Source organism: Rathayibacter sp. AY1E3, from assembly GCF_002932235.1.
Taxonomy (GTDB): Bacteria; Actinomycetota; Actinomycetes; order Actinomycetales; family Microbacteriaceae; genus Rathayibacter.
Genome location: NZ_PSVN01000002.1, coordinates 1 through 115,026, shown reverse-complemented (window position 1 = coordinate 115,026; position 115,026 = coordinate 1). Strand labels below are relative to the sequence as shown.

The window sequence follows — 115,026 nt, the reverse complement described above, 5'->3', positions numbered from 1 at the left end:
TTGTAGATCTGGCTGATCGTCGCTCCGGTGACGTTCAGGCGCAGGTGCTCCGGCAGCTCTGCGGTGAAAGCACTCTGCCCGGGCTTGATGTGCGTGAGCCGCTCGATGACCCAAGGCTTCTGCTTCGCCAGCTCGTTCTGCGTGACGAGCGGCCCGATCGGAGGGTTCTCGAGCCGATTGCCAGCCGAGTTGTCGATGTGCGCGTACGGCTCCGTGGCGGGGATCTGGAACTGCACGTCGAGGTCCTTCCGGATGCCGACAATGAGGATGCGGTGACGGCGCTGCGGGAGCCCGTACTGCTCGAACTTGTAGAGGTGGGGGGTGAGGACGTACCCGCCCTGGTCCCCCGCCCGCTCCAGCTCGCGGAGGATCTGACGGAAGGAGTGGCCGTCGTTGGCCCCCTTCAGATCGCCGACGTTCTCAGCGACGAACCAGGACGGGGAGTGCTCGTTCAGCACGTTCACGCCGTACTTGTACAGCGGCCCGAAGCGCCCCATCATCCCCTTGCGCTCGCCCACCCGGCTGAAGTCGTTGCAGGGGAAGCCGAAGGCGAAGCCGTCGATCGGAGCGAGCGAAGCGGTCTCGAGGACACGGACGTCGGCATGGATCACGGACTCAGCCGTCGCGCCGGGGATGTTCGACCGGTAGGTCGCGCACGTGTCGGCGTCGTAGTCGTTCGCCCACGCGTGCTGGAGCTCAATTCCGAGCTCCTGCGCCGCACGGTGCGCGCCCAGCGCCATGCCGCCCGGCCCGCAGAAGAGCTCACCCATCCTGAATTCCACGTGCTGCCTCTCGTTCCGCCCCGCGTCAGTGTGCATCCGGCCACCGACATCAGCCGATTCGCCCGATCCCACTCCTGAGCACGCCCGATCGGACGCGCGCTCGACGATCTCGTCCAGCGCCCGAGGGGCAGAAGCAGCTTACCTCGTGGACGGCCGAGGAGGCCGACGCAGCAACGCTTCTCCACGGCAGTCGGTCCTCCGGTGAGAGGAAGTGCTCACGGACAGCACTGCCCATGCACAAGGGAGGTCCTCGTGCCACGTAGGCTGTGCTGAGGTTCATCAAGGGGGCGGCTTGGAGCACGAGATCCTGGTTCCCGGCGTGGAGCTTCTCGAGTCGATGCGGTCTGTCGGCTACTCGTTTCAAGCGGCCATCGCCGATCTCGTCGACAACAGCATCAGCGCTGATGCGCGGAGAGTCGAAATCACTGGAGATCCGATCAATTCCTCATTCCTTACCGTTCTCGACGACGGCATAGGAATGAGCCCAGAAGAGGCGCGCACCGCGCTGCAGCTCGCGGGAAGCGCGCGGACGACGACACGCGCCGGCTCCGACCTCGGACGCTTCGGTCTAGGCCTGAAGACCGCATCGCTCTCCCAGGCGAGGCGACTGACGGTTCTCACCCGAAAGAACGGCGAGACGACCGCCCTCCAATGGGACATCGATCACGTGCTCACCACAGGGCAATGGTCACTCAGCATTCTCGGCGAGAACGAGTACGAGGCACTGCCCCGCGCTGATTCCCTGCTTTCTCGGAGCGCCGGCACACTGGTGGTCTGGCAAGAGCTCGACTACATGCTGGGCGCAGCGGCGCGCCCCGACGTCGTGATGGCTGAGCGTCTCCAGGATCTCAGGGGTCACCTCTCGCTCACGTTCCATCGCTTCCTGGATGACGGCACGCGGAATCCGCTCGTCATCACCGTGAATGGCATAGATGTGCCCGCCCTGGACCCTTTCCTCTCGAGAAACCCTCGGACGCAGGAGTCCTATCGGGAGCCTCTGACCATCGAGGGGCAGCGGATTGAGTTCCAGGCGTACACCCTCCCCCACGCCTCCGCACTCTCGAAGAAGGAGCGCGAGCGCTGGGATCTCGGCGCAGGCATGCGAGAGCGCCAGGGCTTCTACATCTATCGCAACCGCCGGCTGATCTCCTACGGTCACTGGTTCGGGCTGTCCCGGCGCGAGGAGCTGTCGAAGCAATCGCGCGTGATGGTCGACATCCCCAACACCGTCGATCACCTCTGGCAGCTGGACATCAAGAAGTCCCGAGCCGAACCTCCTCAGGCCTTCCGGACCCACTTCCGCCGGGTGATGGACCAGGTCATCGGGAAGAGCAAGCGGGTTCACACCTTCCGAGGTCGACGCGCAACAGGGGACACTGTCGCCAGGATGTGGGAGAAAGTGACCGAGCGCGACGGCTACCGGTACCAGATCAACGCCGACCATCCACTTGTCAGCGCGCTACAGGAGACGCTGACAGACGAGCAGCGACGACAGCTCGGCCGACTGCTCGCTGACCTCGGACAGACCTTTCCTACCGCGGACCTCTACATCGAGGCGGCGAAGGGCCAGACCAGCTCTGCACCGTCAGTCACCCCGACGGAGGTGCTGGAGCAGCTCTCCGCACTTCGACGCTCGGGCGGCTTCGGCAGCTTCTCCCCGGCGCAGGTCGCGTCGGTACTCCGGGCCACCGAGCCATTCGATCGCGTCGAGGACCTCGACGGACTCATCAAGCAGGTATGGAGCGCAAGCGCATGACGAGCACGGCAATCGAAACACAGAAGAAGATCCTGCTCGACGCTCTCAACATGACGCTGTTGAACGACCGGTCGATTCCGCTGGACGATCTCGAGACGAAGGCGCGCCTGCTCGCCCCGATTCTCGCACCCCAGCTCGGCGCGATAGATGTCGACGATGTGGTTGCTCGGGTGACTGAGGTGGGAAAGGTCGTGATCGATCTCATTCCGATCGTCGTCGACCCGGCGACGTTCAAGGAATGGCTCGCCGAACGAAGCGCCACGACGGACACCAAGCGGTGGAATGCCTACCGACAGCTCCTCGTCAATCGCGAGTGGAGCCCGAATGTCATCCAAAAGCTCGACGAATTGACGGATACTGTCCTCGAAAGCATGGGCGATCCGAAGATCCACGGCGAGTGGGCTCGACGCGGGCTCGTGATTGGAGAGGTGCAGTCAGGCAAGACCGCCAGCTACCTCGGCATTTTGAACAAGGCGATCGACTACGGATACAAGATCATCGTCGTGATCGGCGGGCACACGGAGGAACTCCGACGTCAGACCCAGCAGCGACTCGACAAGGACATGACCGGTGTCGACTCCGTCTACATCGCGGACAACATCGACTCCCGCTACGCGAACATGCGCATCGGCGTCGGGAAGATCGACTCCACGATCCAGAGCAACATCCTCACCACGACGCGCTCCGATTTCAGCGCCGCCAGCAAGAACGCCGGTGTCGTCGCCCTCGAGGGGGATACTCCGACGATCTTCGTCGTCAAGAAGAACGCGAGAGTCCTCGCGAACCTAGCCAACTACCTCGTCGGCCAGGCTCAGAACGGGAAGCTGAACGCTCCGTTGGTCGTGCTGGACGATGAGGCCGACTGGGCCTCCGTGAACACGAAGACGGAGGACGACGCGGCAGCGGTGAACAAGGTGATCCGCCGCCTTCTCGCCACTTCCAGTCGAAGCTCGTACCTGGCCATCACGGCGACTCCATTCGCGAATGTGCTCATCGACGACTCGGTCGACGAGGACCTCTTCCCCCGCGACTTCATCCAGGCTCTCGAGAGTCCCTCGAACTACACCGGAGTGGAGTCCTATTTCGGTCGGGAGACCGCCCCGGGAGTGCCGAGGCGCATCCGGACCGACGTGCAGGACTGCCTCGAAGTCCTTCCCTTCAGTCACAAGCGGACGGCACAGCTGGAGGAGTTGCCGACCAGCATGGTCAGGGCAGTGAGCACCTTCCTCGTGGGTACTGCGATTCGGCGGGTACGAGACGGCGAGACTCGTCCTGCGTCGATGATGATCAACGTCTCCCGATTCAACGATGTGCAGGAGAACGTGACCACGCAGGTCAAGCACTTCCTCGACGAGGTCACGCGAGCAGTGCTCGCGGAGTATGCGTTGCCGGAGGACGAGCTGGCAGATGGCAGGTCCTCAGCCTCAGTACTCGAAGACGTCTTCGAGGAGGAGTTTCCGGGAACAGCGTCGTGGACTGACCTGCGACCGCACCTCCTCGACATTGCAGCCGAGATCACCGTCGTCCTGGTGAACAGCGGGACGATGGGCCCTCGCAACAAGCGCTTGAGTGAGATGTCACGGGAGGACCGTGAGGCCGAATCACGACTGCCAACGATCTTCGTCGGAGGCGATGTCCTCGCGCGGGGCCTCACGCTCGACGGACTACAGGTGAGCTACTTCGTCAGGAAGGCAGCAGCCGCGGATACCTTGCTGCAGATGGGGCGGTGGTTCGGCTACCGACCGGGCTACGAGGACCTCGTTCGAGTGTGGATCGACTCTGCCGTCGTGGATCTCTTCAAGTACGTCGCAGATGTCTCGGACGATTTGCGCGGGTCCCTCCGCCTGATGAACTCCCTGAAGATGACGCCGCAGCAGTTCGGATTGAAGATGCGCAGGCACCCCGAGGCATTCCTGATCACAGCCGCGAACAAGCAGAAGAATGCTTTGCAAATCGAAGGCGAGGTGGATATTAATGGAGCTTTCTTCGAATCGTATGTACTGTCTTCAGAGACTGGGGACCTTGACCGGAACTTGAAAGCAGGAGTTGCTCTGGTGGAGACCTTGAAGACCCTGGAGGGCCCGGCCGCGAATCGCGGGTCACTCCTGTGGGAAAGCGTGCCCGCAGAAGTTGTCGCGCGCTTCTTCGCGCAATTTAGAGGTCATGACACCGAGACATTCTTCGGTCGCACAACCAAGAGCGACAAGGCACAACTGGCCGCGCATCTCGCTGATGCGGTGAACGCGGAGAGCTGGGACGTCGGATTCGTCACGGGCTCCGGGGATCAGTCGAGCGCGCTCGGACTTCCAGGTGATCCGAAGACCAGCCTCCGGACCGGAGTGGAGGCGAGCTCGGGGAAGTCACTGCGTTTTGGAAATCGACGCGTTGCAGCAGGATCCGACATCAAGAATGCGATGAATCAGGACGTCATCCGCGAGCTCGAGGCCGGTCTCAGTGCTGGCGAGCGACTCTCGGAGCCCACCATCATCCGCCATGCGTTGGAGCGTCCCCTGCTTCTCGTATACAGCGTGATCACTCAGACATTCACCGACGCGAGAGCCGAAGAAGTGCATGGCGCCGTGGTGAAAGACGACAAGCGGCCGAAGATACGAGCGGATGAACCGCTGGTCGCCGTCGTGGTGGCATTCCCTGTCTCCTCCGACGATGAAGAGCGGGCGGGAAGCAAGAAGGGCCGGGTGTCCCGATTCGTAGCGAACACGGTGTACGCGCGCATGAATCTCAATATGCGGTCGGCAGACGAGGAATCAGATGAGGGAGCCGCGTGAAGCTTGAAGAGGCCTTCGCCACCGTCCTTCGCGGGGAGGACGGCCAGGTCGTCCGGCTTCGTCATCTGTGGCTTCGCGTCTTCGTCCAGAACAGTCAGCGGCATCCGGCTCTCGTGCTTGAGCTTCCGTCGACGCTCGATTACTTCATCGACGGGGGGCGTGGCTTCTCAGTCCAGGTCTCGCAGACCCCTCAGACAGGACTCACATATCTGCGGATCACCTCCCTCGAGCCGGAACTCGATCCGGCCTTCCTCGTGCTCTGCCGGTACCTCCTCGAAGAGAGCCAGCGGGTCGACGGCGCGGAGGCGAGCGTGGAGGCGTTCGCACGCAGTCTCGAGGCGTTCCGGGACTTCCTCGCGAAGCCGCGCGGTCGACTTGGGGAGGACGCACTGCGAGGGCTGATGGCCGAGCTGACGATCCTCGAGATGATCCTCACCGCGGTGAAGACGCCGTCCACTGCCCTCCGGGACTGGAGCGGCCCCTTCGGCAACAGCAAGGACTTCATCTTCCCCTCGGGGCACTGCGTCGAGGTGAAGTCAGCCCACCGGCCGTCCATGGAGGTGACGATCTCGAGCCTGCAGCAGCTGGAACCTGCCAACGCGACGCTGCAGCTGGCAGTCCTGCCCATGGAGAGATCCGACGCATCGGACCAGGAGGCTCGCAACCTGCTCCAGCTCTTCGATGCCCTGGCGGCCGAGGCCGATCACGACCCGGGCTCCAGGAAGCTCTGGAGCGATGCCGTCCACGCTCTCGGCTTCGACCGGGAGGACAGCTACTACGCCGACTGGTGGTTCCGGATCGGGGACATCCTGGCTTTCGATGTCGTGGACGAGTTCCCGCGCGTGCGCGCCGTCTCGGTTCCGGCCGCGGTGACGAGCGTCACCTACCGTTTGAACATCGCGTCGCTCGCCGACTACGCCAGCAGTCTTCGACTGCACTGAGCACGAACCGGAGCACAATCAATGACCTTCGAGGAAGCGCTTCGTGAGCGCATCGCCATCAGAGCGGAAGGCTCCTCCTCCTTCGCCGTCCAGGCTTTCGGCGAGGAGCTGGTGGCCCGTCTCCAGGAGGCGGAAGTTGTCTTCGATGCGACAGTCGAGCCTCTTCGCTGCTCCGGGCGGCGATCGAAGAAGCTGGAGATCCTCGGATACGCCGAGGACACCGCAGACGACTCGCTCGTCGTCATCGTCGGTGCTTACTACGACTCTCCAGGCTCGATCCTCACGAAGACGGAGGCACGCAAGATCTTCGGCGCCGGCGAGGCGTATCTCGAGCATTCGGTGGACGGCTGGCTCTCCGAGAACCTCGAGCCCAGCTCCCGCGAAGCGGAGTACGCGATCTACTTCCGCGAGAATCTGGCGAAGTTCAACCGTCTGAAGTTCATCCTCGTCACCGATGCCACGCTCAGCTCCCGGGTCACCACCATCGAGGATGAAGTCGTCGCCGGCACGCTCGCGTCGTACTCCATCTGGGACCTCCGGCGATTCGAGGAGCTGGCTGCCTCCGAGAGTGGCCGCGATGACATCCGGGTCGACCTCACGGAGTGGATGCCGGAAGGCCTCCCCTGCCTCATCGGCGCGGAGAACGGCGCCGCCGCGACGAGCTATCTCGCGGTTCTTCCTGGGCGGCTCCTGGCTGATGCCTTCCAGCGCTACGGTAGCCAGCTGCTCGAGTCGAACGTCAGGACCTTCCTCAGCGCACGCGGGAAGGTCAACAAGGGAATCCAGTCGACTCTCGCTGAGGAGCCCGACATGTTCCTTGCCTACAACAACGGCCTCACGACGACCGCCACGGGGGTGACGGTCGAGCAGCGGGACGGCGCCAGCTTCATCACCTCGATCGACAACTGGCAGATCGTCAACGGAGGACAGACGACGTCGTCTCTCGCGCACTTCGTCCGGCTGGCGAAGGACCGCTCCCTGGAGGGCGTCTTCGTCCAGATGAAGCTGGTGACGGTGGCTCCGGCTCAGGCGGCGGATCTGGTCGCCAAGGTGTCCCGCTACGCGAACAGCCAGAACAAGGTGAGTGAAGCCGACTTCTTCTCGAACAGCCCCTTCCATGTGCGACTCGAGCAGATCAGCCTGCGCGTCAAGGCGCCCGCCCGGGACGGGGTGCAGTTCGGCACCGGCTGGTTCTACGAGAGGACCCGCGGTCAGTACGAGAACACGAGGAACGCGCGGACGCCTGCAGAGCAGCGGCGCTTCGAACTCGAGTTCCCGAAGAGCCAGGTCATCACGAAGACGGACTGGGCGAAGTTCGCCTTCTCCTGGGAGCAGAAGCCTCACGAGGTCAGCCGGGGTGCGCAGAGCAACTTCATGGCGTATGCGGTGGCGACCGACCGCCTGTGGGAGCAGTCGGCCGATGCAGTGAACGACGACTACTACCGGCAGAGCATCGCCAAGGTCATCATGTACAACCGACTGAGGGCGGCCGTCATGAAGGCGGACTGGTACGAGGGCGGATATCTCGCCAACATCGTCGCCTACGCGATGTCCAAGTTCGCCTTCGAGCTGGGCCGTAAGATGCCCGACCACCGATTCGACTTCGACCGAGTGTGGCGTCAGCAGGCGCTCGGTCCGATCACCGAGGAGGCGTTGCTGGGGATCTCTCGAGCCATGCATGCAGTGCTCACCGATCCGGACCGGCCTCAGAAGAACGTGACTCAGTGGGCGAAGCAGAACGCCTGCTGGGACTCCGCGCAGAAGAAGCGGGTGGTTCTGCCTCCTGCGCTGGTCGATGAGCTCACGCTGACCAGCGCTGCGCACGCGGCACCGGGAGCACCCAGCGCGACCACACCGGAAGGTGGTTCGGTGGTGGAGTCGGTTGCTCGGGTTCTGCGCGTCGATCCCGCGGTCTGGGCGGCTGTGCTCGGTGAAGGAGTCGTGCGAGGCATCGTCAGCCCCATCGAGCGCGCTCTGATCGAGCGCCTCGCCGTCCCCGGTACCGTGCCCAGCGAGAGGCAGGCGGCCCGCGCGCTCGCTGCGCTGGACCGCAGCGCCGAGCATGATCTCGTCGCTGCCGACGCCTACTGACGCCGACCTCGCGCCGGCTGCTTCAGTCGGCGGCTCAATCGCGAAGGAGTGCGGCCAGATCGGCCTCGCCGCGCTCTTCCAACCGGAACAGGACGTCTGAGGCAGATGCGCTCCGATCGAGGCCGACGGCGATGGCCAGAGCGCGATCATCCTCAGCCGAGACACCGGTCAGCGCCGTGACGTCCCCCGAGTCCTCCACTGCCGTCACGGTCACCCGATCTTCAGCGAAGTCCAGCCGGACAACGTCCCCGCCGGCGCTGTCGATCGTGGCGAGAGCGGCTCGGATGGTCCCCATCTGCGGCTGAGTCCCCTCCCACGTGACAGTGACGCCCCAATCATCGCCGTGCCAGCGCTTCCGCTCGCCGGGCGCGAGCCCGAGCGCGAGCGCCACGCCTGAGGACAGCACCGTGCCGCTCCCGCGGAGGTGCTCGGCCGTCACCTCGAGCCGGAAGGCGACCCTCTCGTCGTCGAGGAAGTAGAGGTTCTTCGTCAGGCCAGGCCGCTTGCGGACGGCGGCACGCCGCTCCGCGAAGCGGACCACTCCGGCGCGGGTGACGAAGGGCCAGCCCGCCGCGTAGCCACGCACGCTGCTCGCGGCCACCGACAGCCGCTCCGGGAGGTCCTCGAGGAGTGCGTCGAGTGCGACGGCGCCGTCGCTCCGCTCCACCTCCGCTGCGATCGCGTCCTTGATGCTCGTGTAGACCTCACCGCCCCATTCCACGAGCCCCCAGTCGCCGCGGCCGACGCGGATGAGTCGATCGTCGTTCGCGAGCGCGTTCCGGATCGACCGAGGCTCCCGCTCCCCCTCGAAGGCGGCCTCGATCCACTCGATCGACCGCGGTGCTCCCTCGACGCTCAGGAGCGCCACAGTCAGATCTCCGATGGACGCCCGGCGCGTCCTCGCCCACACGTCGCCGATCCTCACGTGACCGAGCGCGGTCATCCACTCGACGACGCGCTTCTCGGAGAGCGCCGTCCACTCCGCGAAGGACGCGAGCACGTCCGAGTGGGAAGCACCGCCGTGCTGGTCGGCGAGGTCGGCGAAGCGGACCTCCGTCTCCGACCGGGCGCCACCGAGGGAGGGGACGGCGAACCAGTCGCCGTCTCCCTCGAATCCGTCGTCGACCGCGTCAAGAACGGCCAGCGCTGTCGTCCCGTCGTCGTCGACGGGATCGAGGAGTCCCGGGACGGAGGCGAGGAGTTCGACGTGCGAGAGGACGCCGATCCGCGACCTCACTGCCGCGGCTCGGAAGGCCAGGCCCTCGTCCCGCTCCAGCCAACTCGACGTCGCTTCCCGCACTCGGACCTCGATCTGACGGACGCGCTCCCGCGTCACCCCGAGGCGCTCGCCCAATTGGTCCAGGGTCACCCGGCGACCGCCCACATGGCGCCCGAGGAAGATCATCCGCTGACGGTCGTCGAGGGCGGCGAGGTGGACGCCGAGCTGCTCGGGCAGGGAGGCGAAGCCCGAGCCGTCGCCGACCCACTCGTCCGAGGTCAGCGCGTCGAGCAGAGCCCATGCCTCGACGACGGCCGCGGGAGCAGCACCGAGGTCTCGCGATGCGGAGAGCAGTGGGGCCTCTCCCTGTCCGAGAGCCTGTCGCCATGACGCTGCGACCTGCACCGCGTCCAGGAGCTTCGTCCTCGGGGTGGCCTCCGCCGCCTGACGCGAACGCCGTGTGAGCGCGGCGGAGACGGCGGGAGGAGCCGGCGACGTGCTGTTGGAGCGGATCGCCTCGTCGACGGCCCAGCCGAGCAGCTCGGTCGCGCTGCGCGCCCCCATGCCTCGGAGCACCATCACGCCTCGCACTCTCATGGGGGCGAGAGCCTCGAAATCGGTGATGTCCTCTCGGATCAAGACGTTGCGGAGGCGGACGCTCTCCACTTGGCCTGGAACGTCGCGGGCGCTCACGGCCGGGAAGAGCTCGCGAAGGGTCGACGAGGTGCGGTACTCGAGGATGTGCTCGACGATCGCGGAACGGGCGCTCGGGTCGTCCAGATCCCGGCCGGTCAGGGCTGCTCGGAGCTCCGCCCTGTCGGCGGTGGCATGCCCTTCCAGCCAGGGGAACGCGCCGCTCCAGGCGCTCGGCAGATCCGATTCGAAGGCGAAGTCCTCGTATGCGCTCGCGGCCATCGGGGCCCCCTCTCAGCTCCGCCATTCTGGTCTGCGCAACCGACATCTGTCGCCCGCACCACGTCCAGGCTTGACCGAGGGGCAGTCGAAGTGCTCAGTGCGTTGCGACGAAGACCAGGCCCGACGCGAGCAAGAACACGAGGACGGCAGCCACTGTGCCGATCGCGGGGATCCACCAGATCCGACGCGACGTGTTCGGTCGGACGAGTGCGACGACCGTCACGAGGAAGGTCAGGGCGACGACTCCGGGGACGAGCACGGTCGTCGTGCTCAGGAGCCCGTAGTCGAATTCGCCCGGAGCTCCCCCCGCACCGATCTATCGCCAGCTGCTCGACCAGCACGAAGAAGGACAGGACGACGCCGAGGACCAGCAGGAGGACGACCAGCAGGATCGCGGTCACGCGGTCGGAGAGGCGACGGCGGGGCGGCGGGGGAGGTGACAACCGATCGAACGGGTCCCCTTCGCCCCAGTCCGAATCCGAATCGAAGGCCATGGCGCTGCTCAAGATAGTGGAGCAAGGCGGATGAGCATCTCCGGTCGCATGGCACCAGTGCGGGTCAGCACGTGGCCAGCACCGCCTCCGACGCCGCCCGGTCCCGCGCATCGATCCCGAGCCCGTACTCGCTGAGCACCGCCACGAACTGCTCCACGTACCCGCAGCGCAGCTCCGCGGCCGGTGGCAGCCACTCCCCCGGGCCGGCGTCGCTCTTCGCGCGGTTCGTCTGCTCGGAGGCGGCGACGAGGTTCGCGGGATCGTTCGCGAAGGCCAGACGCTGGTCGTCCGTCCACGACCAGGCGCCGTGGTGCCACGCCCAGCCGAGGGCGACGACGTGGTCGATCTGCACCAGGCGGGAGGTGTCGGTCCCGGAGACGAAGGCGACCGAGGCGCCGTCGTAGGGGTCGATCAGGGTGCCGGTGAGGACCTTGCAGTCGCGGGTGCCGGGCTTGAACACGGGGGCGAGCAGGTCGCGGCCGAGGACGTCGTTGCGGGTATCGCAGCCGTTGCGGTCGACGTCCGACCACGCCTGCCCGAAGAGGTCGCGGTCGTAAGGGACGGCGGCGGGGCCTTCGACCGAGGGGAGAGCGGCCAGCGTCGCGAGGGACGGAGCGGACGGCTCCGTTTCCGGAGCGGACGGCTCGACGTCCGCCGAGGGGCTGCTCGGCGCGGGAGCAGCGGGACTGCTCGACGCCGCAGAAGCACCGGCCGAGGAGGACACCGCCTCCGGTCCGCCTCCTCCCGCCGTGTCCGACAGCGCGACGGCGGCGACGGCGAGCGCCGCAGCTCCCAGCAGAGCGAGGATCGCACCGGCCCGTCGACGAGGGCGCCGGCGCACGGGGAACGTAGGCCAGTGGCGCATGATCGACCCTCCTGCGATGAGACCCGCGATGCGGTCGACGCGACGCGCCTCCTCAGTATGCGGAGTGGCCCGCTCCGGGCTCGACGGTCGGGCGGAGGGTCGGGAACAGGGGGCGGCCGCGCGGAGCGACAGCGTCGACGGCCGGGATCGAGCCTCCCGGAGGCGACCTCGTCGCGCCCGCGCCGGCGACCCGCGCCTGCTTGACTGCTCCCATGGAGATCTTCATCGGAGTGGTCGGCCTGCTCGGCGGGCTGGTCATCGCCGGGCTCGCGGTCGTCGCGGTGGTCATCGGACGGCGGCGGGCGGTGCCGGCGTCGCTGGTCGACGTCGAGGTGCGGCTGACGCACGCCGGGGACGACTGGTGGCGGGTGGGCGCGCGGGTGCGCAACTCCGGCCGCTCGCTCGTGCCGGTGACGAGCTACAGCGACGGGCGGCCGATCTCGGTCGATCTCGGCGGGGCCGTGTCGGCGGAGTGGTACGGGTCGGCTCCCCGGTCGGACGCGTGGCGGATCGATCCGGCGGTCGGGCTCCTCCTCGGACCCGTCGCACTGGAGCGCGGGGCCGACCTGGGGGCGACGATCGTCGTGCGCGGGCGGCCGCAGGTGCGGATCGACGCGCCGCTGCGCTACGTGCCGGTGCGCGAGAACGTGATCGAGTCGCAGACGCCGGACGCCGCTCCGGTCTGGGGCGTGTCCGAGGCCGCGGCCGCTCCGGCAGCAGCGCCGGCGTCGGCTCCCCCCGCGCCGATCCGTCCGCGTCAGCAGCGTCCGATGGACGCCGACCCGTCGCGTCCCGAGCGTGAGAGCGTCCTCCGCGGCGGCTTCGGGGTGTGGGCGGCCATGATCGCGGGGGGCGCCGGAGCCGTCGGCGTCGCGATCGGGATCGCCCTCGAGCTGGCCGGCGTCGAGGCGTCGGGGCTGGGCGGCGCGGGCATCATCCTGATCGCGGCCGGCTTCCTCGGCCTGGTCGGCACCCTCGTGATCCGGCTGCTGCGCCGCTGGCTCGAGCCGCCCGCCCTCTGGCGGACGCCCGCGCAGCGCCTCCGCCGCCCCGGGACGATCACCGTCCTCATCCTGAGCTACGCGGGGCTGGCGCTGTTCTGCACCGAGTTCGCAGCTCAGTCGGTGACGGGCGACACGACCTGGGTGGCCGGTGTCGCCGTGCTGATGCTGATCGCCGCACTGATCGGCATGGGACTCGTCGGGTTCCTCCGCCTGGTCGTCCTGCTCGGCGTGCGCCGCGCCTCCCGGGAGACCCCGTGACCCGAGAGGTCGTCGTCGTCGGAGCCGGCCTGGTCGGAGCGGCGACAGCCCGCGCCCTCACCGAGCGCGGCGATCGCGTGGTGCTCGTCGAGCAGTTCGAGCGGGGCCACGACCGCGGCTCGTCCCACGGCGAGACGCGCATCTTCCGCCGCGGCTACCTCGAGGACGACTAACGCGCCCTCAGCGGACAGGCCGGGCGCGCCTGGGCACGGCTCGAAGCCGAGACCGGCCGCCGCCTGCTGCACCCGGTCGGCGCGATCGACCACGGCGACCCCGCCGTCCTGGCCGCCGTCGAGGCTGTCCTCCTGCGCGACGGGATCCCCGTGGTGCGGATCGAGGCGGACGAGGCGCAACGGCGCTGGCCGGGACTCCGCTTCGAGACCGACGTCCTGCTGCACCCCGAGGGCGGACGCCTCGACGCGGCGGCCGCGATCGACGCGATGCTCGACTCCGCCCTCGGACGCGGCGCCGTCCTCCGGACGCGGACGCGAGTGCTGGGCATCGAGGAGCGCGCCGACGACGTGCGCGTGCTGACCTCGGACGGCGCCCTCAACGCCGACGCGGTCGTCGTGGCCGGCGGATCCTGGACGCCGCCCCTCGTGGAGGGTCTCGTCCGCGCGGCCGGTCGACGCCTCCCTCCGCTGCGCGTCACGCAGGAGCAGCCCGCGCACTTCGCGACCGATCTGCCCCTCGACTCGTGGCCGAGCTTCGCCCACCACCGCGCCGGCCTGCCCGTCGTCTACGGGCTCGCGACGCCCGGAGTCGGGGTGAAGGTGGGCGAGCACAGCACCGGTGTCGTCGTCGATCCGGACGAGCGCACCTTCGAGCCCGAGCCCCGAGCGCTCGCCCGCCTCGTCGGCTACGTCGCGGAGTGGGTCCCGGGCGTGGACGCGGCGAGCGCCGCTCCGATCAGCTGCCTCTACGACAGCACGCCCGACGAGGACTTCGTGCTCGACCGCGTGGGACGCGTGACTCTGGCGACCGGGTTCTCGGGGCACGGCTTCACGTTCGGCCCGGTCCTGGGCGAGCTGCTCGCGGACCTCGTCGCCGGCGGAGCGGCGCGGGAGCGGTTCCAGCTGCTGCCGGCGTGAGGGGCGGGTGCGTCCGGAGGAGCGGCTTCCGACCGGGGAGCAGCGGATGGATTCCGACGCAGCAGCGTCTGCTCAGCGGCCTGCGGGGCCCGTCCCGTGCTGCTCGCGGCCGTCCGGGTCGAGGAGCACGGCGTCGTCCCAGCCGCTCGCCGCCTCCGTCGTGCTGGTCTTCGCCGGCGGGCGCCGCGCGACCGCGACGACGATCAGCGCCCCCAGCATCACCAGGGCGGCGGTCTGCAGCGGCGGCGCGACCATCGCGAGCGCCTGCCGCACGTAGAGCTCCGGCGGGACCGTGATCGAGTCGCCCTGGTACTGGTTCGGCAGCAGGAGGACCACGACCGGGAGCGCGAGCACTGCGGCCCAGAGGACGACGGTGACCGCGATCGCGGCGGCCCAGAGCAAGCGGACCCGCGTCATCGGCGGGAAGCTCTCAGCAGCGGGACCACGACCGCCAGGCCGAGCGCGATCAGGCCGACGGTGAGGAACGGTCCGATCGCGTTGTCGCTGAGCACGCGGAGGTACTGCTCGGGCCCGAAGGCGCTCTGCGACGGCGAGTAGTCGTACCAGCTGTGGGAGCTGTTCCAGAGGGCGAGGAGTCCGACGAGGACGCTCACGGCGCCGACGACCGCCAGGGTTCCGGCGATGCGGCGAGTGGAGACAGCGGGGCGGGGGTCGGCGTCGGGCGCGTCGTGACGGTCACCGGAGTCGGGTGCCGCGTCGCCGGGAGCGGAGTCGGGTTCGGTGGGGAGCGGGACGGTCGGCTCGGTCGGGAGTGGGACAGTCGGCTCCGCGGGTCGGGGCGCGGTCGGCTCCGCGGGTGTCGGGACGGCCCGCACCGCCGCTCTCGCGCGCTCAGGAGCGGTCCGTCGGCCGGAGACTCGGGAGCCCGACGGGCCGTCGACCGATCGCACGTCCTCCTGATCGGGAGCGGACCCGCCACCTCGCCGGCCGGCCGATCGCCGGATGCCCGAGGTCCCGCCCGACAGGAACGGGGAGCGGAGGCGCTCCTCGCCGCTGCCGCGCCGCTCGGCCTCGCGTCCGTCGTAGCCGCGCTGGAAGCCCGCGTGGTAGCGCGGGTCGGTGCCGCCCTCGTCCGTCCCGCCGCTCTCTCGTGGGGAGCCGTCCGCTCCGGTGCTCCGCGCCATGCCGTCCCCCGCTTCGTGCAGTCGGGCCATCATGTCGCACCTCGCCCGCTGCGGGGAGGTGCCGGGCGGAGCTCGGGGTGCGGTCGGCGGAGGCGGGGGTTCAGCGCCCGGCCGCGGTGGTGCGCGACGGGAGGCTGACGATCCCCGCTCCGACCAGCAGCAGGCCGATCGTCACCGCCGTCAGCGCCGGCCAGCCACCGGCTCCGACGGCCAGGCCGAGGAGCCAGCCGCCGGCGGCCGAGCCCGCGTAGAAGGCGATCGTGTAGACCGCACCGGCGTGCCCTCGGAGTGCCGGAACCGCCCGCGCTCCCGTCCAGGCGGCGCCGGTCGCGTGCAGGGCGAAGAAGCCGGCCGTGAAGACGAGGAGTCCCGCGATCACCACGGCGACGTTCTCGGCGAGCATCACCAGCAGTCCGACGATCATCAGGGCGACGCCGATCCGCATGACGAGGCGGGGACCGATCCGCGGCCCCCATCTCCCCGCGAGCCGGGAGGAGAGGGTTCCCGCGAGATAGGCGGCGAAGAGGAGGGAGACGAGCGCGGGCGCCAGCGCGAACGGCGGCGCCTCGAGCCGGAACGCCAGGTAGTTGTAGACCGCGACGAACACGCCGACCGCGAGGAACGTCTGCAGCGCGATCGCGACGAGCATCGGATCGCGGAGCACCTGCGCCGTCTTCGCTCGCCAGCCGCCGGGAGCAGTCTCGCGCGTGCCGCCGCCCCGGGGCGCGAGCACGGCGAAGACGATCGCCGCCGCTGCGCAGACGGCCGTCACGACGAGCAGGGCTCCGCGCCATCCGAGCGCCGCCGCGAGCGGTCCGGCGAGCAGGCGTCCGGCGGCACCGCCGATCGTGGTCCCGGAGACGTAGGCGGTCGCGGCGGCCGTCGCTCCGGCGCCTCCGACCCGGTCGTGGATCGCCGCGACGGCGAGCGCCGGGACGGCACCCAGTGCCGCTCCCCCGAGGAAGCGCAGGACGAGCAGGAGCTCGAAGGTCGGGGCGACGCAGGCGAGCAGCGCCAGGACCACCGACGTGAGGACCGCGATCCGCATGGATTCGAGCCGTCCGATGCGCTCGGCCACCGAGGCCCACGGCAGCACCGAGAGCGCCAGTCCGAGGGTCGCGGCCGAGACGGTGAGCGCGGCGTCGGACGGGGCGAGGGCCCATTCCCGCGCGAGCTGCGGGAGGACGCTCTGCACGGCGTAGAGCTCGGCGAAGGTCGCGACTCCGGCGGCGAGGAGGGCGATGGTCAGCCGCCGCTGCGAGAAGGGGGCCGCTGCGCGCATCGGTCGGGTGCGTGCGGCGGTGCTCATGGTTCCGACGGTAGACCGCCTGCGGGTGCATGACTAATGCCCTTTCTCGTACTGTTCATGCGTTCTGGTCATGTCCGGATCTAGGGTGGTGGCGTGTCCGACGATTGGCCCGCGACCCTCCGCCTCCTGCCCCTGCTCGTCGCGGTCGCCCAGACCGGGAGCGTCACGGCGGCGGCCGCCGAGCTCGGGATCCCGCAGCCGACCGCGAGCCGGTCGCTCGCCCGGCTGTCCGCCCTGGTCGGCACCCCCCTGGTCCGCCGGAAGGGCCGCGGGGTGGTGCTGACGGAGGCGGGGACCCGTCTCGCCGAGGCCGCTCAGGACGGCATGTCGGTGATCCGCGCCGGCCTCGCGGAGGTGCGGCAGGCGGGCGACGTGGAGCACGGCCGGATCGACCTCGCCTTCCAGACGCTCCTCGGGGAGAGCTTCGTGCCGGATGTGATCCGCCGGTTCCGCCGCCGCTGGCCGCAAGTCGGTTTCGGGCTCCGTCACGGCTCCCGAGCCCTCTGCCTGAGGGCCGTGGCGGAGGACGAGTCCGAGCTGGCGATCGTCGCGGATCCGCCCGATCTCCCCGGAACCACCACGACGACCCTCTACTCGGAGCCTCTCCTCGCGGTCGTGGACCCCCGTCATCCGCTGGCCTCGCGGCGCTCGGTCACGGTGGAGGACCTCCGCGGCCTCGACCTGATCATGCTGGCGCCCGGCTACGGCCTCCACGAGTCGGCCCGGCGCCTGCTCGCCGTGGACGGCCGCGACCCGGTGCCGGCGTTCGAGGTCGGCGACTACCGCGCCGCCCGGGGACTCGCGGCAGCCGGTCTCGGACTCACGATCCTGCCGCCGAGCCCGTCCTCGGTCGACGACGACGTCCGCGAGATCCCGATCGACGATCCGGGCGCGAGCCGTGAGATCGGTGTGCTCGCCCGCGACACCGGAAACCCGGTCGTCCCCGAGTTCCTGCGGGCCCTGCACGCCGCGGCGGCCGCCCGGCGCCGGTGACCGCTGCTCGGCTCTGCTGTCAAGCACAGGAAGCGGAGGCCCTTCGTGCAGCAAGCTTCGAGAGGATCCCCGCACCGCCAGCGACACCCCCCCTCCCCCCGCTCCTGCACCACGTCACCGAGGACGGCCCCGGTCATGATCCTTCTCCGCACCCACGCCAACCGCTGGACCGCGCGCGCCCGCCGCAGCGGCGTCGTCCTCGGCATCATCACCCTGGTCTCCGATCTCCCCCGCCCGGCCTACCGGACGGTCCGCCTCGACCCGACGAGCGGCGAGCGCTTCCTGCTCCGCGACACCGCCGAGCTCGAGGAGGCCTTCGCCGTGCTCCTCGCCGGGCTCGAGCGCTCGCGCATCGCGGCCTCGGCGCCCCCGGCCGAGTCCGCTCCCCCGTGCGCCCCGGTCGACGCGCCCGTCGCAGTCGAGGACGACCTCGAGGAAGCCGCCTGACCCGACGGCGTCCTTGCGGGGAGACCCTCACCGCGCATCAGGCGCCGAGCTCTCCGCCCGCCTCCTTCACACTCGACGTGTCGGATCGACGTGCCGTGACACCTCGACCGGCGGATCCGTCCTCGGCAGGTCCCGCGGACCGATGACCCGTCGGAGCCGGGCCGACCTGCGCGACCGCAGGAGAGCCCGGCGCCAGCGCGGATCGGTGCGGGCCCGGAGGCGGGGGTCGAGCGGGCGGAAGCCTCCCGCGGTCCGCTCCTCGATCAGCACGATCGTCGCGGTCGCGAGGTGCAGTCTCCGGATCGGCTCCCTCTCGGGATGCGGATGCCCGGAGCGCGTGCGGAGCTGCTGCTCCAGCTGCTCCGGGTCGGCGGACCACCAGGTGCTGACGCCGACGCGTCCATCGGGGAGAGGGAAGCGCTCGGTGATGCGGTACGGGAGGCCGTGCTCGGTCATGCAGTAGTGCCTTTCGAGGAGAGGGTCCGGGAGCCCGGGCCGCGCTGCAGCGGCCCGGGCTCCGGTTCACGAGGTGCGGGTCGAGCGACGGCGCAGCGCCGTCAGGGCGCCGCCGGCCAGGAGCAGAGCGCCGGCTCCGGCCGCGAGGGGCCCGGCCGCCGCTCCCGTCGAGGCGAGGACCGTCGGCACGAGTCCGACCGGAGGCACCGCCACCTGGGCGCAGCTGGCTCCACCGTCGTCCGCGCACGGGTGCAGGACGGTCGTCGGATCGAAGCCCTCCGGGACCTCGGTCAGGCGCGCCCGGTTGGGGATGGTCCACGCGTCCACGCCGTCGGCGACCCGTCCGGTCACGGTGAACGTCGTCGACGCTCCAGGGGCCAGAGACAGGTTCTCGACAGTCAGGTCGGACGACGCCGGGCCGCCGTCCCGGGAGATCGTGACGTCGCTCAGGTGCGCGAGCTCGGGGACGTCGGTGAGGGTCACCCCGTCCGCCGGCCGAGCCCCCTCGTTGGCGACCACGATCCGGAACCCGGCACGCCCGCCGTGGTCGACCTGATTCCCGATCGCCGTCTTCTCGATGGAGAGCCTTCCCTCGACGGGCGGCACCGGGATCTCGGCGCAGGACGACGTCGCATCGTCAGCGCAGGCGTTCTCGACCGTCGGCGGGTCGAAGCCCTCGGGCTGGTGGGTGATCGAGACGCGGTTGGGCAGGGTCGCGGCGTCGTACCCGTCGGCGACCCGGCCGCTGACGTGCAGCGACACCTGGCCGCCAGCGGGGATGTCGAGACCCGTGACGGGCTCCGTGGCCGGCTGCGTTCCTCCGGCGCCGTTCTCGATGGTCGCCTCGAGCAGGTGGTCGAGCGTCGGGACGTCGGTCACGGTCACGTCCGTCGCGTCGACCGTTCCGGTGTTCGCCACGACGATGTCGAAGCCCGCCGTGCCGCCGTGCTCGGCGCTCGCCTGGGACGCGGTCTTCCGGATCAGGAGCGACCCCTCGCCGATGTCGTGCGGGACGGTGGCGCAGGGGTTCGCGTCGGTCCCCGTGCCGGACGAGGCGGGAGCGAAGGGCGCATCGGCGAGGCAGGCCGTGTTCGTCAGCGCGCGGTCCCCCTCGCCGGTCACGATCACGTCGAAGGTCAGCTCGGCCGTCGCCCCGACCGGCAGGCTGCCGGCCGCCCAGGAGATGCGGCCCGTCTCCGCGTCGATCGTGGCCGTGCCCTGCGAGGCGCGGAGGGAGCCGGAGTCGAGCTCGGCGTCGTCGAGCACGCCCTTGTCGAGGTAGTCGATGACGGCGGCGTCGGAGTAGTCCCCGGTCCCGTCCGAGGTCAGCGTCACCCGGTAGGGCACGCGGGCGCCGCGGAGCAGCGGAGTGGCGGAGTCGACCGACGAGGTCTTCGCGATGGTCACGTGCGGCGCGAGCGGATCGAGGCGTGCGACCGCGACCGCACCGTCCGAGCCGTAGGCCCAGTCGTCAATCGCCCGCAGGTCGCCGTAGGAGCCATGCACCGAGTCGTTGGCGTTGGGGACGCGGCCCCGCCCGGAGTCGTCGCCCTCCCAGCGGTGCACCCCGCCGGACGAGTCGGTGCCGCCGTCGCCGGACGTCACCGCGGAGGTGCCGGAGTACCGCTCCGAGTTCGATCCGGCGAGGAGCGAGTCGTCCCAGTGGACCATCGACGGGTCGTCGCCGCCGCCGGTCGACCTCACGACGGACACGCCGCCGGCGGACGTCTCGGCGTCGACCCGCGTGAAGTGGAACTCGTTCGTGCGGCCGATGGAGGCGCGGAAGGTGACGTCGGGGTCGGTCACGTCGACCGTCCCGCCCTTCGCGTCCCGTCCGTCCCAGTCGACCGAGAAGGGACCGGTCGTCCCCGCGATCCGGGTGAGGTGCACGTCGCGCTCGCCGTCGTAGGAGCCGTCCCCGTCCGCATCGACGTCCACGACGACGGTGCCCGGCTGCGTCCCCAGGACGCCGGTCAGCGTGCCCGCGTCGGAGCCCGCGGTCGACCGGCGGAAGGCGAGGCCCTCGATCGTCGGCGCGCGGTAGGCCGGAGCGATCGACTCCGGCAGGTCGGACGACGGCGGGTCCAGGAAGAGCTTGTAGGTCTGCAGGCCGTCGATCCCGGAGCGTCCGGACGCCTGCACGTACTGCGCCCCGATGCCGCCCGCCTCGCTCGACTGCGGCATGGGGACCGAGAGGTAGGACGGATCGGACGACCCGACCTTCACGTTGCCCTTGTTCGTGGCCTGGACCGTCGAGGCGACCCCGTCGTAGCCGCGCAGCCCGAGCTCGTAGCGGGCGCCCGTCTCCGTGACGGCATGGAGGGTGAAGGAGGAGCGCCGCTCCTCGGGCGAGGAGTAGGACTCCTTCGCCCCGGACTGGATCGCATAGGACTCGGACCACACCCGGCCCGCGACCGCCGCGCCCCGCGCGTCCTGGACGCCGATGCTCCAGACGAGGTTCACCGGCGCCGTCACGTCGTCGTCGGACACCCGGATCTGGAAGACCCCGGTCTCGTCCGCCACGAACGAGCCGCCGGCGGACACCGAGGGCGCCGCTCCGGGCGCGAAGTCCTGCTCGTCGAGGACGGCTCCGCCCGGAGCCGTCACCCGGGCGGTACCGCCGCCGGTCTCGCCCTCGCCGGTGCCTGAGCCCGCCTGGAGCGGGTGGAGGTCCACCCGGAGCGTCTCGCCCTTCTGGACCCAGGCCGAGACGGTCGTCACGCCGGCGTTCGTCGCGCCTCCCTGCAAGAGGGTGTTCTCGATCGTCGTGTGAGGACCGTCGGCGGCGAGGGCGGGCGGCGGTGCGAGGCCTCCGCCCAGCAGCCCGCTCACGAGCACGCAGCCCGCCGTCGTGCCGACCAGCGCTCGCGCCGTCCGCGCTCGGGGTCGTCCGCGCTCGTCCCGCCCCGACTGTTCCGTTCGACTCATCCGATGTCCTCTCCTCTGCCGACCGAGCGCACTGCGTCGGCGGCGACCGTTCAGCCCCACGGAAGGAGAGTATTGCTCGGTTCGACGTCACCGCGGCCGGTACGGCTGCATCCGTGGAGAACGGCGCGAGATGGGCGCTGTGGAGGAGGAAACGGCGCGCGAGAAGAGCCGAGCGGCGTGCTCGCGACGGGTGATCGCAGAGCCCGCGAGGAGTGATCGCGAGCACGGGCGCGGACTGATCGCGGATGCGGGCGGAAGACGGTCGGCGCCGTCGACGGCGCGAAGAGGCGTCCTGCGAGGCGGAGGACCGGCCGTTCCGTCGCCCTGCGCTCTCCGGGAGACCGACGCCGACAGCCACCGGAACGAGCGACCGTTAAAACGAGAACGGCCCGCCGAAGCGGGCCGTTCTGCTCTGTCTCAACCAGAGTGCGCCCGGAGGGATTCGAACCCCCAACCTTCTGATCCGTAGTCAGATGCTCTATCCGTTGAGCTACGGGCGCAGTCCATCGCGTGGGCCAGAGGCGCACGCAACGAGGTACGACTATACATGCCGGGAGCCCCCTCCGCGAATCGGCGGCGGCGGCGCAGACGGCTCCGTCTCGGGACGCCGCCGCAGCCACGAGAACCCAGGCTCCGTCGCGGTGTCCCGGAACGCGCCGCAGAGCCTCCGACGGGCGGACGCCGCTGCTCCCCCTCACGGCGTACCGTGGGCTCATGGAGGCCGCCGCGATCGAGCTCGTGGGCTTCGTCGTCTCTCCGCTGCACCGCTACGAGGGCCGCCCCGCCGATGGCCCGGTGCCGTCCGAGGGCAACGAGCAGCCCGAGCGGATCGAGATCCGCGCAGGCCTCGGCATCGTCGGCGACCGCTTCTTCGCCCAGCGCGCGCACCGCCCCGCGGCGATCACGCTCTTCGCGGTCGAGACCCTCGAGCACATCGCCGCCGAGCTCGGCGCAGGGCCCTTCGACCCCGCCGACGCCCGCCGCAACATCATCGTCCGCGGCGCCGACGTCGATGCGCTCGCCGGCCGCACGTTCGCGATCGAGCAGGGCGGGGAGCGGATCGAGTTCCAGGGCGGACGACCGGCCAACCCCTGCGCCTGGATGGACGTCGTGCTCGCCCCCGGGGCGTTCCGGGCGATGCGGAGGCGCGGCGGCGTCCGCACCGCCCCCCTGACGAACGGCGTCCTCCACACCGGGCCGGCCCGCCTGATCCTCCACAGGTCGGACGACATGCTGATCTGAGCCCGGCGGCGAGCGCCTAGGCTCGCAGCGACCGACTCCCCCGATCGAAGGAGGCCCCGTGCTCCGCCCGAGCGACCTCCTCCCCACTCTCGCCACGACTCTGCGGCGCGGAGTCCGCGACGTCTTCGCGACCACGCGCTCTCGGGGGCGAGATCCGCACCGCCGCACCCGCAGCACCGACGTCTCGGTCCAGCGGGTGCACCACCGAGACGTCTGGGCGCGGGTGAGCACGGTGGGGCGCGACGGCGAGCGCACGTTCGTCCTCGTGCCGGGGATCGGAGTCGCGGCCACCTACTTCGAGCGCCTCGCGCCCGCGCTCAACGAGTTCGGTCCGGTGCACGCCCTCGATCTGCCGGGGTTCGGCGGCGTGCCGCACCCGATCGACGCGCGGCGCATGGACATCGGCGACTACGCCGAGCTGGTCGGCGCCGTCATCGACGAGCTCGGCCTCGACGATCCCGTCGTCCTCGGCCACTCGATGGGGACGCAGGTGGTGGCCGAGCTCGCCGCGCGCCGTCCGGAGCTGACCACCGTCGTCCTGCTCGGACCAGTGATGAACCGGCACGAGCGCCGCCTCCCGACCGCCGCGCTCCGCTTCGCCCAGTCGAGCGTCCGCGAGCCGCTCAAGGTCGCGATCCTCGCCGCGGGCGCCTACCTCCTCTGCGGACCGCGCTGGTTCTCCCGTGTGCTGCCCGAGATGATGCACTACCGGATCGAGGAGACCGTCCCCCGGATCCGCGCGTCCGCCCTCGTCATCCGCGGCGAGTTCGACCGGCTCGTGCCGCGCGAGTGGGCGGAGGAGATCGCCCGGTCGATGCCGCACGCGCGGGCCTGGGAGATCCCCGACGCCTCCCACTCCGTGATGCACGCGCACGCGGAGGAGGTCGCCCGCCTCTGCGTCGAGCACGCGCGGGCGCCGCAGCCTGACCGGGACGAGGCCGCCCTCCGCCGCTACCCCGACTCGGAGGTCGACCACTCCGAGGAGGACGCGCCCACCGAGGACCCGATCGGCGCTCTCCGGGGACGCATCACCGAGCTGGCCGGGATCCTCGTGGACGACGACTCCCTCATCGCCGAGGGCAAGACCCTCCACGCCGAGGCGAGCGATCCGGAGGCACTGCACCAGGTTGCTCCGGACCCGGGCGACGGCGAGCTCGTCGAGGGCGGCGGATCGAGGGAGGACGGCGAGCAGGACGGCTGACCAACACAGGCCACCACGACCCGCACGTCGCGCGGCGTGAGACGCCGAGCGCAGCAAGAGCAGCCCTCCCGCCGACGCCACTCGGCGCCCGCCCGTCAGGACTCCGCGCCGACGATCTCCTCGCGGATGCGCCGCAGGTCCTCGGCGAGCGCCCCCAGCAGGATCCAGTGCTGCGGATGCGGAGTCGCGATCACGAGCGGCGCGGTGAGAGCGGGCAGCTCGTCGGTGATCGCCTCCGGCTCGGGAACGTCGACCGAGGACTGCACGAGGAGCCGCAGATCGTGGGCGGCGCGGTGCAGCTGGACGGCGATGTCGGCGATCGTCGGCTCCCCGACGAGCTCGTCGTCGTAGAGGTCGTGCACGGTCCGCGTCATGCCGCGGACCCGGGTCACGATGCGCCCCAGCCGCGGGACGACGGAGTCGAGGGCCAGCAGCCGGTCGCGGTGGGCGGAGCGGCGCGGGTTGAGGCGGAGGGACTCCTCGCCGGTCGCGATCGCCTCCTCCGCCTTGCTCTGCATGGTCTGCAGCAGCCGGGCGTTGATGAGCAGCTCGTCGAGCCGACGTCGCGGGACGGGGGCCTGGAGGGCGTCGCCGAGGTCGTCGAGGGCAGCGGCGAGCTGAGCGGTGAGGTCTCCGATCGCCCGCTCGGCCGGCGCCAGCACGACCGGAGGGACGATGAGCACGTTGATGACGACTCCGACGGCCGCGCCCAGCAGGGTCTCGAGGATGCGGTCGAGCGCGTAGTTCGGCGTGACCGCGCCCACCGAGAGCACGAGCATCGCGCTGATCGGGATCTGCACCGCGGAGGCGGGGGTCAGGCGCACGGCCCACCCGACGGCGATCGCGGCCACGATCGCGAGGAGCACGATGATGCTCTCGCCGCCGAGCACCGTGCCGATCACGGATCCGACGATCACGCCGATGATGACGCCGACCGAGCGCTCGAGTGCCTTGGAGAACGACTGGTTGATGCTCGGCGCGACGACGAGGAGCGCGGCGATCGCACCGAAGACGGGCAGCGTCCCCGGGAAGACGACGCCGGCGAGGAGCCAGGTGACGACCGTGGCCGCCGCCGTCTTGACCAGCTGCAGCACCGGCGGCCGCGTCGGCACGGTGAAGCTCGAGGTCAGGCGCATGGGACCACGGTAGCGAGCGCCCGCCGCCTCGCGGTCCCCGCGCGCATCACCGGCTCGCGGCCGCCTCGACGCTCGCGAGCACCGCGCGGAGCGAGCGCGACGCCTCCGCCCGCAGATCGGCGGGCACCCCCGAGAGCAGCGCCCGCTCGGCGTCGAGCACCTCGGGGAAGGCCCGGCCGACCAGCTCCTCCCCCTCGCGAGTCAGCGTGATGAGCGAGCCGCGCCCGTCCGCCGGGTTCGCGGCGCGCCGCACCAGGCCCCGACGCTCCAGCGAGTGCACGCGCTTGGTGATCGCGGGAGCGGAGGCGAGGGCGATCGTCCGGAGGGTCGTCGGCGACTGCGGAGCGCCGGCGCGACGCAGCGTGGAGAGCACGTCGAACTCGCCGCGGGTCAGCCCGTGGGCGGCGAGCAGCTCCTCCGTCGCCCGGACGATCAGCGCGGAGGCGCGGATCACCCGCCCGACGATGTCGACGGCGGAGGTGTCGAGCTCGGGCCGCAGCACCGCCCAGCCCGCCCTGATCTCGTCGACCGCGTCACCCGGCTGGCCTTCAGAGTCATTCACGCGTAAAGTATATCTGCTTCACCCGTGAAACACTTCTCCGGCCGCCGCCGCTCGGACCCCGATCAGAGGACCCGATGGCCGCCACCCCCGTTCTGCCCCACCCCCGCGAGCTCCTCGCCTTCGGCCCGCACGCCGGCGCCCATCGCGTCGCCCTGCGCGCCGGCGTCTCGATCGCCGTCCCGCTGCTCGTCCTCTGGGCGCTCGGCCGCACCGATCTCGCCCTCTACGCGACCTTCGGCGCCTTCACGGCCCTCTACGGACGCCAGCACACGCACCGGCCGCGCCTGCTGATGCAGCTGTCGGCAGCCGCGTTCCTCGTCACCACCGTGACCCTCGGCACCGTCGTCTCCCTCTCTCCTCACCGCGACTGGCTGATCATCCCCGTCGTGGTCGCCGTGACCGTCGCGGCGGCCTACCTCAGCGACGCCCTGCACTGGCACCCGCCCGGCCCGCTGTTCCCGGTGTTCGCCGTCACGGCGTGCGCGTCCGTCCCGTCCGAGCCCTCGCGGATCCCGGTCGCCGTCGCTCTCGCCGCGGGCTCCGCCGCCTTCTCGGTCGTCGTCGGCCTGAGCGGTCTCGCGCTCCCCCGCGCACGCCGCCTCGCCCCGACGCCGTGGCGCACCTCGTTCCGCGCGGCGGCGGCCCGTCCGGCGACGCGCGCCGCCCTGCTCCGCTTCGGGGCCGTCGTCCTGGTGGCAGGCACCATCCCGACCGCGACGGGCCTGGGCCACCCCTACTGGGCGATGGTCTCCGCCGTCGCAGCCGTCTCGGGAGCGGACGCGGGCGCCCGGCTCGTGCGCGCGGGCCACCGGATGCTCGGCACGATCGTCGGAGTGCTGATCGCGGCCGCGCTCCTGGCCCTGCCGCTCTCCCCGCTCGCCGTGATCGTGGTGGTGGTGCTCCTCCAGATGACCGCCGAGCTCGTCGTCGGCCGCAATTACGGTCTGACCCTCGCCTTCGTCACTCCGCTCGCGATCCTCATGGTCGAGCTCGCGCACCCCGTCGACGAGCTCGTGCTGCTGCGCGACCGGGCGCTCGAGACCGCGCTGGGCGTGCTCGTCGGAGTCGTGGCGACGCTCCTGACCCACGCCGCCTCGCAGCGCTCGCGCTCGCGCTCCTAGGCTCAGGAGGATGGACCGCACGATCCCCGCTGTGCTCGCCGAGATCACGGCGGCCGTCGCCGAGGTGCGCGACGTCGCACGGTCGCAGCAGGACGGCGCGCGGGCCCGCGTCGCGGACCGGCTCGACGAGATGTTCGCCGGAGCGACGACCCGCCGAGAGGTCCGGGCGGCGGCTGCCGACGCGCTCGGGCTCTGGGGCGGGGCGGGCTCCTTCTCGGACGTCGGCTCGGCCGAGGCCGACCACGCGGTCAGGCGCCTGTACCGGGCCCTGCGCGCCGGCCGCTCCTGGCTGCTCCACGCCGGCTGACCCGCACGTCGCGACCGCCGCACGACGCCGAGAACGACGAAGGCCCCCTGCTTCCGTGGAAGCGGGGGGCCTTCTCGTTGGCGGTACCGGTGGGATTTGAACCCACGGTGGACGCAAGCCCACACATGTTTTCGAGACATGCTCCTTCGGCCGCTCGGACACGGTACCGGGGTCGAGTGTACGCGACGGCCGGAAGTCGCGCCAATCGAGCGGACGGGCCGCCGTCAGGCGGGGAGGAGGAAGCCGAGCACGCGGTCCCACTCCGGGATCGCGAGCAGGTGGCCGCGGCCGGGCACGACCTCGAGGCGGGAGTCGGGCAGCCGGGCGGCGTACCACTCGGCATGGCGGCGGCCGGCGACCGCGTCCTCGGCGCCGTAGAGGAGGAGCGCGGGCGGCTCGGCGGACTCGACGGCGAAGCCCCACTCCTGCACGCCGTAGCCGATGAGATCGGCGGCCATGCCGAGGGCGCCCTGGGCGGCGGCGCGCTCGAGCATGCGCGAAAGGCGCTCGCGGACTCCGGGGGTCTCGAGCACCGCGGTGTCGGCGTCGCCGGAGCCGAGCATCCCGAGCAGGGCGTCCGGGGCGGGGGTCGGGCCGAAGGCGCCCTCGAGGGTGCGGGTGAGCGAGCGGACGGCCTCGTCGAGCGGGAGGTCGGCCAGGCGGGCGAGCTCGGCGCGATTCTCGTCGCCGACCCACGGCACGGCGCCGTCGGGAGCGGGCGTGCCGATCACGGCGACGCGCTCCACGAGGCCGGGGTAGTTCGCGGCGAGCGCGAGGGCCACGCGGCCTCCCGCCGACCAGCCGGCGGCGCTGACGGAGGCGATGCCGACGGTCGCGAGGTACTCGGCGATGTCGGCGGCGGCCTGCTCGGGGCTGGCTCCGACGCCCGCTCCGGCGGGGTCGAGGTCGGTCAGAAGGGAGGAGGCGCCGTAGCCCGGGCGGTCGAACGAGAGCAGGCGCACGCCGTGGCGCGCGGTCGCCTCCGGGTCGGGGTCGAAGTCCGAGGAGCCGGGAGCGGGATGCGCCAGGACGACGACCCGCTCGGCGCCCTCGGGGCCGGACCAGCTGACTCCGAGCGGGCGGCCGGACTTGAGGACGTGCACTGTCGAGGGCATGTCCCCCAGTCTCCCGCAGACGTCCGACGCCGACGGAGCGGCGCTCGGGGCTGAGGCGTTCTCCGAGGCGCGATCCTCCGCCTCCGCCCCTCCGCGACGACGCTCCTCCACAGACGGCTTCCACGCGACCTCTCCCCCGGCCTGGCGCGCCCCGCTCGCGGCGTCGGTGGTCGACGGTACTGTCGAAGACACGTTCGAACGAGCGGCGGTGTCGGGGGTCCCCCGTAGCGTCGCGCTCGTCCCCCTCCTCCGCCCCGAAAGGACCTCATGGCCTCCTCGAAGACGCGCACCGCCCCGTACCGCTGCTCGGAGTGCGGGTGGACGACCGCGAAGTGGGTCGGCCGCTGTGGTGAGTGCCAGCAGTGGGGCTCCGTGATCGAGAGCACCGAGCGCACCGGCCTCGTCCGCGCGGTCGCCGCTGTGGCTCCGGCCGCCGGCCGCATCGCGCGGCCCATCACCGAGATCGAGACCACGTCGGCGGCGCACCGCCCCACCGGCGTGGGCGAGCTCGACCGCGTGCTCGGCGGCGGGATCGTCTCCGGTGCGGTCGTGCTGCTCTCGGGAGAGCCCGGCGTGGGCAAGTCGACCCTCCTGCTCGAGGTCGCGAGCCGCGCCGCGGCCGAGGGCCAACGGGTCCTCTACGTCAGCGCGGAGGAGTCGGCCGCGCAGGTGCGCATGCGGGCCGAGCGCACCGGCGCGATGCACGACAGCCTCTTCCTCGCGGCCGAGACCGACCTCGCCACCGTGCTCGGCCAGATCGACGAGGTCCGGCCGGACCTGCTCATCGTCGACTCGGTGCAGACGGTCGCGAGCGACACCGTCGACGGCCTGCCCGGCGGTCCCAGCCAGGTCCGCGAGGTCGCCGCGACCCTCATCCGCGTCTGCAAGGAGCGGGCGCTCCCCCTCGTGCTCGTCGGACACGTCACGAAGGACGGCTCCATCGCGGGGCCGCGCCTGCTCGAGCACCTGGTCGACGTGGTCTGCCACTTCGAGGGCGACCGGCAGACGGCGCTGCGCTTCGTCCGCTCGCTCAAGAACCGCTTCGGCCCGACGGACGAGGTCGGCTGCTTCGAGATGACCGCCGAGGGCATCGCCGAGATCCCCGACCCGAGCGGTCTGTTCCTCAGCCGCACCCGCTTCCCCACCCCGGGCATCTGCGTCACGGTCGCGATGGAGGGACGCCGCGCGCTCCCCGTCGAGATCCAGGCGCTCGTGATCGCGAACGACGGCGAGCACCCCCGCCGCGTCACGAACGGAGTCGACGCGTCCCGGGTCGCGATGATCCTCGCCGTCCTCGAGCGGCAGGCGGGCATCCCCCTGCGGCGCTGCGACGTCTACGTGTCGACCGTCGGCGGCGTGAAGCTCATGGAGCCGGCGGCGGACCTGGCGATCGCGGTCGCCATCGCCTCCGCCCACGCCTACACGCCGCTGCGGCCCGGGATCGCCGCGTTCGGCGAGATCAGCCTCTCGGGAGACATCCGGCCCGCCTCCGGAGCGAAGCAGCGCGCCTCCGAAGCGACACGACTCGGGCACTCCTCGCACCTCGACTCCAGCGCCTTCACCCTCTCGAGCGCGATCACCCACGCGCTCGTCCCCGTTCCCGAGCGCATCCGTCCGGAGCGGGTGCCCACGCACTGACGGCCGCGTCCCCGGCCCGCTGCACAGGCACCCGTCCACCGCTCGGGGCCGCGGGCGCCCCCGTCCACCGCATGGTCGAGGATCGCCACCGGAGGCGAACACGGGCTCGATGGGCACTGCCCGACAGCTCCGCCCGACCACGCACGCGTCCGCTCCGCCGCGGCCGCCGGTCGCAGCCTGACCCTAGACGCCGCCCCCGCCGCCGCCGCTCGAGGAGCTCGACGAGGATCCGACGTAGCTCGACGTCGACGACGAGAACGAGGACACGCTGCCGGCGAAGGCCGCCGCGTGGAAGCCGTTCGGTCCGGAGTACCAGACCGGCTCCTCGCCGGTGCGCTCGTAGGCCGACGCGAGCTCCGCCGACCACTCCTTCTCGAGACCGAAGAGCACGGCCCACGGCAGCAGGCGCTCCGTCACCTCGACCACCTCGACCGGTCCGACCGTGCGCCGGTCCGCCCCGCGGGGCGACTGCAGCATGGCGATCCGGTCGGCCTCGGCCAGGCGGATGTACAGCTCGAGCCCGCGCAGATGGTCGCGCAGCTCCGCGCCCGCGGCCGTCAGCGGCACCCTCGAGACCAGGATCGTCCCGACGACGGCCGCGACGATCGCGACCAGCATCAGCACGAGCGGGAGCGCTCCGCCGAAGGAGCCGGTCATCAGGAGGATCGCGCCCAGGAAGGCGGCCAGGACACCCAGCAGCAGCGGGACGATCACGAGCACGCTGCCGCCGATCGTCCCGGCCTTCTTCAGTCCCGCCTCGGTCACCCGGTTGCCCAGCGCGGTCCGGAACTGTCCGACGGCCTTGCCGAACTCCTTGTCCTTGCCGGAGAGCTCACGCACCGTCCCCGGCACCCGGCCGAGGGCGATGTCGAGGAACTCGCGGTCGTCGGACGCGAGGGGCCGCGGGCGTCCCGCGCGTCGCGTCGGCGTCGTCGCAGGGTCGAGCACCCGCACGGCGTACTCCTGCTTCCGCCCCTCCCCCGTCTCCTCGATGCGCACGAGACCACGGACGGCGGCGTCCAGGAGTCCGGCCGCAGGGGCCTTCGACGTCTTCCGCAGCAGCGCGGCGGAGAGGAACAGCCCCTCCGCGGGCGGGTCGTACTCGGCGACGACGGTCGGGCGGCCGGGAGCGTCGCGGAGCACGGTCCGGCGGCGGTGCACGGCGAGCGCGAGGCCGATCAGGACCGCGGCGAGGCCGCCCAGCTGCACCCAGGACCAGCCGGAGGCGAGGTAGCGGTCGTCGCGCGGCGTGAAGGTCCCGGGAGCGAAGCCGATCGCCACGGTCACGTTCTCCCCCGGAGCCAACGACTCCCCCGATGCCGTGACGACCGCGCCGTCGCGGCCGATGGGACAGGGCGTCGTCGAGCCCTCCGGTCCCCGGTAGCAGCTGACGGTCCCCGTCGCGGCGGAGGCCAGCGACCCGGCGAGCTCGACGCGCACGTCGTAGCGGTCGAAGGACTGGCGCCAGCCCGTGCCGTTGACGTCCCAGTAGAACTCGTCCTCGCCGCTGCGCGTGCCGGATCCAGGCAGGGTCGTGTTGTGCTGCGTGTAGGTGAAGACGTAGGTCTGGCTGCCGCTGACGAACTCGTCCGCCGCGCTGGTGACCAGGAGGAAGCCGTCCTCGCGCTCGGTGTCGACCGGCCGCGCCTCCCCGTCGCCGTCGGTGACGGACACCAGGTCGACGTCGGTCGGGTGCCCCTCGTAGTCGAGCGGGATCGCGCGCTGCATGCCGCGGTTCTGCGACGGCGGGAACTCGGCGACGAAGGTCTCGACAGTGGTCAGCGTCGAGCGGCCCTCCTCGTCGCGGTCGAGACGGAAGTCGGCCGAGTACTCCGAGAACCGGAAGCCGTCCACGTCCGCGCGCACGACACCCGCGACGGGCTGCGGAGCCGCGACAGGGTGCGGAGCCGCCACGGCCTGCGCCGCCGCTCCGCCGACCAGCAGCGGGACCGCGAGGGCCACGGCCGCCGCGCGCCGCGCGACCACCCCCGCCCGGCCGGTCGAGGCGGACAGGATCGTGCCGAGCAGCCCCCACATGCCTGCGATGCTACGCGCCGACGCACGCCCGGCACGTCCCCCGGGCGGACTACTGGAGCAGGAACTGCGTGGGCGAGCCCGAGGGGATGCCGGCGACCGACACCGACAGGTTGTAGGCGGCGCCGCCCGCCTCGACCGCCTCGCGTCCGCCGGAGCAGGTGTCGGCGGAGGAGCGGGTGCGGTCCCACGTCAGCGCGCTGCCCATCACCGAGCGGCCCGCCTGGAGGAGCACCGGCAGATCGGCCGCGCCGGTCTGGCAGTCGGTCGAGGTCCAGATCTGCTCGGAGCCGCTCGTGATCGTGAAGACCTGCTTGCTCGTGCCCGCGTCGATCACGCAGTCGGTGCTCGAGATGTTGGCCAGCGAGAGCGAGAGCTGCGGATCCTCGCCGGGCGCGTAGCTCGTGGCGTCCGTGACCGCGGTGACGGCGACGGAGTCGGCCGAGCAGGCGGGTGCGGCGCCGGGCGTCGCACCGGGCGAGGTGGTCGGGTAGAGCGTCGGCAGCACGACGGTCGGCGTGGGGCTCGACGCGGCGTCGGAGCCGGTCATCCGCGGGAGCAGCGACAGCACCACCGCCAGGCCCGCGACGATGACGACCAGCGCGAGCAGCACTCCGGCGCGGCGTCGCCGGTAGACCCGGGAGGGCAGGCGGCGGGGCGGCGGAGTCACCGGGACAGGCTACGACGTGGCGGCGGTCAGAGCGTCTTCAGCATGCGGGTGTTGCCGAGCGTGTTCGGCTTCACCCGGGCGAGGTCGAGGAACTCGGCGACTCCCTCGTCGGGAGAGCGGAGCAGCTCGGCGTAGACCTCGGGGTCGACGACCTTCTCGCCGATCGGCTCGAAGCCGTGGCGGGCGAAGAAGTCGACCTCGAAGGTGAGGCAGAACAGGCGCTTCAGGCCGAGCTCGCGTGCGTCGTTCTCGAGGCGCTCCAGGATGTGGTGGCCCACGCCCCTCCCGAGCCAGTCCTGCGCGACCGCGAGGGTGCGCACCTCCGCGATGTCGTCCCACATCACATGCAGCGCACCGCAGCCGATCGCCGTCCCGTGGCCGTCCTCGGCGATGCGGAACTCCTGCACGGCGCCGTAGAGCACCACGCGGTCCTTGCCCAGGAGGATGCGCTCGTTCACGAGCGGCTCGCTGAGCTCCTGGATGAAGGGGACATCGCTCGTGCGCGCGCGGCGCACCGGGTACTTCCAATCGGCCATTCGACAAGCCTAGGCCGCACCGGGCGCGGGATCCTGCGAGCAGGCGCGCACCCCCGGACGACGACGTGCCCGCCCCCTCGCGAGAGGGGACGGGCACGGGGTCGTTCGGCAGCCTGCTACGACATCAGGTCGGGCGTCGCCGGGCCGGCCGTGGCCGCTCCGGTGGACGCGCCGGCGCTGATCGAGATCAGACGCGGGGTCGTGGTGAAGACGAACCTGTTCTCGGCGAAGTCCACGTGGATGTGGTCTCCGGCGCCGAGCTCGCCGTGCAGGATCCGCTCGGACAGCTGGTCCTCGATCTCGCGCTGGATCGCGCGGCGCAGGGGGCGCGCACCGAGGGCCGGGTCGAACCCGACCTCGATCAGGCGCTCCTTGGCCGGCTGCGTCAGCTCCACCGTCATGTCGCGGTCGAGCAGGCGGTCGCCCAGGCGCTTGATGAAGAGGTCGACGATCTGGAGCAGCTCGGGCTTCGACAGCTGCGGGAAGACGATGACGTCGTCCACGCGGTTGAGGAACTCGGGCTTGAAGTGCTTCTTGAGCTCCTCGTTGACCTTGCCGCGCATGCGGTCGTACCCGGTGGCGTTGTCGCCCTCGATCTGGAACCCGACGGGACCACCGGCGATGTCACGAGCACCGAGGTTGGTGGTCATGATGATGACGGTGTTCTTGAAGTCGACGACACGGCCCTGGCCGTCGGTCAGTCGACCCTCCTCCAGGATCTGGAGGAGCGAGTTGAAGATGTCCGGGTGCGCCTTCTCGATCTCGTCGAAGAGGACCACGCTGAACGGCTTGCGGCGCACCTTCTCGGTGAGCTGGCCGCCCTCCTCGAAGCCGACGAACCCGGGAGGGGCGCCGAACAGCCGCGAGACGGTGTGCTTCTCGCCGTACTCCGACATGTCGAGCGAGATCATCGCGTTCTCGTCGTCGAAGAGGAACTCGGCGAGCGCCTTGGCCAGCTCGGTCTTCCCGACGCCCGTGGGGCCGGCGAAGATGAACGAGCCCGAGGGGCGCTTGGGGTCCTTGAGGCCCGCGCGGGTGCGGCGGATCGTCCGCGAGAGGGCCGCGATGGCCTCCTCCTGGCCGATGACGCGCTGGTGCAGGGCCTTCTCCATGAAGACGAGCCGCGAGGACTCCTCCTCCGTGAGCTTGAAGACCGGGATGCCCGTCGCCTGGGCGAGGACCTCGGCGATCAGGCCCTCGTCGACCACGCCGGTGGCCTTGACGTCGCCCGACTTCCACTGCTTCTCGAGGCGCAGGCGCTCACCGAGCAGCTGCTTCTCCTCGTCGCGCAGCGACGCGGCCTTCTCGAAGTCCTGGTCCTCGATCGCGGCCTCCTTGGCGGAGCGGACCACGGCGATGCGGTCGTCGAAGTCGCGCAGCTCCGGCGGCGCCGAGAGGATCGAGAGGCGCAGGCGTGCGCCGGCCTCGTCGATCAGGTCGATCGCCTTGTCGGGGAGGAAGCGGTCGCTGATGTAGCGGTCTGCCAGGTTGGCCGCCGAGACGATCGCGCCGTCGGTGATGGACACCTTGTGGTGCGCCTCGTAGCGGTCGCGCAGGCCCTTGAGGATGTTGATCGTGTGGGGCAGCGACGGCTCCGCCACCTGGATCGGCTGGAAGCGGCGCTCGAGAGCGGCGTCCTTCTCGAAGTGCTTGCGGTACTCGTCGAGCGTGGTCGCGCCGATGGTCTGCAGCTCGCCGCGGGCGAGCAGCGGCTTGAGGATCGAGGCGGCGTCGATCGCGCCCTCAGCGGCCCCTGCGCCGACGAGGGTGTGGATCTCGTCGATGAAGGTGATGATGTCGCCGCGGGTGCGGATCTCCTTCGTGACCTTCTTCAGGCGCTCCTCGAAGTCACCGCGGTAGCGGGATCCGGCGATGAGCGAGCCGAGGTCGAGCGTGTAGAGCTGCTTGTCCTTCAGCGTCTCGGGCACGTCGCCGCGCACGATCGCCTGGGCGAGGCCCTCGACGACGGCGGTCTTGCCGACGCCGGGCTCGCCGATCAGGACGGGGTTGTTCTTGGAGCGGCGGGAGAGGATCTGCATGACCCGCTCGATCTCCTTCTCGCGCCCGATGACCGGGTCGAGCTTGTTGTCGCGCGCCGCCTGGGTGAGGTTGCGTCCGAACTGGTCGAGGATCTGCGATCCCCCCTGAGGCTGCTGCTGCTCACCGCCCACGGCGACCTGCTCCTTGCCCTGGTAGCCGGAGAGCAGCTGGATGACCTGCTGGCGCACGCGGTTCAGGTCGGCACCGAGCTTGACCAGCACCTGAGCGGCGACGCCCTCGCCCTCGCGGATGAGGCCGAGCAGGATGTGCTCGGTCCCGATGTAGTTGTGGCCGAGCTGCAGCGCTTCGCGCAGGGACAGCTCGAGGACCTTCTTCGCCCGAGGCGTGAAGGGGATGTGGCCGGTCGGCTGCTGCTGCCCCTGGCCGATGATGTCCTGCACCTGCTCGCGCACAGCGTCGAGCGAGATCCCGAGGGACTCGAGCGCCTTGGCGGCCACTCCCTCGCCCTCGTGGATCAGGCCGAGCAGGATGTGCTCCGTGCCGATGTAGTTGTGATTGAGCATCTTGGCCTCTTCCTGGGCCAGGACGACGACGCGCCGCGCGCGATCGGTGAATCTCTCGAACATGCTGTCACTCCCTACAGAACCCGCAGGGGTGGGCTCCGATACGTCGACTGTAACCAGCGCTCCCCCCGGTGAGCAGGCCTGTTCGCCCTGGGCGTGCACGCGATCCGGGAGGGGTGCGGGCGGCGGTCCCGTCCACCGGTCCATGCGAAGGCATACACTTCCCGCATGAGCAACCTGGAGGAGCATCCCGACGAGCTCCCCGTCGCCGCGGAGCCGGTCCCTCGCGAGCCCGGCGCGGTCGAGATCCTGGAGGCACGGCTCGTCCCGCTCGGCGGTCCGCGTGCGATCGAGGTGCGCCGCACCCTCCCCCAGCGCTCGCGCTCGACGATCGGCGCATGGTGCTTCGCCGACCACTACGGCCCGGTGCGGCTCGGCGAGGAGGCCGGGATGGACGTCCCGCCGCACCCGCACACCGGCCTGCAGACCGTGAGCTGGCTCTTCGAGGGCGAGATCGAGCACCGCGACAGCGTCGGCAGCCTCGCCGTGGTGCGCCCGGGCGAGCTCAACCTGATGACGGCCGGACGCGGCATCTCGCACTCGGAGGTCTCGACCGGGGGCGCGCCCGTCCTGCACGGGGTGCAGCTCTGGGTCGCGCTGCCCGAGGAGGCGCGGCTCGTCGATCCGTTCTTCGAGCACCACCGCGGCGTGCCCGTGGATCTGCCCGGCGCGCTGGTGCGCGTCTTCGTCGGAGGGATGCTGGGCGCGTCGGTGCCCGCGAGCACCTTCACTCCGCTGGTCGCCGCCCAGATCGACCTCGAGCCGGGTGCCCGGGTCGAGCTGCCGGTCGAGGAGTCGTGGGAGTACGGCGTGCTCGTCGACGCCGGCCCCGTGGCGGTCGAGGGTGCGGACGTCCCGCGCTCGGACCTCGCCTACCTGGCGCCCGGCCGCTCGCACCTGGTGCTGACGGCCGGGGACGCGGGCGCCCGCGTGGTGCTGCTCGGCGGCGAGCCGTTCGCCGAGGAGCTGGTGATGTGGTGGAACTTCGTCGGCCGCAGCCACGACGACGTGGCGGCCGCCCGCGAGCGCTGGCAGTCCGACGTGATCGCCGGGGCGGATCCCGCTGGACCGTTCGGCACCGTCGACGGGTACTGCGGACGCGCGCTCCCCGCGCCCGTGCTGCCGACCGTGCGCCTGAAGCCGCGCCGCCGGGCCTGAGTCGGGGCCGTCAGGCCGAGGCGCTCCGAGGCGGGGCCGCCGACGCGGGAGCGCAGAAGTCGCGATGATCCCGCTCGACCACCGCGACTCCTGCGCTCTCACCGGCGGGTCAGGACGCGTCCGACTCCTTCTTCGCGGCGGCCTTCGCGGCGGCCTCGCGGTCGGTGACCTCGGCCGTCTCGCGGAAGGCGCGGCGCGGATCCTGCAGCGCGCTCATCGGCGAGAGGTCGCGCGGAGTGACGGCGTCGACGAGCCAGCCCGTGATGATCCGCCACTTGCGGTCCAGGGTCGGCATCGCCGCTCCGTGGTAGGCGCGGTGCGCGAGCCAGGCGGGGAGGCCGCGCAGCTTCACGCCCTTGATCAGGCCCGCGCCCTTGCCGATGCCGTACTCGGCGACGGTCCCGACGGAGGCGTGGCGGTACTCCTCCACGGTGCCTCCGGTGAGGTCGGCGATGATGTTGCGCGCCAGGAGCTTGGCCTGCCGGACCGCGTTCTGCGCGTTCGGCGGGTAGTACGCGGGCTGCTTCTCGCTGGTGAGGTCCGGCACCTGCGCGCCGTCGCCGGCCGCCCAGGCGCCGCCCACCGGCTCGCCGTCCTCGCGGATGACCCGCAGGCGCGCATCCGCCATGACGTGGCCCTTCGGCCCGCGGGGCGCGTCGGTCGCGTCGAGGATCGGGTTCGGCTTCACGCCGGCGGTCCACACGATCGTGGCCGTCGGGATGCGCTCGCCCGAGGAGAGCTCCACGACGCCGTCCTCGCAGGAGGGCATCGTCGTCTTCAGGTGCACGTGCACGCCGCGCGAGCGGAGGTGGTCGAGCGTCCACTTCGAGAGCTCGGGACCGACCTCGGGGGCGACCCGGTCCAGTGCCTCGACGAGGTGCCAGGTGACGTCGCCCATCGAGAGGGAGGGCTGCGCGGCGAGGGTCTTGCGGCTGAGGTCGAGCAGCTCGCTCAGCGCCTCGACGCCGGTGTAGCCGCCGCCGACGAAGACGAAGGTGAGCAGGCGCCGGCGCTCGGCGGGATCGGTGGTGAGCGCCGCCTTCGCGATGTTCTCGATGACGCGGTCGCGCAGGTGCGCCGCCTCCTCCACCGTCTTGAAGCCGATGCCGTGCTCGGCGAGGCCCGGCGTGGGGAACGTGCGGGTGACGGCTCCGAGCGCGAAGACGACCTGGTCGAACTCGAGCGTGCGGGTGGAGCCGTCCATCGCGGCGACGGTGGCGCTGCGCTCGGCGAGGCTCACGCCGGTGATCGCGCCGCGGATCACGCGGGTGCGCTTGAGCGCGGAGACCAGCGGCACCGTGACGTGGCGCGGCTGGACGTGCCCGCCGGCGACCTCGGGCAGCAGCGGCTGGTAGGTCATGTAGGGGTTCGGCTCGACGACGGTGACGTCGATCGGCGCCTCCCCCCGTCTCTTCTCGAGGCCCCAGGCCGTGTACAGGCCGACGTAGCCGCCGCCGAGGATGAGGATGCGCGTCGTACGGGATGCCGTCATGTCCGTTCCCTTCTCGAACCCGGCGCCGGGCAGGCGGAACCGGATGGTGCTGAGGACGCTCCGACGCTACGCGGGGCGCGGCGGCCCGCACAGGGCCTTGCGCGACGAGCCGGGGCCGCGCATCCTCCGCCTGCGGGCGGACGGGAGCCGCGCTACTGCAGCGCCGAGGTGAGCCGCGCCAGGTTGTCGAGCAGGGTCGAGCGGAGCGGCTGCTGCCGCCACTCGCGGAGGGTCAGCTCACGGGAGTGCTCGCGGTAGTCCTGCTGCACCTGGCGCAGATCCTCGACGAACTCCGAGCCGCGCACCATCAGCGAGACCTCGAGGTTGAGCGTGAAGGAGCGCATGTCCATGTTGCTCGAGCCGATCACGGCGACGTCGTCGTCGATCGTGAAGTGCTTCGCGTGCAGGATGGTCGGCTTGCGGTACATCCAGATGCGCACGCCCGCGGTCAGCAGCGTCTCGTAGTACGAGCGCTGGGCGTGGTAGACCACGGCCTGGTCGCCGATCTCGGAGACGAAGAGCTCCACGTGCACGCCCCGCCGGGTCGCCGTCGTGATCGCGTAGAGCATCGCCTCGTCGGGCACGAAGTACGGGCTGGTGATGATGATCGACTTCTGCGCCGAGTAGAGCAGCGTCAGGAACAGGCGCAGGTTGTTCTCGCCCTCGAACCCCGGGCCGCTCGGCACCACCTGGCAGTCGATGGTGTCGCGCTGCTGCAGCGCCTCCATCGGCTCCGACTCCCGCAGGAGCAGCTCGTCGGTCTCGCTGTACCAGTCGGTGATGAAGATGGCGTTGATGCCCTGCACCACCGGCCCCTCGAGGCGCACCATCAGGTCGTGCCAGTGCAGGCCGCGGCGGATGTTGCCGCGCTTGTTGTAGCTGGAGTCGACGACGTTCTGCGAGCCCATGAAGGCCGCGTTGCCGTCGACGATCAGCAGCTTGCGGTGGTTGCGCAGGTCCGGCCGCTGGTACTGCCCGCGCCACGGCCGCACGGGGAGCATGTACGACCACGAGGCGCCCGCCCGCTCGAGGGCGCGCAGCCGGCGATGGGTGCCGCTGTAGTAGCCGGGCACGCGGATCGACGCGATGTGGTCGAGGAGGATCCGCACCCGCACCCCGCGGGCCACCGCGCGGTCGAGCGCGTCGAAGAAGGGCGCGGTGGTCGAGTCGGCGGCGAGGATGTAGAACTCGCAGTGCACGTACCGGCGGGCGCGGTCGATCTCGGCGGCCATCGCGCGGATGGTCTGCTCGTAGTCGCCCTGGAGGCGCGCGTCGTTCCCGCCGACCAGCGGCATCGCGCCGAGGTTGCGGTTGAGGGTGACCACCGACTCCAGCCACTGCGGCCACGGGTGCTCCCGGGCGACGCGGTCGATGCCGTCGGTCGACTCCAGGATGAACCGGTTGATCTCCTGCTGCTTCCGGCGGCGCTTGCGCGGCAGCCGGTAGCTCCCGATGAAGAGGAACAGCAGGATGCCGACGTACGGGATCAGGAAGATCGCCATCAGCCAGGCGAGACCGGTGGTCGGACGGCGGTTCCGCGGCACGACGATCACGGCGATCACGCGGACCACGAGCTCGACGACGACGGCCGCGATCGGGAGGATCACCGCCCAGTCGGGTGCGGGCACCGCGCCTCCTCGTTCGTCGTGCGGAGCCGCTCAGCGGGCGTGGAAGGCACCCGCGCGGCGGCGGTGGTCAGGAGGCGTCGCGGGGAGGCAGGCCGCGGCGCTCGCGCTCGCGGGCCTCGATGCGGTCGTACGCTCGGCGCTCGTTGCGGTCCGAGCGGATGAGGGCGCGCATGACGAACCAGAAGATGGCTCCGACCGTGATCGTCGGCACGAGGGCCCACAGCCCCTGGTTCCACAGCTCCCAGTCCATGCGGCGATCCTACCCGCGGCACCGGCGCGGGAGCCGTGAGCCCGGAGGCCCGTGCGCCCAGCGGCCTTCGCGGGCGCTGGGCGCTACTGGCTCTCGACCGACTTGTTCAACGCCGCGGCGTCGGAGTTGAGGCCCTCCAGCTCCGAGCGCAGGCCGTCGTACACGGCGATGTCCGCGTCGATGGCGGCCCGGGTGGCGTCGACGGCCTGGCTGCGGGCGAGCAGATCGGCGCGCTCCGTCTCGAACTCGGCCGTCGATCCGAAGTCGCCGCTGTCGGCGCGCGAGTTGAAGTCGTCGATCTCGACGTTGAGCGCGTCGTACTCGGCGTTGTTCGCGTCGACCCGCGCCGTGAGGTCGGCGTACATCGTCTCGATCCGGGAGACCAGGTCCTCGATGCGGTTCTCGAGATCGGTGAAGACCGCCTCGTAGCGGGCGTTCAGGCCCACGACGACGGAGCGGTCGTCGAAGAACTCGGCGTAGTGCGCCTCGAGCGCCGGCGGCAGGTCGGCCACCTCGGTCCCCAGGATCGAGTGCAGCTCGTTGACGCGCTCGCCGAGGCCGCCGGTGCGGTACAGCTCGAGGCGCTCGGCGATCGTGCCGTCCTGCGGGAGGGTCTCGTACGCGGCCTCGAGCTCGTCGCCCAGCTCGGCCTGCTCCTCCGCGTCGAGCCGCACCCACGCGGCGTGCAGCATCTCGTGGGCCGCCGTGACGTCGCGGATCCCGTCGAGGTCGGGGTTGGCGACGTCCGAGATGTAGATGCTGGTGCCGGTGTAGCAGCCGAGGACGATGTCGTCGGAGGCGCCGTAGCCGCAGAGGTCGTTGAAGCCGGCGGTCGGCTCGACCGACGGGCTCGACGCGTAGTAGAGGGCGCGGCCGCGGTCGGACATGGCGGTCCGCTCCGCGAAGCCGGCGATCGTGGGGTCGGGCGTGAACGCCTCGGCCGCTCGCCGGTCGGCCAGCGCGGTGCCGACGTCACCGGAGGAGGTGAGGACGCTCGCGGCGACCGCGGTCCCCACTCCGAACTGCGCGATCGTGAGGACGCCCGCCGCGACGGCCGCGACGATGCTCGATGCCCTGACCATGTCTCCCCCTCGGCTCCTGCGACCCTACTTGACGAGCGGGAACAGGATCGTCTCGCGGATCCCGAGGCCGGTGATCGCCATCAGGAGGCGGTCGATGCCCATGCCCATGCCGCCGGTGGGGGGCATGCCGTGCTCGAGGGCGCGGAGGAAGTCCTCGTCCAGGCGCATCGCCTCGTCGTCGCCCGCGGCGGCCTGGCGGGCCTGCTCGACGAAGCGCTCGCGCTGCACGACCGGGTCGATCAGCTCGGAGTAGCCGGTGGCCAGCTCGAAGCCGCGGACGTAGAGGTCCCACTTCTCGACGACGCCCGGGATGCTGCGGTGCGCGCGCACGAGCGGCGAGGTGTCGACGGGGAAGTCCATCACGAAGGTCGGACGCGTCAGGCCGCCCTTCACGAAGTGCTCCCACAGCTCCTCGACGTACTTGCCGTGCGTGGGGACGTGCACCTCGACGCCCTCGCGCGCGGCGAGGGTCTCGAGCTCGGCGAGCTCCGTCTCCGGCGTGATCGCGATGCCGGCTGCGAGCGACAGGCTCTCGTACATCGAGATGCGGTCCCACCGGCCGCCGAGGTCGAACTCGGTGCCGTCGGCCCAGGTGACCACGTGCGAGCCCGCGACGCCCTGCGCCGCGTTCTGGATCAGCTCCTGGGTGAGGTCGGCGATCGAGTTGTAGTCGCCGTACGCCTGGTAGGCCTCGAGCATCGCGAACTCGGGCGAGTGCGTGGAGTCGGCGCCCTCGTTGCGGAAGTTGCGGTTGATCTCGAAGACCCGGTCGATGCCGCCGACGACCGCCCGCTTGAGGTAGAGCTCGGGCGCGATGCGCAGGTACAGCTCGGTGTCGAACGCGTTCGAGTGCGTGGCGAAGGGGCGGGCGGAGGCGCCGCCGTGCATCACCTGCAGCATCGGGGTCTCGACCTCGAGGAACTCGTGCGAGGCGAAGGTGTCGCGGAGGGAGGCGTTCACGCGGGCGCGGGTGACGACCGTCTCGCGGGCCTGGGGGCGCACGATCAGGTCGAGGTAGCGCTGGCGCATCCGGGTCTCGTCGCCGAGCTCGTTGTGCAGGTTCGGCAGCGGCAGGATCGACTTCGCGGCGATCGTCCACTCCGACACCCACACGCTCAGCTCGCCGCGCTTGCTCGAGACGACCTCGCCCTCGACGAAGAGGTGGTCGCCCAGGTCGACGAGCTCCTTCCACGCCGCCAGCGACTCCTCGCCCACGTCGCCGAGCGAGACCATGGCCTGGATCCGCTCGCCGTCGCCGGCCTGCAGCGTCGCGAAGCAGAGCTTGCCCGTGTTGCGCTGGAACACCACGCGGCCCGCGAGGCCGACGCGCTCGCCGGTCTTCACGTCCGGCTCGATGCCCTCGTGGCGCGCCCGGACGGCCGCGATGGTGTCGGTGACTCCGACCGCGACGGGGTAGGCGCCGGCGCCGAGGTCGTCGCCCGCGAGCTCGAGCAGGCGCTCGCGCTTGGCGAGGCGGACGGCCTTCTGCTCGGAGGCCTCCTGCTGCGCGGCCCGCTCGGCGGCGGCCTGCTCGGAGTCGGCCTGCTCGGCGGCGGGGGTCGTGGTCTCGGGGACGTCGGGGGTGTCGGCCATGAGGGGTCGCGGTGCTTTCGGTTCGGGGCGGACGGCCGCGATCAGGCGAGCAGGATCGGGGCGTTGTCGAGGAGGCGGGTGGTGCCGACGATCGCGGCGACGAGCACGAGTGCCGGGCCGCGGTGGTCGGCGTCGACCGGGAGGAGCGTCGCGGGATCCACGACGACGAGGTAGTCCAGCTTAACGAGCGGCTCGGCGTGCGCGACGGCCTCGGCGGCCTCGATCGCCGCGGCGGCACCGCGGTCCGCGGCTTCCGCGGCGGCCGCGAGGAGGCGCGGCAGCACGAGGCCCGCGCGGCGCTGCTCCTCGTCGAGGTAGCGGTTGCGGCTGGAGCGGGCGAGCCCGTCCTCCTCCCGCACGATGCCGACGCCCTCGATCGCGACGGGCAGGTCGAGGTCGCGGACCATGCGGCGCACGAGGAACAGCTGCTGCGCGTCCTTCTGCCCGAAGACCGCGACGTCCGGCTGGGCGATGCTCAGGAGCTTGGCGACGACGGTGAGCATCCCGTCGAAGTGGCCCGGCCGCGCGCGCCCCTCGTAGAGGCCGCCGACCTCGCCCGCGACGACCCTCGTGGAGGACGGCCCGTCGGGATACATCTCGGCGACTCCCGGAGCGAAGAGGAGGTCGGCCCCGGCCGCGTCGAGCAGGGCGGTGTCGCCCTCGAGGTCGCGCGGGTAGCGGTCCAGGTCCTCGGTCGGACCGAACTGCAGCGGATTCACGAACACCGACACGACGACGACGTCGGCCAGCTCGCGCGCCCGCTCGACGAGGGCGAGGTGCCCGGCGTGCAGGGCGCCCATCGTCGGCACGAGCGCGATGCGCCGACCGGCCCGCCGCGCCTCCTGCAGCCGCTCGCGGAGGTCGCCGATGCGGTGGACGGTGCTGATCACCCGACGATGCTACCGGCGGTCCCGCGGCCGCCGGGGCCCTCGGCACCGGGACGCCGTGCTCCTCCGCGAGGCACCGCCTCCCGAGCGGCGTCCCACCCGGGGAGCGGCGTCACGAGCGGCACCGCGCGTCAGCCCGCCGCGCGGCGCAGGGCGTCGTCGACGGAGGAGCGGACGAGGCTGGAGAGGAAGAAGCCCGGCTTCTCGACGCCGATGCCCGCCAGCAGTCCCGCCGCCTGGTCGACGATCGCGGTCGAGAAGGTCGTGGCGGTCGACACGGCCTCCGCGTAGGCGGCGCGGTCCGACTCCGCCACGGTCACCGGCTCCCCGCCCATCTCGACCACCAGCGCCTGCGCGATCGGCAGCACCGGGCCCGGTGCCGACACGGCGAAGTAGGTCTCGGCGAGGCGCGCCAGGTCGAGGCTGGTGCCGCTGAAGGCCATCGCCGGGTGGACTGCCAGGGGGATGACCCCGGAGGCGAGCGCCGGCGCGAGCACCCCGTAGCCGTGCTCGGGTGCCGTGTGCAGCACCAGCTGGCCGGGCTGCCACGCTCCGGTCGCGGCGAGCCCCGCGACCAGGGCGGCGATCTCGCTCCCGGGGACGGCGACGATCACCAGCTCGCTGCGCTCGACGAGCTCGGGGATCGCGAGCACGGGGACTCCGGGGAGCAGCGCGTCGGCGCGCTCGCGGCCGCTCTCGCTGGTGGTGGCGATCCCGATCACGGCGTGGCCGGCCCCGGCGAGCGCGGCACCGAGCACCGGGCCCACGCGTCCGGCACCGATCACGCCGACGCCCAGGCGTCCGTCGCGGCGGTTCTCAGGCATGCGGCTCCCCCTCCGGAGCGGGCCAGTCGGGCAGGGCGGGTGCGGCCGCGCGCCGCCCCCACTGGTGGCTCGCGTCGCGGTCGGCGGCCCGCACTCCGGCCGTCGCGAGGCTCTCGAAGAAGGCGAGTCCGTCGGCTGCGCTCATCACCGGCACGAGCGGAGTGACGGGGCCGGCCACCGTGTGCACGCGCGCCGAGGCCAGCCCGAGCAGGCGCTGGAGCGGTCCCTGCTGGACCCCGACGCTCTGCATCCGCGCCAGGGGCACCACGGCGACCCGCCGCCAGACCGCTCCGCTGCGCAGGATCGCGACCTCGTCCGTCAGCCGGTACCCGGTCCTCCGGAACGAGAAGGGGCGGAGCCACACCGCCGAGCGCGGCGCCCGGGTGAAGCCGGCCGCGTCGCGGTGCCGGAGTGCGTCTCCGACGGGCGTCGACTCCGCTCCCTCAGCCGGTCCGGGCAGCAGGAGGGCGAGGACGCGCTCGACCGCGGCGAGGTCGCCGACGGGCAGGATCGTGGTGTTCGGCTCGCCGTTCGCCCCGCGGGAGGCCGCGTGGCCGGCGCGGTCGATCCGCACCTGCCACCAGCCGAAGGGGCGCCAGAGCAGCGGCTGCGTGATCTCGACGGCGTGGATCCGGCCGGGCGGGATCGTGTCGCTGCTGGTCGAGAGCACGCCGTAGCCGACCCGCACGCCGTCGGGCGTCGCGGCGATCGAGTACCGGAGCGAGCGCACGAACTGGCGGACGTAGTAGCTGCCCGAGCCGATCAGGCCCGGCAGGATCGCGAAGAGCACGTAGGGCGAGCCGTAGACGGCGACGAACACCACGGCGACGACCGAGGCTGCCAGGAACAGCGTGAAGCCGCTGAAGACGAGCGAGCCGAGGAGCCGGCCCGGCGGGATCGAGACGACCGACTCGGGCGGCGTCTCGTCCTGAGGCTCGCCGAACTCCTCCAGCCGCCGCGCCAGGAACCCGCCCGCGGGAGCCTCACCGTCGACCGTCGCCTCCCGCTCGCGCACCCCGGAGGCGAGCCGCAGGATGTCGCGGCGCAGGGCGTCCACCAGCCGCGAGCCGAGGTACGACAGCTGGACGTTCGCGTCCTGCCCGGCCACGCTCACCTCGAGCTTCGCGGCCCCGAACAGCCGCGCAAACAGCGGACGCTGCACCGCGATGCCCTGGATGCGGTCCAGCCGCGCCCGCCGGTTGGTCCGGAAGAGCACGCCGGAGCGCACCTCGACGAGCTCGTCCGTGATGCGGAAGGTGTGCATCCGCCAGGACAGCCAGAACGCGAAGACGGCGACCGCCAGGCCCACCGCGACCGCCAGCAGCGCCCAGCCGACGAGGCCGCGGCGCAGCAGCTCGTCGACCGGATCGCCGCTCTCGAAGCCCTCCGGCCCGGGCAGGAACAGCTCGACCAGGCGCTCGCGGAGGTTCGTGATCACGATGCCGAGGACGACCAGCAGGCCGATCCCGCCCTTGAGGACCGGGGTCGCGGGATGGAGGCGGTGCCACTCCCCGTCGGCCAGGTCCGTCTCGACGGCGCGGAGCTCGGTCACAGGCCGGCCCGGCGCGACTCGGCGAGCTCGACCAGGCGGTCGCGGAGCTCCTCCGCGTCCTGCTCGGCCAGGCCCGGGATGCTGACGCCGGTCGCCGCGGCGGCGGTGACGAAGCGGAGGTCGGCGAGGCCGAGCGCCCGGGCGAGCGGCCCGCGGTTGACGTCGATGAGCTGCATCCGCCCGTACGGCACCGACACGAAGCGCTGGAACATGATGCCGCGGCGGAAGAGGAGGTCGTCCTGGCGCAGGAGGTAGCCGTAGGCGCGCGCACGGCGCGGGGCCACGATCAGGAGGGTCACCGCGAGGGCGGCCGCGGCGGCCAGCGGGATCCAGCCCCACGGCAGGCCGATCAGCATCAGCACCACGGGCACGGCGAGCAGCAGCACGCTCGACACGACGGCCGACACGATCTCGACCGCGACGTACCGGGGCGAGACGCGGCGCCACTCCCCCGTGATGTCGAGGCGGTCCCGCCGGCGTCCCCTCGCGTCGCGGCGGGTCGTCGGCGACGCGTCCTCGGGCTCGGCGGGCATGGCGTCGTCCTCACTGCCCGCGGCGATCCGGGCGTCGGCGTCAGGCGTGGTTCACCTCGCCGACGGCGCTGTCGTCGTCGTCGCTCGGCGGGATGGTGCACAGGTGCTCGGCGACCAGGCCGGCCACCAGCAGGACGAGCGCACCCACGATGGTCGCGACGTCCTGCCACACGGAGCCTAGCGAAGGGATCGCACGGCTCAGCAGGTACACCAGGATGCCGCCGGAGGCTCCGAGCAGCAGAGCACCGACGTGGCTGGACGCCTTCGCCAGCACCACGACGCGCATCGCCCGGAACGGATCGATGGGCCGACGCAGCGTGCCCTTCGTGGCGCGGTGGATCGGGACGGCGAAGCCGAGCACGAGGGCAGCGACCACGATCAGGGTCAGCGGAACCGTCAGCGGCGGGATGAGCACGGGGCGGCCGGCGGCGGCGATCGCGAGGTCGAGGAGGAACCCCGCGACGGCCCCGGCGAGGCCGAGTCCGAGCAGGGTGCTGATGCGGGTGCGCCTCACGGGGTCCTGCTCTCGGGGTCGGCGGTGCTGCCGCGGGCGGAGTCGCGCCCCGGCCAGGTCAACCCGGCCGGGTGGTCGGTCACGCGGTCGGTCGCCCGTGCGCGCAGCTCGGCCACGGGTCCGGCCCCGGGAAGGACCGCCGCCGGCTCGACGTCGAGCCAGGGCTCGAGCACGAACGCCCGCTCGGCCGCCCGCGGGTGCGGGAGGGTCAGATGCGCGTCGTCGCGGAGCACGCCGCCGACCGCGATCACGTCGATGTCGAGTGTCCGGTCGCCCCAGCGCTCCTCGCCCTCGCCGCGGATCCGGCCGCCGGCCGATTCGATCGCCGCCGTCGCCGCGAGCAGGTCGTCGGGCTCGAGGACGGTCGAGCCGGTCACGACCGCGTTGAGGTACCCGGGCGCGTCCTCGTCGACGCCCTCGGGCTTCCACGCGGGCGACTCGACGACCTTGGACACCGCCTCGAGGCGCAGGCCCGGCGTCGTGGCGAGGGCCCGCAGCGCCTCCTCGAGGTGCGCCAGGCGGTCGCCGAGGTTGCTGCCGAGCGCGAGCACGACGTGGCGCACCGGGCGGACGCGCTCCTGCCGCGGCCTCACGAGCGGGTCCTCGTGATCTGCACGGCCACGTCCTCGAACGGCAGCGGGATCGGCGCGTCCGGCTTGTGGACGGTGATGCGGACGACGTCGGCGGCGGCGAAGCCCAGGGCCACCCGGGCGAGGCGCTCGGCCAGGGTCTCGATGAGGTCGACCGGGTCGCGGGTCACCGCGTCGGCCAGGGCGATCGCGAGCTCGCCGTAGTGCACCGTCTCGGCCAGCGCGTCGCCCTCGGCCGCCGGCGCGGTGTCGAGCCAGACCGTCGCGTCGATCACGAAGTCCTGGCCGTTCTCGCGCTCGAAGTCGAAGACGCCGTGGTGCGCGCGCACGCGCAGCCCGGTGAGGGTGATGGAGTCGCGCACGGCCAGGGCGGCGGGGTCGATCGCGGTCACGGGGTCTCCTCCTGGAGTCGGGCGGCGAGGGCCAGGGCACGGGCGGACGAGCGGACGTCGTGGACCCGGACGCCCCAGGCGCCGTGCTCGGCGGCGATGAGGCTCAGCATGGCGGAGACCTCGTCGCGCTCGGCGGCCGGGGCGCCGGCGGGGGCGAACGGAGCGAGGAACCGCTTGCGCGAGTGGCCGACCAGGACCGGGAAGCCCAGCGAGACGATCGCGTCGAGCCCGGCCAGCAGCGCCCAGTCGTGCGCCCCGACCTTCGCGAAGCCGAGGCCGGGGTCGAGCAGGAGGCGGTCGTCCCGGATCCCGGCCTCACGGGCGGCGTCGACGCGGCGCTCGAGCTCGGCGCGGACGTCCGCCACCACGTCGCCGTAGGAGGCGAGAGCGGTCATGCCCGCGCTGTGCCCGCGCCAGTGCATCGCGATGTAGACGGCGCCGCGCTCGGCGACGAGCGCGAGCATCCGCGGATCGGCGAGGCCGCCGGAGACGTCGTTGACGACGACGGCGCCGGCATCCAGGGCGGCCTCGGCCGTGGCGGCGCTCATCGTGTCGATGCTGACGCGCACCCCCTCCGCGGCGAGGGCGCGGACGACGGGCAGCACGCGGCCCTGCTCGGCGGATGAATCGACGCGCGCCGCACCGGGGCGGGTGCTCTCTCCGCCGACGTCGACCAGGTCCGCGCCGAACGCGGCGGGTCCGTCCCCGGCGGGCCGGGTCAGGTCGAGGCCGTGGCGGACGGCGTCGTCGACGGACAGCCAGCGGCCGCCGTCGCTGAACGAGTCCGGAGTGACGTTGAGGATCCCGAGGAGCGCGGCGCGACCGGTCGGCGTGAGGTCGGCGACGGTGGTGGCCACGTCACTCCCCCCGCGCGGCGCCGATCAGCGCGATGATCTCGGCGCGTGCGGCCGGGTCGGCGAGGGAGCCGCGGGCGGCGACCGTCACGGTCGAGCTCGCGGTCTGGCGCGGCCCGCGCATCCGCACGCAGCCGTGCTCGGCGTCGACCACGACGAGCACTCCCTCGGGAGCGAGGCCCTGCTCGAGCGCGTCGGCGATCTGCTCGGTCATCCGCTCCTGGATCTGCGGTCGCGACGCGACCGTCTCGACCACGCGCGGCAGCCGGCCGAGGCCGACGACCCGCTCGCGCGGCCGGTAGGCGATGTGCGCGACGCCGAGGAACGGCAGGAGGTGGTGCTCGCAGACGGAGCGGAAGGCGAGGTCGCGCACGATCACCGTCTGGTCGAGCGGCGACTCCTGGCCGCCCTCCACCACCGCGAACGTCTCGGTCAACTGGGCCGCGGCGTCGTCGTCGAACCCGCCGAAGAACTCCTCGTACGCCTCGGCGAACCGCCGCGGCGTGTCGAGGAGTCCCTCGCGGCCCGGGTCGTCCCCGATGGCCGCGAGGATCTCGGCGACGGCCGCCTCGATGCGCGCCTTGTCGACGGGCACGCGCGCGCTACGCCGTCGCGGGGCGCGGGTTGATCAGCGGCGGACGCTTCGGCGCGACCTCGTCCGCACCGGCGGAGGAGACTCCCCCGTCGGTCGCACCCGAGTCGATCGGCGCCTTGGCGACCGGGACCGCGATGGGCGGCAGGTCGGACAGGGGGCGCTTGTCGCTCGAGAGCCACTGCGGGCGCTCGTCGATGCGGCGGACGTCCTTGAAGATCTCGGCCAGCTGGTCGTGGTCGAGCGTCTCCTTCTCGAGCAGCTCCATCGCGAGGCGGTCGAGGATGTCGCGGTTGTCGTTGATGACCTGCCACGCCTCGTCGTGCGCCTGCTCGATGAGCTGGCGCGTCTCGGCATCGACCGTCTCGGCGATCTGCTCGGAGTAGTCGCGCTGGTGGCCCATGTCGCGGCCGAGGAACATCTCGCCCGACGACTGGCCGAGCTTGACCGCTCCGACGTTCGCGGACATGCCGTAGTCGGTGACCATCTTGCGGGCGATGGAGGTCGCCTTCTCGATGTCGTTCGACGCTCCGGTGGTGGGGTCGTGGAAGACGATCTCCTCCGCGACGCGGCCGCCCATCGCGTACGTGAGCTGGTCGAGGAGCTCGTTGCGGGTCGTGGAGTACTTGTCCTCCAGCGGGAGCACCATCGTGTAGCCGAGGGCGCGACCGCGCGGAAGGATCGTGACCTTGGTCACGGGGTCGGTGTGGCGCATCGCCGCCGCCGCCAGAGCGTGTCCGCCCTCGTGGTAGGCGGTGATCAGCTTCTCCTTGTCGCGCATGACCCGCGTGCGGCGCTGCGGCCCCGCGATGACGCGGTCGATGGCCTCGTCGAGCGCGCGGTTGTCGATCAGCTGCGCGTTGGAGCGGGCGGTGAGCAGCGCGGCCTCGTTGAGGACGTTGGCCAGGTCGGCGCCGGTGAAGCCCGGGGTCTTGCGGGCGACGACCTCGAGGTCGACTCCGCCGGCGAGCGGCTTGCCACGGCCGTGGACCTCGAGGATCCGCTTGCGGCCGAGCAGGTCGGGGGCGTCGACGCCGATCTGGCGGTCGAAGCGGCCCGGACGCAGCAGCGCGGGGTCGAGGATGTCGGGGCGGTTCGTCGCCGCGATCAGGATGACGTTCGTCTTGACGTCGAAGCCGTCCATCTCGACCAGCAGCTGGTTGAGGGTCTGCTCGCGTTCGTCGTGACCGCCGCCCATGCCGGCGCCGCGGTGGCGGCCGACGGCGTCGATCTCATCGACGAAGATGATGGCCGGCGAGTTCTCCTTCGCCTGCTGGAAGAGATCGCGGACACGGCTCGCGCCGACGCCGACGAACATCTCGACGAAGTCCGATCCGGAGATGGAGTAGAAGGGGACGCCCGCCTCGCCCGCGACCGCGCGCGCCAGCAGGGTCTTGCCGGTGCCGGGAGGGCCGTAGAGCAGGACGCCCTTCGGGATGCGGGCGCCGACGGCCTGGAACTTCGCGGGCTCCTTGAGGAACTCCTTGATCTCGTGCAGCTCCTCGATCGCCTCGTCGGCGCCGGCGACATCGCCGAACGTGACCTTGGGCGACTCCTTCGAGACGAGCTTCGCCTTCGACTTGCCGAACTGCATGACGCGGTTGCCGCCGCCCTGCATGCCCGAGAGCATCAGCCAGAAGAACGCGCCGATCAGCAGGATGGGGAGCAGGAAGCCGAGAGCCGAGAGGAACCAGTTGGTCTGCGGGACCTCGTCGTTGTAGCCGGTGCTGCCGAGATCGGCCGCGGACACCGCGTCGACGACCTCTGCGCCGCGAGGGGCCACGTAGTAGAACTGCACCTGCGTGCCGTTGTCGCCGTCGGCCTGCTTGAGCGTGAGATCGACGCGCTGCTCGCCGTCCACGATCTTCGCCGAATCGACCTTGCCGTCCTTCAGGAGGTCGAGACCCTCCTGCGTCGTGACCGGCCGGAAGCCGGACATGGTGATCAGCGAGGAGCCGATCCACACCGCGACGATCGCCAGGACGACGTAGAGGATGGGACCCCGGAAGATGCGCTTCACGTTCATGCTTGTTGCGGGTGCGACACCCGGCGCCTTTCTGACGAGGAGATTGTGCCTGCCAGGCTACCTCCCGCACTCTGAGCGCCGCCCACGCGTTCGCCGTGGGCCGAACGGCCGCGGGCGGTGTCGTCTGGCGGGGATGCGGCGGGCCGCATCCCCGCGCGCGGTCGGCTTCGCGAGATGGTGCGTTCCGCAGAGCGGGGTGCGTCGGACTGCCGGGAAACGCTGGCACGCGTTTCCCGGTCCGCGTCCTCTGCCTTGCGGGTGGAGGCGGGTGCTCCACGGGCAGGGCGCGCCGCGAGAACGCAGGAGTTGTCGCACTCGAGCTCGACAGCGACGACTACTGCGGTCTCGGGAAGGAGGCGAAGGTGTCCGAGCGGGGCGCGCCGCGAGAACGCAGGAGTTGTCGCACTCGAGCTCGACAGCGACGACTACTGCGGTCTCGGGGGGGGCGAAGGTGTTCGAGCGGGGCGCGCCGCGAGAACGCAGGAGTTGTCGCACTCGAGCTCGACAGCGACGACTACTGCGGTCTAGGAGGGGGCGAAGGTGTCCGAGCGGGGCCGCCGCGAGAAGGGGCAGCAGGCGCGGACGGACCGGGACCGCCCGGCCGGGTCAGGCCGACTCGAGGAGGGGCTCCGGGTCGCGGAGGGCGGGCACGAGGCCACGGCGGCGGCGGGCGGCGGCCAGCACGGTCACGGCGAGCGCCCCGACCAGCCAGAGCACGAGCACCAGGACCGCGTGCGCGACTCCGATGCTGCCGCCGGCGATCAGCGAGCGGAACGCCTCCACCGTCCAGGTCAGCGGCAGCACGCCGTGGATCGCCTGGAAGAAGGCGGGCGCGGTCTCGACCGGGTAGGTGCCTCCGGCCGAGGACAGCTGCAACACGATCATCAGCAGCGCCAGGAACCGGCCCGGGGCGTCCAGCAGCGCGATCAGCGCCTGGTTGATCGCCACGAAGGTGAGGCTCGTGAGCACGGCGATCCCGATCAGCCCGGGCAGGTTCGACGCCTCGACGCCCACTCCGAAGCGGATGACGAGCGCGGCCAGGACGCTTTGGGCGACCGCCATCAGCGCACCGGGCAGGTAGCTGCGCAGCGCGATGACCCAGGCGGGACGGCGCGCGGCGAGGAGGCGGGAGCTGAGCGGGGCGCTCATCAGGTAGAAGGCGAGCGCGCCGACCCAGAGCGCGAGCGCCATGAAGTAGGGGGCGAGGCCGTAGCCGTAGGACGGCACGCGGTTCATCCGCTCGGCGTCGATCCCGACCGGGGCGGCCGCGACGGTGCTGAGCTCCTGAGCCTGCTCGCCGGTGTAGGTGGGCACGTCGTCCGCGCCGTCCGAGAGCTTCGTGTCGAGGGTGCGCGATCCGGAGGCGAGCGAGTCGATCCCGTCGGCGAGGTCCTGCGAACCGGTGGCCGCGTCGGCCGAGCCGGTCGCGGCGGTCTCGGCGCCGTCCGCGAGGTCCGAGGCGCCCGTCGCGAGGGCGGCCGTCCCGGAGGCGAGGTCGGAGGCGCCGGCGGCCGCGGAGGCGATTCCGCTGGTGAGCGGGCCGACCGCGCCGGAGAGGGTGTCCACTCCGCCGGCGACCTGCGCGGCTCCGCCGTCGAGGGTCGCAGCTCCCTGGGCGAGGGCCTGCGCACCGGTCTGCAGCTTCTGGGCGCCGTCTGCGGCGGAGGTCGCCCCGGTGGACAGAGCGGCGGTGCCGGTCGCGAGGTCGGCGACTCCGCCCGAGACCGTGGCGGCACCGGCGGCGAGCGCCGTCAGTCCGCTGCCGTCGTCGCCGACGAGCGCGGTCGCACCGGAGGCGAGCGTCTGCGCGCCCGCGTCCGCCGAGGCGGCTCCGCCCGCGAGAGCGGCCGCACCCTGCTCGAGGGCGGTCAGTTCGGCCACGCGCTGGGCGTCGGACAGCGAGTCGTACCGCGAGAGCAGGGAGGCGAGGCCGGAGTCGACGCCGGTCGCCCCGGTGGCGAGTTGCGGAGTGGCGGTCGCGAGCGCTCCCGCGCCGGTCGCGAGCTGCTGGGCTCCTGCGAGGGCCTTCCCCGCTCCGTCGGAGAGGGAGGCGGACCCGGTGGCCAGCGCCTCGGCGCCGGACGCCGCCGAGGCCGCGCCGTCCTTCAGGGTCGACGTCCCCGCGGCGAGGTCGGTGGCGCCCGAGGCGAGCGACGCCGCTCCGCCGTCGAGCTGCTGGGCGCCGTCGGCGACCGTGCGGGCTCCCGTGTCGAGCGCCGCCGCCTGGTCGGGCAGCTGCCCGGTCCCGCTCGCGATCCGCTGGAGTCCCGACGAGAGGTCGGACGCTCCGGAGGCCGCGCTCCCCGCGCCCGAGCGGAGGGAGTCGGCGCCGGTCGCCAGCTGCGCGGTGCCGTCCTGCAGCTGCGCGAGCCCGACGACCAGCTCGGAGGAGCCGGACGCGGCGGTCCCGGCGCCGTCCGCCAGCTGAGCGGCGCCGTCGGCCGCCTGCTCGAGGCTCGAGTGCACATCGGTGAAGCCGAGGTAGACGTTCTCGAGGTAGGTCGCGCCGACCTTCTCCTCCAGCGTCTTCGTCACGGTGGTGCCGATGGTGGAGGCGATGTTGCCGACGATCAGGTTGGCCGCGTCGTTCGTCTCGATCGACAGCTTCGCCTGCACGGCCGCGGCGGGGTCGTCGCCGCCGACAGAGGCGACGTCGGCCGAGAAGCCGGCCGGCACCGTCAGCACGGCGAGGACGTCGCCGGAGGCGAGCTCACGGGACGCCTCGTCGGCACCGGTCGCCGTCCAGGCGAAGTCCGAGCCGGACGTGTCGGTGGTGAGCTGCTCGGTCAGGTCGTCGCCGAGGGCGAGCGCGGAGCCGTCCGAGGCAGTCGCGCCGGTGTCCTCGTTGACGATCGCGGCGGGCACCGTGTCGAGGTGGTGCGTGGGATCGAGGTTGGCCGAGGTCAGCAGTCCCGCGTAGATCAGCGGGATGAGCGCGATCGCGGCGAAGACGACGACGAGGCGCGGGTTCACGGCGCGCAGGGCGCGGCGGAGCGGGGAGGTGGTCATGGTCCTTCTACTTCGTGGAGTGCAGGGCGGCGAGCCGCGGCGAGGCGACTCCGGTGACGAGGAGCTCGGCGATGTCGGCGGAGGCCGAGGCCACGGGACGGCGGGCGTCGCCGTCGAGGAGCCAGCCGACGACCAGCCAGGTGGTGCCGGCGGCGAGGAGGACGGCGAAGCGCTCGACGCGGGCGTGGTCGCCGCCGCCCGATCCGCGCTCGGCGAGGGGCGAGAAGGCGAGGAGCCGCTGCGCGAGGAACGCGACGACCGACTCCTGCACGGCGCGGGCCGTGCCTCCGCTCAGCACGCGGCGGTAGAAGTCGGCGTGCACGAGCAGGCCCTCGAGGAGCCCGCGGACGATGCGGGGGACCGCGCCCTCCCAGTCCGCGGGGGCGGTGCCGGGAGCGACGTCGCCGAACAGCGCGTGCATCCGCTCCACCGCGGCGGCCTCGATCAGGGACGGCACATCGCCGAAGTGCTGGTAGAACGTGGGGCGGCTGACGCCCGCGGCGCCGCAGAGCTCCGTGATGGAGGGCTGGTCGTCGCCCGGGCGGTCGAGGGCCGTCGTGATCGAGGCGAGCAGGAGCTCGCGCGAGCGGGTGAGCCGCGGATCGGTCACGGGGTCCTTCTTCCCGGCGCGAGGAGCGCCTTCTTTACGTCCGTCAGATAACTTACAACCGTAAAGAAGAGCGCGCAAGCGTCAGGAGGAGGGCGGCTCCGGGAGCAGCGTCGAGATGGCGGACGTGTCGACGATCACCGAGTCGTGCGGAGTCAGTCCCGGGCTCCGGGGCGTCGGCACCGGCAGGCGCACGAGCAGGGCGCCCGGATCCACGCCGAAGCGCCCGGAGCGGGTGCGGCCGACCGGATCGCCGTCCAGCTCGGCGAGCACCGGCTGGTCGAGCTCGAACGAGAACTCGCGGCCGGGCCACTGCCGGAGCGAGGCGAGCCCGTTGCGGTTGCCGGTCGCCACGTCCAGCGCGAGGCCGAAGCGCCGACGCAGCAGCACCAGCTCCAGGTCGCCGTCGTCGAGCACGGCTCCGGCGGCCAGCTCGATGTTCGCGACCACGGAGCTGCAGTTGCAGGCCAGCACCATGAAGCAGCGCTGCGGAGGCTCCTCCGCGCCGTCGATCGTGAGGGTCACCTCGAATCCGGCCTTGAACATCGCCGGCGCCCCCGCCGCGAAGTAGGCGCCCCAGCCCACCCGCTTCTTCAGCTCCTCGTCCGTCTTGTCCATGATCTCGGCGTCCAGGCCCACCCCGCCCATCACCATGAACACCCGCTCCTCGCCGTCGTCGAACGCGGCCGTGCCCACGTCGATGGCGCGGTCCTGCCCGAGCAGGGCGATCTCGACCGCCTCGGGCAGCGAGCCGAGCGGGATCCCGAGGTTCCGCGCGAGGAGGTTGCCCGTGCCGCTGGGCAGCAGGCCGTAGGGGACGCCGGTCCCCCGCAGCACCGTGGCGACGGCGCGGACGGTGCCGTCGCCTCCCATCGAGCAGACCAGGTCCGGGCCCGCCTCGAGTGCGGCGCGGGCCGCGGCGGCACCGGAGTCGCCCGGGCTGGTCTCGAACCAGAGCGGCTCGTTCCAGCCGTGGCGGCGCGCGATCGTCGCGACCAGGTCCTCCGCGGCGCCGACGTCGTCGAACTTGCTCGGGTTGATCACGACGGCGACGGTGCGCTTCTCGGGTGCCTTCACCCCGTCAGTCTGACGGCACCGGCGACCGGTCCAGTCGCGCTGACGCCTCCAGGGCGAGCACGGCGCCGATCTCGGCCGAGAGCGTGGCGGGCAGCGACGGAGGCGCGTCCCAGCGGGGCCCGGCCAGCAGCACGCCGCGGCGGACGCTCGAGCTCTGCAGCGCGGCGACGCTGCCGGCGACGAAGCCGCGGAGGCGGGCGGCCACCGCGGGCGCGACTCCGCTCGTCGTGGCGAGGTCGACGAGGTGCCGGTAGGCGATGCCGCCGAACAGGGCACCGTCCCCCGATCCCTGGTCGACGAAGACGCCGTCGGGGGCGAGCCGGTCCAGCAGGTCCTCGGCCGTGCGGGAGGCGTGGGCGACCAGGCGGGGGTCGGGCCGCAGGCGGTGCAGGGCGAGCGCCGCGCCGATGTAGACGGCGTGGTTGTAGCTGAAGGCCCAGTCGTCGCGCGCGGAGCCTCCCTCGCGGCCGATGCCGTCTGCGACGAAGCCGGTGTCGTCGTCGCGGAGGCGCACGTGCATCCAGTCGAGGGCGGCGCGCGAGAGCTCCTCCCGGCCGTCGGGCCGCAGCCGCTCCAGGCGCGCGCCGAGGATCGCGAACGGGCCGTTCGCGGGCGCGTTCTTGTAGTCCAGCTGCCGGCGGCGCCAGGCGAGGCTCGCCCCGTGGCGGAGGTTCCAGCCCTTCGCGACGGCGAAGCGCCACAGGCGGTCGGCCCGGTCGAGGAAGCGCGGGTCGCCCGAGGCCTCCCCGAGGCGGGCGAGCGCGCCACCGAGCCACATCATGTCGTCGAAGTAGCCGTTGACCAGGCGCCCGCCGTTGCGGAGGCGGATCGCGCGATGGATCCGCCGGGCCCGCTCCAGGTGCGCCTCGTCGCCCGTGCGCTCGAAGGCGTCGACGGCCGCGTCGATCGCGTGCGCGAGCCACCAGTAGTTGAACTCGAGGTCGGCCCGCAGCGAGGTCGGGTAGCTCATGTGGTAGCCCAGCAGGGGCACCGCGAAGAGCCGCTCGAGGCTCTCCTGCGCGGTGTCCGCGGGGCTACTCGTAGACGTGCGGGGCGAGGACGGCGACATCGCGGAGGTTGCGGTAGCGCTCGGCGTAGTCGAGCCCGTAGCCGATCACGAACTCGTTCGGGATGTCGAAGCCGACGTAGGCCACGTCGACCTCGACCTTGGCGGCCGCGGGCTTGCGGAAGAGCGCGCAGATCTCGACGGACTCGGCGCCGCGGCTGCGGAGATTGCCTTGCAGCCACGAGAGCGTGAGGCCGGAGTCGATGATGTCCTCGACGATCAGCACCTTGCGGTTCGTGATGTCGGAGTCGAGGTCCTTCAGGATCCGCACGACGCCGGAGGACTTGGTGCCGCTCCCGTAGGACGAGACGGCCATCCAGTCCATGACGATGTCGAGCTTGAGCTCGCGGGCCAGATCGGCCATCACCATCACGGCGCCGCGCAGCACCCCGACGATGAGCAAATTCTCGCCCGCGTAGTCGCGCTCGATGGCGCGGGCCAGGGCGCGGATCCGCTCGTGGATCTCGGCCTCGGTGTAGAGGACCTCGGTGATGTCGTCGGCGATGTCGGCTGCTTCCACCCGGCCACTCTACGGGTGACCGACCCCCCTCTCCCCTCCGCGAGACTCCGCTCCGGTACACCTCCGTCGGCGAGTCGCGTGCCGGAGCGGCATCTCGCGGGGAGGGGTCGGGCGTCTCGCGGGGACCGGCGTCGCGGGGACAGGGTCAGGGGGAGGCGGGTGCGGGGTCAGGGGGCCGCGGGTGCGAAGACGAGGGTGGTGCCGCGGCGGGTGGCGAGGACGCCGGGGAGGTCGACGCCCTTCTGGCCGTGCCAGTCGGTGACCAGCGCGGCGACCGCCAGCGTCTGCGAGCGCGAGAGCGCGACTCCGAACTCGTTCGCCACGACCAGGCGGATGATCCGCTGCCGCAGCGCCGGCGGGTCCGCGGCGAGCCCGCGCGCGTCGACCGTGACGTGCCCCGCCTCGTCCTGGCCCACCAGCTCGAGCGCCCAGTCGAGGGCGAGCGCGTCGAGCGCGTCCCCGTCCTCCCGCAGCTGCTCGGCGGTGCGCGCCAGAGCCTGCGCCACTCCCGGCCCCAGCTCGTCCTCCAGCACGGGCAGCACGCGGTTCCGCACCCGGACCCGCGAGTAGCGGGGGTCGTCGTTGTGCGGGTCGTCCCACGGCACGAGCCCCTGGTCGGAGCAGGCGAGGCGGGTCGTCTCGCGCCGCAGGCCGAGGAGCGGCCGCCTCAGCGGCCCGCTGACCGGCGCCATCCCGTGCAGCGAGGCCGCACCGGCTCCGCGGGCGAGCCCCAGCAGCACCGTCTCGGCCTGGTCGTCGAGGGTGTGGCCCAGGAGGATCGCGGCGGCGCCCGTCGCGGTCAGCGCGTCGTCGAAGGCGCGGTAGCGCGCGCTGCGGGCGGCCGCCTCCGGACCGCCCTCGGCGGACACCGTCACCACCTCGCGCAGCACCGGCGCGAGCCCCAGCCCGTGCGCCTGCTCCGCGGCCCGCCGCGCGACCTCCGCCGACGCCTCCTGCAGCCCGTGGTCGACGATCACCGCGCCGGCCCGCCTCCCGCCCCGCGGGGCCTCGAAGGCGACCGCCGCCGCGAGCGCGAGCGAGTCCGCTCCCCCGCTCAGCGCGACCAGCACGAGCGCTCCGGGGTCGAGCCCGTCGAGGCTCTCGCGCACCGCCCGCCGCAGATCGGCGACAGCGGGGGTCAGGCGGGGGCGATCGGGCACATCAAGTAACGTAATGCCAGCGATCCGCCCCTCCCGCGCGCGCACCCGCGCGAGCGTTCCGGAGGCCGATCCGTCCGCCGATGCGCCGCTCACGGCGCCACCGACTCAAGGAGAGAGCATGGCCGCATACGACGTCGTCGTCGAGATCCCCAAGGGGAGCCGCAACAAGTACGAGGTCGACCACGAGACCGGTCGCGTCTACCTCGACCGCGTGCTCTTCACCTCCTTCGTCTACCCGACGGACTACGGGTACTTCGAGAACACCCTCGGCCTCGACGGCGACCCGGTCGACGCGCTGGTGCTGCTCGAGTACCCCGTCTTCCCGGGCGTGGGCGTCTCCGTCCGCCCGGTCGGCGTGCTCAACATGAGCGACGAGGCCGGCTCCGACGCGAAGGTGATCGTGGTCCCCGCGAAGGACCCGCGCTGGCAGCACATCCAGGACATCGGCGACGTCCCGGAGCAGACGAAGAACGAGATCAAGCACTTCTTCGAGCGCTACAAGGACCTCGAGCCCGGCAAGTGGGTCAAGGTCGACGCGTGGGGCGACGCCGCCGAGGCGGAGCAGATCGTCCAGGACGGCATCAAGAAGCTGGCCGAAGAGGGTCACTGACCCCTCGCATCAACGAAGGAACCCCCTCCCGTCGTCTCGACAGGAGGGGGTTCTCTCGTTTCGCGGTGCGGCCGCGGCTCAGGCGGCCGGGCGGCCGACCATGCCGGCGGGCGTGCCCCAGGTGTTCCAGATGCGCACGGGCTTGCCGTAGTCGGCGGCCTCGATGATCTGGTTGTTCCCGAGGTAGATGGCCACGTGGTAGTAGTCCCCGCCGCCACCCCAGAAGATCAGGTCGCCGCGCTGGCGCTGGCTGTAGGGGACGAGCTTGCCGGCGCCAGCCATCGTGTTGTACTGGTTCGTCGCCGAGTGGGTGCCGATGTAGATGCCCGAGGACGCGTAGGAGGCCTTGGTGAGGCCCGAGCAGTCCCACTGGTCCGGGCCCATGCCGCCGAGGACGTACTCCTCGCCGAGCTGCGCCATCGCGTACGAGATCGCGTTCTCGACGGCGCCGCTGGTCGGCACCAGGACCGGAGCGGTGACCGGCTGCGGGAGCGGCTGAGCCGCCGGCTCGGCGATCGGCTGAGCAGCGGGCTGGGCCGGAGCCGGAGCCGGAGCCGGCTGCTGCTGCGCGGGCTGCGGAGCGGCGGGCTGCGGGAGGGACGCGGTCTGACGCGACGGGGCGGCGGTGTCGGCCTGCGCCGAGGACTGCTGCTGGGCGGAGCGGGCGGTGGACTGCGCCTGAGCGGCGGCCTCCGCCTCGGCCTGCGCCTGGGCGGCGGCCTCGTCGGCCTGGCGCTTCTGCTCGCCCGCGAGGTACTGGGTCTCGGCCTCGACCGAGGAGTCCTTCAGCAGCGCGAGCTGGGCGACCAGCTCCTGCGACTTCTCCTCCTGCGCCGAGAGCGACGCGCGGGCCGACTCGGCGGCGGCGTCGGCGTCCTTGCGGGCTGCGTCCGCCTCGTCCGAGAGCGCCTGGTGCTCGGTGACGGCGAGGTCGGCCTGGTCGCCGAGCGACTCCGCGTTCTGCTTGTCGGCGAGGGCGTCGGCGTAGACCTTCTGCGACTGCTCCGAGAGCTGCGACATCGCGCCGAGCTGGTAGAGCAGGTCGCCCGCATCCTTGCCCTTGGCCACGAGGCTGGCGGAGAGGTCGCCGCCGGCGGCGCGAGAGAGGTGCGCGGCCAGCAGGCCGGCGCGCATCTTCGAGGTCTGGGCCTTGGCGGAGGCGGTGGTCGCCTTCTCCTCGAGGTCGGCGACGGCCTTCGCAGCGGCGTCGAGCGCCTCCTTGGCCTGGCGCCAGGCCTCGGCCTTCTTCATCGCGGTGATCGACTTCTCGTCGACCGCGGTCTGCAGGCTCGCGATGAGGCCGGTGATCGAGTCGATCTCGGCCTGCTTGCTCGCCTCGTCCTTCTTGGCGTTCTGCACGTCGTCCCACGAGGGGTACTTCGCGTCGTCGGCGAGGGCCGGGGTGATGCCGAGGGACGCGGTGACCGCCGTGACCGCGAAGGCGGCGGAGATGACGAGCGGGAGGCGGCCCTTCCAGGCGCGCTCCCGGGGTGCCGGGGTGAAGGTGCGTGCGGTCGTCTGTGCGTCAGCCAAGGGTGACTCCTCGTTGGGCCATGAAAGGTTGGGCGTCGACGGCGGAGCCGTTGACGCGGGTCTCGAAGTGCAGGTGGCAGCCGGTGGAGGCGCCGGTCGAGCCGACGGCGGCGATCTGCTCGCCCGCCTGGACCTGCTGGCCGACGCGGACGTAGATCCCGCCGGACATGATGTGGGCGTAGCCGGTGCTGATGCCGCTGCCGTGGTCGATCAGAACCCAGTTGCCGTAGGTGCCGTTGGGGCCCGCGTAGGAGACGGTGCCGCTGTGCGCCGCGAAGATCGGGATGCCGCAGCCGCCCGCGAGGTCGGTGCCGCGGTGGTACGAGCCGGAGGACCCTCCGCCGGTCGAGATGCTGTCGCGCGGGCCGAAGGTGCCGGTGATGCGGCCCCCGGCAGGGCGGACCCAGCCGGAGTCGCTGACGGCGCTGGAGCCGCCGCCGCCCGAGGGGGCGACGTACCCGCCGCCACCGCCGCCGCTGCCGCCGCTGGACGCGGCCGCGGCCTGGGCGGCCTCGCGGCGCGCGGCCTCGGCCTGGGCGGCGGCCTGACGGGCGGCCTCCTCCTCGGCGAGCTTCCGGAGGCGCTCGGCCTCGCGGGCGGCGACGCCGGCCTCGTACTCGGCCACGGTCTTCGACTCGGTGTCGCGGAGCGCGGCGAGCTGCTGCTCGAGCACGACGCTCTGCTCCTGCTGCTCGGCGAGCGCGGCCTCGGACGCCTCCTGGGCGGCGGTCGCCTCGGCCAGCTTCTGCTCGGCGGCGACGCGGAGGCGCTCGCGCTCCGTCTGCGCGACCTCGGCCTGGTCGGCGAGGGAGGACGCGGTGTTCCGGGCGGTGCTGGCCTGCTCGTAGATCGCGGAGGAGCGCTCGACCAGCTTGGTCATGCTCCCGATCTTCGACAGCAGCTGGTCGGCCTGGCCGGCCTTCTGGTCGAGGAAGATGTTGACGGACAGGTCGGTGCCGGTGCTGCGGTAGAGCTGCGCGGCGAGCAGGCCCGCCTGCTGCGAGGCCTTGTCGGCCTCCTCGGCGCTGGCGGCAGCCCGGTCCTCGAGCTTCTTCGACTGGTCCGAGGCCTCGTCGAACGCCTGCTGAGCGGCGAAGTGCTCGTCGCCGCGCTGCTGCGCGAGCTGCTGGGCGGAGGCGACCTCGCTCTGGAGGTCGCCGATCAGGGACGTGATCCGGTCGACCTGAGCGGCGGCGGCGGCCGTGTCGCCCTTCGCCGCCTCGACGTCGGCCCAGGACGGGTACTCGACCGCCTGGGCGGGAGTGGCGACGAGCAGGCCGGCGACGAGCGCGACGACGGCGGAGGCCAGGGCAGCACCTCGGAGTCGCCCGAGTCGCGGCGCGCCGGGGAGGCGGGCGGGACGCGGACGGCGCAGGGAGTGGGGCATGGGACCTCGGGGATAGGGGGACCCTCCCTCCGCGGCGGTGCGGCTCCGGCGCGCGGGTGGGTGGGAAGAGCGATTCCGCCCCACCCTAACCGCGGCCCTGCCCGATCTCCTAGACCCGGGTCAACCCCGGACGGGGTGCACGCCGCCTGCGGAACCGTCGATTTTGCATCCTGCGCCGCGGCCCCCTATGCTTGCGTGTCGGTAGTCATGGGGGGTCGGCCGCAGGGTCGCCCCGCGAGTCTCCGGCCCCATCGTTTAGTGGCCTAGGACACCGCCCTTTCACGGCGGCAGCACGGGTTCGAATCCCGTTGGGGTCACGGATGGGTCGGTATTGCCAGCACCACCAGGAATACCAGCACCACCGGCAAGTGCACCGGCTCGAGAGGGCCGGGGCGTGAAAATAGAACAGCCTCGAAGGCAGTATGCTTGTCTTCGCAACGAGGCCCTGTAGCGCAGTTGGTTAGCGTGCCGCCCTGTCACGGCGGAGGTCGCGGGTTCAAGTCCCGTCAGGGTCGCAAAGGGGCCCTTCCGAGAGGAAGGGCCTTTTTCAGGAGATCACTTCTCCAGCGACGTCACGTCGCAACGGCTCTGTAGCTCAGTTGGTAGAGCGCACGACTGAAAATCGTGAGGTCACGGGATCGACGCCCGTCGGAGCCACGGAAACCCTCGTCTAGCTTCTACATGGCGAGGGTTTCTTCGTACCCGGGGGTCGTCACGCCCAACGGCGCGATGCTCCGCCGTGGCCGCCGATCCGTGGGCGGGCCGGCGTCGAGCGGCCCGGATCGCATCCAGGCGGTCTGCGTAGGCTGGCCCGGCCATGGAACCCGACGCCTTCCCGCCGCCCGATCCCGCGACGCTCGCGCCCGACTCCGCGAGGGCGCCTTCCGGGTCGGCGGCGTCCTGGCCGGCGCCTTCGTGGCCGGCGCCTTCGGGACCGACGCCCACGCCACAGCCGGGGTCCGCGCGGCAGGCGGAGCCGCCCGGGCCGGTCGAGCCTCGGCCCTCGGTCCACGCGCCCTACTCCTCCCTCCTCTATCTGCCCGACCCGCGCGTGCGGTGGGGCCTGCCGACCGCCGTGCTCACGATCGTCGGGATCGTCCTGCCGCTGGCCGTCCTCATCCTGCTGTTCGGCTTCGGAGTGCTCCCTTACTCCGCCGGCCTCGCCTTCGCGGGCGCGCTCGCGAGCTACCTCGTCGCGCTGATCGTGCCGTTCGCCGCGTCGCGGCTGCGGGGGCTGGGCACGATGGCGGCCGACTTCGGGCTGCGGTTCCGCTGGATCGACGTGCCCATCGGGATCGGGCTCGGCATCGCGGTGCGCGTCGTGATCCTGTTCGTGCTCGCCGCGTTCGCTCCGCTCCTCCAGGACGCGCAGGGGAACCTCGACATCGACCCCGACCCGCTGTGGTTCGTGCTGAGCTCGGTCCTCATCCCCGTCGTGGTCGCGCCGCTGGTCGAGGAGGTGCTCTGCCGCGGCGTGGTGATGCGCGCGGTGCGGAACCGGATGCTGCGCGGGCGCTCGGAGTGGGCGCCGCCCACCCGGGGCCGGCGGATCTGGGCGATGGTGTTCAGCGTGCTGGCGTCGACCGCTGTGTTCGCTCTGCTGCACGGGCACCAGATGGTGAACCCGGCGACGATCGTGACGCTCGGCGTGACGACGGTCACCGCGGGACTCGCGCACGGCTGGATCGCGACGATCACCGGGCGGCTCGGAGCGGCGATCGTCTCGCACGCGACGCTGAACGGCTCTGCGGTGCTGCTGCTCGCACTGCTGCCGCTGCTGACTCCGTAGGGCTCAGGCACATCAGCGGCCTGCCGTGCGAATGAATCGATCTTCCTTCATCGGAACTCCGCCTGCGCCTCTAGACGAAGCGAGATTTCACTCGAAGCCGACAAGCCCGCGCGGAATAGATTGCGCCGACACGCTGCCGCCCCTACCGCGGGTCGTCCTCAAAGCTACAACGACGGGTTTAACTGCTGACGGGCTTACGAATCGCGGTCAGAAACTTCTCTGAGCCTCGTCACAATCGGGTGATTTCTAAGCATCTGAGCGTCTTCCGCGTTTTGTAGCGCACGCTCAAGGATCAAGGTGGCCCATTCGTGCTTTGCGGCGGGAAAGTCGTTCCGCACAAGTTTAGCGACCTGCCTTTTCGGCCTTATCCGCCGCACCGCGGCGATCGCCGCTCCGACGCCTAACTCGGCATCAACAAAGTTGCGTGGCCATCCCTTGACACGTTCACCCTGTACTTCTAAGGCTCTCCTCAAGATATTTGCACGATCGAAGACAAGAAGATCTTCGAAAGTCTTGTCCATGCAAATGACCTGAATCGAGTTTACTTCAAGCGGCGGCGGCCCGACGCGATCTTCAGGACTCGCTCGCGAATTCATCTCCGCAAATCGAGCACCAGCCTTCTTCATCCACGCTGACGGAATTGCGGCTGGTGAGTTCGCAATTCCTTCATAAATCGACTTCGTCTCGCTCCACCGGCAGTACGTTGCACGAGAGTTCCATCCGGGATGCAAATCCCAAGCGACGACAGCCGCGTCGAAGCCGAGGGTCGTGAGCTTGCGCAAGAAAAGCTGATCAAACGACTCACCAACACTCGAGAGGGATCTGTTGGCGGGATCCATGGCGACCAACGATCCTTTTGAGAAGCCGATGACATGATCGAATTGTGGAATACCGGCAAGGCGGCAAACCGCCCGATTCCACAAAATAGCGAGCGGATCAGTGGCGCTTTCTGACGAGCTTGATCTGTCAGTCCCCTCAACAAATAGTGCGACGCGCAACGGACTCATGTTACGACTCGAGATTCGCGTAGACGACGCCTGCAGGGAGACTCGGATCGAAAGTATTGACGTCTGCCAGCTCGTTGAAACGATCGTACTGCGTGTCTCCAGATAGGCGCCTGACCATGACTATGTCGTCCCTTCTGACATGGTCGAGGAGCCAGGGTGAGTGAGTTGTGAGCAGCACCTGCATTCCTGCAGCCGCTCCGCCATCGAGATGCTCTACAATCCGCTGCGTTGTCCAGGGGTCTAGGCCGTTCTCGACTTCCTCTACGCAGAGGATGGACGGGGTTGGACTGCGACGAATAAGGGCCAGAAGGGCGGTTACTCTTCGCGTTCCCTCTGAGAGCATCCAAGCAGGAATCGGCACCTTGTATCGACCAGTCCTACCACGATAAGGCATCTCCTCTGTTAGATTATAATTTACTCGAGTATCGTTTCGAGTTCCAGACTCCAACACTTCGACGCTTCGTATGCCTCGGATCATCTCAGATATATCTAGCGCCAACTCTTCTCTCTCAGAAGGAGAGAGTTCGAACAGAAGCGCCGGAAGTTGCTGCCCCTCCTCGTCGAGCATTGGCGCGAAGGATTTCCTCGTCGCCTGCGAACCCTGCGCTAGCCGGTTCGGGCTTAGACGTAAGAAAACGGCACGAGACCAAAAGTTTGATATTGCCCGAACAACGGGGTCGTCGAGCTGCGTGTCACCAATGAAGGCAAGGGCGAGTCGCTCGGGATCGACGACGCGGATCGACGAATCCCCGCTTCCGATAAACCTGACCCCCCCAGCCGTTCGTATTATCTGACGCTCTTCATTGTCACTTCTTACGTCTAGACTTTCAGATAGCACGGCTGGAACGCCGTCTGCATCCTTGACCTTGATGGAGTAGGTTGCACCTGCTTTTGGCGCAAATGATCCGTCAGGCAATTCTTGAAGATCTACATCGGATTCAGACCATTCTAGATCGATCTGGAAGTAATTAGGAGTTGATCGCGACCTGAGATTGATTAAGTCGGAGATTCCGTAGTAGCGATCACAGGCCTCTCGCGCGTCTCTGCGGATTGCGGTGTCGAGCCACTGCAAGGCTTCGAGTAGCGTGCTCTTACCGCTCCCATTACGCCCGATGATGACGTTGAACTGTCCGAGCCCAACTGCGGGAGGCTTGAATGACGCCTTGAAGCGTTGCGGACGCACAGAGGTTAGAACAAGATCCACGTTGCGCGGCTCGACGGCGGTGTCACCGGAAGAAGAGTCGGTCATCCGGCCATTATGGGGCAAGGACCGCACGGGAGGGGGTTCAGAGGGGTTCGGATGCGGATCAGGCGCGAATCTGGACTAAACAGCTCTCGCGTACTAGCAGTCGATGAAGGTATCCATCGGGCCGAACCAGTGCCTCTCCAGACCTCCGGGGCAAGTCGCCATGGTCGGACACGACCTTGGACGTCAGACGTCGTAGGTGCGCGCCCCGGGCAGCGGGCCGCGGACCTGGCGGTGGAGGCGCTCCATGTCGGCGTCGAGGGTGGCGGCGGTGCGGGCCGCGTCGGCGAGGCCGTCGAGGAGCTCCTGCGGGACCTGGCGGTCGTACTTGTAGTAGATCTTGTGCTCCAGGCTCGCCCAGAAGTCCATCGCGATGGTGCGGAACTGCACCTCGACGCAGACGTCGACCGATCCGCCGGAGAGGAACACCGGCACCTCGACGATCGCGTGCAGGCTCTTGTAGCCGTTCTCCTTCGGCTCGGCGATGTAGTCCTTCACCTCGAGCACCGTCACGTCGGACTGCGAGGTGAGCAGGTCGAAGACGCGGTAGACGTCCGAGACGAAGCTGCAGGTGATCCGCACGCCGGCGATGTCGGTGATCGCGTCGGCGATGCCCTCGAAGGTCGTCTCGCAGCCCTTGCGCTCGATCTTCTCGATCAGGCTGTCGGCCGACTTGAGCCGGCTCGTGACGTGCTCGATCGGGTTGTACTCCTGCAGCTCGCGGAACTCCTCCTGCAGGATCGACACCTTCGTGACGATCTCGTCCATCCCGAACTTGTACTGGAGCATGAAGCGCGCGAAGTCGTCGCGCAGGGCGCGGATCTCGGCGACGGTGGTGGCGTCGAGCGCTTCGGCGACGGCATCCGTCAGCGGAGGGACGGCGTGCGCGGGTTCGGGGATGCGGGATTCCACAGTCGGACACCCTACGCGCGGAGTCGTTCGAGACCGGTGGGAGGCGCCCGGCCTAGCCTGGGAGCGTGATCACCGAGCCCCGCCCGCTGCGCTTCTGCGCGTTCGTCATGAACACCGCCTCCCACATCCAGCACGGCCTCTGGCGCCACCCCGACGCCCGGCAGCACGAGTTCGACGACGTGCAGCTCTGGATCGACCTCGCCCGGACGCTGGAGCGCGGCCGCTTCGACGCGATGTTCTTCGCCGACGTGGCGGGGCTCTACGGTCCGGCGGACGGCGACTGGGACGTCAACGCCCGCGAGGGGCTGCAGCTGCCCAGCAACGACCCGTCGGTGCTGCTCTCGGCCCTGGCGGTGAGCACCGAGCACCTCGGCTTCGCGTTCACGAGCTCGGTGCTGCAGTCGCATCCGTTCGACTTCGCCCGGAAGGTCTCGACCCTCGACCACCTCTCGAAGGGGCGGATCGCCTGGAACATCGTCACCAGCGCCCTCGACGGCGCGGCCCGCAACTTCGGCTACGACCGGCTCGAGGAGCACGACGAGCGCTACGCCTGGGCGCAGGAGTACCTCGACGTGGTCTACAAGCTGTGGGAGGGCTCGTGGGACGACGGCGCGCTCCTGCGCGACAAGAGCGGCTCCTTCGCCGACCCGGCGCGCATCCACCGCATCGACCACGTCGGGAAGCGCTACCGCGTGCAGGGGCCGCATCTCTCGGCTCCGTCGCCCCAGCGCACGCCCGTGCTCTTCCAGGCCGGCTCCTCCCCCGCGGGCCGGCGCTTCGCCGCGCGGAACGCGGAGGCGCAGTTCGTGTTCTCGGGGTCGCCGGAGAAGACCCGCGAGCTGATCGAGGACACGCGGGCCCTCGCCGCGGCGGCCGGTCGCGGAGCGGGAGCACCCTCCTTCTACCTGGGGCTCTCCTTCATCACCGGCGACACGGAGGAGGAGGCGCGACGCGCTGAGCGCGAGATCGACGAGTACCTCTCCTCCGACGCCTTTCTCGTGCACTCGAACCTCGGCTTCGACCCGGCGACGGGCGAGAAGCTCGACCCCGACCTGCCGCTCTCGGCGATCGAGACCTACGCCGGCCAGAGCCACCTGCAGTGGATCCGGGACGCCTCCCCCGACCGCGAGCCGACCGTCCGTGACCTGGCCCGGCTCTCGGCGAAGCTGCGCGGACGGGTCGTCGGCACTCCCGAGCAGATCGCCGACCACCTGGCGGGCTGGCGCGACGCGGGGATCGACGGGATCAACGTCGTCAACTGGATCCTGCCCGGCAGCTACGAGGAGTTCGTCGACCGGGTGATGCCGGTGCTCCAGGAGCGGGGCCTCGCGCAGACCGAGTACGCCGAGGGGACGCTGCGCCGCAAGCTGTTCGGGACGGACGAGCTGCCGGCGACGCACCCGGCGCGGGCGTACCGCGGGGCGTTCGCGGGCTGAGCCGTCGCGGGCCGAGCTCTGCGCGTCCACTGCCCCTGCACCGGCTGCCCGCCCCGCCCCGCGCTCTCCGCCGAGCGGGGGACGCGAGGGCGGGCGCGGCTCCGTAGCGTCGAGGGATGATCCAGACCTGGGGAGTCCTGACCGCGCTGTACGGAGTCGTCGTGACGGCCGTCGCGGTGCTCGCGATCGTGCTGCTGGTGCTGCTGTGCCGCCTGGTGCTCGCCGCGCGCGAGAACCTGCAGGCCTCGACGCGGCTGCGCGAGCTGCAGATCGAGCGGATGCTTCTCGAGGACGAGTAGCGGACGCGCGTCGCCGGCCGCGACCAGGTCTCCTCAGCGAGGAGCACTCGCGGCCGACGACGCGCGGTCCGGTCAGGGCAGAGCGGGTCGCGCCTCAGTGCGGGGCGCCCGCGGGATGAGCAGGCCGAGGGCGACGGCGACCAGCGCTCCGATCGCGCCGATCACGAACGTGGTCTCGAAGCCCTGCGAGCTCGGCAGCTGCACGTCGCCGACGGACACGGTCAGCTGCGCGAGCACGCCCGCGGTCACGGCGGAGGAGAGCGTCGTGCCGAGGGTGCGCATCAGCGAGTTCAGCCCGTTCGCGGCGGCGGTCTCCGAGGCGGGGACGGCGTGCATGATGAGCGTCGGCATCGCGGCGTAGGCGAGGCCCAGGCCGACACCGATGAGGGCGTTGATCACCAGGATCTGCCACACCTCGCCGCCGAACGGGAGGATCAGCAGGTACGAGACCGCGATCAGCCCGGAGCCGGCGATCAGCACGAGCCGCGGCCCGGACTGCGCCGAGAGGCGGGCGGCGAGCGGGGACGTGGCCATCATCGCCAGGCCCGAGGGCGCGAGCACGAGGCTCGCCACGATCAGGCTCAGGCCGAAGCCGACGCCCGACGCGGCCGGCAGCTCGAGGCGCTGCGGCAGCGTGATCTGGGCGCCGAAGAACGCGAAACCGACCGCCACCGAGGCGAGGTTGGTGAAGAGCACGGCGGGGCGGGCGGCCACCCGGAGGTCGACGAGCGGGCTCTCCTGCCGCAACTCGTACCAGCCCCAGAGGAGCAGGACGGCGATGCCGCCGAGGCCGGAGCCGAGGATCGCGGGGCTCGTCCAGCCGGAGTCGTTGCCGCGCGAGACGGCGATCAGCACGCCGCTCAGTCCGAGGGCGAGGCCGATCGTGCCGACCACGTCGAAGGTGCCGGGCGAGCGCAGCGTCGACACCGGCACGACCAGGAGGACGAGGAAGATGTCGAGGACGCCGAGGCCCGCGGACATCCAGAACAGGACGTGCCAGTCGGTGTTCTGCGCGATGAGGGCGCTGAGCGGCAGGCCGAGCGCGCCGCCGATGCCGAGGGTCGCGCTGACCAGGGCGATCGCGCCGGGGAGCCGGTCGCGGTGGAGGGTGTCGCGGAGGATCGAGATGCCGAGCGGGATGACGCCCATCACCGCGCCCTGGAGGGCCCGGCCCACGACCAGCGTCCACACGTCCCCCGCGAAGGCGCACACGATCGAGCCGATCACGAGCACGACCAGCGCGGCCACAGCCATCCGCCGCTTGCCGTAGAGGTCGCCGAGGCGGCCCGAGACCGGGGTGAGGATGCAGGCGCTCAGCAGCGTCGCGGTGATCACCCACGCGGTCTCGGTGCGGTCGGCGCCGAGCAGCGTCGGCAGCTCGGACTGGATCGGGACGACCAGCGTCTGCATGAAGGAGGCGCTCATGCCCGCGAAGGCGAGGACGGCGGTGATGAGGCGCGGGTCCGGCGAGCGGGTCAGGGAGCGTCTGTCGGAGTCGGGCACGGCGGTCCTTCGTGTCGGCGGCGGACGCGCACCCGGACCGCGGCGGCGGGCGGGCCGTCGTCGGCGGGATCGTATCGCTCGGCTCTGCTTTCGACCGGCTCGGGGCTCAGCAGCTCGGGCCGCCGCTTTGTTCCCTCCTCCTCCTTCCCGCGCGCGTCGGGCAGGACGAGGATGGGCGGATGATCGACATCGAGAGCTGGATCACCGGCTACGAGAAGGCCTGGGCCACGGACGACGCGGCAGACGTGGCCGCACTGTTCACCGAGGACGCCGAGTACTTCACGGCGCCGCACCGCGACGCGATCACTCCGCGCGACGCGATCGTGGAGTGGTGGCTGGCGGAGGAGGAGCCCGCCGACCCGACCTTCGCGTGGGGCCTGGTCGCGCTGACGGAGGAGACCGCCGTGGTGGAGGCGCGCACCGTCTATCCGGGCGACCGCACCTACCTGAACCTCTGGGTCATCCGCTTCGCCCCCGACGGGCGGGCGCGCTCGTTCACCGAGTGGTACATGGAGGAGACGGCCGACTCCGTGTCCTGACCCGCGCGGGTCCCCAGGGAGTGGCGAGGAGCCCTCAGCGGCGCCCGGTCAGAGCTGCGCGGCCGCGAAGGTGTCGCAGCTGGTGGCGTCGCCCTCGAAGCCGGCCTGGAACCAGCGCTGCCGCTGCTCGGCCGAGCCGTGCGTCCATCCCTCCGGATCGACGGTGCCGGTGGCCTGCTCCTGGATGCGGTCGTCGCCGACGGCGGCCGCGGCGCCGAGCGCGTCCTGGTACTCCTGCGCCGTCACCGGCTTGAGGTAGGGCGTGCCGGTCTCGTCGGGCACCGTCGAGGCGTCGCCCACCCAGGCTCCGGCGAAGCAGTCGGCCTGCAGCTCGAGGCGCACCGAGTCCGACTCGGGGCCGGTGCCGGAGCGGTCCGCCGACTCCATCGCGCCGGTCAGGTTCTGGATGTGGTGGCCCCACTCGTGGGCGAGGATGTACATCTGCGCGAGCGATCCGCCCGAGGTGTCGAACCGGGTGCGCAGCTCGTCGAAGAAGTCGGTGTCGAGGTAGATCGTCCGGTCCGGCGGGCAGTAGAACGGGCCGACCGCGGCGGTCGCGCTCCCGCAGCCGGTGGTGGTGCTGTCCTCGAACAGGTCGACGCCGGTCGGGGTCGTGTAGGCGACTCCGAGGGTCGGCGTCTGCTCGCCCCAGTAGCGGTCGAGCGACTCGGCCGCACCCTCGAGGCGGCAGTCGACCTGCGTGTTCGCGTCGGCGCCGCTGTCGCAGGCCACCGCGGTGGAGGTGACGCCCTCCGGCGAGGACCCGCCTCCGCCGAACACCTCGCCGAGGCCCGAGAGGTTCACGCCGAGCAGCTGCGAGAGCAGCGCGAGCACGACCACGCCCACCGCACCCCCGCCGACGGCGATGCCGGTGGTGCGGCCGCGGCGGCGGACCTTGCCGCCGCTGAGCTGGGAGTCGTCGTTGAAGGTCATGCCGACGAAGCTAGCGCTCCGCGGACGGGCTCCGCTCGGGCTTGCGGTCAGCCCCAGCGCGACTCGCTGGCCGAGCGGATGATCTCGAGCAGCGCCTCGCGCAGGGGGCCGTGCTCGAGCGAGCCCGGGAACATGTCGACCTCGAGGCGGTGCGCCCGGCGCCAGGCCTCGCCGCCCGCGTCGGTGAGCGCGACGAGCTGCCGGCGGCGGTCCGACGGATCCGTGGTGCGCGAGACGTGGCCCTCGCGCTCGAGGCGCTCGATGGTGCGCGACATGGTCTGCACCTCGACGTGGGCCGCGGCGGCCAGCTCCTTCTGCGCGACGGGACCCGCCTGCAGGAGGTGCAGCACGATCAGGCCGGCGTGGGTGAGGCCGATCTCGGCGAGAGCGCCGTGCCAGGCGTGCTCGACCATCCGGGAGGCGGTGGAGAGCAGCCGGCCGGTGGGCCAGTCCTCCATCCCGGAGGCGTCGTCCGCGCGCATCTGATCAGGGTAGACCCGCTCCCGGGGCACGACGGCACCGGGCGCGGGACGCTCAGGCACGGGCGCCCGGGCATCCCGGCCGCGAGGCGCGGACCGCCCCGCGCGTCAGGACGCGAAGCGGTCCGTCGCCTCGATCAGCGCGTCGAGGATCCCCGGCTCGTCGAAGGCGTGGCCCGCGTCGGCGATCATCCGGAAGTCGGCCTCGGGCCAGGCCCGGTGCAGGTCCCAGGCGGTGAAGGCCGGGGTGCACATGTCGTAGCGGCCCTGCACGATGACGGCCGGGATGTCGCGGAGGACGCCGGCGTCGCGGATCAGCTGCCCCTCCTCCAGCCAGCCCCTGTGCACGAAGAAGTGGTTCTCGATGCGGGCGAAGGCGAGCGCGAAGACGGGATCGGACCAGTCCGCGATCAGCTCCGGCTTCTGCAGGAGGGTGATGGTCGACGCCTCCCAGGTGGTCCAGGCGACACCGGCGGGGCCGTGCACGGCGGGGTCCGCGTCGTGGAGCAGGCGGTAGTACGCCTCGATGAGGCTGCCCCGCTCGCCGGCCGGGACGACGGAGGTGTAGCCCTCCCAGAGGTCCGGGTAGACCGCGGCGGCGCCGCCCTCGTAGAACCACTCGAGCTCGGCGCGGCGGAGGGTGAAGATCCCGCGGAGGACGATCTCGCTGACCCGCTCGGGGTGGGTCTCGGCGTAGGCGAGGGCGAGGGTCGAGCCCCAGGAGCCGCCGAGCACGAGCCAGCGCTCGACGCCGAGGTGCTCGCGGAGGCGCTCGATGTCGGCGACCAGGTACCAGGTGGTGTTGGTCGAGAGGTCGGCCTCCGGCTCGCCGGCGTGCGGGGTCGAGCGGCCGCACATGCGCTGGTCGAACAGCACGATGCGGTACTTCTCGGGGTCGAACAGCCGGCGGTGGGCGGGCGAGGTGCCGGCTCCGGGGCCGCCGTGCAGGAACACGACGGGCTTGCCCTCGGGGTTGCCCGAGACCTCCCAGTAGAGCGAGTGGCCGTCGCCGACGTCGAGCATGCCGGAGTCGTGGGGCTCGATCTCGGGGTACAGAGTGCGCATGGCCCGCACCCTACCGACTGTCAGGGTCGCGGTCCGCGAGGCGGGCGGCCCGGCACCGGAGAGGGCGAGCGCCCGCGTCCTCCCGGCGCACCCGCCTCCCGCGGTCGTTACTGTGGAGCGGACCTGCACGCCCCCGTCGAAGGAGCCCCCATGCCCACCATTGTGCGCGGCGTCATCGCCCGGTCGAAGGGCGCTCCCGTGGAGCTCGTCGACATCGTCGTCCCCGATCCGGGCCCGGGCGAGGCCGTGGTCGACATCGAGACCTGCGGTGTCTGCCACACCGACTTCCACTACCGCGAGGGCGGGATCAGCGACGACTTCCCCTTCCTCCTCGGTCACGAGGCGGCCGGACGGGTCAGCGCGATCGGAGAGGGAGTCACCCATGTCGCGGTCGGCGACTTCGTGGTCCTCAACTGGCGCGCGGTCTGCGGCGAGTGCCGGGCCTGCACCCGGGCCGAGCCCTGGTACTGCTTCGACACCTTCAACGCGACGCAGCGGATGACCCTGGAGGACGGCACCGAGCTCAGCCCCGCCCTCGGGATCGGCGCCTTCGCCGAGAAGACCCTCGTGCACGCGAAGCAGTGCACGAAGGTCGATCCGGAGGCGGACCCCGCCGCGGTGGGCCTGCTCGGCTGCGGGATCATGGCCGGCCTCGGCGCGGCGATGAACACCGGGAACGTGACGCGCGGCGACTCCGTCGCGGTCATCGGCTGCGGAGGAGTCGGCACGGCCGCCGTGGTCGGCGCCGCTCTCGCGGGCGCCGGCACGGTCATCGCGATCGACCGGGACCCCAAGAAGCTGGTTGCGGCCGAGAAGCTCGGCGCCACGCACGTCATCGACTCCAGCGGCCTCGACGAGGCGGGCGTCGTCGCGGCGGTGCAGGCCCTGACGAACGGCTTCGGAGCGGACGTCGTCATCGACGCTGTGGGCCGCCCCGAGACCTGGCGCCAGGCGTTCTACGCCCGCGACCTCGCCGGGACCGTGGTGCTGGTCGGGGTGCCGACTCCCGAGATGACCCTCGAGATCCCCCTGCTCGACGTCTTCGGCCGCGGTGGATCGCTGAAGTCGAGCTGGTACGGCGACTGCCTGCCCGAGCGCGACTTCCCGATGCTGACCGGCCTCTACCTCCAGGGCCGCCTGCCCCTGGACGAGTTCGTGAGCGAGCGGATCGGGATCGAGGACATCGAGGAGGCCTTCGCCACGATGGCCGGCGGCGACGTGCTCCGCTCGGTGGTGGTGCTCTGATGGGCGCGCGGATCGAGCAGCTCGTCACGAGCGGCACCTTCAGCCTCGACGGCGGCACCTGGGACGTCGACAACAACGTGTGGATCGTCGGCGACGACTCCGAGTGCGTCGTCATCGACGCGGCCCACGACGCGGACGCGATCCTCGCGGCCGTCGGCGAGCGCCGGCTCCTCGCCGTACTGCTGACCCACGGGCACGACGACCACCTCGACGCGGTCGAGGGAGTCCGCGCTGCGACCGGCGCCCCGGTGCTGCTCCACGAGGCCGACCGGATGCTGTGGGACGCCGTGCACCCCGGCACGGCCCCGAGCGGCGGTCTGGTCAACGGGCGGATCGTGCCCGTCGCCGGCGTCGAGCTCGAGGTGCGGCACACCCCGGGCCACACCCCCGGCGCCGTCTGCTTCGTCGCCGAGGCGCTCGGCACGGTGTTCACCGGCGACACCCTCTTCCAGGGCGGGCCGGGGGCCACCGGCCGCTCGTACAGCGACTTCCCGACGATCATCGACTCGATCACGGAGCGCCTGCTGACGCTGCCCGCCGAGACGGTGGTCCGGACCGGCCACGGCGACTCGACGACGATCGGGGCGGAGGCGCCGCACCGCGAGGAGTGGATCGCGCGCGGGCACTGACCGGGCGGGGCCGGCGCAGAGGCTGCCGGCCCTCCCGCTTCGGCGTTCTGCTCGCCCGGATGTCCGACGGGTGTGGGAGTTTCGCAACCGATGGTCGTGCTCCCTTGTTACCGTGAACAATCGCCGGTAGCGTGCGGAGACCACACCGCAGGCGGGATCCCCCGTCCGCCCACCGGTTCGCTGCAGAACCCGAGAGGACACGTCGACGATGACGTCACGACCCCCGGGCGGAGGCAGGCCCTCGCGCCTGCTCGCCGCCACCCTCGCCGCATCCGCGACGATCGCCCTCGCCGCCGGCGCCGCCGTGCCGGTCGCCGTCGCCGCGACAGCGGCGACTACTCCCGCGCAGAGCCTGCTCGCGGACTTCACCTTCGACACCGCCCCGAGCGGAGGCGCCTTCACCGACAGGTCGACCCGCGCCGCCGTGAAGGGCACGCCGACCCTCGTCGCCGGCCGCACCGGGCAGGGCAGCGCCGTCTCGCTGTCGTCCTCGTTCTGGCTCGACCTCACTGCGACCGACGGGCAGCCGCTGCTGAAGGGTCGCGACTCCGTCACTCTGTCGTACGACTCCAAGCCCGCCGCCGCGGACAACGTCGGCTGGTCGGTCTTCGCCGCTCGCTCGGCCGCGACCCAGGACTACGCCCAGGAGAAGTACGTCGGCGTCCTCGACAGGACGAACGGCATCACCGTCGAGCGGTACGCCAACAGCGGCGCCCGCGACTCCTCGGGCAACCTCATCGGCCCGAGCAGCACGGAGTGGAAGCACGTCGATCTCGTCCTGAGCGCCGGCACCGCCCGCCTCTACGTCGACGCGAAGCCCGTGGCCGTCACGACGGCCGGCCCCTCCCTCGCGACGGTCCTCGGATCGACCGGCGGAGTCCTTCAGGTCGGCAAGGCCAACTGGGGTGGCGGGGAGTACTTCACCGGACTCCTCGACAATCTGCGCGTCTACGACCGCGCCCTGACCGGGGCCGAGCTGGGCGCGACGAGCAGCACTGTGGCGACCGACCTGCGCGCCGCACTCGACGTCCCCACGACCGTGCTCGGCGACCTGCCCGCGCAGGTGCTCGGGAACACCGTGACGTGGACCGCCTCCGGCGCCGGCGCCGCGCGCGTCTCCTCCACCGGCGCCGTGAACCTCTCGGGCCTCACCGCTCCCGTCGCCGTCCGCCTCCAGGCAGCCGTCGCCGGGCAGACCTACGCGTGGGACAGCACCCTCGCCGTGCCCGGCGGGCGCATCGCCACCTCCGTCAAGACCGTCACCACGACGAACGGAGTGAAGGACGACCCGCTGGCGTACAACGACGACCGCCGCGCGGACTCGCTCTTCACGGCCGCACTGCCCGCCGGCGCGACCACCTGGGAGCCGCTGAACCGCTCGCAGTCGATCCTCTCCGTCCTCAAGGACGGCGATCAGGCGCAGCGCCCGAACGCCCAGATGGGCTCGCCGCTGCTGTTCCGCTCGAAGGACGGCTCGCTCGGCGCGGTCTCGTCGCAGAACAACGCCACGGACTCCGTCTACCTCTGGAGCTCCGCCGACGGCCGCACGTTCCGCGACCAGCGCGTCCTCCGGGTCGCGCCGGGCTCGGTCGTGACCGACCCGCGGATCGTCTTCGACTCCGCCCTCGGCGTCTACAAGCTGTTCTGGACCGATCTGCTCACCACCGAGGGCCGCGTGACGCTGTTCACGGACCTCGCCTCCGGCACCGCTCCCGGAGCGACCACCCGCGCCGACGCCCGCGTCCCCGGTGTCCAGGGCTCGGGTCTCCCCGCCGGGTTCACCCAGGGCCAGGCCGGCGAGACGGCGCTGACCTCGACCGAGTTCAGCACGTTCTACCGCGAATACGTCGACCTGAAGAACACCGGTGTGAAGTCGCTCAGCGGCTCCGTCGACTCCGGCGCCGGAGCCGCTGCGATCGCCGCAGCGCTCCCGGGGCAGGCCGTGATGGAGTACAACGACGGCTCGACCAAGTCGCTCAACGTCGACTGGCAGGACGATCTGACCACCGCCGTCGACACCTCGCGTCCCGGGACCTACCGGGTCACCGGCTCCGTCCAGCAGGACCCCGAGGCGATGGTCAACGAGGCCCGCGCGGATCCGCACGTCTTCTTCAACGAGGACGACGGCTACTACTACCTCACGGGCTCGCACTACGGCCAGGACTCGCTCGGCCCGATCGAGGAGAGCTCCAGCTACCGCAAGATCGGCCTCAAGCGCTCGAAGACCATCGCCGGTCTCGACTCCGCTCCCGAGCAGATCGTGATCGACCCCGACGCCGGCACGCCCGGCCGCCAGAGCCAGTACCCGAACACCTTCTACGGCTGGGGCGGATACATCTGGGCGCAGGAGTTCCACAAGATCAACGGCACCTGGTGGATCGTCGCCGGCATGAACAAGGGCTACGCGCCCGTGGGCGGCTGGTGCGACAACACCGTCCTGATCCCCTACACCGGGACCGACGCCTCGATCGCCGAGGGCGGATTCCTCGACCAGACGAAGTGGGGCGAGCCGGTCGTCCTCGAGGGCGCGGCCTTCGACGTCAGCTACATCGACCGCCAGGAGAACGGCGCCACCCAGGGCTACTGGGTTCTGCCCAACGGCAACACGCTCTCCCTCGCCAAGGCGACGATGGGGCCCAAGGGCACCGTCCCGCTGGTGACCGGTGCGGTCAGCCGCATCTACGGCGAGAGCCAGCCGTGGGAGTCGGGCAAGCGCTCGCCGACCCCGTCCGACACCACCGAGGGCAACGACCAGGGCGTCGTCGAGGCGCCGTTCATCGTGTCCAAGGGAGGACGCATGTACCTCACCTACTCGGGCGGAACGGTCGACAAGTACTACTCGCTCGGCCTGCTCACGGCCGACGCGAGTGCCGACCTCCTCAACCCCGCGACGTGGACGCAGACCGCGTTCCCCGTGCTGGACACCGAGGACACCTACCTGGGCCGCCTCGGCGCGGACGAGACGCAGTACTTCTCGCGCCAGCAGGCCGGCACCGGGCACAACTCGTTCGTCGAGGACGAGTCGGGCAACCTGCTCCTCGCCTACCACGCCCGCCCCTACCCGGACCCGCACACGGCGACCGATCCGCAGAACGCGGGCGGCCTGTTCGATTCGGACCGCAACACCTGGTTCAAGGGCGTGAACATCCGCGCGAGCGGCCGGCTCGACCTCTCGCTCTCGAAGGAGCAGGAGGTGGCCTCGGCCAACCGCACCGTCACGGCGACGATCACCGTGAAGGCGCCGGCTGTGCCCGTCACCGCCACTGCAGCGGCTCGCTGCGTCGCGGGCAAGGTGGTGGTCACGCTGACCACTGTCAACAAGGCCGCGTCGACCGCCGACCTCCGCTGGAACACCCTGTGGGGCGCGAAGACGCAGCAGATCGATGCGGGCCGGACCGCCTCGCTGGCCGTGACCACGCGGGCCGCCTCGGTCGCCGCCGGCACCGTCCAGGGGGTCGCCACCGTCGGCAGCGCCTCCGCTCCCGTGAGCGCCGCCTACCCGGCGCTCCGCTGCGGCTGACCTGACCGGGTCCTCCGACCGACGACGCCCGGCCGCCTCTCACCTGAGGGCGGCCGGGCGTCGTCGTTCCGGTCTGCGGTGATGTGCCGGGCGACCGGGTCGCGACCCTCGATGATCTCGGCGGTGCAGCCGGCATCGCGGGAGAAGACCCACCGGATGACGCGGCCGCGTCGGACGACCGGACCGTTGCGATCCACGAACGACTCCCCATCGAGGGGAGGTCGTCGGTCGGCGACGTACGGGGTGTCGTGAGTCGGACGGGAAGAGGCGAGCCGGTCTGCCGCTGCTGCACGAACCGGCCCGCCCCTTCGGCATCGTCTCAGTGGACGAGGGCGGCCTCCGCCTCGTCCCAGGCGGGGTTCAGGACTTCCTTCTTCCCTCGGATGAGGAGGAATCCGGTGAGAGAGGCCGCGACCATGGTCACTGCTGCGGCCAGGAACACGGCCTTGTAGCCGTCGGTGAATGCGGTGAGCTCGGCCGTTCCGGACGCGATGGCGGAGTCCGCGGTGCTCGCGTAGAACACGGTGAACACCGCGAGACCGATGGACCCGCCGATGTGGAAGACGGAGTTGACGACGGCGGAGGCCACTCCGGCGTCCTCGTTCTCGACCCCGAGAAGGGCGAGGTTCTGGACGGGCACGAAGAGCATGGAGAGTCCGATTCCGAGCACGACCAGGGCGGGCAGGACCTGGAGGAAGTAGTTCCCGTCCGGGGTGATGCCGAGGAGCAGGAAGAGCCCTGCTGCCGAGACGAGCGGCCCGACGATCATCAGGGGTCGGGGGCCGAACGTGTTGAGGATCTTCGTGGTGACGGGCGAGAACGCCATGATCGCGACGGTCATGGCGAGGTTCGCGAGTCCTGCCATCAGCGGTCCCATTCCGAGCACGATCTGGAAGTAGAACGCGAGATAGAGGATGGCCCCGATCATCACGGCGCCATTGGCGGCCTGGATCAGGATCGCGCCGCCTCGCACACGACGCAGGATGACGCGCAGGGGCAGCAACGGCTGGTCGACCGTGCGTTCGATGAGCACGAAGACGGTCAGCAGGACGATGCCGAGTGCGAGGAAGGCGACGGTGTCGATCGCGCCCCATCCGTGCTCGGCTCGGGTGAACCCGTAGACGATCGCGCCCAGTCCCAGGGTCACGGTGACGGTTCCCGAGACGTCGTAGCGGTTGTCTCCTTCCGCCTTGCTCTCGCGGAGCACGAGAGCCCCGCCGACGAGGCCGAAGGCGACGAAGATGAGGTTGACGAAGAGGCACCAGCGCCAGTCGGTGAATTCGGTGAGCACGCCGCCCAGGACCAGGCCGATGGCGGCTCCGGATCCGGCGACCGTGCCGAAGACGGCGAAGGCGAGATTGCGCTCCTTGCCGTGGGCGAACGTCACGGTGAGCATGGCGAGTGCGGCGGGGGCGAGCAGTGAAGCGAAGGCGCCCTGGACGCCGCGAGCGATGACGAGTTCCATGCCGCTCTGCGACAGTCCGGCCCAGAGCGAGGCCGCTCCGAAGCCGATCATTCCGACCATGAAGGTGCGCTTGCGGCCCCAGTAATCGGCGATCCGACCGCCCAGAAGGAGAAGTGCTCCGAAAGCGAGGGCGTAGGCGGTGACGACCCACTGGCGCAGGCTGTCGCTCATCCCGAGATCCAGTTGGGCCTGAGGCAGGGCGATGGTGACGATCATCGTGTCGAGGACGACGACGAGCTGGGTCATGGCGAGGACGGCGAGCGCCCACCAGCGGGCGTTCGGCTTGTCCGCGATTCTGGACATGAAGAAACCTCCAGGCTTCTGAGGAATGAAGTCGCTGGAGGTTTTCAGCCTCGGATCCCGCACCGGCAGTGCATCTGACCGCCCGCAGCTCCGAAGCTGGGCAGGCCGATACCGTACCACAACTGTACAATCATGAATGTACAGTTGCATCCTGTTTCGTCGTCCGTGACAGCCGTCCCTCCGGCTGCAGTCCGTCGTCAGGACGGCTCGACACCGAGGGGGTCGAGCCTCACCTTCCGACGTCGGCAGGAGAGGATGGCAGACTGGCGGCCGACGCTGTCGCACCCGCTCGTGCGGTGACGCGTCGACACCCTCCGGGCGCCTCAGCACCCGCCGTCCCTAGCCGCTCACTCGGACCGAGGGAGCGGCGGAATCGATCACGACATGGAACCGAACCCGCCCAGCGGTGAGGGGGTCCTGCCTTCTCCTCGGACGTCTCCTCGCGCGACGCGACCCAACAACCGGACTCGGATCCTCGACGCAGCGGTCCGTGTCGCGGCGAGGGAAGGTTCTGTTCGCGTCACGCTCGAAGCGACTGCCGAAGAGGCTGGGCTGACACGCGGTGGAATGATGTACCACTTCCGCGATCGAGCCGATCTCGCCCATGCTCTCCAGGAGCACGTCGCGGCCGGCTGGGAAGCCCAGCTGATCGACGTCGCGGGGAAGACCGCGGACGAGGCCACCTTGACGGAGCGCGTGAGTGCCTACGTCACCGTCGCCCTGACGCCGTCGACGCACATGCAGGTCGGACTCCTCCAGGCCACGGGCAGCGACACCGCTCTCCGAGCGCCGGTAGCGGAGGTGCGCCGAAGGTGGACGCCCTCCGCAGAGGAGACCGCGACCGATCCGATCGCTCTCCGCCAGTTCATCGCCTGCCTTGCGGCTGACGGCCTGTGGTCGCACCACTCCCTCGGAGGCGATCGGATACCGGACGACACTCGAGCCGCGGTGATCTCCGAGATCATCCAGCTCTCCAGCCCGGGGTGATGCACGAAGGGCACTTTCCGGCGCGAGGCGGATCCCGGTCGGAGGAGCTCGACCGGGACCGAGACTCTTCCTTCTGCGGTCGAGGATCAGGACAGGCCTGTCCCCGGACCCGGCTCCTGGGTCGAGGCGAGCCCCAGGCCGGCCTCGCACTGCTGAGGATGCAGCAGGGACGGCCTCCTCGAGGAGCGCCGCCATCGCGTCGCGCCACGGCAGCACGGTCGCGAACGCGGCGCCCAGGATGGTCGGCGACGCCTCGTGCTGCCCCGGAGCGCCCAGGACGCAGCCGGAGGCGACGTCCATGTCGAAGTCGCGCCACGTGGAGCGTCACCGACACGACCGATCCGACGACGGCCGACCAGGAGACGTCCCGCGTGCGCCCGCACAGGCACTCGGCTCGTCAGCGGGACAGCAGCGCGACGTGGATCTCCTCGGCGAGGAGGTCCAGTGCTCTGGCGTGGGACGCCAGGAAGGCCCGGCCGTCGCGCGTGATCGAGAAGCGCTCGATGCGCTGCAGCGGGGTCCTCCTGCCTCTCTCGAGGAGCACCAGACCCCGGCGGGAGAGCCGCAGGAGGCGCTTGCGCACCTCGACGACATCGACACGGTCACCGGAGCGGTGGTCGAGAACCTCTCGGAGGCGGGACTCGCCGCGGTTCTCGCCGGTCGCGAGCGCGATCAGGATGAAGACGTCGGTGCTGCAGTCGAGCCCGCAGGCTCCGCAGCGGTTCGTGCACCGCGCAGAGCGCGCCAGGGACACGAGGAATCGATCGAGGCGCATCACGGGTGTCTCCTGGGGAACGGCGGTCTCCTGCTGCAACGAGAGGAACGGGCCGGACCGGTCACGGTCGGCCCGCATCCGGGAGTCCGCTCAGGAGAGGTTCGCACATCAGCGATCGGTCCGGACAGCAGGATACGGCCCGATCGCCGCCCCGGTCCGCAGCCGGTGGTGATGCCGCCGCGGCGGAATCGTCGGGCGATCAGGGTCGAGGACCCGTCCCAACGGCGCAGGGGGGGCTCAGGAGAGAGGGAGGGCGTTGCCGTTGATCAGCAGGAGGTCGTGTCCTCCGACCGCAGCTGCGCTGCCGGCCGCTCCGTCGTCCTTCTCCTCGGTGAGGGTGTGCGACTGCGCGACCTTCGTCAGCACGGGCCCGATCGTCGGGACCGTCCCGGCCCTCCTGCTGTGGTGCATCTCGTCGGTCGTCCTTCTGAGGTGGCGGCACTGCAGGGCGGCGCAGTGCCGGTCGGGGGCGGGACGACGAGGGAGCGGGCGATCGTGGCGCCCGCTCCCTCACCGTCTCAGCGGCAGCTGCGCGCCGGGTAGTCGACGCTCGTCTGCGTGCTGACCGTCTTCCCGTCGACGACGGCCTTTCCTGTCGCGGCCACCGACCCCGCGGGGATCGAGACCGCTCGGGTGGTGACGGCGCTCGACGCGGACGATCCCGGAGCGACTCCGGTCACGGTCTTCGAGCCGAAGGCGGTGACGGTCGTGATGTCCATGATCGAGCGGCTGTCGTTCTTGACCACAGTGGTCAGGACGACCTTCCCGCTGACGCAGCGGGTCGACGCCGTGGCGGTCACGGTCAGGGGCGACGTGACGGTGACCTTGGCGGTCACAGTCCGGTTCGCGGGTGCGACCTCCTCCGTCGGCGTCAGGTCGAAGACCGGCCGGCCGTCGGCGGCGTAGTGGATGCGGGCGAGACGGGTGTCGCGGCCGTCACCCCCGACTCCGTTGCCCCAGGTGTGGTAGACGTACACGTCGTTGCCGTCCTCGTCCTGGGTGACGGCTCCGTGGCCGGGACCCTGCTCGTAGGTGCGGTAGTCGAGGACGCCGTCGGGCAGGGGAACGCTCTGCAGGAGCGGGGCGTCGTACTTGGTCCAGCTCGCGATGTCGGTCAGGTCACTGCCCTCCTTCGCCCAGGCGCCGCCCACGATGTACTTCGGGCTGACGCCGCTGCTGGAGTAGACGAGCGTGATCTTCCCGTCGCGCTGGATCGCGAACGCTCCCTCGGACAGGTGGTCCTCGAACGTCAGCGAGGGCACGATGATCGGGGTCGGCTCGCCGATGACGCGGGTGGGGTTCGCGGGATCGACCTTGGCGATCCAGGTCGCCGGGTCGCTCACTCCGTTGTCGACGTAGCGCTGGGACCAGGCGTAGTACGCAGTTCCACCGGACTCGAAGTAGGTCATGTCGAGGCTGATGTTGCGTCCCGTGCCGGGGCGTCCGAGGGCGCTCCCATCGCTCTTCACGACGGCGCGCGGCGCGCTCCAGTCGGAGGGGTTCGCGGGGTCTCCGCCGTCGCGCAGCTGCATGATGTGCGCCTGCACCGTGAACCACTGACCGTTCTGGTTCGACTGGTCGTTGTCCGGGTTGAAGCACGGGGCGAACAGGATGGAGAGCTTGCCGCCGATCTCGTGGATCTCGGGGGCCCAGTAGCAGCCCGCGATCACCTTGCCCTCGGCGGTGCGGTCCATCCGCGTGGTGCGGTTGAGGAGGTCCACCTCACGGGCCCGTCCGCCGTTGTCGTCGCTGAGCTGGTCGATGCTGTCGGCGACCCGGATCGGCAGGTGCTGCGAGGCGACGTTGTTGTTGTTCGTGTCGTCCGTGGCGGTGAAGAGGTACTGCGTCTTCCCGTTGCGCTCGTAGCGGTAGATCGTCGGATCCGCGCGGTTGTAGGCGAACGGCTCGTTGTACTGCCGCTGGCGGACGGTCCCGGAGAGGTCGTACGTTCCCGGGCCCTTCGCGGCGAGGTCGGCGAGCTGCTGCTGGTTCCAGTCGATGCCGAGGCTGCCGGTCGAGCCGTCGTTGTAGGAGAGCTGCGCCTTCACTCCGGACAGGGCGGAGGTGTCGCCCTGATCGATCGTCTGCGGTGCGACCGAGGATCCGGTGTTGACCGTGCGGCCGAACCTCTTCACGAGCGAGTCGGCGACGGAGCCGGAGACCGTCAGCGCGCCGCCCGGCAGAGCGTCGGCGACGCGGCCCGGGACTCCGGAGAGGTCGGGAGCGGCGACGGTGGCGGGGCTTCCTCCGAGGACCGCACCGCGGTTCCCGTCGGTCACGACGACGCTGCGACGGCCGCCGTCCTTCGGCCAGAACGCCTGCGCGCGGAGCTCGGTGCGGGCGAGGTCCGTGACGGTCGTGTACTTCGCCGCCCCGGAGGAGTCCGTCCAGGAGACGAGGTAGCGGTTCTGGTCCGTGTCGAAGACGGCCTTCGGCGCGACGACGCCGCCGGTGGTGCCGAGGTCGATGAGGCCGAGCTCGGCGAAGTCGGACGCGGTGGCGTCCGTGGCCTTGAAGACCAGAGCGCTCGAGGCCCCGGTGCCGTCGGACGCGCCCGACTGCAGGACGCGCGTGGCGATCACGCCGACGGTGCCGTCGGCGAAGGTGAACAGCGAGGGGTTCGCGAGGCCGCGGTTGTCGGCCTTGTCGGTTCCGAGGAAGACCCCGTCGGCGAAGAGGACTCCCGAGTTGCCCGAGAGCGGTGCTGCGTCGGCGACGGACGAGCCGAGTGCCAGGTGGAGGCCGCGGGCGATCGTGTCCTGGTTCGCCTTGTCCTCGCCGGTCGGCGTCCGGGTGTACGACACCACGGTCTTCGCCGTGGAGGCGCTGAGGACGGTGGTGCGGAAGGTCTTCGTCAGCGTGGTGGCGCCGACCTTCACGGAGGCGGTGAGCGCGAGTGCCCGGTCGGTCGCCGAGTCGTTCACGAGGCGGCTGCCGGACAGGCCGGCACCGTCCGCGCTCCACGACACGGTGTAGCCGGCGACCGTGGGAAGAGCGGTTCCGGAGGCGACGGTCGGCGGGACGACGAGGGCGGTGCGCAGGCGCGCCGTGGCGTCGGCCTCGGTGTCGGCGGCGACGGTGACGGTTCGCGCGGTGCCGGTGGCGGCGGATCCGGCGAACGTCGCGGTCGGGGTCAGGGTCACGGTGGCGTTCGCCGAGCCGGGTGCCGGGCGGCGCACGGAGCCGTCGGTGCCGATCACCGCGGGGTCGCTGCTCGCCCAGGTGAGGACGGAGCCGCCCGCGCCGCGGGTCGGGAGGGAGAGGTCGCTGGTGACGGGTCCGGTCACGGCGATGGTCGCCGCGGCGGCGTCCGATGCAGCGATCGCGGCAGCGGCCGGAGCCGCGTCCTCGCGCACCTGGTCCTGGGTCAGTGCGGAGGAGTAGACGTGCACGTCGTCCATCGCCCCGGCGAAGAGAGGGTCGGGGCCGTAGAACGACTTGCCGAGGAGGCCGGAGAAGGCGGAGGTGCCGACAGTCGCCGCTCCGGTCGCGGAGGTCGGGGTGGTCTGGGCGAGCCGGCCGTCGACGTAGGTCGAGACGCTGACGCCGCTGCGCAGGACCACGGCGACGTGGCTCCAGCGGCCGGTGGCGGCGGGACCGGAGTCGGCCGCGCGCTGCTCCGAGCCGTTCTTCACGGCACCGATCAGGCTGCTTCCACACTGGGGCGTGGTGAAGAGGTACCGCTCGGTCGACTGCCCGAGCGCGTACGCCCAGCTGCAGTTCTGGTTCCCCTCCCAGCGCAGCCAGGCCGACATGGTCACGTCGGTGGTGGCCGCCGTGGTCAGTCCCGGCGCGATCTCGGCGTAGGCGGCGGAGCTGCCTGCGGCGCCGCCGGGGAGGCGGAGTGCGCGGTCGGTGCCGCCGCGCGGACCGGCGACGGTCGTCGCTCCGGTCCCGCGTACGGTGGCGGAGCGGCCCGCAGCGGAGTCGGTCAGGGTCGTGCCCGCGCCCACGGCGGAGCCGACGGCGGCGGACGAGGAGAAGTCGTAGGAGAGGACCGGGCTGGGCACCGCGGCCTGTGCGGGTGCCGCGCCGAGCGCAGCCCCTCCCGCTGTCAGGCTCGCGGCGACCAGGAGGGCCGTCGTGCGTCGGAACCGCATTGTTCGTCTACTTCCGTGGGAGAGGTGGATGCGGGGAGCACGGACCCAGGGTCCATGCTCCCCTGCTCCGGTGGCCGGAGGCCCCGGAACGGAGGAGGTCAGGGGAGGGGCGGCTGGACGCCGCCCCTCCCCTGTCACCGGCCTAGCGGCAGGTGAGCGCCGAGTACGGCGCGGTGGCCGTCCTGGTGCCGTTCGCGTCCTTCGAGGCGACGCTCACCTCGCCCGCGGTGACCGAGGTCGCCCGGGTGGTGAAGGCGGCGGACACGGACTTGCCGGGAGCGACCCCGGCGAAGGTCCTGCTCCCCCACTGCGAGCCGACGGTCATCTCGACCGTGGAGCCGCTCGTGTTGGTGCCGGTCGCGGTGACCGTCACCTTGCCGGCGACGCAGCGGCTCGCGGCCGAGGCCGTCAGCGACGGTCCGGGAGGAGCCGTGGCGGTGATGGTGGCGATGGCCGGCGTCGCTGCCGAGTTGGCGAGCTGTCCGCGCACCTGCACGGTGTCGCCCGCCTTCTTCAGCGAGCTGAGATCGGCGGTCGCCCACGTCACGGCGACCGTCTCACGGTGGCCGTCCTTGAACGTCGCGCCCACCGTGGCGGGCAGGTCGACGGTGGTCGATCCGGCCTGAACGGTCCGCGCCACGGCGTCGATCGAGGTCACCAGGAGCGACGGGTTCCACTTCGCGGCGAGCCCGTCGCGCTCCTTCGCAGTGATGGAGACGACGGATCCGTGGCGGGGCGACGTCGGCAGCGAGAAGCTGCTGGGGATCGTCCACTGGATGTCGCCCTCGAGCGAGTTCGTGCCGAGCGGGATGTAGCCGCGTCCGCCGTAGTTGTCGGTCCAGAGGAAGTACTTGTACCCCGCCCGGTCGCCCTCGTTGGTCTTGAAGATCTCGGGACCCTCGACCTCCGGCGTTCCGGCGGTGCGGCCGATGCAGGTGTCGATGAGGCTCCACGCACCGGAGGCGGTGGTGGCGCGGAGGTTCGTCGACTTCTGTCCGATGATGTCGGGCGAGGGGCAGCCGCTGGTCTGGGTCGCCTTCGTGAAGCGGTAGTAGGTGTCGCCGTCCTTGAGCATCGTGGCGTCGATCAGTCCGTTGCTCTTGTTGAGCGAGGGGACGTCAGCGGCCTTGAACCAGACCTCGGGGGTGGTGAAGTCGCGGAAGTCGCGGGTGGTGGACGTGAGGATCTGCGGTCCGTTGCCGTCCTCGACGTTGCGCGTGCTGTCGGTGAAGAGGGCCGAGGTCCAGTAGACGACGTAGGCGTCGATGGTGGGGTCGTAGGTGGCCTCCGGTGCCCAGGTCATGCCCGCGTTGGGCAGGTTGACCTCGACGTGGCGCTGCTGGCCCCAGTTGACGAGGTCCGTGGACTCCCAGATCTCGAGGTAGCGGCTGCCGCGGTTGGTCGATCCGCCGAAGCCGGTGGTGCCGACGGAGAGGTCGGTGGCCATCAGGAAGAAGCGGTCGCCCTCCTTCGAGCGGAAGACGAACGGGTCGCGCAGCCCCTTCGTGCCCATGGTGGAGGTGAGGATCGGCTGGGCGTCGTTCAGGGTCTTCCACGTGAGCGAGTCGTTGCCGTCGGAGGTCGCGAAGCGGATCTTCTCGCCTTCGATGCTGTCGCCGGTGAAGTACGCGAACAGGTACGCGTCGAGGTCGCTCGCGGCCACGGGAGCCGCGGCCGGAACGGTGCGCGTGAGCGTCCGCACGAGGGGCGTGGTGCCGGGCACCGTGACCGTCGCGGTGAGGGTGACGGTGGTGTCGGCGGACGGGCGCGTGAGCGAGCCCTTCGCGACGACGTTCGGCGCGGTGCCCTTGTCGGCGGAGGTGATGACGGCCTCGTTCGACGAGGTCCAGCTGACCACGGCGCTGGAGCTGTTCGCGCGCGCGGCGGTGGCGGCGACGTCGGCTCCGGTCGAGGGCAGGTTCAGGCTGCCGCGCACCGGTCCGGCGAGAGCGGGATCGTTGCTGATGCCGTCGGCGACGGCCCGGGCGAGCTCGGCCTCGGCGCTGTCACCGGCGGCGTACGCCGGGACGAACACGGTGGTGGCACGGCCGACGACGGTGATGCCGCCGTGGACGGCGGTCGGGGTCAGCGTGACGGTGGCGTCCGGGCTGCCCGCGGCGGGCCGGGTGACGACGCCGCTGGTGCTGACGACGCCGGGGGCGCTCGACGTCCAGGTGATCGTGGAGCCGTTGGCGCCGGTCGTGGGGAGGGCGAGGTTCGAGGTCACGTTCGAGGTGTCGCCGAGCGAGACGGCGGCGTCCTGGTTCGCGAGAACCGAGTGCACGGATGCGGCGCTCTGCTGCACCTGGCCGGCGGTGAGCGCGGAGGTCCAGACCTGCATGTCGTCGATGGCACCGGCCCAGTAGGCGTCCGCGCCGTAGAACGATTTGCCGAGGAAGCCGGAGAACGTGGACGTGCCGATCGCGGACGCGGCGGTGAAGGTCGTGCTGCCCTGGCCGACGAGAGCTCCGTCGAAGTAGGTCGAGACCGACTGGCCGCCCTTGACGACGACCGCCATGTGCACCCAGCGGTTCGCGGCGACCGGAGTGTTGCCTGCGGCCCGCACCTCGGAGCCGCTCTTGATCGCGCCGAAGCCGGCCGGTCCGCACTTCGTGGTGGAGAGGACGTGGGAGTCGACGCTGGAGCCGAGCGTGAAGGGCCAGGTGCAGTCCGGAGCACCGCTCCAGCGCAGCCAGGCGGACATCGTGACGTCCTGCGTGCCGGCGGGGATCAGGCCCGGCGCGATCCGGACGTGCGGCGCGGCCGACGTGCTCGATCCGCCCGGGAGCGAGAGAGCGCGGTCGGTGGAGGCGCCGGAGGGACCCGCGACGCTGGTCGCGCCGGAGTTGATCAGGGTGCCGGGGTGGTTGCCCGGAGCGGAGTCGGCGACGACGGCTCCGTTGGCGAGCGTCGCACCGATGCCGTCGAACGAGTACTGCAGCGCGGGAGCGGGGACGGTCTCTGCGGCGCCGGCGGCGCCGATCGGTCCGAGGACGCCGCCGAGGCAGGCGATGGCGAGCGTCAGCGCGGCGCCCGCTCGGGGGAGGCGTGAGCGCCGGGTGCGCTCCTGCCGGGGGGTTCGTGACATGGGGGGTCCTTCAGGTGAGGGGTCGGAGGGGGAGGACGGAGCCCGCGCGATCGGCCGGCGGAGTGGTGAGTCCGGCGTCCGTCTGGCGGGGAGGGAATCGCCGGGAGGCGGCCCGGGACGCGGGCCTGGCGACCCGTGATCGGGAGGCGGAGGTCGACGTGCGTGCGAGGACGGGACGTCGCGCGCTGCGGGCGCCGACCGCGGTCACCGCGTGGGAGGTGTCGGCGGGGCCGACAGTCATCGGCGCCGGGCGTGGGCCTGCGGCGGGAGGGTGCGGCGGGAGGGTGGTGCTGTCGTCATCATCGACGTTCCTCTCAGGTTCGCCTTCGAACCGGTCGGAGTGGGACGCGAGGCGCGAGGACGCGCTTGCCCACTTCAGGTGACACCGTACCGACTTTTGTTAACGGTAACAATGGCGGATTCCCGGGCGATGCCGCAGTGACGGCGGGTGTGAGCGCTCTCTCCCTGCGAGCACGGGGATCCGCGTGGACGGATCACCCTCGCCCGGCGGGGCTCGGACCGGATCCGCTCGAGACCGGCACTTGACACCGGCTCCGCGACCGGTCGATGGTTGTCCACGTCAACATGCAGGTCGTGATCAGCTTCCCATCCCACTCGGAGCGTCGGCGCTGACGCGTCCCGCGGCGGGACGACCGGATCACCATCCCGGTCGCTCCGGCGCATCCTCTGCCGTGCTCCGATCCCTTCGGACACGGCTCCTTCCTGCGACCCTCATCCGCGTCCCTTCGGGGACGCCGGATGTCTGTGAAAGGCACCCATGTCCCGGACAACGAAGTCCCACCCCTCCAAGCGCCTGATCGGCGCCCTGATCGCGGCCGTCGTCGGGATCACGACCTTCGGCATCAGCTCGCCCGCCTCTGCAGCCACCGCCCCGGTCGGCCTCGGATCGGCGCAGGAGATCCGCAACCAGCACAGCAGCATGTGTCTCGACGACTTCGACTTCGGCACTCAGCCCGGAGCCGAGGTGCGGCAGTGGAGCTGCACCGAGGGGAGCAACCAGCGCTGGCAGGTCACCGACCTCGGCACCGGCTACGCCGAGATCAAGAACACCTTCAGCAACCTCTGCCTCGACAACTTCGACTTCGGCACCACCCCGGGCTCGGACGTGCGGCAGTGGAGCTGCAACGGCAGCACCGCCCAGCAGTGGCGGATCACCTCCGTCGGCGGAGGCTACGCCGAGATCGCCAATCGGCACAGCGACCTCTGCCTCGACAACAAGGACTTCCGCCAGCTCGACGGCTCCCCCATTCAGCAGTGGACCTGCACCGGCTCCAAGGCCCAGCGCTGGGCACTGACCGATCCGACCGTGCAGAAGATCACCTGGACGCTGAACCGCGTCGCGAGCCCGACCGCTGACGAGGCCGACGCCTACGCCCGCATCACCGACGCGATGGACCGCGCCGTGGCCCGCTACAACCGCCTCAGCAACATCTCCCGCTCCCTGACCGTCTCGTACAGCCCCGGAACCCCGACGGCCGATGCGAACATCTACGGCCAGATCCGCTTCGGCAAGGAGCGCGTCTACATGGTGGAGGGCACCGCCATGCACGAGATCTCGCACACCGTGGGCTTGGGCACGTCGACCACCTTCAACACGAACTGCGAGAACAGCAGCTGGGACTCGGCCCTGGCACTGCTGCGCACCTGGGACGGACCGGACGCGACAATCCAGTGCACCCCGGGTCACATCTTGAACTACGGCCTCAACTACAACAGCGAGTTCAGCCAGCTGAACCTCGAGCGCCACGTGAAGCTGGTGCAGTCCATGCTCAGTGACGGCATGTAGCCGTCACTCGAGGCACGCCCGAACGAGCATCCTCGCCGCCCCTCGCGGGCGGCCGGCGCCGGCGGGGCGGGGAACCAGAGCCTTCCCCCCCCCCGCCGGCGCCGCATGCCCCGATGTCTCCCTCCGGAGGCGCGGGGCAGCGGAGCGCTCGGGAGTCGAGGAGGGCCCCTCGACCGGGTGGTCGCAGCCGACGTGCCGGACGCCGCACCCTGGGGAGGGGGCGTCCGGCACGTCTTCCTCGTGTCGGCGCCGTCCGGTCCGCCGGACCCCCCGGAGGCGCATGACGGGCGGCGTCTGCGGGCGCTAGCGGTTCTGCTCGACGGTGCTCGGCGCGGTCCGGTGCGTCTCCGGCGCCTCCGTGCCGACGGGCTCCGCCTCCCCGCTCGCCGCGGCCTCCCGCAGGTACTGCGCCGACATGACGCGGTAAGAGCGGGTGAGCATCGCCGCGCCGGCCGCGATGATCATGACGACTCCGCCGACCAGGAACACCAGCGCGATCCCCCGGCCGATGCCGTCGCCCAGCAGCCCGCCGAACGCCGAGCGCCCGGCCGGCGACTCCATGTACGGGATGAGCGCGAACTCGGCGATCGGGGCGATGAGGAACGACGTGATCGGAGCGGCGGCCGACTCGAACGCCGCCGCGAAGCCGAAGACGCGCCCCTGGGTCTCGAAGGGGACGACCTTCTGGATCACCGTCTGCTCGGCGGCCTCGACCGCCGGGATCAGGGTCATGTAGATCCAGATGCCGCCGGCGTAGAGCCACCACCAGTCGCGGAGGGTGAAGACCGCGCCGATCAGGCCCATCGCCATCACGAGCAGCAGCATCGTCCGGATCGGGTTCCTCCCGAGACCGAACCTCGCGACGAGCAGACCGCCGATGACGAAACCGGTCGCCGTCACTCCGAGCACCACGCCCCACAGCTCGACCGGGAACAGCTCGAGGCCGTACGGGTCCATCAGCGCCATGTAGACGCCGCCGATCAGGTTGTTGAACGTCGAGAAGACGATGAGCGCGAACAGCCCGGTCGCCGCCCGCACCGCGGTGATGCTGCCGCGGAGATCGATCAGCGGCGCCCTCTCCCCCGTCGGCGCGGGCCGGTCCTCCGGGATGCGCAGGAAGAGGAGGTGCAGGAGCGCGGCGGCGGAGAGGCCGATCGCGATCACCAGCGTCCACCCCATGCCGAGCAGGCCGATGGCGAGCCCGCTGAAGACGCTCGTCACCACGAAGGCGAGGCCCTGGACCGTCCCGACGAGGCCGTTTGCGCGGGCGTGCCCCTCCACCGGGACCAGCAGGGTCACCGTCGTGGACAGGGCGATGTTGCGCATGTTCTCGATGACGGCGCCGAAGAGGATCGTGCCCGAGAACACCCAGAACCAGGGGGCGCGGAAGTCCAGGAGCGCCGCCTCGGGCAGCGCGAGGAAGAGACCGCCCGCGACGCCGAACGACACGAGCGTGACCGCGCCGGCGAAGACCATGACGCGGAACTTGCGGTGCCGGTCCACGATCGTGCCGAAGGCCATCGCGAGGACCGCGACGAGCAGCATGTAGGCGCCGCCGATGATCCCTGTCGCCAGGACGGAGCGCGTCTCGAGGTACACCCAGAACGTGAGCGCGAACCAGAGGAAGCTCGTCGTCACGTTCGCGACGGCGGTGTTGAGGAGGATCTGGTGGAAGTCGCGGAGCCTCGTCGAGGCGTCGACGGCGGGTCCGGGCACGGGGGCGGTCGAGGACACGGCTTCCCTCCGCTCGCGACGGCGCCGTCGGTCCCGCGGCGGGAGTCGAGGGTCGTCGCAGCCACTGTAGGACCGCGCCGTCGGCGAGTCGAGAGGGGCCGGGCGTCCGGCGGGGATGCGCTGCCGCCTCCCGCGCGGAACGAGGGCGCCGCCGCCCTCGCGACCCGGATCAGCGGGCCTCGGGGGCGGCGGCGCCGACGGGTCAGACGATGGCGGCGCGGAGGGCCGCGGCGGCCTCGCCGACGTCCGGGGCGCCGTAGATGGCCCCGCCCGCGACGGCCACGAGGGCGCCGGCGCGCTGCACCGACTCGATGGTGGCGGTGCTCACGCCGCCCGCGACCGAGAACGGCACGCCGGAGGACTCGCCGTCGCGCAGCAGGGTCTCGAAGGTGAAGCCCTCCTCCGCCTGCTCGTCCAGACCGGCGTGCATCTCGACGAACTCGGCGCCGAGGGCGACGACCTCGCGGGCGCGGGCGGCCTTGTCGGGCACGCCGATGAGGTCGACGACGACGCCCTTGCCGTGCTTCCTCCCGGCGGCGATCGCGCCGGCGATGGTGCTGTCGCCGGCGACGCCGAGGACCGTCACGAGGTCGGCGCCGGCCGCGAAGGCCATGTCGGCCTCGAGCTCGCCCGCGTCCATCGTCTTGAGGTCGGCGAAGACCGTCTTGTCGGGGTGCGCCTCCTTGATGGCGGTGATGGCGGAGAGGCCGGCGCTCTTGATGAGCGGGGTGCCCAGCTCGAGGATGTCGACGTGCGGGGCGGCGGCAGCGGCGAGCTCGAGGGCGGCGTCGGTGCTGAGGGTGTCCATGGCGAACTGGAGCTTCACGGGGTTCTTCTTCCTGTCGAGGTGGGGAGTCGGGTCATTCGAGGTTCGCGTGGCGCGGCCAGAGCTCGTCGGCGCTGTCGCCGCGGCGCTGCCAGAGCGCGTGGAACAGGGCGTCGCCGGTGAGCACGACGACCTGCTCGAAGAGCCCGCCGGAGTACTGCGCCGAGGCGGCCCCGGAGCGGTCGAGCTTGTCGGCGGCGGGCACGACCACCACGGCGGAGGCGAGCCCGGCCAGCGGGGAGTCGGCGGCGGTCGTGATCGCCGCGACCCGCGCTCCGGCGTCGACGGCGGCCTGCGCGGCGCGGACGATGCCCCCGGTGGTGCCGGAGCCGCTCGCGGTGAGCAGCACGTCGCCGCCGCGGATCGCCGGGGTCGTCACGTCGCCGACCACGTGCACGACGAGTCCGAGGTGCATGAGGCGCATGGCGGTCATCCGCAGGGCGAGGCCGGAGCGGCCGGCGCCGTGGACGAAGACGCGGTCGGCGCCGGCGAGCAGCTCGAGGACGGGCTCGAGCCGGTCGGTCGTCAGCGAGGCGGTCGCGGCGGACACCTCGGCGGCGATCACGGCGAGCGCCTCTGCGGGATCGGTGGTGCGGTCGTCAGCGGGCATGGGTCCACAGTGCGCCCGGCGACCGGATCCGCGCGCCACCAGATCGAGGAGGCCTACCTACCCGATCGGGTGGGCGGTGCCGCTCGCGGGTAGGACGGGTAGGTTCGGGGGATGGATCCCGCCGAGTCCCCCGCCTCCCGCACCCTGCTGCAGCAGCACGCCCGTACGGTGGCCGAGCAGGCCGACCGGCACGCGGTGGCGCTGGAGTCGGTGCTCGCCGCCCTGCGCGCCGAGCGCCTCGACGACCGTGCGGCCCGCACCGTCGCGATCGACATCGCCGCGAACGCCCTGGTCGAGCTGCGCACCGCCTCGGACGAGCAGCGCAGCGCGATGCTGGAGCCCGTCGTGGGCGCGTTCGCGCGACTCCGGAGCGACCTGCGTCCGCTCGTGCGCTTCGGCGACCTCGACGTGCAGTTCGTCGAGCCGCCCGCCACCGGGCGCGCCCTCCCCGGCGAGGTGGCGCACGCGGCCCGCGCGATCGTGCGGAGCGCCGTGCTGGCCTTCGTGGAGTCGGAGCAGACGCGCCGGGTGCGGATCCAGTGGGACTGCGACGGGCTCAACCTGCTCATCGAGATCCGCGACGACGGCCAGGGCGAGCTGACGACCCGCGACGACGCCCTGCGCCCGATCGCCGAGCGCGTGCGCGGGCTCGACGGGGGGCTCTCGGTCGCGTCGACCGCGGGCTGGGGGTCGACCCTGTCGATCCGCCTCCCCCTCGATCCGCCGGCGCAGCCCGACGGGCTCGACCTCGCCGAGCTCAGCGCCCGCGAGCGGGAGGTGCTGAACCTGATCACGCTCGGCGCCTCGAACCAGCGGATCGCGGACGACCTCGGCATCAGCGGCAACACCGTGAAGTTCCACGTGTCGAACCTGCTGCGCAAGGCCGGGGCCCGCACCCGGGCGGAGCTGGCGGCGCTGGCGCGCTGATCGATCCGGGTGCCCCCGTCCTGGCAGAGCCGGCCTCGCAGTGCCGCCCCCGGACGCACGGACGGGCCGCGGCGGCCGCCGAGGGTCTCCCCCTCCTGCGGCGCCGCGGCCCGTCCGGCCGATCAGCGCGCCCCGATCACTCGCTCCGGAGCAGCCCGAAGCGGAATCGGCCGGAGCCGTCGAGCGTGTCGTCGATGCCCGAGATCGTGGAGGAGGCGATGACGGTCTCCGTGCCCTCGAGGAGCGGCACGGTGATCGCCTTCTCCGCCGCGAGGCGCTGCGCCTCCTCGATCGCCGCGGTGCGCTCGTCGCCGGGCGCCAGGCTCCGCTCGCGCAGCACGACCTCGTTGTAGGCGTCGTCCTTCACGGCGGCGCCGAGGATGGAGGGGGCCTCGTCGGTGCCGTAGAGCAGGTTCAGGTAGTTGTCCGAGTCCGGGTAGTCCGCGAACCAGCCCTGCTGGTAGAGCGGGTAGGACGTCGACTTCTCCTTCACGTACTGCGTCCACTCCGTCGACTGCAGGTCGACCGTGAACAGCCCGCTGCGCTCGAGCTGGTTCTTGATGAGCGCGTACTCGTCCGAGGTGCTGGAGCCGTAGTGGTCGGTGTTGTACTGCAGCTTGAGATCGACGGGACAGGTGATCCCGGCGGCCTGGAGCGCGGCGGCGGCCTCGTCCGCGCTGGGACCGCCGCTCCCGTCGCCGAAGGCCTGCTCGTACGCCGGCGTCGATCCGGTCAGGGCGCTGGGGACGATCGAGTAGACCGGCGCGTAGGTGCCCTTGTAGACCTGGTCCGACAGCTCGTCGCGGTCGATCAGGTCGGCGACGGCGGTGCGGACGGCGAGCGCCTTGTCGGCGTCGGCCTCGGGGGTCGCGGAGCCGTAGGGCATGGTCTCGGGGTTGAAGACGAGGAAGCGCATCTCGGCGCCGGGACCGGAGTGCACCGTCAGGCCCTCCTCGCCGCGGAGGTCCTCGGTGTCGGTCGCGTTCAGCGTGCGGTAGGCGACCGCGATCTCGCCGCGCTGGATGTCGAGCTTGAGGTTGCTCTCGTCCGCGTAGTAGCGGATGATCATGGACTCGTTGGCGGCGGCGCCGAGGAGGCCGTCATAGGAGTCGCTGCGGGTGAGCTGCACGAGCGAGTTCAGCGTGTAGCTCGTGATGGAGTACTGCCCGCTGAAGGCGTCGCCGGCGACGATGTCGTCGTCGGTGGTGAGGGAGTCGGCCGAGAAGACGTCCTCGTCGACGATCGCGGCGGCGGGGCTGGTGAGGATCTGGGGCCAGAGGGCGTTGTCCGGGGTGGCCAGCGTGAAGACGACGGTGGAGTCGTCCTCCGCCTCGACCGAGACCATGTCGGAGAGCAGCGACGAGGGGCCGTTCGGAGCGGTGATCGCCACCTGGCTCTCGAAGGTGAAGACCACGTCCGAGGCGGTGAGCGGATTGCCGTTGGCGAAGGCGGCGTCCTCGCGCAGGGCGACGCGGTAGTGGGTGGGGTCGGTGAACTCGGCCGAGGCCGCGAGGTCCGGCACGGGATCCGTCGATCCGGGGGCGGAGGTCAGCAGCCAGGAGAAGACCTGGTTCTGCAGCGTCGCCGAGCCGAGATCCCAGGAGCCGGCGGGATCCAGGGCGGTGACCTTGTCCGTGGTCCCCAGGAGGATCCCGGGGGCGCCTGGGCGCCGGTGGTGCCCGGCGAGCAGGCGGTGAGGGCGACCGGCGTCGTGCCGTCGCGGTTCCGGCTACTCGAGCAGCTTGCCCGCAGTGGCGACCTCGCCGCTGATCAGCGCCTGGATCTCCTCCGGCACCGCGGGGATCTCCTCGCGGGTGATCCCCGTGGAGGGCGACCAGACGAGGTTCACCTGGAGGGCCGGGTCGATGTCCGGGTAGTCGCTGCGGTTGTGGCAGCCGCGGCTCTCCCGGCGCTCGAGGGCGGCCTCGAGGGTGGCCCGCGCGGCCATCGCGGCCGACTTGAGGTCGAAGGCGTGGGCGAGGTCCTGGAAGCCGGCGATGTCCGGGTGCACGCCGATGTCGGCGATGCGCGCCTCGATCGCGTCCAGCTCGGCGAGCCCGGCGAGCAGGCCCTCCTCGTCGCGGACGACTCCGGCGTGCTCGGTCATCGTGTTGCGGATCGCGCGCTGCAGGGCGCGGACGTTCTCGGTGCCGTCGGCCGCGAGCAGGCCGGCGATCTCGTCGCGGGCGACCTGGACGGACGCGGCCGAGCGCGTCTGGGCGGTCAGTGAGGCGGAGTACTCCGCCGCCGCCTGACCGACGATGCGGCCGAACACCAGCAGCTCGATCAGCGAGTTGCCGCCGAGGCGGTTGGCGCCGTGCAGTCCACTGGAGGCCTCTCCGATCGCGTAGAGCCCGGGGACGTCGGTGCTGTGGTCGTCCGAGCGCACCCAGACCCCGCCCATCGAGTAGTGCGCCGTGGGCGCGATCTCGATCGGGTCCTTCGTGATGTCGAGCATCTGCAGCTCGAGCATCGTCTGGTACACCCGCGGCAGCCGGGTCATGATCGTCTCGCGCGGCAGATGCGAGACGTCGAGCCAGACCCCGCCGTTGGGCGTGCCGCGACCCTCCTTGATCTCGGTGTAGCAGGCGAGGGCGACGCGGTCGCGGGTCGAGAGCTCGAGGCGCTCGGCGTCGTACTTGCCCATGAAACGCTCGCCGAGGCCGTTGCGGAGGATGCCGCCCTCGCCGCGCGCGGCCTCGGAGATCAGCGTGCCCGCCGCGTTCTCGGGCTCGATGATGCCCGACGGGTGGAACTGGACGAGCTCGGGGTCGCGCAGGCGCCCGCCGGCCTCGACGGCCAGGCGGAACGAGTCGCCCGTGTTCTCGTCCCGACGGGAGGAGGTGCGGCGCCAGATGCGGTTGTGCCCGCCCGCGGCGAGGATCACCGCATCCGCGTGGATCAGGTAGCGGGTGCCGTCGACGAGGTCGAAGCCGTAGGCGCCGAACACGGCTCCGTCCTCGTTGACGAGGATGCGCGTGACGTACACGGTGTCCAGGATCGGGATCTCGAGCTGGGCGGCCCGGTTGACGAGCGTGCGCTGGATCTCGAGGCCGGTGTAGTCGCCCGCGAAGGCGGTCCGGCGGTAGGTGTGCGCGCCGAAGAAGCGCTGCGAGATGCGGCCGTCGTCCTCGCGGGCGAACGGCATGCCGTAGCGCTCGAGGTCCTGGATGCCGCGGGCGGCGTTGGAGGTGACGATCTCGACCGTGTGCGGGTTGGCGAGCTGGTAGGACTCGGTGATGGTGTCGGCCGCGTGCTGCTGCCAGCTGTCGTCGGGGTCCATCGTGGCGAGGGCGGCGTTGATGCCGCCGGCGGCGAGGGAGGTGTGCGCGTCCGACTTCGAGCGCTTGCCGAGCGCGAGGACGTCGACGCCCGCCTCGGCGAGCTCGATCGCGGCGCGCAGGCCCGATCCGCCGGTGCCGATGACGAGGACGGAGGTGGAGATCCGGCGCTCCGGTGCGGTGGTCTCTGAAGTGGTCATGCCTCCACGCTAGGCACGGCACTTCGATTACTCCAATGCATAATGCTGGGCACGGCCATGCGCATAGGGTATGCATGTGGATCTCGAGCAGCTCACCGGATTCGTCGAGGTCGCCCGCCTCGGCAGCTTCACCCGCGCCGCCGAGGAGCTGCATCTCGCGCAGCCCTCGCTGAGCCGCCGGATCGCCGCGCTGGAGCAGGACCTCGGCTCCGAGCTCTTCCACCGGGCGCGTTCCGGCAGCACCCTCACACCGGCCGGGGAGCTGCTGCTGCCGCTCGCCCGGCGCATGCTCGCCGACGCCGGATCGGTGCGCCGCGAGCTGGCCGAGCTGGCCGGACTCGAGCGCGGCCGGGTGCGGTTCGGCGCGACGCCGACGCTCTGCATCAGCCTCGTCGCGGAGGTGCTGCACGCGTTCCACTCCGCGCATCCCGCCGTGGAGCTGCACCTCGCCGAGGACGGGTCGCGGAGCCTCTTCGACCGGCTGGCACGGGGCGAGCTCGACCTGGCGCTGGTGACGACCTCGACCGCGGCCGCTCCCGGCGCCTTCACGGTGACGCCGCTGCTCGTCGAGGAGCTCGTCGTGGTCTCCTCCGCCGCGGAGCCTCCCCTCGCCGCGACCGGCGCGCTCGACCTGGCGGCGGTCGCCCGCCTCCCGCAGATCGTCTTCAACTCCAGCTACGACCTGCGCCGCACGACCGACGCCGCGTTCGCCGCCGCGGGCCTGGAGCCGGACGTGGTGCTGGAGGGCGCCGAGATGGACGCGGTTCTGCGCTTCGCCGAGCGGGGCATCGGGGTCGCGGTCGTCCCGGCGATGGTGCTGCAGGGGCGCCCGGGGCTGCGCTCGATCCGCCTCGAGGAGCCGACGCTCGAGAAGCCCACCCTGACCCGGACGATCAGCCTTGCGCGCCCGGCGGACCTCGCGCCGACCGCCGCGGCGCGGGTCATGCAGCGCACCATCGCGGCGACCGCCCGCGCCTTCGCCGCCCAGGCCGGCGGAACGATGCGCCTGGCCGACGCCCGCTGACCGAGCTGGGGTCTCGAGGCGCCGCTGCTCGACCAGCAGTACGGCGAACATGCTGATCGAGCAGCCCCGGAGGCGTATCGAGATCTCCCCCGCACGCGCAGGAGCGCCCCCGGCCCCGCAGGGCCGGGGGCGCTCCCCGGTGGTTCAGCCGTGCGCTACGAGCACGGGCGCGCCGCGTACGGAGCGCTCACCTCCGTCTCGACGGGGGCGCCGTTCATCGTGGCCGTGGCCTCGACGGTCACCGCACCGGCGGGCAGGTTCGCCTGACGGGTGGTGAAGGCGTGCGACACGGTCTTGCCGGGCGCCACCGAGGTGAACGACTTCGTGCCGGACGTCGACGTGAAGGTCACGCCGACGGGGACGTCGGAGCCGTTGCTCGCCTGGACGGTGACGATCGCCTTGCCCGCGATGCAGCGGGTCGCAGCGCTCGCCGTGATGTCGAGCGCCGGAGCAGCCTCGCCCTCGGTGAAGGCGAAGGTGTCGAGCTCGAACAGGTCGCCGGAGGGTCCGGAGTAGCTGAAGTACACGTCGTGCACTCCCGTCGCTCCGGTCAGCGCTGCGCTGACGTCGGTCCACTCGCCGGTCGTCCCGTTCACCGCGACGGTGCCCGCGACGGGCCCGGTCTCGGAGTCGAGGCGGACGGTGACGGTGCCGCCGGCCTGCAGCGCCTTGGCCTTCGCGGTGAACGTCGCGGCTCCGGTGTCCCCGAAGTCGACGGCCGACAGCGCGGTCCAGTCGCCGTTGTCGAGGTCCTTCAGCACGAGGTTCTGCGTCGCGCCCGCGGCGGGGGTGCCGAGCGGCGCCGTCGCGATGCCCTTGCTCCAGCCGATGGTCTCGGCCGGGAAGGAGCGGTACGGATCGAAGTCCTTCACCTGGTCGACGCCCTTGTAGTCGCCGACCACCTGCTGCACCGTGCCGTCGGCGTTGAACTGCAGCTCCTGGATGTGCGGGCTGCGGTACCCCTGGGTGGTGTCGCCGTTGATCCGCTTGTTGAGCGTCGGCGCGTGGTAGGTGAAGTAGTACTTGCCGCCCAGCTCGAAGACCGACTGGTGATTGTTGCCGCCGGTGCCGGCTCCGAAGAAGCGGCTCTGGTTCGGGAACATCACGCCGGCGTAGTTCTCCTTGGGCCAGGACATCGGGTCGTCCGAGATCATGTAGCCGATCTCGCCGCCGCCCGGGTAGCCGGGCTCGCGGGTCTGGTTGCCGCCGAAGTCGTTGCCGCCGAAGTGGGACGAGTACGAGAGGTAGTACTTGTCCTGGCGCTTGAACACCTGGGCCGCCTCGAACGCGACGGGCGCGTCCACGACGGCGGAGGTGCCCTGGGTCGAGATCATGTCGTCGCCGAGCTCGATCACGCGGATGTTCTTCGGGTTGTTGAAGCGCTCGGCCGCGGGGAGCGCGGTCGAGGCGGGTCCGCCTCCGAAGAACAGGTAGCCCTGGCCGTCGTCGTCGACGAGCGGTGCCGGGTCGAACTTCCACGCGACCGCCTCGGCGCCCGGGGTGGACGCGTTGATGAGCGTGGAGGTGCGCTGGCTGGTCCACGGACCCACCGGCGAGTCGCCGGTGATCACGTTGCTGGAGCCGCCGCCGTTGGCGTAGTAGAGGAAGTACTTGTCGACGCCGTTCACGGTCTTCTTCGCCATGCCGGGAGCCCACGAGTTGCCGGTGTAGGGCGCGACTCCGGTGGAGCCGGCGACCTGGATCTCGCCGTGGTCGGTCCAGTTGACGAGGTCGTCCGAGGAGATCACGGTGATCTGGTTGATCTTGCCGTAGTCGATGCCCGCCGAGACGCCCGTGGCGGGGTTCGGAGCGTAGCCCTGGGTGTCGTTCGTCATGTACATGTACACGCGGCCGTTCTCGACGAAGCCGAAGCCGTCGGCGCCGAACTTCCAGCCCATGAGCGGGTTGTGGTCGCCCGGGATCTTGCCCACGACCTCGATGGTGCGCGAGGCGGGCGCGGGCGGCGCCGCTCCGACCAGCGAGACGTCGTCGAGCTTGTAGTCCATGAGGTGCGTCTCGGGCGCGGCCGAGGGAGTCGCGGTCCACGGCGTCTCGAAGAAGAGGCGCGCGGTCGCGACGCTCTGCCCGGCGGGGATGGTGAACGATCCGTTGATCGTCGCCCACTGCCCCTTCGTGGCGGTGACGCTCGCGAGGTTCGTGTAGGTGCCTCCGCCGTAGTGCATGGTGGCGAAGAACTGCTTGGTCGCGGGGCTCGCGGCGTTCTCGTACTTGATCTGCGCCTTGACCTGGTAGGTCTGGCCGGCGACGACCTTGCCGCTGAGGTCCTGCATGGCGCCCGCGCCGGTGGTCGTGCGGCCGGTGACGAGCGCTGCGGCGGTGCCGGTGCGCGCGTCCGTGGTCGTCGCGATGGCGCCGGCGTCGGCGGCGTTGCCGTTGTTGACGAACCAGCTGCTGATGCCGCTCTCGAAGCCGCCGTTGACGATGAGCTCCGCCTCAGCGGCGGACGAGGTCTGGGCGGCGAAGGGTGCCACCAGGAGCGCGGTCAGCGCGGCCGTGGCCAGCAGCCTCAGCCGCAACCGCCCCTTCGGAGCGGCTTCTCGTTGTGGTGATCTCACGGATCCTCCTTGATCGTGTCGTGCAGGAGATCGTCGGCGACGGGTGCCGCTGACGCGTTCGGGGGCGGGGGCGGCCGCGCGGGCCGCCCCCGGAGTGCTCAGCCGCAGGACGCGGCCGGGTGGGGCGCTCTCACCGTGGTCGTCACCGGCTCGCCGTCGAGGGTGGCGGTCGCGGTCACGACCACCTCGGCGGCGGGGACCGAGGCCGCCCGCGTGGTGAAGGCGTGGCTCGTCGTGGCGCCGGGTGCGAGCGCGGCGACCGTCTTCGTGCCGGAGGCGCTCTCCATCCGGAGAACGACGGGCACGTCGTCGGCGTTGGTCGCCCGCACGGTCACGACGACCTTCCCCGCGATGCAGCGGGTCGCGGCGGCGGCGGTCACGTCGAGCGACGCCTCCTTCAGCGTCCCGAGGCGGGCCAGCTGGTAGCTGAGCGCGCGCTCCGGGGCGTCGATCTGGTTCTGCGTTCCCGCGGTGCCGACCGCCTGCGCCTTCGCGAGGACCGACTGGAGGTCGGACCAGGCGTCGGCCGGGTAGTCGTCGGAGCGGAGCGTCGCCGCGTGAGCGACGGCCGCGTCGAGCTGCGAGCGGTCGAGCGCCTTCCCCTCCGAGGAGAGGGTGTCGCTCAGGAGGAACTCGTCGACGTCGACGTGGCCGCCGGCGGTCTTCGTCGCGTAGCTGAACAGCCCGAGGCGGTGGCCCATGAAGTGCGTGAGCTGACCGTCGAGGGTCTGCGGGCCGACGCGGCTGCCGAGCTTCGTCCAGCTCGTCCCGTCGAGGCTGTACGAGAAGGTCGTCCAGAGCTGTCCGGCCGGGGCCGAGAGCTCGAGGTCGGCCTTCAGGCGCACCTGCGAGGCGTCGCCGAGGGCGGCGGTGGTGCCGGGGAGGAAGGACTCCACGGCCGCCTGGTCGAACGTGGTCGCGAACGGCTGGCTGCGGTTCACGACGCCGACGGTGGTGACGCCGTCCACGCGCTTGACCGCGACGTAGGAGAAGCCGCGGTTGTAGGCCGCGAGGCCGGCGACGTCGCCGTCCTTCATCCCGGAGACGTCGAACGCCGCCTCCGCCGACTGCTTCGGAGCCACGATGCGCTGGGAGAGCGTGTTGCGCGCCTCCTCCAGGTACGTCATCTCGGGCGAGCCCGAGAGACGCGTGTGCGCGGCCGTTCCGCTGAGCACCTTCCCGTTGGTGAGGCGGAGCCAGCCCTCGCGCTCGGTCAGCGACCAGTAGCGGTTGTCGGGGGCGTGGTTCCACTGCCAGGGGAGGGCGAGGGTCGAGCCGTTCGGCTCGATCTCGGCGGCCGTCGGGCGCTCGAGGGTGGGAGCGGCGCCGACGAGCGAGACGTCGTCGAGCAGGTACTCGGTGCTCGAGGACGCCGGCTGCGGATTGCCCCACGGCGTCTCGACGGCGAACTTCACGCTGCCGACGTTCGCGGTCTCGGGCACCGTGTAGGTCCCCGTGATCGTCGTCCACTGCCCCTGCGTGACGGCGGCGGAGGCCATCGTCACGGGTCCCGCGCCGAAGTCGGCGCAGAGGTTGAAGCGGACCGACGCGGGGCCGGTCGTGTACTTCACCTTCGCGGACACGGTGTAGGTCACGCCGCGCTGCAGCTTGTTCGCGAGCACCTGGCTCGGGCCTGAGCCGTTGAGCGTGCGGGTGCCCACGCGGAGCGCGGCGGTGCCGGACGCCGGGTCGGTCGTGTCGGCCGACAGCGTCGCGCCGAACTGGCCGGCCCACGGCGCCGTCCCCGACTCCGCTCCCGGGTTCTGGAGCAGCTGCACGCCGAGCAGCGACGCGTCGTAGGCGGGCGCGGGCGGGATCGTCCACGACTCGTCCTGGTAGGCCTTCGCCGGGGCGTCGTTGTCGAAGTCGTCCGAGACGACGATGCTCTTCTGCCGCTCGAACAGCTCCTCCTCGGGGCTGAGGCGGATCGGCTTTGGGAAGCTCCCGCCCACCGGCACCGAGCCGTTCGTCCCGAACGTCGGCCAGCCGTCCTTCCACGTCGCCGGGATGAGCCCGGGGATGCGGCCGGTCGGGAAGCTGTCGCGGAAGAACATGCCGTGCCAGGCGGTCGAGCCGTCCTCCTTCGCGATCGGCACGAGGCTCCCCTGGGCGAACCCGCTGGAGTTCAGCACGCCCTTGCCCTCGTAGGGGTTGCTGCCGTCGGCGGTCGCGTAGCGGCCCAGCAGCTCGGACGAGCGGAACAGCGCCACCTGGCGGCCCTGGCCCGAGGGCCAGGTGATGATGACGATGTAGTACTGCCCGTCGATGTACTGCACCTGCGCGCCCTCGAACAGGCCGCCGAGGTAGCCGGCTCCCGGGTAGTCCGAGGTGCGGAGGATGTTCGGGTACTCGGCGACGACGGTCGTCAGGTCCTCGCTCAGCTTCACGGCGCTGGTGGATCCGGAGCCGTAGAAGATGTACGGCGTGCCGCCGTCCGCGTCGTCGAAGAAGAGCGACGGGTCGTGGAAGGCGCGGCCGAGGGCCGTGCGGGTCCAGGCTCCGTCCTCGATGTCGTCGGTCGAGTAGAGGTAGGAGCCGCCGAGGTTGTTGGTGTTGAAGACCGCGTAGTAGCGGCCGTCGTGGTACCGGAGCGACGAGGCCCACTGGCCGTTGCCGTAGGAGTTCTGCCCGTTCCGGAGCGAGAAGCGGTCGCCGATCTCGAGCCGGTCGAAGACGTAGTTGACGATCTCCCAGTTGACGAGGTCGTAGGACTTCATGATCGGGGCGCCCGGGCTGAGGTGCATCGTGGTGCTGATCATGTAGTAGATGTCGCGGCCCTCGTCGTTCTCGGACGCGGGCACGCGCTCGACGCTGACGTCGGGCACGTCGGCGTTCAGCAGCGGCACGGAGTAGGTGCCGTCGCCGCGGTCCGTCGACGTGTAGGAGGCCTTCGGCGACCAGGCGCCGGCCGCGGTCGCCGGAGCCGCGCCGGAGGCGAGCAGGCCCGCCGCGAGGAGGGCGCCGATCGCCGTGGAGGCGACTGCGCGCATCGGGGTCATTCGAACAGCGACAGCGTCAGGACGGAGGAGTAGTCGCCGGGGGCGACGTCGGCCTCGGTCTTCAGGGTGAGGCCCGCGGACACGGTCCAGGACCCGTCCGTCGCGGTCTCCTGCGAGTCGAGCGACAGCGCGAGCAGCTCCTGGTCGAACAGGCCCACGGCGTCGGCACCCTCGTCGAGGATCGTGTCGACCGGGTCGCCCTCGGACACGAGGCCCGACTCGCCGCCGTCCACGAGGACCGGCGTCCAGCCGAGGTGGTCGGAGGAGATGTCCTCCTGGTCCGCGTCGCCGGTGAAGGCGCTCGCCGAGCCGAGGACGTACCAGCCGGCTCCGGCCGGGATCTCGTCGACGGTCCGGGTGTCCGTCACGGTCACGTCGGGCAGCTGCCCCGTGAAGGCGCGCACGGTCGGGGTGGAGCCCTCCTCGGCGAGCGTGGCGGAGGTGCCGTCGATCGACATCGAGAGGGCGCCGGGCTGCTCCAGCTCCTCGATGCTGACGTTCACGTCGACGTCGTCGGAGCCGTACTCGGTGTCGGCGGCCGCAGCCGCGGCGGCGACGCCGGACAGGAGCAGGCAGCCGGCGAGAGCGGCGCCCGAGCGGACGAGCCAGAGGGGTCGGGGGGTGCGTCGCGTGGACATGGTGTTCCTCACTCGATCGGCATCGTCGCCGATCAGGTCGAGCGCCGGACGGCGCGGAGTGGTGGCGCGGCCCGAGGCCGCGAGAGGACGGAGCGCGGCGCAGCCCGAGGGGCGTTCGGCCGCGCCTGGAGCGCAGGACGCGCGGAGAGCGGCGGACGGCTCGTGCGCGGCGGCTTCCACAGCGTGGCCACGCGAGCTCCAGCTCTCGACCCCCTCAGCACTGAGGGGAGAAAGGCTGCCCGACACTCGTCTCTCTCGACTGCTGAGCTTTCCCTCAGCTAGTCTTGAGGGCAATGTTACCGGGAACATTCCCGATTGCAAGGACGTGTTCTCAACCGTCCGGAGCAGCGCAGCGAGGCGATCACCGCGTTCCGCCGCGGCCGGGCGGGGACGGCGGGAGGGGACGAGGATGTCCGCAGGGGCGGCGACGGCGGAGGCCGAGCAGGAGGTCGTGACGACGGAGTGCGCGGAGCGCTCGGGCGTCATCGGCGTGCTCCTGGGCGACTTCGAGCCGTTCGGCACGGAGGTGCTGCAGGGAGTGGCGACGGCGCTCCGGGGGACCCGGTTCGACCTCCTCGCCGGCAGCGGGGCGAGCCGCCGGGGCCGAGCGGGCTGGGAGCAGGAGTCCCTGCGGCGCCTCACCGAGGCGCACGTAGCGGGAGCGATCCTGGTGACTCCCTCCGGCGTGATCCCCTCGTCGGACCTGCCGCTCGTCGTCGTGGACCCGCTGACCGCGCAGACCGAGCTGCACTCGGTGGCGACCGACGACTTCGGCGGAGCGCAGCTGGCGACGAGCCACCTGATCGGGCTCGGCCACCGCCGCATCGGCTTCGTCGCGGGCCGCCCCGACCTGGAGTCGTCGCACCGGCGCGGCGCGGGCTACCAGCGGGCACTCGCGGACGCCGGCCTCCCCTACGACCCCGCGCTCGTACGGGTCGGCTACTACCGGCACGACCCCTCCCTCGCCGCCGCCCACGAGCTGCTGCTGCTGCCCGACCGCCCGACGGCGGTCCTCGCCGCGAACGACGCCTCCGCCATCGCCGTGATCGAGGCGGCCCGGGCGCTGGGCCTCTCGGTGCCGGGGCAGCTGTCGGTCGTGGGCTACGACGACGTGCCCGACGCCTCCCGGGTGGTCCCCGCGCTCACGACGGTGAGGCAGCCGCTGCACCGCGTGGGGCGCGCGGCCGCCCGGGCGCTCCTGACGCTGATCGACGGCGGGAGCGTGGCCGAGCAGCACGTGCGGCTGCGCAATAAGCTCGTGCTCCGCGGGTCGACGGCGCCTCCCGCCGAGGGCCCGCCGTCCGGCTGACTCCTCCCCCTCCCCCAGCCGGCGGGAATACGCTCGGCGCATGAACCAGCAGCGCACTCCGGTCACGGTCACGGTCACGGGAGCGGGAGGCGCCATCGGCTACGCGCTCCTGTTCCGCATCGCCTCGGGTCAGCTCCTCGGGCCGGACGTCCCCGTCCGCCTGAACCTGCTCGAGATCCCCTCCGGCCTCCGCGCGGCCGCGGGCACGGCGCTCGAGCTGCAGGACGGCGCCTTCCCCCTCCTCCGCGGGATCGAGGCGACGGACGACCCGGCCGCGGCGTTCGACGGCGCGAGCGTCGCCCTCCTCGTGGGCGCCCGGCCGCGCAGCGCGGGCATGGAGCGCGCCGACCTGCTCGCCGCGAACGCGGGCATCTTCGGGCCCCAGGGCGCCGCGTTGAACGCGCACGCCGCCTCCGACATCCGCGTGCTGGTCGTCGGCAACCCGGCGAACACCAACGCCTGGATCGCGCGGCGCAGCGCCCCGGACATCCCCGCCGGCCGCTTCACCGCGATGACGCGCCTCGACCACAACCGGGCGGTCGCGCAGCTCGCCGCGAAGCTCGACGCCCCCGTCGACGCGATCGAGGGCGTCGCGATCTGGGGCAACCACTCCGCCTCGCAGTACCCCGACGCGACGCACGCCACCGTCGGCGGACGGCCGGTGCCCGAGCTGGTCGACGCGGAGTGGCTGCACACGGAGTTCGAGCCGCGGGTCGCCAAGCGCGGCGCCGAGATCATCGAGGTCCGCGGAGCCTCCTCGGCCGCGTCCGCCGCCTCCGCCGCGATCGATCACGTGCGCGACTGGGTCGACGGCACGTCGTGGACCTCGGCCGCCGTCGAGTCGGACGGCTCCTACGGGGTGGAGGAGGGGCTGATCTCCTCGTTCCCGGTCCGCTCCGTCGACGGCGAGTGGCGGATCATCGAGGGGCTCGAGATCGACGCGCACTCCCGCGCGCGGATCGACGAGTCCGTGCTCGAGCTGCGCGCCGAGCGCGACCAGGCGCTGGCGTTCCTCGCGTCCTGACGCGCCCCTCCCCGTCCTGTCGCCACGGGATGCCACTCCGGTGCGCCTCGCGCGACGTGTCGCGTACCGGAGCGGCATCTCGAGGAGGGGCTCAGCGGCGCTTCTCCGGAGTGGGGAGGGTGCCGGAGGCGCGGGCGGCCTCGTACCAGGCGTGCGCCTCCTCCTGGCGCTCCGCCTCGGCGCCGGTCGCGATCGCCGCGCGCACGTGCTCGGGCCCGTAGCCGAACGACGCGACCAGGTCGGCGGCGTGCGGGCGGATGCGGGCGAGCAGCCGGTCGATGTAGGACGTCACCGCGACCGCTCGCTGCGACGACAGGCGCCCGTGGATGAGGTACCAGTCGAGGTGCTTCTCGATCAGGCCCAGGCCGAACAGGTCGCGGAGCCAGGTGAGGACGGTGCGCGTGCCCGCGTCCTCGACGCCGGCGAGCGCCTCCGTGAACGCCTCCCACTGCAGCAGCTCGGCGTGCGCGCGCGCCGCCTCGATGAGCTCGCTCTGGTGTGCGTTGAACAGGCGGGCCGCCTCGTCGGAGGGCAGCTTCGACGCCGGGCGCAGCCGTGAGGCGATCCCCGCGACCATGCTCTCGACGCGGCCGGTGAGCAGCTCGCGCTGGTCCTCCCGCAGCTGGCCGACCGAGCGGGCCGTCGATCCGCGATCGGCGACGACCTGGGCCAGACGGCGCAGACCCGAGTTGTCGACGGTCGCCCCCGCGACCTGCGAGGCGGCGTACCGCGCGAGCTCCGCGGGCTGGGCGCCCTTGAAGCGGCGTCCGACGTCGGTCAGCAGGCGCTTGGCGACCAGCTGGAGGAGCACGGTGTTGTCGCCCTCGAAGGTCGCATACACGTCGAGGTCGGCGCGCAGCTGCGTGAGCCGGTTCTCCGCGAGGAAGCCCGCGCCTCCGCAGGCCTCGCGCGCCTCCTGCAGCGTGTCGAGAGCGTGCCAGGTCGAGAGCGCCTTCAGCCCCGCGGCGAGGGTCTCGAGGTCCTGCCGCGACTGCTCGGTGTCGTTCGCGCCGGAGAAGACCTCGTCGAATGCCGTCAGCAGCTTCTCGTGCGCGAAGGCGGCGGCGTAGGTGGTGGCCAGGCGCGGCAGGAGGCGGCGCTGGTGCCGCTGGTAGTCGAGCAGCACCTCCTCCCGCTCGCCGCCGCCGGTGAACTGGCGGCGCTGGTCGCCGTAGGTGACGGCGACCGTCAGCGCGATCTTCGCCGCGGCGACCGAGGCTCCGTCGAGCGAGACGCGGCCCTGCACCAGCGTGCCGAGCATGGTGAAGAAGCGGCGGCCCGGGCTCGCGATCGGCGAGGAGTAGGTGCCGTCGGCGGCGACGTCGCCGTAGCGGTTCAGCAGGTTCTCGCGCGGGACGCGGACCCCGTCGAAGTGGAGGCGGCCGTTGTCGATCCCGTTCAGACCGCCCTTGAGGCCGTCGTCCTCCCCGCCGACGCCGGGCAGGAACGCGCCCTGCTCGTCACGGATCGGGACGAAGAAGGCGTGGACGCCGTGGTTCACGCCCCGGGTGACCAGCTGCGCGAAGACGACCGCCGCGCGCCCGTCCACCGCCGCGTTGCCGAGGTAGTCCTTCCAGGCCGCGCGGAACGGCGTCCGCAGCACGAACTCGCCGTCCTCGTAGGTGGCGGTCGTGGCGATCGATGCGACGTCGGAGCCGTGCCCGGTCTCGGTCATCGCGAAGGCGCCCGGGATCTCGAGGCTCATGATCCCCGGCAGCCACTTCTCGTGGTGCGGGCGAGTGCCCAGGTGCAGGACCGCGGCGCCGAAGAGCCCCCACTGCACGCCGGACTTGATCTGCAGCGACGGGTCGGCGGTGACCAGCTCCTCGAAGCCGGCGATGTTGCCGCCGTGGTCGGCCTCGCCGCCGAGGTCGACCGGGAAGGCGCGGTGCACGCCGCCCTCGGCCGCGAGCACGCGCATCTGCTCCGAGACGCGGAGGCGGTGCTCCTTCATCGGGAGGCCGTCGGTGCGGTGCAGCTCGGGGCGGGCGGTCAGGGCGCGGCTGGCGAGGCGCTGCTCGCGCCAGGCGCCGAGGAGGATCTCGCCGAGGGCGGCGACGTCGACGGCGGGGGCGCCGTCCTCGTCCAGGCGCGCGTCGACCTCGGAGCCGAGGGAGTCCACCGGCGGCGTGGGCGCGATGGAGCCCGAGCGGGAGCGCCGGGCCCGCGTGCGTCCGGTGGCCGCCCGGTCGGCGGCGTCGGCGGCGGAGCGGGGGTGGGGAGCGGTGCTGACCATGGTGTTCATGTCCCTTCGACCGTCTGCGGTTCGGGCCGCTCCCGGTGCGTCGTGCGCCGACGGGCGCGGCAGCGGAGGCGGTCCTCGCACGGTAGGTCGCGCGGCGGCGCGGCGGAAACGTTCCGTCGCCCGGGCACAAACGGCGCCGGGCGGAGGCGGAAGCGCGTTGTCGGAACCGACCAGGCGGAGACGGGGCGCCTCGTCTGTGCGCTGGACGGGCTGTCCCTGCCGACGGGAGCGGAGGAGGGGACGGCCCGTCCGTGTGCTGAACGGGCTGTCCCTACGGGCTGCTTCTGCGGAGGAGGGACGCCGCACCGGAGGCCGCCTCGCTAGTCTCTCGGCATGAGCGAGCCGCCGCTGCCTCCCCCTCCGCCCGCCCGACACCCGGCGGCCGGGCCGCCCGCGGACGTCGCGGCAGCGCCTCCCCGGACTCCGGGTGCGCCGCCCGTGGACGTCGCGGCCGCGCCTCCCGCGCCTCCGGCCGCGCCGGGATCCGGGGTGCCGCATCGGCGCCCGGTCCGCGTCTGGGACCTGGTGCTGACGATCGTGCTGATCCTCGTGGCCTCCGCGGTGACGCTGCTGCTGTCGTTCTTCGGGCTGTTCTTCGCGATGGCCAGCGACTCGTGCGGCGGATCGAACGCCTGCGACATCGGCCTGATCGAGGGCGGGGTGGTCCTCGCCGCAGGAGGAGTGTGGGTGCCGTTCCTCGCGGCGCTGGTCGTCTCGATCGTGCTGCTGGTGCGGCGGCGCATCGCGTTCTGGGTGCCGGTGGCGGGTCTCGCGGTGTCGTTCTGCTGCACGCTGCTCGGCGGGTGGATGGCGTCGACGGGCGCGAACGGCTGAGGGCGCTCGTCGGTGCGTCGGGCCGAGGACGCTCGCGTCGGTGACGAGGTGGGCACGATCGTCGACGCGGACGCCGGAACACGATCGCCCGCGCCGGCGCCCGCCTCCGTCGCGGGCGGTGAACCGCGCGCCTCAGCGACGGATCAGTAGCTGTCCCAGCCGGGCTCCCAGTCGGGCTCGTCCGGCGGCACCCAGTCGTCCTCCGGCGGCTGAGTGGCGGACACCGGCGGACCGGACGACTCGCGGCCGAACGAGGGCTTCGCCCCTTGCGAGCGGGACGACCCGCCACGGGCGGCCGGCGCGCGGCGGGGAGCGGGAGCCTCCTCACCGGGTTCCGGGACGGCGATCTCGGGGCTCTCCCCCGCGACGACGGCGAGAACGGCCTCGCCGTAGGTGAGCAGCTTCTTCTGGCCGACGCCGCCGATGATGCTGAGCGCGTCCATCGTCGCCGGCTCGGCGGTCGCGATCTCGCGGAGGGTCGCGTCGTTGAAGACGATGTAGGCCGGGACCGCCTGCGCGCGGGCCTGCGCGGCGCGCCACTCCCGGAGCCGCTCGAACAGCGGCTGAGCCTCGCCCGACAGCTCGGCGACGGTGGACCGCCCGGAACGGGAGGATCCGCTGGAGCGGGCCGGCTTCTCCGGCTCCTGCCGCAGCTCGACCTTCCGCTCGCCGCTGAGGACGGAGCCGGACGCGGGCGTGAGCACGAGCGTGCCGAAGCCGTCGTCGTTCACGCCGAGAAGGCCCTGCGCGAGGAGCTGGCGGGCGACTCCGCGCCACTGGGTGTCGCTGAGCTCGGCGCCGATGCCCCAGGTGGCGAGGCCGTCGTGCTGGTGCTGGGTGGTGCGCGGCGTGGTCTTGCCGCGGAGGACGTCGATGATGTGACCGGCGCCGAACTGCTGGTTGCGCTCCCGCTTGAGGCGGACGACCGTCGACAGGAACTTCTGCGCCGCGACCGTGCCGTCCCAGGAGGCGGGCGGCTCGAGGCAGGTGTCGCAGTTGCCGCAGGCGGTGCTCTCCTGGCCGAAGTAGGCGAGCAGGTTCACCCGGCGGCACTGGACCGTCTCGGAGAGCGCGAGCATCGCGTCCAGGTGCGCGGACATCCGCCGACGGTGCGCCAGGTCTCCCGGCGACTCGTCGATCATCCGGCGCTGCTGCACCACGTCCTGCAGGCCGTAGGCGAGCCAGGCGGTGGACGGCAGTCCGTCACGGCCGGCGCGACCCGTCTCCTGGTAGTAGCCCTCGACCGACTTGGGCAGGTCGATGTGCGCGACGAACCGCACGTCCGGCTTGTCGATCCCCATGCCGAAGGCGATGGTCGCGCAGACGATGACGCCCTCCTCGCGGAGAAACCGCGACTGGGCGGCGGCGCGCACCCGCGCGTCGAGTCCCGCGTGGTACGCGACGGCGTCGAAGCCCGCCGATCGCAGCGCCTCGGCCGTCGCCTCGACGCTCTTGCGGGAGAGGGCGTAGACGATGCCCGCGTCGTGCGCGTGCTCGCGCCGCAGGAAGTCGATCAGCTGCTTGCGCGGCTCGACCTTGTTGACGATCCGGTACTGGATGTTCGGGCGGTCGAAGCTCGAGACGAAGTGGCGGGCGGCGCCGAGGTGCAGGCGCGAGGTGATCTCGCGGTGCGTCGCCTCGGTGGCGGTCGCGGTGAGGGCGATGCGCGGGACGTCGGGCCAGCGCTCGGCGAGCTCACCCAGTGCGAGGTAGTCGGGGCGGAAGTCGTGGCCCCACTGGCTGACGCAGTGGGCCTCGTCGATCGCGAAGAGGGCGATCCGGCCGCGGGCGAGGAACTGCTTCATGCCCTCGTTGCCCAGGCGCTCCGGAGCGACGTAGAGCAGGTCGAGCTCGCCGTCGAGGTAGGCGCGCTCGACGCGGCTGCGCTCGCCCGCGTCCTGGGTGGAGTTGAGGAACTCGGCGCGGACGCCGTTCGCGCGGAGGGCGTCGACCTGGTCCTGCATCAGCGCGATGAGCGGGGACACGACCACGCCGGTGCCGGGGCGCACGATGGCGGGGATCTGGTAGCAGAGCGACTTGCCGCCGCCGGTGGGCATCAGGACGACGGCGTCGCCGCCTCCGATGACCTGCTCGACGATGGCCTGCTGCTCGCCGCGGAAGGAGCCGTAGCCGAAGACCTTCTCGAGGATCGCCTGCGCCTCGGAGGATCCGGAGCCCGCAGCGCCGCTCGCCGCGTCGCTCCGGACGCCGCCGCGGGACTCCGCCGAGGGGTCGGCGAGCGGCGGGGCGGGGAGGGCTGTCGCGGTGGGCTCTGTCACCCGGGGAACTCTACCCGCCGCCTCCGACGCCGCCCCGGGGGTGCGGGGAACTGTGGAGAAGGGCTGCAGGGAGGGAGCTGGGGAGGCGGCTGCGGGGTGGTCGGGGGTCTTCTGCGGCGCCCGGATCAGAGGTCGGTGAGGGTGCGGGTGTCGCCGTCCCAGAAGCGGACGCCCGCGAGGCCGACGGTGAACGGCTCGCCGAGGAGGGGGACGGCGTCGCCGAGCTGCTCGGCGCGGAGGCGGCGCGAGACGCTGATGTGCGGCGTCCAGGCGTCCGGCAGCGAGGTGTCGACGCCGCCCGGCACGAGGCGCGTGGCCCGGTCGTGCAGAGCGTCGAGGGCGGGCGAGCGGACCACTCCCCAGGCGAGGACGAAGCGCCCGGCGTGCGGGAAGAGGAGGACGGCACCCAGGTCGGCCGTCGCCGGAAGCGGACCGAGCGCGCCCGGCTCCGGGGCGGTCAGCTCGGGCCCGGCGACCAGGGTGAGGTGCGGGCGGTTGCTGGCGGACGTGTGCAGCGCGAGGCTCGGGATGCCGGCCGCCTCGAGCGCCTCCCACTGGCTGCGGACGCGAGCCTCCGACTCCGGATCGAGGAGGACTTCGAGGCTGCGCATGTCCACATTCTGCCGCGGGCAATGTGTGCTGGCTTTCGCGGACGCGCGGCCACTCGCGGGTGCGCGCGGTCCTCGCCGGCTCCCGCGAGTGTGCAGAAGTCGTCGCACTCGAGCTCGAGTGCGACGACTTCCGCGCACTCGCGGAGGCGGTGACCGGGGGGCGGGGAGCGGGGCGGAGAC

Annotated in this window: 91 protein-coding genes, 5 tRNA genes and 1 pseudogene (1 of these 97 only partly in view); 32 read left to right on the top strand and 65 right to left on the bottom strand. The window is 71.6% G+C overall.

Translation table 11 applies throughout. The annotated features are described in order from the left end of the window. Window positions 1-770, bottom strand: partial view of a DNA cytosine methyltransferase gene (locus C5C53_RS01990; RefSeq protein WP_258072202.1) — the 5' portion only. The gene continues 316 nt to the left of window position 1, outside the view; 770 of the gene's 1,086 nt are visible here — the first part of the coding sequence; it begins with the start codon at window positions 768-770; its stop codon lies off the left edge, out of view. A 304-nt stretch (window positions 771-1,074) separates the two neighbouring features. Between C5C53_RS01990 and C5C53_RS01985 the strand changes: the two genes are divergently transcribed. From C5C53_RS01985 to C5C53_RS01970, 4 genes are read left to right on the top strand one after another with little or no spacing between them, the layout of a single operon-like run. After that, window positions 1,075-2,538 (top strand): ATP-binding protein, encoded by a 1,464-nt coding sequence (locus tag C5C53_RS01985; RefSeq protein WP_104266683.1) that lies wholly within the window; start codon window positions 1,075-1,077, stop codon window positions 2,536-2,538. After that, a complete protein-coding gene (locus C5C53_RS01980) occupies window positions 2,535-5,324 on the top strand; it encodes a Z1 domain-containing protein (protein WP_181127697.1) in 2,790 nt (929 codons plus the stop codon). The genes C5C53_RS01985 and C5C53_RS01980 overlap by 4 nt, the downstream gene beginning before the upstream one ends. After that, entirely contained in the window at window positions 5,321-6,265 is a 945-nt protein-coding gene (locus C5C53_RS01975; protein WP_104266681.1) for a PD-(D/E)XK motif protein, read from the top strand. Before C5C53_RS01980 ends, C5C53_RS01975 begins: the two co-directional genes overlap by 4 nt. Window positions 6,266-6,286: 21 nt before the next feature. Further along, the gene (locus C5C53_RS01970; RefSeq protein ID WP_104266680.1) at window positions 6,287-8,356 is read left to right on the top strand and encodes an AIPR family protein; all 2,070 of its coding nucleotides are present in this window, start codon (window positions 6,287-6,289) and stop codon (window positions 8,354-8,356) included. 34 nt (window positions 8,357-8,390) lie between these two features. On the opposite strand, the gene C5C53_RS01965 is transcribed toward C5C53_RS01970, so the two are convergent. The 4 genes from C5C53_RS01965 to C5C53_RS17275 form a co-directional block, all read right to left on the bottom strand. After that, complete coding sequence (locus C5C53_RS01965; RefSeq protein WP_104266679.1) at window positions 8,391-10,490, bottom strand: sigma factor-like helix-turn-helix DNA-binding protein; 2,100 nt, start codon at window positions 10,488-10,490, stop codon at window positions 8,391-8,393. A 94-nt stretch (window positions 10,491-10,584) separates the two neighbouring features. Continuing rightward, a complete protein-coding gene (locus C5C53_RS16975; protein ID WP_181127696.1) occupies window positions 10,585-10,749 on the bottom strand; it encodes a hypothetical protein in 165 nt (54 codons plus the stop codon). A gap of 299 nt (window positions 10,750-11,048) precedes the next feature. Continuing rightward, window positions 11,049-11,849 (bottom strand): HNH endonuclease family protein, encoded by an 801-nt coding sequence (locus C5C53_RS01960; protein WP_104266678.1) that lies wholly within the window; start codon window positions 11,847-11,849, stop codon window positions 11,049-11,051. A gap of 52 nt (window positions 11,850-11,901) precedes the next feature. Further along, complete coding sequence (locus C5C53_RS17275; RefSeq protein ID WP_219813952.1) at window positions 11,902-12,063, bottom strand: hypothetical protein; 162 nt, start codon at window positions 12,061-12,063, stop codon at window positions 11,902-11,904. Here C5C53_RS17275 and C5C53_RS01955 point away from each other — a divergent pair. Then, window positions 12,062-13,111 carry a hypothetical protein gene (locus tag C5C53_RS01955; RefSeq protein WP_104266677.1) on the top strand — a complete coding sequence of 350 codons (1,050 nt, stop codon included), beginning with the start codon at window positions 12,062-12,064 and terminating at the stop codon, window positions 13,109-13,111. The two genes, C5C53_RS17275 and C5C53_RS01955, sit on opposite strands and share 2 nt — an antisense overlap. Continuing rightward, window positions 13,108-14,202: pseudogene (locus C5C53_RS01950) on the top strand (FAD-dependent oxidoreductase). Before C5C53_RS01955 ends, C5C53_RS01950 begins: the two are co-directional and overlap by 4 nt. 72 nt (window positions 14,203-14,274) lie before the next feature. On the opposite strand, the gene C5C53_RS01945 reads toward C5C53_RS01950, so the two are convergent. From C5C53_RS01945 to C5C53_RS01935, 3 genes are all read right to left on the bottom strand, one after another. Then, window positions 14,275-14,619, bottom strand: coding sequence for a hypothetical protein (locus C5C53_RS01945; protein ID WP_104266676.1), 345 nt, complete (start codon window positions 14,617-14,619; stop codon window positions 14,275-14,277). Then, window positions 14,616-15,380: a hypothetical protein gene (locus tag C5C53_RS01940; protein ID WP_146084628.1), complete on the bottom strand. Its 765-nt coding sequence runs from the start codon at window positions 15,378-15,380 to the stop codon at window positions 14,616-14,618. The genes C5C53_RS01945 and C5C53_RS01940 overlap by 4 nt, the downstream gene beginning before the upstream one ends. Before the next feature lie 67 nt (window positions 15,381-15,447). Further along, window positions 15,448-16,656, bottom strand: a complete 1,209-nt coding sequence (locus tag C5C53_RS01935) for an MFS transporter (protein ID WP_104266674.1) — start codon at window positions 16,654-16,656, stop codon at window positions 15,448-15,450. Window positions 16,657-16,749: 93 nt separating this feature from the next. Between C5C53_RS01935 and C5C53_RS01930 the strand changes: the two genes are divergently transcribed. Then, on the top strand, window positions 16,750-17,649 hold the full coding sequence (locus C5C53_RS01930; protein ID WP_104266673.1) for a LysR family transcriptional regulator: 900 nt from the start codon (window positions 16,750-16,752) through the stop codon (window positions 17,647-17,649). 135 nt (window positions 17,650-17,784) lie between these two features. After that, window positions 17,785-18,096, top strand: a complete 312-nt coding sequence (locus C5C53_RS01925; RefSeq protein WP_104266672.1) for a hypothetical protein — start codon at window positions 17,785-17,787, stop codon at window positions 18,094-18,096. Between the two features lie 66 nt (window positions 18,097-18,162). Here the strand turns inward: C5C53_RS01925 and C5C53_RS01920 are convergent, their stop codons facing one another. The 3 genes from C5C53_RS01920 to C5C53_RS01910 all read right to left on the bottom strand — a co-directional run bounded on the left by C5C53_RS01920 (window position 18,163) and on the right by C5C53_RS01910 (window position 21,980). Then, window positions 18,163-18,552 carry a hypothetical protein gene (locus tag C5C53_RS01920; protein ID WP_104266671.1) on the bottom strand — a complete coding sequence of 130 codons (390 nt, stop codon included), beginning with the start codon at window positions 18,550-18,552 and terminating at the stop codon, window positions 18,163-18,165. A gap of 66 nt (window positions 18,553-18,618) precedes the next feature. Beyond that, window positions 18,619-21,480 carry a DUF11 domain-containing protein gene (locus C5C53_RS01915; RefSeq protein ID WP_146084627.1) on the bottom strand — a complete coding sequence of 954 codons (2,862 nt, stop codon included), beginning with the start codon at window positions 21,478-21,480 and terminating at the stop codon, window positions 18,619-18,621. 427 nt (window positions 21,481-21,907) lie between these two features. After that, window positions 21,908-21,980: transfer RNA gene (locus tag C5C53_RS01910), tRNA-Arg, on the bottom strand. Window positions 21,981-22,194: 214 nt separating this feature from the next. Here C5C53_RS01910 and C5C53_RS01905 point away from each other — a divergent pair. Both C5C53_RS01905 and C5C53_RS01900 read left to right on the top strand, forming a co-directional pair. Further along, window positions 22,195-22,722 carry an MOSC domain-containing protein gene (locus tag C5C53_RS01905; RefSeq protein ID WP_104248232.1) on the top strand — a complete coding sequence of 176 codons (528 nt, stop codon included), beginning with the start codon at window positions 22,195-22,197 and terminating at the stop codon, window positions 22,720-22,722. A gap of 58 nt (window positions 22,723-22,780) precedes the next feature. Then, on the top strand, window positions 22,781-23,923 hold the full coding sequence (locus tag C5C53_RS01900) for an alpha/beta fold hydrolase (RefSeq protein ID WP_181127695.1): 1,143 nt from the start codon (window positions 22,781-22,783) through the stop codon (window positions 23,921-23,923). 95 nt (window positions 23,924-24,018) lie between these two features. On the opposite strand, the gene C5C53_RS01895 is transcribed toward C5C53_RS01900, so the two are convergent. Continuing rightward, complete coding sequence (locus C5C53_RS01895) at window positions 24,019-25,059, bottom strand: aromatic acid exporter family protein (RefSeq protein WP_104225996.1); 1,041 nt, start codon at window positions 25,057-25,059, stop codon at window positions 24,019-24,021. A gap of 46 nt (window positions 25,060-25,105) precedes the next feature. Beyond that, window positions 25,106-25,621 (bottom strand): MarR family winged helix-turn-helix transcriptional regulator, encoded by a 516-nt coding sequence (locus C5C53_RS01890; protein WP_104266668.1) that lies wholly within the window; start codon window positions 25,619-25,621, stop codon window positions 25,106-25,108. Window positions 25,622-25,695: 74 nt separating this feature from the next. Between C5C53_RS01890 and C5C53_RS01885 the strand changes: the two genes are divergently transcribed. Beyond that, window positions 25,696-26,742 carry an FUSC family protein gene (locus tag C5C53_RS01885; RefSeq protein WP_104266667.1) on the top strand — a complete coding sequence of 349 codons (1,047 nt, stop codon included), beginning with the start codon at window positions 25,696-25,698 and terminating at the stop codon, window positions 26,740-26,742. 10 nt (window positions 26,743-26,752) lie between these two features. Continuing rightward, the gene (locus C5C53_RS01880) at window positions 26,753-27,049 is read left to right on the top strand and encodes a hypothetical protein (protein WP_104266666.1); all 297 of its coding nucleotides are present in this window, start codon (window positions 26,753-26,755) and stop codon (window positions 27,047-27,049) included. A 78-nt stretch (window positions 27,050-27,127) separates the two neighbouring features. On the opposite strand, the gene C5C53_RS01875 is transcribed toward C5C53_RS01880, so the two are convergent. Beyond that, a tRNA-Ser gene (locus tag C5C53_RS01875) sits at window positions 27,128-27,217 on the bottom strand. Between the two features lie 56 nt (window positions 27,218-27,273). Further along, window positions 27,274-28,164: an alpha/beta fold hydrolase gene (locus C5C53_RS01870; protein WP_104266665.1), complete on the bottom strand. Its 891-nt coding sequence runs from the start codon at window positions 28,162-28,164 to the stop codon at window positions 27,274-27,276. A gap of 267 nt (window positions 28,165-28,431) precedes the next feature. Here C5C53_RS01870 and radA point away from each other — a divergent pair, with 267 nt between their 5' ends. Beyond that, window positions 28,432-29,802, top strand: coding sequence for a DNA repair protein RadA (gene radA, locus C5C53_RS01865; RefSeq protein ID WP_104224086.1), 1,371 nt, complete (start codon window positions 28,432-28,434; stop codon window positions 29,800-29,802). A 183-nt stretch (window positions 29,803-29,985) separates the two neighbouring features. Here the strand turns inward: radA and C5C53_RS01860 are convergent, their stop codons facing one another. The 4 genes from C5C53_RS01860 to C5C53_RS01845 all read right to left on the bottom strand — a co-directional run bounded on the left by C5C53_RS01860 (window position 29,986) and on the right by C5C53_RS01845 (window position 35,669). Continuing rightward, complete coding sequence (locus C5C53_RS01860) at window positions 29,986-31,839, bottom strand: DUF2207 domain-containing protein (protein ID WP_104266664.1); 1,854 nt, start codon at window positions 31,837-31,839, stop codon at window positions 29,986-29,988. 49 nt (window positions 31,840-31,888) lie between these two features. Next, window positions 31,889-32,506 (bottom strand): hypothetical protein, encoded by a 618-nt coding sequence (locus tag C5C53_RS01855; protein ID WP_104224088.1) that lies wholly within the window; start codon window positions 32,504-32,506, stop codon window positions 31,889-31,891. A 26-nt stretch (window positions 32,507-32,532) separates the two neighbouring features. Beyond that, the gene (locus C5C53_RS01850) at window positions 32,533-33,042 is read right to left on the bottom strand and encodes an amino-acid N-acetyltransferase (RefSeq protein ID WP_104224089.1); all 510 of its coding nucleotides are present in this window, start codon (window positions 33,040-33,042) and stop codon (window positions 32,533-32,535) included. Window positions 33,043-33,158: 116 nt separating this feature from the next. After that, a complete protein-coding gene (locus tag C5C53_RS01845; protein ID WP_104226003.1) occupies window positions 33,159-35,669 on the bottom strand; it encodes an ATP-dependent Clp protease ATP-binding subunit in 2,511 nt (836 codons plus the stop codon). Window positions 35,670-35,834: 165 nt separating this feature from the next. On the opposite strand from C5C53_RS01845, the gene C5C53_RS01840 reads away from it, so the two are divergent. Further along, a complete protein-coding gene (locus C5C53_RS01840; RefSeq protein WP_104266663.1) occupies window positions 35,835-36,824 on the top strand; it encodes a pirin family protein in 990 nt (329 codons plus the stop codon). Between the two features lie 109 nt (window positions 36,825-36,933). Here the strand turns inward: C5C53_RS01840 and C5C53_RS01835 are convergent, their stop codons facing one another. The 21 genes from C5C53_RS01835 to tilS form a co-directional block, all read right to left on the bottom strand. Continuing rightward, window positions 36,934-38,316 carry an NAD(P)/FAD-dependent oxidoreductase gene (locus tag C5C53_RS01835; RefSeq protein ID WP_104266662.1) on the bottom strand — a complete coding sequence of 461 codons (1,383 nt, stop codon included), beginning with the start codon at window positions 38,314-38,316 and terminating at the stop codon, window positions 36,934-36,936. Window positions 38,317-38,468: 152 nt separating this feature from the next. After that, a complete protein-coding gene (cls, locus tag C5C53_RS01830; RefSeq protein ID WP_104224093.1) occupies window positions 38,469-39,944 on the bottom strand; it encodes a cardiolipin synthase in 1,476 nt (491 codons plus the stop codon). Window positions 39,945-40,011: 67 nt separating this feature from the next. Beyond that, the gene (locus C5C53_RS01825) at window positions 40,012-40,194 is read right to left on the bottom strand and encodes a hypothetical protein (RefSeq protein ID WP_104224094.1); all 183 of its coding nucleotides are present in this window, start codon (window positions 40,192-40,194) and stop codon (window positions 40,012-40,014) included. Between the two features lie 83 nt (window positions 40,195-40,277). Further along, on the bottom strand, window positions 40,278-41,276 hold the full coding sequence (locus C5C53_RS01820) for a hypothetical protein (protein ID WP_104255539.1): 999 nt from the start codon (window positions 41,274-41,276) through the stop codon (window positions 40,278-40,280). A gap of 24 nt (window positions 41,277-41,300) precedes the next feature. Further along, window positions 41,301-42,869, bottom strand: coding sequence for a lysine--tRNA ligase (gene lysS / locus C5C53_RS01815; RefSeq protein WP_104266661.1), 1,569 nt, complete (start codon window positions 42,867-42,869; stop codon window positions 41,301-41,303). Between the two features lie 41 nt (window positions 42,870-42,910). Then, window positions 42,911-43,759, bottom strand: coding sequence for a pantoate--beta-alanine ligase (gene panC, locus C5C53_RS01810; RefSeq protein ID WP_104266660.1), 849 nt, complete (start codon window positions 43,757-43,759; stop codon window positions 42,911-42,913). A 128-nt stretch (window positions 43,760-43,887) separates the two neighbouring features. Beyond that, a complete protein-coding gene (locus C5C53_RS01805; RefSeq protein WP_104224097.1) occupies window positions 43,888-44,580 on the bottom strand; it encodes a Rossmann-like and DUF2520 domain-containing protein in 693 nt (230 codons plus the stop codon). Beyond that, the gene (locus C5C53_RS01800; protein ID WP_104266659.1) at window positions 44,573-46,132 is read right to left on the bottom strand and encodes a PH domain-containing protein; all 1,560 of its coding nucleotides are present in this window, start codon (window positions 46,130-46,132) and stop codon (window positions 44,573-44,575) included. Before C5C53_RS01800 ends, C5C53_RS01805 begins: the two co-directional genes overlap by 8 nt. After that, window positions 46,129-46,665, bottom strand: coding sequence for a PH domain-containing protein (locus tag C5C53_RS01795; protein WP_104234302.1), 537 nt, complete (start codon window positions 46,663-46,665; stop codon window positions 46,129-46,131). Before C5C53_RS01795 ends, C5C53_RS01800 begins: the two co-directional genes overlap by 4 nt. A 40-nt stretch (window positions 46,666-46,705) precedes the next feature. After that, window positions 46,706-47,179, bottom strand: a complete 474-nt coding sequence (locus C5C53_RS01790; RefSeq protein ID WP_104238407.1) for a DUF3180 domain-containing protein — start codon at window positions 47,177-47,179, stop codon at window positions 46,706-46,708. Beyond that, entirely contained in the window at window positions 47,176-47,772 is a 597-nt protein-coding gene (gene folK, locus C5C53_RS01785; RefSeq protein WP_104266658.1) for a 2-amino-4-hydroxy-6-hydroxymethyldihydropteridine diphosphokinase, read from the bottom strand. Before folK ends, C5C53_RS01790 begins: the two co-directional genes overlap by 4 nt. Beyond that, window positions 47,769-48,161: a dihydroneopterin aldolase gene (gene folB, locus C5C53_RS01780; RefSeq protein ID WP_104347803.1), complete on the bottom strand. Its 393-nt coding sequence runs from the start codon at window positions 48,159-48,161 to the stop codon at window positions 47,769-47,771. The genes folK and folB overlap by 4 nt, the downstream gene beginning before the upstream one ends. Next, window positions 48,158-49,018 (bottom strand): dihydropteroate synthase, encoded by an 861-nt coding sequence (folP, locus tag C5C53_RS01775; RefSeq protein ID WP_104266657.1) that lies wholly within the window; start codon window positions 49,016-49,018, stop codon window positions 48,158-48,160. The genes folB and folP overlap by 4 nt, the downstream gene beginning before the upstream one ends. A gap of 1 nt (window position 49,019) precedes the next feature. Then, window positions 49,020-49,610, bottom strand: a complete 591-nt coding sequence (gene folE, locus C5C53_RS01770; RefSeq protein ID WP_104224103.1) for a GTP cyclohydrolase I FolE — start codon at window positions 49,608-49,610, stop codon at window positions 49,020-49,022. Window positions 49,611-49,617: 7 nt separating this feature from the next. Continuing rightward, window positions 49,618-51,633 (bottom strand): ATP-dependent zinc metalloprotease FtsH, encoded by a 2,016-nt coding sequence (gene ftsH / locus C5C53_RS01765; protein WP_104224104.1) that lies wholly within the window; start codon window positions 51,631-51,633, stop codon window positions 49,618-49,620. Window positions 51,634-52,239: 606 nt separating this feature from the next. Then, window positions 52,240-54,642 carry a YhgE/Pip domain-containing protein gene (locus C5C53_RS01760; RefSeq protein ID WP_104266656.1) on the bottom strand — a complete coding sequence of 801 codons (2,403 nt, stop codon included), beginning with the start codon at window positions 54,640-54,642 and terminating at the stop codon, window positions 52,240-52,242. Window positions 54,643-54,649: 7 nt separating this feature from the next. After that, the gene (locus tag C5C53_RS01755) at window positions 54,650-55,252 is read right to left on the bottom strand and encodes a TetR/AcrR family transcriptional regulator (protein ID WP_104266655.1); all 603 of its coding nucleotides are present in this window, start codon (window positions 55,250-55,252) and stop codon (window positions 54,650-54,652) included. An 81-nt stretch (window positions 55,253-55,333) separates the two neighbouring features. Then, a complete protein-coding gene (locus tag C5C53_RS01750; protein WP_104226014.1) occupies window positions 55,334-56,326 on the bottom strand; it encodes a diacylglycerol kinase family protein in 993 nt (330 codons plus the stop codon). A 4-nt stretch (window positions 56,327-56,330) separates the two neighbouring features. Next, entirely contained in the window at window positions 56,331-57,317 is a 987-nt protein-coding gene (locus C5C53_RS01745) for a glycoside hydrolase family 76 protein (protein WP_181127694.1), read from the bottom strand. Between the two features lie 43 nt (window positions 57,318-57,360). Next, entirely contained in the window at window positions 57,361-57,912 is a 552-nt protein-coding gene (gene hpt / locus C5C53_RS01740; RefSeq protein WP_104238400.1) for a hypoxanthine phosphoribosyltransferase, read from the bottom strand. Between the two features lie 167 nt (window positions 57,913-58,079). Beyond that, on the bottom strand, window positions 58,080-59,072 hold the full coding sequence (gene tilS, locus C5C53_RS01735) for a tRNA lysidine(34) synthetase TilS (protein ID WP_104266653.1): 993 nt from the start codon (window positions 59,070-59,072) through the stop codon (window positions 58,080-58,082). Between the two features lie 118 nt (window positions 59,073-59,190). Here tilS and ppa point away from each other — a divergent pair, with 118 nt between their 5' ends. Continuing rightward, the gene (gene ppa, locus C5C53_RS01730; protein WP_068255683.1) at window positions 59,191-59,682 is read left to right on the top strand and encodes an inorganic diphosphatase; all 492 of its coding nucleotides are present in this window, start codon (window positions 59,191-59,193) and stop codon (window positions 59,680-59,682) included. Between the two features lie 78 nt (window positions 59,683-59,760). Here ppa and C5C53_RS01725 read toward each other — a convergent pair whose 3' ends face one another. Together C5C53_RS01725 and C5C53_RS01720 are read right to left on the bottom strand one after the other, a co-directional pair. Continuing rightward, entirely contained in the window at window positions 59,761-61,215 is a 1,455-nt protein-coding gene (locus C5C53_RS01725) for a C40 family peptidase (protein ID WP_104266652.1), read from the bottom strand. After that, window positions 61,208-62,602, bottom strand: coding sequence for a peptidoglycan DD-metalloendopeptidase family protein (locus tag C5C53_RS01720; protein WP_104266651.1), 1,395 nt, complete (start codon window positions 62,600-62,602; stop codon window positions 61,208-61,210). Before C5C53_RS01720 ends, C5C53_RS01725 begins: the two co-directional genes overlap by 8 nt. A gap of 244 nt (window positions 62,603-62,846) precedes the next feature. Between C5C53_RS01720 and C5C53_RS01715 the strand changes: the two genes are divergently transcribed. The 4 genes from C5C53_RS01715 (at window position 62,847) to C5C53_RS01695 (ending at window position 64,391) form a co-directional block, all read left to right on the top strand. Beyond that, a tRNA-Glu gene (locus C5C53_RS01715) sits at window positions 62,847-62,919 on the top strand. Between the two features lie 124 nt (window positions 62,920-63,043). Beyond that, window positions 63,044-63,117: transfer RNA gene (locus C5C53_RS01710), tRNA-Asp, on the top strand. Window positions 63,118-63,186: 69 nt separating this feature from the next. Next, window positions 63,187-63,259 (top strand) — tRNA-Phe (locus C5C53_RS01705). 394 nt (window positions 63,260-63,653) lie between these two features. Continuing rightward, complete coding sequence (locus tag C5C53_RS01695) at window positions 63,654-64,391, top strand: CPBP family intramembrane glutamic endopeptidase (protein ID WP_104266649.1); 738 nt, start codon at window positions 63,654-63,656, stop codon at window positions 64,389-64,391. Between the two features lie 194 nt (window positions 64,392-64,585). On the opposite strand, the gene C5C53_RS16740 is transcribed toward C5C53_RS01695, so the two are convergent. From C5C53_RS16740 to C5C53_RS01685, 3 genes are all read right to left on the bottom strand, one after another. Next, complete coding sequence (locus tag C5C53_RS16740) at window positions 64,586-65,398, bottom strand: hypothetical protein (RefSeq protein ID WP_146084625.1); 813 nt, start codon at window positions 65,396-65,398, stop codon at window positions 64,586-64,588. A gap of 1 nt (window position 65,399) precedes the next feature. Next, window positions 65,400-66,647 carry an AAA family ATPase gene (locus tag C5C53_RS01690; protein WP_104266648.1) on the bottom strand — a complete coding sequence of 416 codons (1,248 nt, stop codon included), beginning with the start codon at window positions 66,645-66,647 and terminating at the stop codon, window positions 65,400-65,402. Window positions 66,648-66,830: 183 nt separating this feature from the next. Further along, window positions 66,831-67,433, bottom strand: coding sequence for a GTP pyrophosphokinase family protein (locus tag C5C53_RS01685; protein ID WP_104234325.1), 603 nt, complete (start codon window positions 67,431-67,433; stop codon window positions 66,831-66,833). Between the two features lie 230 nt (window positions 67,434-67,663). Between C5C53_RS01685 and C5C53_RS01680 the strand changes: the two genes are divergently transcribed. Together C5C53_RS01680 and C5C53_RS01675 are read left to right on the top strand one after the other, a co-directional pair. Beyond that, window positions 67,664-68,992, top strand: coding sequence for an NtaA/DmoA family FMN-dependent monooxygenase (locus tag C5C53_RS01680; protein WP_374953130.1), 1,329 nt, complete (start codon window positions 67,664-67,666; stop codon window positions 68,990-68,992). A 116-nt stretch (window positions 68,993-69,108) separates the two neighbouring features. Further along, the gene (locus C5C53_RS01675; protein WP_104224402.1) at window positions 69,109-69,291 is read left to right on the top strand and encodes a hypothetical protein; all 183 of its coding nucleotides are present in this window, start codon (window positions 69,109-69,111) and stop codon (window positions 69,289-69,291) included. A gap of 72 nt (window positions 69,292-69,363) precedes the next feature. On the opposite strand, the gene C5C53_RS01670 is transcribed toward C5C53_RS01675, so the two are convergent. Next, window positions 69,364-70,794: an MFS transporter gene (locus C5C53_RS01670; protein ID WP_258075349.1), complete on the bottom strand. Its 1,431-nt coding sequence runs from the start codon at window positions 70,792-70,794 to the stop codon at window positions 69,364-69,366. Between the two features lie 179 nt (window positions 70,795-70,973). Here C5C53_RS01670 and C5C53_RS01665 point away from each other — a divergent pair, with 179 nt between their 5' ends. Then, window positions 70,974-71,333: a nuclear transport factor 2 family protein gene (locus C5C53_RS01665; RefSeq protein ID WP_104266647.1), complete on the top strand. Its 360-nt coding sequence runs from the start codon at window positions 70,974-70,976 to the stop codon at window positions 71,331-71,333. Between the two features lie 48 nt (window positions 71,334-71,381). On the opposite strand, the gene C5C53_RS01660 is transcribed toward C5C53_RS01665, so the two are convergent. The 3 genes from C5C53_RS01660 to pip form a co-directional block, all read right to left on the bottom strand. Further along, entirely contained in the window at window positions 71,382-72,266 is an 885-nt protein-coding gene (locus C5C53_RS01660; protein ID WP_104224400.1) for a neutral zinc metallopeptidase, read from the bottom strand. 47 nt (window positions 72,267-72,313) lie between these two features. Next, window positions 72,314-72,748: a MarR family winged helix-turn-helix transcriptional regulator gene (locus C5C53_RS01655; RefSeq protein ID WP_104224399.1), complete on the bottom strand. Its 435-nt coding sequence runs from the start codon at window positions 72,746-72,748 to the stop codon at window positions 72,314-72,316. Window positions 72,749-72,853: 105 nt separating this feature from the next. Next, the gene (gene pip / locus C5C53_RS01650) at window positions 72,854-73,810 is read right to left on the bottom strand and encodes a prolyl aminopeptidase (RefSeq protein ID WP_104226020.1); all 957 of its coding nucleotides are present in this window, start codon (window positions 73,808-73,810) and stop codon (window positions 72,854-72,856) included. A gap of 150 nt (window positions 73,811-73,960) precedes the next feature. On the opposite strand from pip, the gene C5C53_RS01645 reads away from it, so the two are divergent. The 3 genes from C5C53_RS01645 (at window position 73,961) to C5C53_RS01635 (ending at window position 79,204) form a co-directional block, all read left to right on the top strand. Continuing rightward, window positions 73,961-75,055: an S-(hydroxymethyl)mycothiol dehydrogenase gene (locus C5C53_RS01645; protein ID WP_104266646.1), complete on the top strand. Its 1,095-nt coding sequence runs from the start codon at window positions 73,961-73,963 to the stop codon at window positions 75,053-75,055. Beyond that, window positions 75,055-75,684, top strand: a complete 630-nt coding sequence (locus tag C5C53_RS01640; protein WP_104266645.1) for an MBL fold metallo-hydrolase — start codon at window positions 75,055-75,057, stop codon at window positions 75,682-75,684. The genes C5C53_RS01645 and C5C53_RS01640 overlap by 1 nt, the downstream gene beginning before the upstream one ends. Window positions 75,685-75,892: 208 nt before the next feature. Beyond that, entirely contained in the window at window positions 75,893-79,204 is a 3,312-nt protein-coding gene (locus C5C53_RS01635; RefSeq protein ID WP_104266644.1) for a family 43 glycosylhydrolase, read from the top strand. A 319-nt stretch (window positions 79,205-79,523) separates the two neighbouring features. Here C5C53_RS01635 and C5C53_RS01630 read toward each other — a convergent pair whose 3' ends face one another. After that, window positions 79,524-80,972, bottom strand: coding sequence for an MFS transporter (locus tag C5C53_RS01630; protein ID WP_104266643.1), 1,449 nt, complete (start codon window positions 80,970-80,972; stop codon window positions 79,524-79,526). 384 nt (window positions 80,973-81,356) lie between these two features. Here C5C53_RS01630 and C5C53_RS01625 point away from each other — a divergent pair, with 384 nt between their 5' ends. Continuing rightward, window positions 81,357-81,959 carry a TetR/AcrR family transcriptional regulator gene (locus C5C53_RS01625; protein ID WP_104266642.1) on the top strand — a complete coding sequence of 201 codons (603 nt, stop codon included), beginning with the start codon at window positions 81,357-81,359 and terminating at the stop codon, window positions 81,957-81,959. A gap of 397 nt (window positions 81,960-82,356) precedes the next feature. Here the strand turns inward: C5C53_RS01625 and C5C53_RS01620 are convergent, their stop codons facing one another. The 4 genes from C5C53_RS01620 to C5C53_RS01610 form a co-directional block, all read right to left on the bottom strand. Then, window positions 82,357-82,737: a hypothetical protein gene (locus C5C53_RS01620; protein ID WP_146076480.1), complete on the bottom strand. Its 381-nt coding sequence runs from the start codon at window positions 82,735-82,737 to the stop codon at window positions 82,357-82,359. A 234-nt stretch (window positions 82,738-82,971) separates the two neighbouring features. Then, window positions 82,972-83,145, bottom strand: coding sequence for a hypothetical protein (locus C5C53_RS16970; protein ID WP_181068307.1), 174 nt, complete (start codon window positions 83,143-83,145; stop codon window positions 82,972-82,974). A 107-nt stretch (window positions 83,146-83,252) separates the two neighbouring features. Continuing rightward, on the bottom strand, window positions 83,253-86,834 hold the full coding sequence (locus C5C53_RS01615) for a family 43 glycosylhydrolase (protein ID WP_104266641.1): 3,582 nt from the start codon (window positions 86,832-86,834) through the stop codon (window positions 83,253-83,255). 142 nt (window positions 86,835-86,976) lie between these two features. Next, complete coding sequence (locus tag C5C53_RS01610; protein WP_104224390.1) at window positions 86,977-89,922, bottom strand: immunoglobulin-like domain-containing protein; 2,946 nt, start codon at window positions 89,920-89,922, stop codon at window positions 86,977-86,979. Between the two features lie 778 nt (window positions 89,923-90,700). On the opposite strand from C5C53_RS01610, the gene C5C53_RS01605 reads away from it, so the two are divergent. Beyond that, window positions 90,701-91,729 (top strand): RICIN domain-containing protein, encoded by a 1,029-nt coding sequence (locus tag C5C53_RS01605; protein WP_104266640.1) that lies wholly within the window; start codon window positions 90,701-90,703, stop codon window positions 91,727-91,729. A 303-nt stretch (window positions 91,730-92,032) separates the two neighbouring features. Here C5C53_RS01605 and C5C53_RS01600 read toward each other — a convergent pair whose 3' ends face one another. The 3 genes from C5C53_RS01600 to hxlB form a co-directional block, all read right to left on the bottom strand. Next, window positions 92,033-93,463 (bottom strand): MFS transporter, encoded by a 1,431-nt coding sequence (locus tag C5C53_RS01600; protein WP_104266639.1) that lies wholly within the window; start codon window positions 93,461-93,463, stop codon window positions 92,033-92,035. A gap of 202 nt (window positions 93,464-93,665) precedes the next feature. Then, window positions 93,666-94,289: a 3-hexulose-6-phosphate synthase gene (gene hxlA, locus C5C53_RS01595; protein ID WP_104224387.1), complete on the bottom strand. Its 624-nt coding sequence runs from the start codon at window positions 94,287-94,289 to the stop codon at window positions 93,666-93,668. Window positions 94,290-94,323: 34 nt separating this feature from the next. Next, a complete protein-coding gene (gene hxlB / locus C5C53_RS01590; protein WP_104249685.1) occupies window positions 94,324-94,899 on the bottom strand; it encodes a 6-phospho-3-hexuloisomerase in 576 nt (191 codons plus the stop codon). 111 nt (window positions 94,900-95,010) lie between these two features. On the opposite strand from hxlB, the gene C5C53_RS01585 reads away from it, so the two are divergent. Further along, window positions 95,011-95,826, top strand: a complete 816-nt coding sequence (locus C5C53_RS01585) for a LuxR C-terminal-related transcriptional regulator (RefSeq protein ID WP_104266638.1) — start codon at window positions 95,011-95,013, stop codon at window positions 95,824-95,826. 136 nt (window positions 95,827-95,962) lie between these two features. Here C5C53_RS01585 and C5C53_RS01580 read toward each other — a convergent pair whose 3' ends face one another. Beyond that, window positions 95,963-97,348, bottom strand: a complete 1,386-nt coding sequence (locus C5C53_RS01580; protein WP_104262328.1) for an ABC transporter substrate-binding protein — start codon at window positions 97,346-97,348, stop codon at window positions 95,963-95,965. 207 nt (window positions 97,349-97,555) lie between these two features. Further along, window positions 97,556-99,307: an L-aspartate oxidase gene (locus C5C53_RS01575; protein WP_104224384.1), complete on the bottom strand. Its 1,752-nt coding sequence runs from the start codon at window positions 99,305-99,307 to the stop codon at window positions 97,556-97,558. 70 nt (window positions 99,308-99,377) lie between these two features. On the opposite strand from C5C53_RS01575, the gene C5C53_RS01570 reads away from it, so the two are divergent. Beyond that, on the top strand, window positions 99,378-100,331 hold the full coding sequence (locus C5C53_RS01570) for a LysR family transcriptional regulator (protein WP_104266636.1): 954 nt from the start codon (window positions 99,378-99,380) through the stop codon (window positions 100,329-100,331). 155 nt (window positions 100,332-100,486) lie between these two features. Here C5C53_RS01570 and C5C53_RS01565 read toward each other — a convergent pair whose 3' ends face one another. The 3 genes from C5C53_RS01565 to C5C53_RS01555 form a co-directional block, all read right to left on the bottom strand. Beyond that, window positions 100,487-102,907 carry a family 43 glycosylhydrolase gene (locus tag C5C53_RS01565; RefSeq protein WP_219813951.1) on the bottom strand — a complete coding sequence of 807 codons (2,421 nt, stop codon included), beginning with the start codon at window positions 102,905-102,907 and terminating at the stop codon, window positions 100,487-100,489. A gap of 98 nt (window positions 102,908-103,005) precedes the next feature. Further along, a complete protein-coding gene (locus tag C5C53_RS01560; RefSeq protein WP_258075348.1) occupies window positions 103,006-105,897 on the bottom strand; it encodes a family 43 glycosylhydrolase in 2,892 nt (963 codons plus the stop codon). Window positions 105,898-105,902: 5 nt separating this feature from the next. After that, a complete protein-coding gene (locus C5C53_RS01555; protein WP_104233676.1) occupies window positions 105,903-106,544 on the bottom strand; it encodes a hypothetical protein in 642 nt (213 codons plus the stop codon). A 409-nt stretch (window positions 106,545-106,953) separates the two neighbouring features. Here C5C53_RS01555 and C5C53_RS01550 point away from each other — a divergent pair, with 409 nt between their 5' ends. Together C5C53_RS01550 and C5C53_RS01545 are read left to right on the top strand one after the other, a co-directional pair. After that, a complete protein-coding gene (locus tag C5C53_RS01550) occupies window positions 106,954-107,853 on the top strand; it encodes a LacI family DNA-binding transcriptional regulator (RefSeq protein WP_104226034.1) in 900 nt (299 codons plus the stop codon). 40 nt (window positions 107,854-107,893) lie between these two features. Then, window positions 107,894-108,877 (top strand): malate dehydrogenase, encoded by a 984-nt coding sequence (locus tag C5C53_RS01545; RefSeq protein ID WP_104224379.1) that lies wholly within the window; start codon window positions 107,894-107,896, stop codon window positions 108,875-108,877. 91 nt (window positions 108,878-108,968) lie between these two features. On the opposite strand, the gene C5C53_RS01540 is transcribed toward C5C53_RS01545, so the two are convergent. After that, window positions 108,969-111,113: an acyl-CoA dehydrogenase gene (locus C5C53_RS01540; RefSeq protein WP_104266766.1), complete on the bottom strand. Its 2,145-nt coding sequence runs from the start codon at window positions 111,111-111,113 to the stop codon at window positions 108,969-108,971. A gap of 342 nt (window positions 111,114-111,455) precedes the next feature. On the opposite strand from C5C53_RS01540, the gene C5C53_RS01535 reads away from it, so the two are divergent. Beyond that, window positions 111,456-111,956, top strand: a complete 501-nt coding sequence (locus tag C5C53_RS01535) for a DUF6264 family protein (protein WP_219812655.1) — start codon at window positions 111,456-111,458, stop codon at window positions 111,954-111,956. A gap of 143 nt (window positions 111,957-112,099) precedes the next feature. On the opposite strand, the gene recQ is transcribed toward C5C53_RS01535, so the two are convergent. Both recQ and C5C53_RS16965 read right to left on the bottom strand, forming a co-directional pair. After that, on the bottom strand, window positions 112,100-114,235 hold the full coding sequence (gene recQ, locus C5C53_RS01530; protein ID WP_181127693.1) for a DNA helicase RecQ: 2,136 nt from the start codon (window positions 114,233-114,235) through the stop codon (window positions 112,100-112,102). 125 nt (window positions 114,236-114,360) lie between these two features. Next, on the bottom strand, window positions 114,361-114,846 hold the full coding sequence (locus C5C53_RS16965) for a 2'-5' RNA ligase family protein (RefSeq protein WP_104226039.1): 486 nt from the start codon (window positions 114,844-114,846) through the stop codon (window positions 114,361-114,363). Window positions 114,847-115,026: the final 180 nt, after the last annotated feature.

What these genes read in the sequence shown, in the direction of transcription:
- C5C53_RS01955 (WP_104266677.1), top strand. Translation starts at nt 12,062, where the DNA reads ATGGAGATCTTCATCGGAGTGGTCGGCCTGCTCGGCGGGCTGGTCATC.
- hxlB (WP_104249685.1), bottom strand. Translation starts at nt 94,899, where the DNA reads ATGCCCGCTGACGACCGCACCACCGATCCCGCAGAGGCGCTCGCCGTG.
- C5C53_RS01885 (WP_104266667.1), top strand. Translation starts at nt 25,696, where the DNA reads ATGGCCGCCACCCCCGTTCTGCCCCACCCCCGCGAGCTCCTCGCCTTC.
- C5C53_RS01720 (WP_104266651.1), bottom strand. Translation starts at nt 62,602, where the DNA reads ATGCCCCACTCCCTGCGCCGTCCGCGTCCCGCCCGCCTCCCCGGCGCG.
- C5C53_RS01660 (WP_104224400.1), bottom strand. Translation starts at nt 72,266, where the DNA reads ATGACCTTCAACGACGACTCCCAGCTCAGCGGCGGCAAGGTCCGCCGC.
- C5C53_RS01820 (WP_104255539.1), bottom strand. Translation starts at nt 41,276, where the DNA reads ATGGTCAGGGCATCGAGCATCGTCGCGGCCGTCGCGGCGGGCGTCCTC.
- C5C53_RS01945 (WP_104266676.1), bottom strand. Translation starts at nt 14,619, where the DNA reads ATGACGCGGGTCCGCTTGCTCTGGGCCGCCGCGATCGCGGTCACCGTC.
- C5C53_RS01970 (WP_104266680.1), top strand. Translation starts at nt 6,287, where the DNA reads ATGACCTTCGAGGAAGCGCTTCGTGAGCGCATCGCCATCAGAGCGGAA.
- C5C53_RS01685 (WP_104234325.1), bottom strand. Translation starts at nt 67,433, where the DNA reads ATGCTCCAGTACAAGTTCGGGATGGACGAGATCGTCACGAAGGTGTCG.
- C5C53_RS01905 (WP_104248232.1), top strand. Translation starts at nt 22,195, where the DNA reads ATGGAGGCCGCCGCGATCGAGCTCGTGGGCTTCGTCGTCTCTCCGCTG.
- C5C53_RS01665 (WP_104266647.1), top strand. Translation starts at nt 70,974, where the DNA reads ATGATCGACATCGAGAGCTGGATCACCGGCTACGAGAAGGCCTGGGCC.
- C5C53_RS01860 (WP_104266664.1), bottom strand. Translation starts at nt 31,839, where the DNA reads ATGTGGGGGCTGCTCGGCACGATCCTGTCCGCCTCGACCGGCCGGGCG.
- C5C53_RS01625 (WP_104266642.1), top strand. Translation starts at nt 81,357, where the DNA reads ATGGAACCGAACCCGCCCAGCGGTGAGGGGGTCCTGCCTTCTCCTCGG.
- C5C53_RS01535 (WP_219812655.1), top strand. Translation starts at nt 111,456, where the DNA reads ATGAGCGAGCCGCCGCTGCCTCCCCCTCCGCCCGCCCGACACCCGGCG.
- C5C53_RS01880 (WP_104266666.1), top strand. Translation starts at nt 26,753, where the DNA reads ATGGACCGCACGATCCCCGCTGTGCTCGCCGAGATCACGGCGGCCGTC.
- C5C53_RS01550 (WP_104226034.1), top strand. Translation starts at nt 106,954, where the DNA reads ATGTCCGCAGGGGCGGCGACGGCGGAGGCCGAGCAGGAGGTCGTGACG.
- lysS (WP_104266661.1), bottom strand. Translation starts at nt 42,869, where the DNA reads ATGGCCGACACCCCCGACGTCCCCGAGACCACGACCCCCGCCGCCGAG.
- C5C53_RS01545 (WP_104224379.1), top strand. Translation starts at nt 107,894, where the DNA reads ATGAACCAGCAGCGCACTCCGGTCACGGTCACGGTCACGGGAGCGGGA.
- ftsH (WP_104224104.1), bottom strand. Translation starts at nt 51,633, where the DNA reads ATGAACGTGAAGCGCATCTTCCGGGGTCCCATCCTCTACGTCGTCCTG.
- C5C53_RS01835 (WP_104266662.1), bottom strand. Translation starts at nt 38,316, where the DNA reads ATGACGGCATCCCGTACGACGCGCATCCTCATCCTCGGCGGCGGCTAC.
- ppa (WP_068255683.1), top strand. Translation starts at nt 59,191, where the DNA reads ATGGCCGCATACGACGTCGTCGTCGAGATCCCCAAGGGGAGCCGCAAC.
- C5C53_RS01960 (WP_104266678.1), bottom strand. Translation starts at nt 11,849, where the DNA reads ATGCGCCACTGGCCTACGTTCCCCGTGCGCCGGCGCCCTCGTCGACGG.
- C5C53_RS01630 (WP_104266643.1), bottom strand. Translation starts at nt 80,972, where the DNA reads ATGTCCAGAATCGCGGACAAGCCGAACGCCCGCTGGTGGGCGCTCGCC.
- C5C53_RS01760 (WP_104266656.1), bottom strand. Translation starts at nt 54,642, where the DNA reads ATGACCACCTCCCCGCTCCGCCGCGCCCTGCGCGCCGTGAACCCGCGC.
- C5C53_RS01795 (WP_104234302.1), bottom strand. Translation starts at nt 46,665, where the DNA reads ATGCCCGCCGAGCCCGAGGACGCGTCGCCGACGACCCGCCGCGACGCG.
- C5C53_RS01605 (WP_104266640.1), top strand. Translation starts at nt 90,701, where the DNA reads ATGTCCCGGACAACGAAGTCCCACCCCTCCAAGCGCCTGATCGGCGCC.
- C5C53_RS01840 (WP_104266663.1), top strand. Translation starts at nt 35,835, where the DNA reads ATGAGCAACCTGGAGGAGCATCCCGACGAGCTCCCCGTCGCCGCGGAG.
- C5C53_RS01870 (WP_104266665.1), bottom strand. Translation starts at nt 28,164, where the DNA reads ATGCCCTCGACAGTGCACGTCCTCAAGTCCGGCCGCCCGCTCGGAGTC.
- C5C53_RS01635 (WP_104266644.1), top strand. Translation starts at nt 75,893, where the DNA reads ATGACGTCACGACCCCCGGGCGGAGGCAGGCCCTCGCGCCTGCTCGCC.
- C5C53_RS01575 (WP_104224384.1), bottom strand. Translation starts at nt 99,307, where the DNA reads ATGACCACTTCAGAGACCACCGCACCGGAGCGCCGGATCTCCACCTCC.
- C5C53_RS01640 (WP_104266645.1), top strand. Translation starts at nt 75,055, where the DNA reads ATGGGCGCGCGGATCGAGCAGCTCGTCACGAGCGGCACCTTCAGCCTC.
- C5C53_RS01915 (WP_146084627.1), bottom strand. Translation starts at nt 21,480, where the DNA reads ATGAGTCGAACGGAACAGTCGGGGCGGGACGAGCGCGGACGACCCCGA.
- C5C53_RS01570 (WP_104266636.1), top strand. Translation starts at nt 99,378, where the DNA reads ATGCATGTGGATCTCGAGCAGCTCACCGGATTCGTCGAGGTCGCCCGC.
- C5C53_RS16965 (WP_104226039.1), bottom strand. Translation starts at nt 114,846, where the DNA reads ATGCGCAGCCTCGAAGTCCTCCTCGATCCGGAGTCGGAGGCTCGCGTC.
- C5C53_RS01925 (WP_104266672.1), top strand. Translation starts at nt 17,785, where the DNA reads ATGATCCTTCTCCGCACCCACGCCAACCGCTGGACCGCGCGCGCCCGC.
- C5C53_RS01555 (WP_104233676.1), bottom strand. Translation starts at nt 106,544, where the DNA reads ATGTCCACGCGACGCACCCCCCGACCCCTCTGGCTCGTCCGCTCGGGC.
- radA (WP_104224086.1), top strand. Translation starts at nt 28,432, where the DNA reads ATGGCCTCCTCGAAGACGCGCACCGCCCCGTACCGCTGCTCGGAGTGC.
- C5C53_RS01540 (WP_104266766.1), bottom strand. Translation starts at nt 111,113, where the DNA reads ATGGTCAGCACCGCTCCCCACCCCCGCTCCGCCGCCGACGCCGCCGAC.
- C5C53_RS01935 (WP_104266674.1), bottom strand. Translation starts at nt 16,656, where the DNA reads ATGAGCACCGCCGCACGCACCCGACCGATGCGCGCAGCGGCCCCCTTC.
- C5C53_RS01895 (WP_104225996.1), bottom strand. Translation starts at nt 25,059, where the DNA reads ATGCGCCTGACCTCGAGCTTCACCGTGCCGACGCGGCCGCCGGTGCTG.
- C5C53_RS01610 (WP_104224390.1), bottom strand. Translation starts at nt 89,922, where the DNA reads ATGTCACGAACCCCCCGGCAGGAGCGCACCCGGCGCTCACGCCTCCCC.
- C5C53_RS01940 (WP_146084628.1), bottom strand. Translation starts at nt 15,380, where the DNA reads ATGATGGCCCGACTGCACGAAGCGGGGGACGGCATGGCGCGGAGCACC.
- C5C53_RS01825 (WP_104224094.1), bottom strand. Translation starts at nt 40,194, where the DNA reads ATGGACTGGGAGCTGTGGAACCAGGGGCTGTGGGCCCTCGTGCCGACG.
- C5C53_RS01845 (WP_104226003.1), bottom strand. Translation starts at nt 35,669, where the DNA reads ATGTTCGAGAGATTCACCGATCGCGCGCGGCGCGTCGTCGTCCTGGCC.
- C5C53_RS01585 (WP_104266638.1), top strand. Translation starts at nt 95,011, where the DNA reads ATGGATCCCGCCGAGTCCCCCGCCTCCCGCACCCTGCTGCAGCAGCAC.
- pip (WP_104226020.1), bottom strand. Translation starts at nt 73,810, where the DNA reads ATGCGCACTCTGTACCCCGAGATCGAGCCCCACGACTCCGGCATGCTC.
- C5C53_RS01655 (WP_104224399.1), bottom strand. Translation starts at nt 72,748, where the DNA reads ATGCGCGCGGACGACGCCTCCGGGATGGAGGACTGGCCCACCGGCCGG.
- C5C53_RS01680 (WP_374953130.1), top strand. Translation starts at nt 67,664, where the DNA reads ATGAACACCGCCTCCCACATCCAGCACGGCCTCTGGCGCCACCCCGAC.
- C5C53_RS01560 (WP_258075348.1), bottom strand. Translation starts at nt 105,897, where the DNA reads ATGCGCGCAGTCGCCTCCACGGCGATCGGCGCCCTCCTCGCGGCGGGC.
- C5C53_RS01920 (WP_104266671.1), bottom strand. Translation starts at nt 18,552, where the DNA reads ATGACCGAGCACGGCCTCCCGTACCGCATCACCGAGCGCTTCCCTCTC.
- C5C53_RS16970 (WP_181068307.1), bottom strand. Translation starts at nt 83,145, where the DNA reads ATGCACCACAGCAGGAGGGCCGGGACGGTCCCGACGATCGGGCCCGTG.
- C5C53_RS01805 (WP_104224097.1), bottom strand. Translation starts at nt 44,580, where the DNA reads ATGCCTGAGAACCGCCGCGACGGACGCCTGGGCGTCGGCGTGATCGGT.
- C5C53_RS16740 (WP_146084625.1), bottom strand. Translation starts at nt 65,398, where the DNA reads ATGAGTCCGTTGCGCGTCGCACTATTTGTTGAGGGGACTGACAGATCA.
- C5C53_RS01980 (WP_181127697.1), top strand. Translation starts at nt 2,535, where the DNA reads ATGACGAGCACGGCAATCGAAACACAGAAGAAGATCCTGCTCGACGCT.
- C5C53_RS01690 (WP_104266648.1), bottom strand. Translation starts at nt 66,647, where the DNA reads ATGACCGACTCTTCTTCCGGTGACACCGCCGTCGAGCCGCGCAACGTG.
- C5C53_RS01675 (WP_104224402.1), top strand. Translation starts at nt 69,109, where the DNA reads ATGATCCAGACCTGGGGAGTCCTGACCGCGCTGTACGGAGTCGTCGTG.
- C5C53_RS01645 (WP_104266646.1), top strand. Translation starts at nt 73,961, where the DNA reads ATGCCCACCATTGTGCGCGGCGTCATCGCCCGGTCGAAGGGCGCTCCC.
- C5C53_RS17275 (WP_219813952.1), bottom strand. Translation starts at nt 12,063, where the DNA reads ATGGGAGCAGTCAAGCAGGCGCGGGTCGCCGGCGCGGGCGCGACGAGG.
- C5C53_RS01965 (WP_104266679.1), bottom strand. Translation starts at nt 10,490, where the DNA reads ATGGCCGCGAGCGCATACGAGGACTTCGCCTTCGAATCGGATCTGCCG.
- C5C53_RS01850 (WP_104224089.1), bottom strand. Translation starts at nt 33,042, where the DNA reads ATGGCCGATTGGAAGTACCCGGTGCGCCGCGCGCGCACGAGCGATGTC.
- C5C53_RS01615 (WP_104266641.1), bottom strand. Translation starts at nt 86,834, where the DNA reads ATGCGGTTCCGACGCACGACGGCCCTCCTGGTCGCCGCGAGCCTGACA.